A 115,343-nucleotide genomic window follows, 5' to 3' on the forward strand; every position below is an offset into this window, starting at 1 on the left:
TGGACCTTGGCGCGTTTACAAGTTCAGCCCCGAAAACACGGAAAACCAGACCTACAGGGGTGAAGCGGTTTCATTCGAGCTCACCGTCTGCTTTGCGCAGTCTGGCAATATGGTCTGGGAACTGATGGAGCCGGTCTCCGGCCCGACGATCTTCGCGGACTTCCTCAAGGCGCACGGCGAAGGCATTCATCACGTGGCCTATGACTGCAACAATATCCCCTTCGAGGAACGGATTGCGGAATTCGAGCGCCGCGGTTTCAAGAAGATACAATCGGGGTCGTGGATGGGGCGTAACCACTTCGCATTCTTCGCCACCGAGGAGGATACAACCACCTGCTTCGAGACATATGCGTTCCCGGATGACTGGGACTATCCGGAACCCGACTCCTGGTATCCACCGCTGCGGGATTGAGCCCGACTTAAAAATCCTGCCCGCCCTTTGAGGGGGTGGACAGGACCGACGGCTTCAAGGATGCCGAAATGGCTTGGTTTTATCTCGCGCTGGCGGGGTTTTTCGAGTGTGGGTCGGGGATCGAACCGAAATATACGCACGGCTTCACACAGACTCGGTAAACGTCCGGTGGCTCCGTTTCATGACCATACGCCCGCGTCAGGAAAACCTAGGCCGCTAATCCACGCGACCGTCATTGAAAGCCTTGCGCAGGATCTCCACGAAATCCAGTGCTACACGCGATAGCTGGTCGTGAATGGGGTAAAGAATGGCGATCTGGTATGTGATCGTCGGCTCGAAAGGGCGCAGTTCGACCTTGTCGGTAAAGGCCGCGCTGATCACAGGGTCGATAAGCCCGACGCCGTGACCGGAAGCGACGAATTCGCAAGCGCTCGTGAGGAATTCCGTCTCAACAACGACATTCCAGGCGGCATTCATCTTTGAAAAAGCAGCGGCGGTACTGAGGTAGAGGGGATCGCCCTTGAAAAGAGTCACGAAGGGAATTCCGTCGAGCTCTCGTGGCGTGAGCGTGTCGAAGCGACACAGCGGATGTCCCTTCGGAAGCATGCATACGCAATCGAACGAGAACACCTCCATATGCGAGATAGGATAATTCGTCGGAAGTTCGGAGATCGCGATGTCGAATGTATTCGTAGAGATTAGTTCCTTGACCGCCTGGGATGGCCGCGTGATGATCTTGAGTTGCAGGTCGGGCCTGTCCGCCGCGAACGATGACATGAGCCGTGGCAGCAAGCTTATCGAAACATTGGGATAGGCAACGATGCTGAGGGAACCGCGCCGGCCGGACCTGATCTCCCGCGCGGCCTGCGCAGTTCCTTCGATCGCGTCGAGGGCCTTGCTTGCTTCAACGTAAAATAGCTGGGCTTCGGGGTCGGATGCAGCCGCGAACCACGTCTGACGAAAAGCGTCAGGCCAATCGAATGTTCAAGTGCGGCAATCGTGGTGCTGACGGCAGGCTGCGACATTCTAAGCATTTCCGCGGCGCGGGTCATGGTGCCGTGGAGCATGAGCGCGCGAAAGCATTCGAGTTGTCGTAATCTCATGCCTTCTGGTAATTTCTTCTTCGGCCAACCACAATCGTTTTTCTGCTGTCGCGGATTGATACCTTCAATCGGCATCGGCAGACCTGGTCGTCGGCGCTCCAGGTGCGGCTCGATGCATCATCGCGATCTTGCACGGCTATCTGTTCGGGAAAATATTTCGTGAAATCGAGCATGGAGGCTCAGGCGAATGAGCAGTATCAAGGTTCGGCCGCCTCTTCTGGCGATTTTTGTCATTGGCGTCGTGGGTGTCGGATTCGCGATCGGTCTAACCATCAGGCCGGGCGCGTGGTACGAGTCGCTCGAGAAGCCGTTCTTCACCCCTCCAAACTGGGTGTTCGGTCCAGTGTGGACAGTCGTATATTTGCTGATCGCGATAGCGGGCTGGCGCGTAGCGTTGAGCGAAGGTTTCAGCTCGTCGGCGTTCCGTCTTTGGGGATTGCAGATGGTGTTGAATTGGGCGTGGACCCCGATCTTCTTTGGTGCCCACTCTATCTCGCTGGGGCTGATAACGATCCTGAGCTTGTCGGCGGTTGCTATGTTTTTTATGGCCAAGGCTCGTGACGGGTGGGCGTTCTGGTGTTTCGCACCGTATATTGTCTGGCTGTGTTATGCTTCCGCATTGAACGCGGCAATCCTGGCGCTCAACTGAGATGGATTATTTCCGAGGTGCTCCTCAGGCAAACCGCAAACTATCCTTCGCGATCGCCTGGAGGACGAAGTGCTTCCCCATTTTGCCGAACGGAAGGCGATCGCAAGGCGGATGGATATATTGCGGCCACCGCCGTAGCGAACGGCCTTGCCGTCGCAACTCGCGACACAAGCCCTTTGAGGTCGCTGGGTTGAAAGTGATTAGCCCCTGGCTCCCATAAACATCCTGTGATTTTAGGTGCCGTGGGTTCGACTCCCATCAAGCCCGGCTATGCTCAGCGACTGATTGCATAGTTATTCATTCGGTATCTTCGAATTCCGGAGGACGGGATCTGCATTGCTTCAAAGATGGTTGGTCTGGGCGGCAAGGCAGATAGCTTCACGAGATTCCTGATGGTTTCAGATAATTCTCACAGAAACCGGCGACCGGTGGACAACCTGTGTCCGGGATCAAGACGCTGTCACCAGGCATGATGACGGTGAGGAAAACCGACACCATAAGGCTTTGCCAGAAGACATTACCGCATCAAACGGCCCAACGAGCTTGCGCATCACATTCCATTCAAACGAGGAAGGCGTGAATTTTCAGGTGGTTCACCAAGTTCCGAACCAATTAGTCGCTTCGGGCGCGACCACTGCTCACGTGATACTTCGCTAAGAACAAGACCATGACCTGGCCGATCGGGAGCATAGGCGAATCCATCGCGAATTAGGATCGGCTGCTCCACAAGGTGATCAAAATTCTGGAACGAGTATTCGAGCCACTCGACTTCCGGGAGTGCGACGGCCATGTGGACGCCTACTTCCAGGAACGTATTTCCCAAGCAAACCGGAATGCCAAGCTCGGCAGCCAGCCATCCGATGCGCATGACGTCCGTGACCTGGCCATGAACATTGAGCAGATCGGTTGCGAAGTTCTCCATGAGAAGACGCTTTCCACTGGCATCCAGATACTCTCCGCTGTTGATCTGCGTCCAGTTCACGGCGTGACGGAGCGTACGCAAGCCCTCGAAGTCATGGCGAAGAATTGGATCCTCTACCCACAGCAGGTCATGGCCCGCATCGCGGATCGCCGTCAATTTGACGAGCGCCTCCTTGGAATTCCAGGCTTCATTCGGGTCGATCATAATCTGCGACCCGGCGGGGACGACCTCTTTGAGCAGGTCGAGCCGGCGCATGTCCCGCCGGAAGTCGGGATGACCGACCTTGATCTTGAATGCCTGGTAGCCGAGGGCGGCGGCGTGCGAGAACAGCGCGCGGAATGCCTCGTCGCTGAGATGAAAGTCTAGACCGCTGGCATAGGCGCGGACCCGGTCACGGCGGCTTCCGAGCAGCTTATGCAAAGGCAATCCCACTTCCTTGGCCGCCAGGTCCCACAATGCGACCTGAAGAGCTTCGTGAAACGGCAGCGAGAAAGCCCGCTGATTGCCGCCTCGCGGGCGGTTGACGCGATGGACCAGCCCGATCGCTTCTTGCCCCGCGATCGCGGGCCATGCTTCATGCTTGAACACGGCTTCGATCTCTGCTTGATCCGGCAGGGGATGAAAGAGCGTTTGAATAAAGCCGAGCCCAACCTTTCCGGTTTCGCCGATAAGTTCGAGAGCGGCCACGTTGACGTCATCTGCACGGACCTGACTGTCGCCGATTACCCTGTCGCGGGCGAATTGAAATCGGGTTATACGAAATCCGGATAGGGGCATGGAGCGTGCTCTCTGATCGCTTTATATTGATAACTGATCTATCAGAGGTATTATCGGACGGATGAAGAAATCGCAAGCGCGCAAAGCGAAGGCAACTGTACCGGAGGTCGCTGCCCCCCGGCTCAGCGATCTCGCCTATGATCGCATCCTCGAAAGCCTGTTTGAACGAAGGGTCCCTGTTGGCGCATTTATCTCCCAAAGCGAACTGTCCGAGATTGTCAGCGTGCCAGTTGCGCCGCTTCGCGATGCGTTGCGCATGCTGGAAGCCGAAGGCATTCTGACAATCCATCCTCGTTCCGGCATCCAGTTCGTGAGGCCCGGCCTTGAGCTGACGCGCTCGACGTACCAATTCCGCGCGATCATTGAACGCTCAGCGATTCGCGTGTTCGCCGAGGAAGCCGGAGAGGACTTGATGAACAGCCTGGAAGTCCGGCATTCCAGGCTTTTGCGAAAGCTCGAGAAGGATGGTCTAACGCCTGACCATATTGCGGAAATGGACCTCATCGAGCTCGATCTTCACGGTCAAATCATCGCCGCCTTGCGCAATCCACTCATCGATACCGCATACCGGCGCATGCACAACTATCTGCGTTTGCTGCGATTGGAGCGCAAGGTGACGCCCCCCATGCTTATTCGAACGCTGAAGGAGCATCTGGAAATCCTTGAAGCATGCTCTTCGAGAAACGCCGACACGGCCGAGAAGGCGCTTCAAGCCCATTTCCAGGCGGCGATAAATCGCAATCTCGGCTTGGCTTGATCCCAGGCTATCTAGGTCAACTCCGGTGTTGCCGTACCTTCAAAAGGCTGCTATCTCCATCTGATCGATCAGATCGCCATTCTGATATCTGGGAGGATGAAGAGATGCAGATCACCAAACGCGAATTCCTTGTTGCGACAGCAGCGCTAGCGCTTGCCAGTGGTGTCCGCTCCGCAAGTGCTGCCACAGCGATCAATTATTGGCATCACTTCGCCAGCCAGTCGGAAATGGCCGGCCTGGTGAAAATCATCGAGCTGTTTGGGAAATCCCATCCAGGCATCACGGTCACACAAGAGAGCATTCCGAATTCGGAATATATGGCCAAGGTTTCATCGGCTGTCGTGGCCGGCGGGCGGCCCGACACCGGAATGGTCATTGCGGAACGCTTTGCCGATCTGACGGCGATGGGCGCGCTGACCGATATCACCGAGCGGGTAAAAGGATGGAAGGGAAAAGCCAATCTGCCGGACAACCGGTGGGCTGGCATGTCTCAGGACGGCGCGATATACGCGGTTCCGGCCTATGCTTTCGTCGACTGGATGTACTACCGGAAAGACTATTTCGAAGAAGCGGGCCTTTCGGCCCCACCAAGGACTTTTGATGAGTTTGTCACCGCTTGCCGGAAGCTCACCGATCCGGCAAAGGGACGCTACGCTTTCGGAATGCGCGGGGGCGCGGGGGCGTTCAAATACGTCATCGACGTCATGGAGGCCTTTGGCTCGCCAATTGTAAAGGACGGTCAGGCGGCCATCGATAAGGCTGCCGCGGTGGAGGCGATCACCTTCTACTCAAGTCTGTTCTTGAAAGAGAAAGTCGTTCCTCCAAGTGTGCCGAACGACAGCTATCGGCAGATCATGGAAGGTTTCCGAACTGGCCAGACAGCCATGGTCTGGCACCATACCGGATCGCTGATCGAAATCTCGGCCGCCTTGAAGCCGGGAGAGCAGTTCGCCACCGCTCCAATGCCCGCGGGACCGAAGGCACATATCGCGCGTGTTGCCTACGCCGGCAACGGCATCATGAAGGACGACAATATCGACGCTGCCTGGGACTGGATCAGCTTCTGGGGAGAAAAAGACGCGGCGATAGCCTTGTTGGAAGCGACGGGTTATTTCCCGGCATCAACGGCAGCGCTTGAGGATGAGCGCATCAAGACCAATCCAATCTACCAAGCCGCTTCGCAGACGCTCGACTTCGGTCGTCTGCCGAACAGTTTCGTCGGCGCTGCGGGCTGGTCCGAAAATGTCGTCAATCCCACGTTCCAATCCGTTCTGACGGGTCAACTCACCCCTGAGCAGGCCGTCGACCGAATGATCGAGGGTCTGGAGACCGCGCTCCGGTAGTGAAGCCGACGCGACGAGAAGTCGTCGCGTCCCAGAGGACGGCAAGTCGCCGTGAAAAAATGAAGCCAGCCTTGCACCGTGGTCCACTTACGCTTCTCGGCGACCTGTCCGAAACACGCTACTGGGTCTACTTTCTGCTGTTTCCGAGCCTGATCCTGCTTTTGCTGGTGGTCGCCTATCCGACCCTTTATGGCTTCGTCATCAGTGTACGTGAAATGCGTCTCACCCGACCAGCTCTCAACGGCTGGGTCGGGGCAAAGCACTACGTCGCGATGATGTCGGATCGGGTGTTTTGGATATCATTGAAGAACACGGCGATCTGGGTGGCCGCAGCCATCGCAATCGAGGTGACACTTGGCTTCATCGCCGCAGTCGCGCTGAACCGCAATGTTCCAGGCACGAAGCTATTTGGTGTGTTGATCCTGCTTCCCTACTTTTTGCCGAACGTTGTCGCAGGGCATATGTGGGCGCTTTTGCTCGACCCTCGTCTGGGTGTCATCAACGATCTGCTGGTGCGCAGCGGCGTGTTGAGCACCTACAAGGCATGGTTCGCCGATCCGGCCACAGCCCTGGCCGCGACTATCCTTGTTGAGGCATGGCATGGGTTTCCATTCTTCGCACTGCTGTTTCTGGCCGGTCTCAAAGGCATTCCCGAAGATCTTTACAAAGCCGCTGCTGTCGACGGCGCAGGGCCGGTTCGGCAGTTCAAACTGATCACCGTGCCGATGCTGAGAACGGTGATCACCGCGGCCGTTATCCTGCGCGTGATCAGCCTGGTGAACTCACCCGATTTGCTGCTTGTTCTGACAGGTGGGGGGCCAGGAAACGCCACGCAGGTGCTGTCGCTCTATGCCTTCCAAACCGCCTATCGCGAATTCAATTTCGGATATGCCGGGGCACTCTCGGTCGTCATGTTCGTCATCCTCATGGTGTTCGCAACCCTCTACATCAAGTTCACGCGGGTCTCCAAGGAATGACGATTTTCAAAACCCGTCGCGGTCGCCGCCTCATGGCCGATATCCTGACCTATGCCGTGCTCTTGATGATGACGACTTTCTGCCTCGGACCCATCGTCTGGATGTTTTTGACGTCCCTGAAGAACGAAGCCGACATCGTGACCTCCCAGATGCAGTACATTCCCCGCACGATTACGTTGCAGAACTACCGCGCAATCTGGACGCAATCGAATTTTCCGGTGCTGATCACAAACAGCCTGGTGGTGACGACGATCACGGTGGCGATCTGCGTCCTGACTGGAACGCTTGCAGCCTACGCATTCTCGCGGCTATCGTTCAGGGGCCGCGACAGACTAATGCTCAGCTACCTCCTGGTGCGGATGTTCCCGGCCGTCATGGTGATCATTCCGCTCTTTGTGATGATGCGGACCGTTGGCCTCGTCGACAGCCGCTTCGGCTTGGCGCTTGCCTATACCAGCTTTCTGCTGCCGCTGTTCGTCTGGATGCTTAAAGGTTTCTTTGACGCGGCCCCGAAAGAGCTTGAAAGCGCCGCCCGTATCGATGGGTCCACCAGATTGGGCGCCATGGTGCGCATCGTCTTGCCGCTCGCGCGCAACGGTCTTGTCGCCAGCTCGGTGTTTATCGCGATCGCCGCCTGGAACGAGTTCATTTTCGCGCTGATGCTGACGACCGGACAGGGATCGAGGACCTGGCCGGTCGGTCTGCAACTGATGGTCGGCGAGTTTCAACTGCCCTGGGGCGTTCTTGCTGCGGGTGGCATGCTCAGTATTCTGCCAGTCGTCATTCTGTTTGCGTTCGTCCAGCGCGCGATGGTCCAGGGCCTCACCGCAGGCGCGGTCAAGGGTTAGGAGACGATCATGTCGAGCTTGTCCATCAGGGATGTTCAAAAGTCTTATGGCGCATTCAAGGTGCTGCACGGAGTAGACGTCGACCTCGAGGATGGTGGCTTTCTCGTGCTCCTTGGACCGTCAGGATGCGGCAAGTCGACCTTGCTCAATATCATTGCGGGATTGGATGAGCCGTCGTCTGGTGATATCGCGATCGGCGATCGATCCGTGACGGCCCTCCCACCGAAGGATCGAAACATCGCCATGGTATTCCAGTCCTACGCGCTCTATCCGACCATGTCGGTTGAGCGGAACATTGGCTTTGGCCTCGAGATGCGTGGTGTTCCGGAGCAGCAGCGCAGGGCGGAGGTGCAAAAGGCGGCCGAACTGCTGCAGATCGGCCACCTTCTCGATCGGCTTCCAGCCAACCTCTCCGGCGGGCAGAGGCAGCGCGTTGCCATGGGGCGGGCGATTGTTCGCAGTCCGGATCTGTTTCTCTTCGACGAGCCGCTCTCAAACCTTGACGCGAAGCTGCGCGTCGAGATGAGGACCGAGATAAAAAGGCTGCACGAACGCCTCGGCACGACTATCGTCTACGTGACCCACGATCAGATCGAGGCGATGACGCTGGCGACCAAAGTCGCGGTGATGAAGGGCGGCTATGTCCAGCAGCTTGCCGATCCCAGGACCATCTACGAACGACCTGCAAACATGTTCGTCGCCGGCTTTATCGGATCTCCCGCGATGAACTTCATCAGGGGCGAATTGATCTCGGTCGACGGCGGCTCCCGGTTTGAGAGCGGTGGCGTGATCGTGCCTGTCAGTATACCAGATAGCGCAGCCAGACGCCGGGATTGTGTCCTTGGGGTAAGACCGGAAGAGCTTAAGGTCGTCGAGAGGGATAATGCCGCGATCCACGGAGTGATAGACGTCGTGGAACCAACGGGTCCAGACACAATGGTCACCGCTGTGGTTGGCGACCACGCGATCGTGGCCAGAGCTGAAGCGCGCTTCCAGGGACGCAGAAGCGATCAGGTTCGTTTTAGCGTCGATGCGCAGAGCATCAACCTGTTCGATGCTGAAACTCAGGATCGAATAGAAACGGGGGTTAACCCACAGCACTTGTGAATTATCGGACCGCGAGTCCGGTCTCTGTCGAGAGCAAGATGACATTGGATAAAGCCACCTCGACATTGCCCACCATCCCTCTTGCGAATGTCTTTCGCCGCGCCCAATCCCTCGCGGATTGACGAAGGTACAGCGCGAAAACGCCGCAGACAGGCCAGGAAAGCGGACGTCGTCGATGTCGTTTCGCGACCATCTCCACGCCTTGCCATCGTTTCCGACGATGCAATCAGGCTTGATGGAGAAATCAGGCTGCTCCGGGATCAACTGGCGGGGAAGCTTCGGCTGCAAAACGCACAACTGAAGAGCATGCTGGATCGGTTCGAACGCTGAACGCCGCATTATCCACTCTCCGGGTTTCGGCCTGAAGAACATATAGTCTTTAAGGCGTCGCCGAAAACGCGGCTTAGGGCTGACTAGCGACCGAAACAGTAACCTGCGCTCGCGCTCGGATGTCCGCTGATCAAAAGAACTGGCGCCGGTTCGTATCTCGCGATGACGTTTGAATCCACGCAGGCGCCGGCATTATAATCGGGCTCAAAATCGACGAGCATAATGTGTCCATCAATTTGCGTTGCTTCATCGATGGCGAGGAACAATGCGGCCTTTGCGACTTGCGGCTCACCAAGCGATGACGCTTAGTCGTGGATGTTTGTGTTTCGTTGCCTGCCTAAGACCTGCGCTGGTGCGGACCGGCAAAAGCAGGGCAACCGGGATGTTTGGAGTTCGCCCCATGACGGATCAGACCTATACGCTTAAGCAATTGGCACAGGGGCATCGACCGATCCGGATCGGCTTTTTCCTGGTGCCGGACTTCCCTCTGATGACCTTTGCAGCGGCGCTCGACTCGTTGCGGCAGGGCAATCGTCTGGCCAAGCGAAAGGCCTTTGAGTGGCTCATCCTGTCGGCGGATGGCGGCCATGTGAAGTCCAGCAGCGGACTAGGCTTCGATGCAGATGCGGCAATCGGCAGGGCGCCGCGCTGCGATATCGTCATCCTCTGCGCAGGCATCAATTATGCCGATGCCTATGATGCCAATGTCTTTGCATGGTTGAGGCGCATCCATTCGGAGGGGTGCGTGCTTGGAGCAGTCAGCACTGCGGTCTTCTTCCTGGCAAAGGCGCGATTATTGGAAGGGCGACGATGTGCCGTTCATTGGGAGTCGCTTGCAAGCTTTCGCAGCGAGTTTCCGAACTGTCTCGCCACCGACGACATTTTCGCGATCGACGGACGTTTTCTGACCTCGTCGGGCGGAACGGTTACATTGGACATGATGCTTTACCTCATCTCTGCAGTGGAGGGTCGGGAGTTGGCAGCACTCATCTCGGACCAGTTCAACCACGCGCGGATACGGCGCCAGGATGACGTTCAGAGGATGTCGCCCGAAGATCGTTTCGGCATCCGGAACGCCAAGCTCGCCTTCGTTGTTCGTCGGATGGAAGCCAGCCTCGGCGATCCGGTCGAAATTTCCGATCTCGCCAGTAGCGTGGCGCTTTCGCTTCGACAGCTCGAGCGGCTGTTTCACGCCAACCTCGGCAAGAGTCCTACCAATTTCTACATAGAGCTTCGCATGACACGCGCGAAAGAACTGCTGGTCTACACGGAATTGGCGATCGGTGAGATCGCCGAAATCTGCGGTTATCAGTCGGCTTCGCATTTCGGCCGTTCATACCGCACGCGGTTTCGCGAGAGCCCTGCCGCGACTCGAAAGGCGGAGAAACGGCGAGAGGAGCCAATGTCATGAACAATGTCGATTCGCGCAGAGAAGATGTCGGATCACCGCATGTCACAGAGGTCCATCCCGTCTTAACGTAAATCAAGACGGATGGGTGACGGACAAAAAGTCCGCTGCGACCGAGCCTGGGGCGAGTGTCTTGCCGGCCGGTCCGACCAACAAAAATTCGGAACAGTTAAAGCGCTAACCAGGAGATGACAACCGTGGACAAGTCTGAGCATTCCTATATCCCGACTCTGGTCGAACAGATGTCGAGCGGCTCGATCGGCCGCCGAGAATTTCTGCGAAAAGCGACGCTTCTTGGTATTTCGGCCGCAGCCGCATATTCTCTGGCCGGCGTTCCGGTGCCAGGCGGCGCCCGGGCCGACGATATGCCGAAGGGCGGAAACCTGCGCATCGGCATGCGTTGCATGGAAATCAAGGATCCGCATCTGGCCGATTTCGCCGAAAAATCGAACGTCATCCGCCAAGTCTGCGAGTATCTGACCCTCACCGATCGCCACAACATTACCCATCCTTATCTGCTGGAAAAGTGGGAAGTCAGCGACGACCTGAAGACGTGGACGCTCCATCTCCGCACGGACGTCAAGTGGCGCAAGGGCAGGCCATTGACCGCAGACGACGTGATCTGGAACCTGAAGCGCGTCTGCGATCCAGCAATCGGTTCGTCGATGCTCGGGCTCTTCACCGGTTATCTCGTGCAGGAATACGAAACCGGCGAAAAGGACGAGAAAGGCAATCCCAAGAAGTCGAGCAAGCTCTGGGCCGACAACGCCATCGAGAAAGTCAACGACCACACCGTCCGTCTCAACTGCTCCTCGCCGCAGATTGCCGTGCCCGAGCACCTCTATCACTACCCGATGTTCATCATCGATCCCGAAGAAAATGGCGCTTTCGGTCCTGACGCGAACGGCACGGGTCCCTTCGTTATCACCGAATACGTCGTCGGCAAGGGCGCCAAGTACAAAGCCCGCACCGACTATTGGGGCACCGGGCCTTATCTCGATACGTTCGAATATGTCGACCTCGGCGACAATCCGGGGGCCGGTATCGCGGCCATAGCTTCCAAGCAGGTCGATGGCCTGTCGGAAGCCGACGCGGTCCAGATCAATGCGATGAAGAATTTCCCGCATGTGGCGGTCCACCAGGTCGAGACGACCCAGACGGTCGTTGCCCGCATGCACCCCGATATCGAGCAGTTCAAGGACAAGCGCGTGCGCCAGGCGATGCGCTATTCGATCGACCGCGACAAGGTCGTTCAGACGGCACTCCTCGGCGCCGGCATTCCCGCCGAAGACCATCACGTCGCGCCCTCGCATCCCGAATACGCGGCACTGCCGAAATATCCGCGCGACATCGAAAAAGCGAAGAAGCTTCTGGCAGATGCCGGCTATCCGGATGGTTTCGAATTCGACATGGTCACACGTCCCGATCCGATCTGGGAACTGAACACGGCGCAGGTCCTTGCCGAGCAGTTCAAGGACATCGGCGTAAAGATCAACATCAAGTCCCTGCCCAGCGCCCAATACTGGGAAGTCTGGACAACGGCGCCATTCAGCCTGACTGCCTGGGGTCACCGGCCGCTGGCGATCATGACATTGTCGCTTGCCTATCGTTCGAATGCCGCCTGGAACGAGTCCAATTATTCCAACGCGGATTTCGACAAGCTGCTGACCGAAGCCGAGGGCATCCTCGATCCGAAGCAACGCAGCAAGGTCATGGCGAAGATCGAGGCGATCATGCAGGATGACGGGCCCATCGTTCAGCCCTTCTGGCGCGTCTTCTCGACCGTCATGGACAAGAAGGTCAAGGGCTTCGAGCTCCATCCTTCTCAATACATCTTCGCGCATCAATACGCGATCTCGGCGTAACCTCCCGGCTGGCGCCTGGCCGCGTTCGCGCGGTCGGGTGCTGGGCTCGGACATTCGGATTCCTCCGGCTATGGCGAATTTCTTCCTCAAGCGCTTGGCGATGATGGTCGTGACGATGCTCTGTGCTTCGTTTCTCGTCTTCGCCGTTTGCGAGTTCACTCCCGGCAGCGTGGCGCGCAAATCGCTCGGTCCTTTCGCTACCCAGCAGCAGGTGGACCTGCTGTCGCAGAAACTGAAGGCCAATGATCCGCTGCTGGTACGCTACGGCCGCTGGCTCGGTGTGCTCGTCGGCGCAATTCCCGATCCGCTTCAGGATCCGACCACCGGGTTAAACTTTCAAGGATCCGCGCGGCGCCCAGTACTTCGGCAACTTCGGCTACTCCACCCTGAATAAGCTGCCCGTCAACGATGTCATCTGGGATCGTCTCGGCAATACCTCGATCCTCGCCGGGCTGGCGTTCTTGCTGATCGTCCCGCTGTCGATCATTTTCGGCATCCTGTCGGGGTTGAAAGAAGGTGGGGTGCTGGACCGGACGCTATCGGTCATCTGTATCACCTTCACGTCTATTCCGGAGTTCGCGTCAGGCGTCTTCCTGGTGACGCTTTTCGTGATCCTCTGGCCGATCCTGCCAGGCACCAGTCCGCTCAACAGCGATGGCGGCTGGGCTGTGCCGTATCAGTTCGTCCTGCCCGTCGCGGTGCTCGTCATCTATGACTTCGGCTATGTGGCCCGCATGATCCGGGTCTCGATGATCGGCGTCATGGAGCGGCCCTATATCCGCACCGCAATCCTCAAGGGCATGAGCACGCGCCGCATGGTTCTCGGCCACGCGTTGCGGAATGCGATGATCGCGCCGTTCACCGTGTTGCTGCTGCAAATTAACTTTCTGATCAGCGGCGTCGTCGTCACCGAGCTCGTCTTTGCCTATCCGGGCTTCGGCCGCCTGATCCTCGATGCAAGTCTGTTCGGCGATATCGCAACGCTCGAGGCCGCTACATTGATCACCGTCGCCATCGCCGTTGTCACGCAGCTGCTTGGCGACCTTGGCTACATGCTGCTCGATCCACGCATCCGGGTGAGGTAAATCATGGCTGTTCGAGGCAATATCAGTGGAGTGATCGCCGCACCGCCAAAGCGTGCTGCAAGGCCCAACTGGATGCGCATCCTTCATTCGCGCACGGCCGTCGTCGGGTTGTGCCTTGTTCTCTTCTGGGTGCTTGCAGCCCTTCTTGCGCCCGTCCTGCCGCTACCGTCGCCGACTGATTCCGATGTCATGGCGATGAGCAACCCCTATCCTTCCGCTGCCCACTGGCTGGGAACCGATATTCTCGGTCGTGATATGCTGTCACGGTTGATCTTCGGCGCCCGCACAGTGCTCTCCGTTGCGCCGCTGTCGGTGGCGGTTGCCATGATCGTCGGCATCACGATGGGGATGATTGCAGGCTATTATGGGGGCTGGGTCGACGTGTTGATCAGCCGCTTCTCGGACATCATACTGGCATTTCCGGTTCTCGTTATCTACGTCATCCTGATCGCCAATATCGGACCGTCGGTCCTGAACATCGTCATTGCGACGATGATCGCCTCGGCGCCGGGTATCGGTCGCATAACGCGCGGCCTAGTGCTGGGTCTGAAGCAGCAGGAATATGTCGCGGCAGCAAAGCTGCGTGCGGAAAGCACGCTCTACATCATGATCGTCGAACTGCTGCCGAACTGCCGCAGCCTCCTGATCGTCGATGCCTGTCTGCGCATCGGCTACACGATCATCACCATCGGCATCCTCGGTTTCCTCGGCCTCGGTTTGCCGCCACCGAACCCGGACTGGGGTGGCATGGTCAAGGAAAGTGTCACTGTACTGAACGTCTGGCCACACATGTCGCTTATCCCGTCTGCCGCGCTCGTCAGTCTGGTCCTCGGCTTCAACCTGCTCGCCGACGGCATGCGGGAGGCATGGAAACCATGAACATCATCGCGTCCAGTCTTCAAGGAGCGGCCATGTCCATCACGCCAATGATCGATCGCGAACCCCTTCTCGACATTCGAAACCTGCGCATCGAGTTTCGCGGCAAGAGCGAAACGGTGGTTGCGATCCCCGATCTCTCGTTCAAGGTTATGCCCGGCGAAAGCTACGGTCTCGTGGGTGAATCGGGCTGCGGCAAGAGCACGACGGCCATGGCGATCATGGGTTATCTCGGCGCGACCGGCGTTGTTGCCGGCGGCAGCATCCGCTTCAACGGCAAGCAACTGGTCGATGCCGCCCCCAAGGAACTGCGTTCCATCCGCGGGCGGCAGATTGCGATGGTCTACCAGGATCCGATGAGTGCGCTCAATCCGGTGAAGACGATCGGTGCGCAGCTTGCCGAAGTCCCCCTGCTTCACATGGGCGCCAGCAAGAAAGACGCGATGGCCATGGCGGAAGCGATGCTTGCCGACGTCCGCTTGCCGGACCCTGGTGACATGATGAAGCGATATCCGCATCAGCTCTCCGGTGGCCAGCAACAGCGCGTGGTCATCGCCATGGCATTGCTTGCTAAGCCATCCCTTCTGCTGCTCGACGAACCAACGACCGGCCTCGATGTGACTGTCGAGGCTGCGGTCATCGATCTGATCGAAGAATTGCGCCAACGCTATTCGACCAGCCTGCTGTTCATCTCGCACAATCTCGGTTTGATCGCGGAAAGCTGCGATCGTCTCGGCATCATGTATTCCGGCGAGATGGTAGAAGAGGGAACGACATCAGAAGTATTCCGCCGGCCGAAACATCCGTATACGCGCGGCCTTATCGATTGCATTCCCGACATTACCGGCGATAAGCGCAGCCGCACGCTCGCTGCCATCCCGGGTTCGATCCCGCTGCCGCAGGAACGGCCGCAGGGCTGTCTGTTCGGGCCGCGCTGTTCGAGTTTTGTCTCCGGCCTCTGCGACCGTCCGGACCTTGCTCTGGAGCCGGCGGCGGAAGAGCATCTGGTGCGCTGCGTCCGCTGGCCCGAAATTTCGGCAGGAGAAGCGACGGTTGCTCCGGTCGAGACACAGATGATTGCAAGATCGACGGCGATAACATTGTCTGATGTGAACCGTCTCTACCCCGTCGGCCGCCGGAAGACCGTCAAGGCAAACGAAGCGGTCAGTTTCGAAGCGGCAACAGCCGAGATCGTGGCGCTGGTCGGCGAGTCCGGCTGCGGAAAATCCACGCTGGCGCGCATCGTGACGGGTCTCGACAAGGCGACGTCGGGCGAAATCCGCATGGCTGGCGAGAATATCGCCGAACTGCAGGCCAGCGAACGTCCACGCGCGCTGTTGCAACAGATCCAGATGATCTTTCAAAATCCGGATAGTACGCTCAATCCCTCGCATTCGGCCGCTTTTTCCATTCGTCGTTCGATCAAGAAATTCGGTATCCGCAAGGGAAAGGCGGAGATCGAACAGCGCGTCCGCGAGCTCCTGGAAATGGTGCGTCTATCTCCAGCCGTCGCGGACAGAAAGCCGAACCAGCTATCCGGCGGTCAGAAGCAGCGTATCGCCATCGCACGCGCGTTTGCGGCGGAACCTTCGCTCATCGTCGCTGACGAACCTGTCTCGGCACTCGACGTTTCGGTGCAGGCCGCGGTCGTGACGCTTCTTCTCGATATTCAACGGGAAAAGCATGCCACGATGCTGTTCATCAGCCACGACCTGGCGCTGGTTCGTCACGTAGCAGACAAGGTTGTGGTCATGTATCTCGGCAAGATCATGGAGCAGGGGACCGTCGAGGAAGTCTTCAGTGAGGGTGCGCATCCCTATACCGAAGCACTTCTCTCAGCGATCCGCAGCCCGCACCCGGATGAAGCGCCGCGCGAGCGTATTCGCCTGTCCGGCGAAACACCGAGCGCGGTCAACGTACCCGCCGGCTGCCGTTTTGCGACGCGGTGCCATCGCAAGCTCGGCAGCATCTGCGACACCGCTCCGCCCCCACTGCGCAAGATGTCCGATACGCACGAGATTCTCTGCCACATCGATCAGGCAGATCTGGCCGCCCGGCCTTCCGTCCTTGCTTTCGCCGAAAAGGCATAATGATGCGCGATCCCGATCGGATTGGTGAATTCTGGCGGAAAGCCGCAGGGCTTCGTGCAATCCTGCATGTCATGGCGAGCATCTGCATCGTCGCGACTGGCAATTCTCTTCTGACGACCACGGTTTCTCTGCACCTCAGTGACCCCGCAATCGATCCCCACATCGTCCAGTTGTTGCTGACGGCGTTTCCCGTAGGCTTCCTTGCCGGCTGCCTCTCAGCTCGTGTCATGGTCGTCCGCTTGGGACACGAGCGGGCTTTCCTGGCCGTCGCATTGCTCGCTGCTTTCGGCGCCTGCGGCTACATGCTGACGCAAGCCGCTCCGGTCTGGTTCTGCCTGCGTCTGATAAACGGTTTTTCCATCGCAACGCTGTTCGTCGTGTCCGAAAGCTGGATCAATCTCTACGCTGACCAGAAGAACCGCGGAGCTTATTTCTCGCTCTATATGCTGATGACGTCGCTGGCGACCCTGTTTGCGCAATTGCTTGTCGAAGCGGCCGGAGCGGACTCTCCCCATCTCTTTCAGATCGTGCTCGGCGTCATCCTTCTTGGACTGATCTACGCCCGCTTTATCGGTGGACCCTGGCCCACCTTGCGCCTGCCGCTGGCAGTAGCGGTCGAGGCCGGCAACGCCCACTCCGGGCATCGCTATGGCATCTGGCGGCTCGTCGCTCTCGCACCGGTGGCTGTCGTCTGCGTCTTTCAAGCGGGCATGACGAATATGAATGTCTATACGATGACGCCGATCTATGCGGAGCGGGTGCACCTCGACGCGGCGGTGGCGGTGACACTGGTAACCGCTTTCAGCCTGGGCGGCATGCTCGCTCAGGCCCCGGTCGGATGGTTGTCGGATCGTATGGACCGGCGCGTTCTACTTCTCGTTCAGGGATTGGCGGGAGCAGGACTGTGCGCAGCAATCGCCTGGCCCGGAAGCTATCCGCAGATGCTTCTCTACGGTCTGTTTTTCGCCTATGGCGCAATTGCGCTGACGATCTATCCGGTCGGTATCGCTTACGCTAACTCACAGCTCGATAGCCGCCATATGGTCTCGGCATCGGGTAGCCTGCTGCTCCTTTATTCGATCGGCAACATCATGACACCTGGGCTCGCCGCCCAGCTGATGGAGCTGTTTGCACCGCAGGCACTCTTCCTTCTGCTCGGGAGCGGCGCGTTCCTGGTTGCTGTCGCTGCCTGCTTCAATCTCTTTCGCCGTCCGATCGGCGCCACCAAACCTTGCCTTGTTTCGGGAGGAAGCGAATGACGCCCGCCAAGCCTTATGACCTCGTGATCCGTCGTGGCCGTGTGGTACTGCCGGATGCGACCAGACAGATCGATATCGGCGTTCGCGACGGCGCGATTGCGGCGCTCGGGCCGGATCTGCCCGAGGGGAAACATGAAGTCGTGGCTGAGGGGCGCATCGTGCTGCCCGGCGGCGTCGATAGCCATTGCCACATGGATCAGCAGCCCTGGGAAGGGAAGGCGACAGCGGACGATTTCAACACCGGCACGCTGTCGGCGATGTGCGGCGGCACGACAACTGTCGTGCCTTTCGCCATGCAGATGCGTGGCCAGTCGCTACGCGACATCGTCGAGGATTATCACGAGCGCGCCCGTTCGAAAGCGCGTATCGACTATGGTTTTCACCTGATCGTCGGCGATCCATCAGCCGAAGTGTTGCGCGACGAGATCCCTCAGCTGATTGCCGAGGGCTGCACTTCGATCAAGATCTACCTGACCTATGACGCGCTGAAGCTCGACGATTATGAGGTGTTGAATGTGCTCGACCTTGCGCGTGCTCAAGGCGCGATGGTCATGGTTCACGCGGAAAACGATGCCTGCATTCGCTGGTTGACCGAAAAGTTCATCGCCTCGCGCAAGACTGAGCTGCGCTATCACGAAAAGGCGCATTCGGCGATCGGCGACCGTGAAGCGACCTTCCGGGCGATCAGCCTGTCGGAGCTGATCGAGACGCCGATTCTCGTCAGCCATGTCGCTGCGGGCGGCGCCGTCGAAGAAATCCGCCGCGCCAAGGCGCGGGGGCTTCCGATCTACGCCGAAACCTGCCCCCAATATCTTTTCCTTTCGGCCGAGGATATCGACACCCATGATCTCTCAGGCTCCAAATGCGTCTGCACGCCGCCGCCACGCGACAAGTCGAACCAGCCTGCAATCTGGGCCGGTATCCTGGACGGCACGCTGGAGGTTTTTTCTTCGGACCATTCGCCGTGGCACTATGCGGATAAGATAGCGGGCGGGCCGGGGACACCGTTCCACCGTATTCCTAACGGTATTCCCGGTATCGAGACACGGCTCGCCTTGCTCTTTTCTGCTGGCGTGAACGGCGGCCTGATCTCGCTGCAGAAATTCGCTGACCTGACCGCCGGCGCCCCGGCGCGGCTGTTCGGTCTTCATCCGCGCAAGGGCAGGATTGCCGTAGGCGCAGACGCCGATATCGCGATTTGGGATCCGGATCGCAGCATGACGATCACCAATTCGCTCCTGCATCACGCGACTGACTACACGCCTTATGAAGGACAGGTCGTCAAGGGCTGGCCCATCATGACGATCTCGCGGGGCGATATCGTCTGGGACGACGGAAGAATCATGGCCGAGCCCGGGCGCGGCCAGTTCATTGCCCGACAGCGACCTTTCCCACCGCAGCAAGGTCTTTCGAAGGTCCTCGCATCATGACCGCATCGATGTCACGTCTTGACGGCAAGGTGGTCTTTCTGACGGGCGCTGCGAGCGGTATCGGCGCGGCAATTGCGCGCCGCTGCATCGATGAAAGCGCTTCGGTGATCTGTGCGGATCAATCGCCGGAGGGCGTCTTGGCGCTCGCGCAATCCCTTGGCCCCCGTGCTTTCGGCATCCAGTGCGATGTGACCGACAATATTTCGGTCGGTCGCGCGGTAGGGACCGGTACCAGACATTTCGGTCAACTCGACGGTCTTGTGCACAATGCCGCGGCACCTTCGATGGACGGCACGGTCATCGATCTTGCTGAAAAGCAATGGCGACTGGAAATTGATGTCATCCTGACGGGTGCCTTTCTAGTCGGCAAGCACGCGCTTCCGGCGATGATCGAAGGCGGCGGCGGATCCGTCGTCTTCATCGCATCGCAGTTCGCGCATGTGGCGACCGGCAAGGCCGTCGCCTATTGCGCGGCAAAGGCCGGGCTCGTGCATCTCGCCAGGGCCATGGCGGTCGATCACGCCGGCGATGGTATCCGCGTCAACAGCCTGTCGCCTGGTGCCGTGGCGACGCCGAGATTGCTGCAGCGGTGGCCGGACCTCGAGGCGGCCAATGCCGGGCTCGGGCCTGCGCATTTGCTCGGCCGTATCGCAAAGCCTGATGAAATCGCTGCCGCCGCCGCCTTCCTCTTGTCGTCGGATGCATCGTTCGTCACCGGAACTGACCTCCTGGCCGACGGCGGCTACGTTACCCGCTGATACCTGCGTTGAAGATCTTTTGGATGGATTTGAAATGACCCTTCTTGTCACCGGGGGAACCGGCTTCGTCATGAGCGTCCTTGCGCGGGAATGGCTCGAACGCGATGCCAAGGCGCGTGTCGTCATTCTCGATCGCGCCGGCCTTGATGCGATGGCGGAGCGCTATTTTGCGCCGGTCCGCGATCGACTGACCGTGATCACGGCCGACATTTGCGAGCCCGCCCGATGGGAAGCGACACTCGACGACCACGATATCCGCTACGTGGTCCACGGCGCCACCGTCACCCCCATCTCGCGCGGCAGTGCCGCCGAGGCAAAGCGCCAACCCGAAGCCGAAGATCCCGCCAGGATCGTCGATATCAATTTCATGGGCACCGTGCACATTCTCGAATGGCTGAGAAAGCGTCCGGGCTTTCAACGCCTCGTCTTCGTCAGTTCGGGCTCGGTCTACCGTCATCACGGGCCGGACTGGACGGGCGAACCGCTTCCCGAAGACGGCTATGTTGCACCGCTGACACTCTATGGCATCTCCAAATTTGCAGCGGAGATGGTGGTCAACCGCTACGCTGATCTTTTCGGCCTGTCGGCGGCCTCCGTCCGGCTTGCATCGGTTTATGGGCCGATGGATCGGGTCACCGGCAGCCGTAATTTCCGGCATGTTCCGAACCGCGTCGCCCATATGGCGCTTGCAGGGGAGACCGTGCGGCCGAATAGCCTGGAACCTGTTGGCGACTATGTCACTTCGACGGATGTGGCCGGCGCAATCATCGCGCTGCTTCTCGCAGAGCGCCTGCGTTATCGGCACTACAATATCGGAAGTGGCGGGACTTCGACCATCGGCGACATCATCGGCTGGGCAAAGGAGCGCGCGCCTTCCCTGCAGGTCGAAGTGAGCCCTGCGGAAACCGCCAACGTCATCCAGGACCTTTCACTGAAGGACGGCATGTGGGGAGCCTACGACATCGCCCGGATCGCGCGAGACACGGGCTGGCAGCCACGCAGCGCCAGGCAGTCGTTCCACGACTACATGGATTGGATCGTCGAGAACGAAAATCAGAGCGAGGGAAAGTGATGAGCGCTGGTGCAAAAGATCAATTGCGCGATTTTGTCGGCTATGGCCCGAACCCCCCGGTCATCTCCTGGCCAGGCGGGGTCAAGCTGGCGATCAACCTCGTGCTGAACTACGAGGAGGGCGCGGAGTATTCCTGGCTCGAGGACGGACGAAACGATAATTGGGGCGAGTACAATATTCCCAACAGCCCGCCGCTGCGCGACCTCGGCACCGAGACCCATTTCGAATACGGCAGTCGCGCAGGCGTCTGGCGCCTTGCTCGCATGTTCGACCGTTACGATATTCCGGTAACGATCTCGGCCTGCGCCGTTGCGCTGGAGAAGAACCCGGCTGTCGTCGATTGGATGAGTGCCCGCGGCCACGATCTGCTCGGCCACGGGCTGCGCTGGAGCGAATATTCCGGCATGCCGCGCGATGAGGAGGAGCGGCAGCTTCACGAAGCACTGGCCCTTTATGAGAAATTGACCGGCACAAGGCCGATGGGTTGGAATTGCCGATCCTTTCCAAGCGTCAACACCCGTGACCTGATCGTCAGGGAAGGCGGCTTCCTCTATTACTCGGACCCCTGCAACGACGATCTTCCGTATTTCCTCGATCACGAGGGTACGAAGCTTCTCGTCGTGCCCTATTCGAAGACGCTGAACGACAGCCGCTATCTGATCGCGCCCGGCTACAGCAATCCGCGCGATTTTGCCGAGGATTGCCGATCGGCGATCGACTACATGATCGGCGAAGCCGACGAGACAGGCGGGCGTATGCTGACGATCGGCGTGCATGCCCGCTGGATGGGCCAGCCTAATCGCGCCTCGGGTCTGCGTGACGTGATCGAGCACGTCAAGAAAACGCCAGGTGCGGCCTTCATGCGGCGCCAAGATATTGCCCGTTACTGGATCGATCATCATGGCTGACGGCACGCATGCACTGCCGAATGACCATTTGCCCGCCGAGGCGAAAACGATGAGCGGCGCCGAATATGTTGCAGGGGTCCTGAAGGAGGAAGGCGTCAAGCAGATCATTGGCTTTCCAGCAAGCGAGCTTTTCGATGCCTCAGCGGCGCTTGACATTCCGCCGCTCATTGCGCGGACGCAGCGTGTCGCCGTCAATATCGCAGAGGGCTATGCCCGGGCGACGGCCGGCAGGGAGCTTGCCGTTGTCACTGTGCAATATGGCCCGGGAGCCGAAAGTGCATTTGCCGGCATTGCCCAGGCTTTCAACGACCGCGTACCGATGCTGTTCTTGCCGACCGGCTACCCGCGCGGATCAGAAGCCATCGCCCCGAATTTCGAATCCCGCCGCAACTTTCGGCACATTACCAAATGGTGCGAGGCGGCAACGCAGGTCGATGATCTGCCCAAGCTCATGCATGCGGCGATATGGCGTGTCAGGAATGGGTCGCCGGCGCCGGTCCTGCTCGAATTGCCTGTCGATCTGCTGGCCGAAAGGCTTGATGCTCTGCCGGCGGATCATCGCCGACCGCGCCGCAGCGTACCGCAGGCCGGTGATCGTGAGGTGGTCGATCTGGCCAAAAGCCTGCTGGCCGCCAAAAATCCCGTTATTCTCGCGGGGCAGGGAGTGCTGTCAGCCTCGGCGACGCCGGAACTGATCGAGCTTGCCGAACTCTTGAACATTCCCGTCATGACGACGCCGAACGGCAAGAGCGCTTTTCCCGAAGACCATCCGCTTGCTCTCGGAACAGCCGGGCGTGCCCGACCCGCGACCGTCGACCATTTTCTAGCAAAGGCCGACGTGGTGTTCGCGCTCGGCAGCAGCCTGACGCGCTCCTACTACATCCTGCCGATCCCCGAAGATAAAACCATCCTTCATGTCACGCTCGACGATGCGGATCTCGGCAAGGACTATGCGATCGCCCAGGGTGTGGTCGCAGATGCCGCCTCGGTCCTGAAACAGATGATCGCACTGATCCGTCGCGATCACCTGCCTCTCGGCGAACGTCAGCAGCCGGCGGCGGAAATCGCTGCCGTTCGCGCGGCTTTCATGGAAAAATGGATGCCGCTCCTGACGTCGGACAGCACGCCGATCTCACCTTACCGTGTCGTCTGGGAGATCATGCAGGCGATCGATCCGAAGACCTCGATCGTCACACACGACGCCGGCAATCCGCGCGACCAGTTCTGCCCATTTTATGTGGCAAGCACACCCGGCGGCTACATCGGTTGGGGAAAGACCACCCAACTCGGAAGCGGCCTAGGCTTTGCGATGGGGGCCAGGCTTGCTCGCCCCGATGCGACCGTCGTCAATCTGATGGGAGAGTCCGCGTTCGGAATGGTCGGCATCGACTTCGAAACTGCGGTCCGCTGCAATCTGCCTGTCTTGACCATCGTGCTGCGCAACAACGTGCTCGGCGGCTACGCGAAAAGCATGCCGATCGCCACCACGAAATACGGCGCGAATCGGGTAACAGGCAGTTACGCACCGATCGCGGAAGCTCTCGGTGGTTACGCGGAATGCGTCGTGGATCCGGAAATGCTGCGCCCCGCGTTGCTGCGTGCCCTCGACAAGGTCAAGGCCGGGCAGGCGGCGCTTATCGAGGTCGTCACGCACGAAGAGCCGCGGCTCGCGGGTCTATGGTAGGGGAGGCGAGGGCGACTATGTTCGACACGCTGATCACCGGCGGCATGGTCGTCAACGCAAGCGGTCAACTTCCTGCGGATATCGGCATTCTCGACGGAAGCGTCGCGGCCGTCCTAGCGCCTGGCGAGCCCGCCATGGCGCGCGGCTTCGTCAATGCGAGCGGCAAAAAGGTGCTGCCCGGCCTGGTCGATGCGCATGTTCATCTGCGCGAACCGGGAATGACGCAGAAGGAGGATTTCGAAAGCGGCACACACGCAGCGGCGCTCGGCGGCGTGACGACCATTCTCGACATGCCGACGGACGATCCCTGGACGGCGACTGCGCAGCAATTGTCGGATAAGATGGCGAGCGCGGCGGGCAGAATTCATGTCGACGTCGGCTTTCAGGCCGTGGTTTCAAAGAGTTATGACAGCCTGGAGGCCCTGCTTGCTTTGTCGCCGGTCTCTCTTGAACTGTTCACGGCTGACGTACCCGTCGACTATCGGTTCGATAGTCTGGATGCTGTCACTGAGACGCTGCGCCGGCTGGCGGGTACCGGCGCGGTGATAGGCGTTTCCCCCGGCGACCAGTCGATCCTCGAGGGAGCCGGCGTGCGGGAGCGCAGTGTTGGCGTTCCGGCATTTTTGGCCAGCAGACCGCCGCTCGCCGAAGCCGGCGGTATTGCACGCGCGGTACTGGCGGCGGCTGAGACCGGCGCGCGCGTGCATGTGCGTCAAATCAATTCGAGGCTCGGCGCCGAGACCTGGAGCCGTCTTCGGAGCATGGCTGATGTCACCGTGGAAACGACACCGCAGAACCTGTTCTTCACATCCGACGACTACGAGACGGAAGGTGCCCGGCTGAAAGGATCGCCTCCGTTTCGCGGTCGCGACGATGTCGCGGCCTTGCGCCGAGCGGTCTCTGAGGGCCTGATCACAATCATGGCGACGGATCATGCGCCGCACAGCCCGGCCGAAAAGTCGGCAGTCTATGGATCTTTCGCAGATATTCCCGGCGGGATGCCGGGTCTTCAGACATTGCTCTCGGTGATGCTGGACCTTGTGGCGGAGAAGGTAATAGGGCTTTCGGATCTCGTGCGGATCTGCGCCTACAATCCCGCTCATCGCTTCGGACTTGGACGTTCGAAAGGCTCGATTGCCGTCGGCAGCGATGCCGACATTCTAATTGTCGATACGGACCGACCGACTGTCATCACCAATACCGAGCAGGCCTCCCGTGCCGCCTATTCACCATTTCACGGCAGGCGCACGGCCGGCCGGTTGACCGACGTCTTCCTGCGCGGCGCACGCATCGTCAAAGACGGAACGCTTATTAATCCCCGTCGCGGCCAAGTCGTCCGCAGGACTGCATAAAGGAATGCCGATGCCTTTGCTCGACAGGAAAATTGCCATTGTCACCGGCGCGAGCTCCGGCCTCGGCCGGGCGATCGCACTTCGCTACGCCGAAGAGGGCGCGGTCGTCGTGATCGCCGACGTCTGCGAGGCTCCGATCGAGGGGGGTGAAACGACCCTTTCCTGCATCGTTGCGGCAGGCGGAGAGGGCATGTTCGTAAGGACCGACATCTCCAACTGGGCTGACGTCGATGGGCTGGTCTCACAAACGGTGAAAGAGTTCGGTCGGCTCGACATCATGGTCAACAATGCCGCGATCTATACCTCGACCAATCTCCTTGAAACCTCGCCCCAACAATGGGATAGGGTGATCGCCGTCAATGTCACCGGGTTCTTTTATTGCTGCAAGCGAGCCGCGCAGCAATTTCTGGCGCAGGAGCCGACCGGTGAAACGCGTGGCCGCATCATCAACATTTCATCGCAGCACGGCATGGTCGCTTGCCCTGGTGATTTCCCATACGGCGTCAGCAAGGGTGCAGTCGTACAAATGACCCGGCAAATTGCCGTCGACCATGCTGCGACAGGTATCGTTTGCAATGCGATTGCCCCCGGCAAGATCGTCACCGGCAAACCGGGTGTCGCCAACGATCCCGACGCTCTCGATTATTCGCGCCGTCGCACCCCTTGGCCGCGGCTCGGCGAGCCACACGATGTCGCGAGTGCCGCGCTTTTCCTCGCCAGCGACATGGCGAGCTACATGACCGGCGTTAACCTGATGGTCGATGGCGGCTGGATGGCGGGCTGATGATCACAGCGTATGAAGATCGCCAATAACGGAAAGGAAACGGACCATGGATCTCGGATTGAAAGGCAAGACTGCCCTGGTATTGGGCGCCGGCGGCGGGCTTGGCGGGGCAATTGCTAAAACGCTCGCCGTCGAAGGCGCGCGGATCGCGGTTGCAGATATCGACAGGGAGGCAGCGGATAAAACGGTTGCCGATATCCGCACGGCTGGCGGCTTAGCGATGGCGCTTCAATGGGACCTTGCCGAACTCGGCGTGATCGAGCCCAATCTCGCCGCCATCGACGAGCAGCTCGGCTCGGTAGACATTCTTGTCAATATCACCGGCGGCCCGCCGCCGACGCTCGTTTCCGGTCAGAGTGCCGAGAGCTGGCGTAAATACTTCGACAGCATGGTTCTGTCGGTCATAGCAATCTCCGATGCCGTACTTCCCAGGATGCGTGAAAAGAAGTGGGGACGCATCATCACCTCGACATCATCTGGCGTCGTCGCGCCCATTCCCAATCTTGGCCTGTCGAATGCCCTGCGCATGTCGCTTCTCGGATGGTCTAAAACACTGGCGGGCGAGGTCGGTCGTGATGGCGTGACCGTCAATGTCGTCTTGCCAGGTCGTGTCGCCACACAGCGTATCGCCTTCCTCGACGAACAGAAGGCGAAGCGCGAAGGGAAGGCCGTCGAGGAGGTTTCAGCGGCAAGCACTGCATCGATCCCAGTCGGGCGCTATGGTGATCCGCAAGAATATGCCGATGTCGTCACGTTCATGGCAAGCAGGCGCGCCTCCTATCTGACCGGATCGGTGATCCGGGTGGACGGGGGGCTAATCTCAAGCGTGTGATTGCGCCCTGCCTTCGCTTTCTGTTGACAAGCAGGGCCTTTGACTGAAATTTCGACTGCCTTGACTGCGAGAAGAAGCCATCGGTTGACCAGCGATGTTTGCTATGGCTTTAACTCTCAGTCATGGGCGGAGCCATTGAATTTCCAATGGACAGGCGCGGCTAACATATTTGATTGGCCGCATGCTCGCCGGGCGAGAGGCCGCTCCTCCGATGGCCTGTTGTCGCGAACGATGCGCCGCGCAGGCGCTGATTTGCATCACTTTTCAAGCAAGAGTGTTCTGACGCCAAACGATGGGTCTCGGCCATCTTTTTCAAAAGCTGCGTGACGCGATCAAATACAGCGTCGCCTGCAGCCTTCGGTCCTTGCGCTCGAGTGCCAGCACCATCTTTTCGAGTTCGACAATCTCGGCGACGTCCGGCGTGTAGCCGCCAACCAGTCTCCGACGGATCGGACAACCCGTTTGCCGTACGAGCTCGGCCCCAGCACGTCGTCCGCGCGGATTTAGCGGAACTCGCTTCCGCCCTCGAAAAAGCTTTCGCCAGCGGCGAGATCGACTTTGCGTCGCGTTTGGCCGAAGCGAAGGATCGAGCTGACATTGCGCGAGGCCGTGAGCCTAATCGTCAGCGGTTCGCCATCCTCCCAATCAAGGTCGAGCAGCATGCCGCCGCGGAGGCGCAAGCCACGGATACTGCCGCCCGGCCATGCCGTCGGCAACGCAGGGAGTAAATGGATTTCCCCCGGACGCGACTGCACGAGCATTTCCACGATGCCTGCCGCACCGCCGAAATTTCCGTCGATCTGAAAGGGCGGATGAGCGTCGAACAGGTTTTTGTAGCTTCGTTCCGGTGTGAGAAGCAGTTTCAGTACGTTGTGAGCATGGTTGCCATCGCGCAGCCGCGCCCAAAGGTTGATGCGCCAGCCGATGCCCCACCCCGTCGCGTCGTCCCCGCGGATCTCCAGTGAACGGCGAGCGGCGGCGGCGAGGTCGGGCGTTCTGTCCATGTCGATCTGCCAGCTCGGGTAAAGGCCGTAGAGATGCGAGACATGGCGGTGATGCATCTCCGGCGCCTGCATGTCCCAGTCTTCGAGCCATTCCTGCAACTGGCCATTCGCGCCGATCCTGTCGGGCGCAAGGCGCGGCAGCACACGATCGATGTCGGCGACAAGCTCGGGCTCTCCACCGATTGAGACCGCGAGAGGGCGCAGGAGACCCAAAAAATCGCGGACGAGTTGGCTGTCCATCGCCGGACCGGCGCAAATCGACGCTCCGTACGGGTGGGCGTTTTCGGGTGAAAGCGATGGGTTCGTCACCAGATAATCCGTGCCGGGGAACGGAACAAGCACGTCGAAGAGGAAGTGCGCCGCCTCCAGGGCGATCGGAAATAGTCGACGTCGCATCGCTTCGGCGTCATCAAGGTAGTCGCATGCTTCCAGCAGCTGCGCCATCAACCAGATACCGCCCATTGGCCAGAGTCCCCACTTGGCGCCGTCGATCGGTCCCGTTGCGCGCCAGAGATCGGTATTGTGATGCATGACCCAGCCGCGGGCGCGATAGTGTACGTGTGCCATCACCTTGCCGGTCTCGGCAAGCTCTTCGGCCATTTCGACGAGCGGCTCGAGACACTCGCGCAGATTGGCCGGCGCCGGCAGCCAATAGTTCATCTGGAGATTGATGTTGGCTGTGTATTTGCTGCCCCAGGGTGGATCCGTTTGCGCATTCCAAATGCCCTGCAGATTGGCCGGTTGCGTCCCGGGACGCGACGAGGCAATCATCAGATAGCGGCCGAACTGGACATAAAGCGCTGCCAGCGCCGGATCATCGCCGCCAGCGAATCCAGCGATACGTTGGTCGGTTGGAAGCGACGCCGCAGGCGTCGATCCGAGATCAATGGCGAATGCGCTAAACAGTCGCCGATGCTCCGCGATATGATCGTCGCGCAACGATACGAAATCGCGCGAAGCGGCTCTTTCAAGTCTATCGATGATATCGCGCTCGGGATGTCCCAACACGTCGTCGTAGCGCCTGAAGCTCGTCGCCGCGTCGAGAAAGACCAGAACCTCGTCAGCGCCTTCTACCGACAAGCCTCCCCCAGAAGCGTTCACCGTTCCACCGCTGTTGATAAGCCGGACGCCAAAGGCGAACCGGAGAGCGGCGGCAATGCCGGATTCCGCTTTGCCCTTCCCCGAAAAGCTCAACTGCGATCCCTCTCCTATGCTCATCTCTCCCTGCTGCGGACTGTCGATGGAGATCCGGCAGCTGATCGCGCGTTTCCGGTCAGCCGAGAGGCGTAGGACGAGCACACCGTCGACCGGCGACACGAAGGCTTCGCGCAGGTAGGCGATGCCGTTGGCGGTGTAAGACGAGGTAGCGATGGCGGTATCGAGATCGAGCGCACGCCGATACCCGGAGACAATCTCGGCGAACTTGAATTCGAGGCGGAGATCGCCGATCGGCTGGTAGGACATCTGCTTGATCGGCCGTGCCATCAGACGTTTTTCGGCCAGCGCCTCGGCGTCCGCATAATGGCCGTCGAAAATCAGCTGCCGCACGGTTCCCAGATGACCAAAAGCGTCTGGATTAACGGGCTGATAGGGACCGCCGGCCCAGAAGGTGGATTCGTTGATCTGCAGGTGTTCGCGCAGGGGATCGCCGAAGACCATGGCCCCGAGCCGGCCGTTGCCGAGCGGCAGCGCGTCCGTCCATAGCTGTGCGGGCGCATCGTACCAGAGAAGATGAGACGTCATGACTACCCCGCCGGAAGGGTGTTTGCCGGGCGCGCCCCGCGGATGCGCTCACCGTCCCCACCGAAGAGCAGGGCCCTTCGTGCGGGGAAGCCGGCGGTGACGCTTTCCCCGGGGCGGCGGATGGTCTCGGAGCGGTCCTCGATGATGACGGCCTGCCCGGAACTCAGCGTGCCATAGATGAAACGGGTGCCGCCGAGATTTTCCACCACGTCGACCTTGAGGTCAATTGCGCCGCCGGCATCGTCGTGTCCGGTGAAGTGCTCGGGCCGAATGCCGGCCTTGATCAAGATGTCGCCTTCGCCGTGCAAAAGGCCCGTCTTGAAGACGGCGCCGCAATCGAGCCTGACAACGCCATTGGGGTCCAGCGTGCCATCCAGGAAATTCATCCGCGGGGAGCCGATGAAACCGGCGACGAAGAGGTTGTCGGGGTCGGCATAGAGCGTATCCGGTGTCCCTGTCTGCTCGATCTTGCCTGCTCGCATGACGACGATCTTGTCGGCCAGCGTCATCGCTTCCGTCTGGTCATGGGTGACATAGATCATCGTTGCGCCGATGCGCCGGTGCAGTTTCGCGATCTCGACACGCATGGACACCCTGAGTTCAGCGTCGAGGTTCGACAGCGGCTCGTCGAACAGGAAGACGGCGGGATTGCGCACGATCGCCCGGCCGATGGCGACACGCTGACGCTGACCACCGGAGAGTTGCGCCGGCTTGCGCTTCATCAGCGGTTCTATCTGCAGTGTTGCCGCCGCAACGGCAACGCTGCGCTGGATCTCGGCCTTTCCAAGGCCCGCCATGCGTAGCGAGAAGCCGATATTCTGCTCGACGGTCATATGCGGGTAGAGCGCGTAGTTCTGGAAAACCATGGCCACGCCGCGCTCGATCGGATCGGCTTCGTTCATCCGCCGCCCGTCGATCTTGAGGTCGCCTGCCGTGATCTTTTCGAGGCCGGCGATCATCCGTAGCAGCGTCGATTTTCCACAGCCGGAAGGGCCGACGAACACCGTGAACGAGCCATCGTCGACGCTCAGATTGAGATTGCCGATCGCCTCAAAGCTCCCATAGGTTTTGTCGATATTCTGCAATTCTACGCTGGCCAAAATTTCCTCCCTTTGACCGCTTGGCAAGCAGAGCGCGTCAGGTGATCCGTCGCGTCGAGCCTCGCAGGATGATGTCGCATTCGAGAACGATGCTGTGCGTCGCGCCGCTCGAGGATTCCGTCAGGCGTTCCACGAGAATGTCCGTGATCTTTTCCGCGATGCCGGCGACCGGCTGGGCGACCGCGGTAATGCCAGCTTCGTAGAGCCGGAAGACCGCTACGTCGTCGAAGCTCGCCAGCGAGATATCGTCGGGCACGTGACGGCCGTTCTCCTTCAGCCAGCTGAGTGCCCCGACCGCCATGCCGTAATTGGCGGAGAAGATAGCTGTGGGTGGGCGCTCCAGCGACATCAGTCGCTTGGTCGCCTCGTAGCCGCCATCCATGCGCCAGTTGCCGCGCACTGCCAGGGAAGCATCCACGACGATGCCCCGCTCACGCAGCGCCTGCTCGTATCCGGCCAGGCGTTCGATGCCCGACGAATTGCGCGGGTCACCCGTCAGCATGCCGATGCGCGTATGGCCGAGATCGATCAAATGACTGATTAGGCGGTAGCTCGCGCGGTGGTTTTCGACCATCACCCGGTCAGCCGCGAGCCCACGCACGTCGTTATTGTAGAAGATGATCGGCACGTCATGTTCGATCAGGTCGTCCACCCGGTCATAGACTTCGGCCGTACCATCCATGATCAGCGCATCGACGCGCTGCGCGGCGAAAAAGTCCAGCGCTTCAGCAACAACGCGCGGATCGCCGCCATGGCAATAGGTCAGGAGCGCGCGACCAGTCGAGCGGACCGAAGTGGCCAGGTGCTCCAGCATGCGGGCATGAAACTCATCGAAGGTCGGGACCAGAAAGCCGATCATATGGGTTAGATCGGTACGGATAGACGCAGCCGCCGCATTTCGCCGGTAGCCGAGCTCCTGGATCGCCCGCTCGATCTGCTCGCGGTTCGAGCGACGGACCGTCTCGCCGTTGAGATAGCGCGACACGGTGCCGACAGCGACGTCCGCCACCCTGGCAACGTCGATGATCGTGGCTCCCCGCCGCCTTCCGGCCGTCCGATCCGTTTCATGCATTTCAAGCGGGCTCCTGCAGTTATTCATCGGATTGTGACGCGTTTTCGCGTCCATCTCCCTCGTATAGCCCGGCGCCTGGCCGCTCACCAGCATTGAGAGCGGCGGTGCGAAGTCTGACGCATGGAAGGCGTCGATCCTCATCACGCGCCTTCGAAGACCACGGCACTATGGATGCGCAGTCGTGGTACCGTGATGCTGATGGCGCCGTCTGGGCCGGCTTCCCAGGCCAGATCCTCTCCGGTCATGGCATCGAAAACCCGCTTCGGCTTTGCCGGCAACCGCACGCTGGCGTTAACCGGGCCGATCGCCGGGATGTCCTCGATCATTTCCATCACCCGTGTCGAGCCGTCATCGCCACGAACATCCTTGCCGCGGATCTGCGGCGGTCCGTAGAGAAGATGCAGGATGTGGCGATTGTGCCCAATCTGTCGGGTCAGCGTTGCCCGGCCGGATGAGGGAAGATCGGTAACCATCGCCGGATCGGGAACGAGACGATCGAGAAGCCCGCGAACAACATATTTATAGAGCGGCTGACCGATGGCCCGGTAAAGCCGAAAGATCGGGTAGGCGATATAAGCGGTGCCCCCATGCTCGGTCACGGCAGCGCCAAGCATCTCAGCGGCTGTATCGTCCGGAGCATGCTGGTGCGAGCAGAAATGTTTGTAAGACCGGTTGAAGTAGGAGGGGTAGATAGCGGCCAGCACCGTTGCGTCGACCGGGCGGACGGTTTCGGCTTCATCGTAGAAAACGAAAGCCGTTTCCGGCATGGACGGATCAAGGTCCTTGCCTGCCTTCACATAGCTCGGTTTGAACGCGACTGGCGTTGGCTGCCGCTCGATGCCGAAATCGACGGCAAATGCACCATCATCCCCGATGCCCGAATGCCAGGAGGCGATGATCTTGCCGCCACTGGCGAGATAGGCTTTCAGCCGAGACGCAAGCGCGGCATCGACCGGGATTTCGTCCGGCAGGATCAGCAGCCGGTATTCCTCGAAACGAGCGGAACTGTCGAGCACGTCGAAGGGCCGCTTCAGTTCCTGCAGCATCTGTGCCGCGCCATCGTCGCTCGGATGGTTGCGCGCGCCCTTGGGGTTCATATGCTCGGCCGACAATATGGCGATCTCGGAGACCTGCTTGGCTCCATGCAGAAACGGCTCCAGCTTTTCGACGCGTCGATAGGCCGGCGCGATCGAGGCATAGGTATCAGGATTGATGGCGCCGTTCGGATGCAGCTGGTCGCCCACCAGGCACTTCGATCCGAGCGCGATCATCTGCGCACATTCATATTCCAGTGCGTCAGGGTGCTTGAAACCGCCGAACTCGCCCCACGAAGTGTGGAACTTGCCTGTATGAGCCAGGAAATCCATGCCGAGCGTTGCCGCGTAGCGCGCGCTGGACGGAAAGTGATCGTAACCCCAACCGCCGGTCGGCAGGCTTTCGAGCTCGAGATGAGAATAGGTGGAAAAGCGCTTCGGGCCCTGCTTGTGGATATGTCCGCAATTGTAGAAGACGCGAAGATTGGGGAACTCCTTAAACAGCGCCTCGCTCGTTTCGCGGCGGAACTGTTCGTTGACGGCCTCGTCGTTCTTCAGCCGGTCCGCCGAATTTTCCGGATCGAGACCCTCGCACTGCATGCGCTCGATGCAAGCCGGGCAGACACAATCCGGCGTGAGGATGATATCGAAGAACAGACCCTGCGTGGGATAGCTTTGCGCGACTTCGCGCGCCTGGTCGAGAATGTATTTCCGTAGGCCGGCATGGTTGAGGCAGAGCGTATGCCACGCCGGGCTGAGCTGCTTACCCGCCGAAGGGTCGTCCGGACGGTCGTGGTGGTATTGGTTCGACGCGGTCATGGCGCGCCATTCGGGATGTTCGCGCGCCGTCAGCTCGTCCCATTGTACCGATATATAGATCGGGCTTTCGATATCGGCTGCCGACAGCGCCTTCACCATGTCGCCGAGGAGGTCCGGGCGGGCCAGCCGCGGATGCGGCTTGCCGACCTTGGTCGGATAGTAGGACCAGCCGTGATGGCACTTGGCGAAGATCGTAATCGAGTCGACATGCGCCGCCTTCAGCGTTGAAACGAAGATATCCGGATCGAAGTCGGCGCCGATGCCGGGAATATGTTCCGACGTATGGAAGTCGAGATGGATCTGGCGGTAGCGCAACGGCTTGTTTGTGGTGTTCGGCATGGTCCTATTCCTTTGCGCCGGTGCGGGTTTGAGAGCCGGCGGCGAACTGACGTTGGAAGACAAGAAAGACGAGGAGGGGAACGATTGTCGTGATGATCGCCGCCACCGAGCGCAAGTCCCAATTGATCTCGTAGCTGCCGGAGATGCGGGCAAGCAGCACGGGCAGGGGTATGTCGTTGCGCAGGAAAAGCATCGGCAGCAGCAGGGCGTTCCAGGTCCAGAGGAACTGCAGGATTCCGACGGCGAAGATCGGCGACAGGCTGTTCGGCAGTACCACATGACGGAAAGTCGCAATCGGTCCGCAGCCGTCAATCTTGGCGGCTTCCACTAGTTCGCGCGGGAAATCCTCGAAGAAATTTTTGACGAGGAAGATCGACCAAGCAAAGGACATCCCGACATAGGGAATGAGAACGGAGAGAATGTTGTCGATCAGCCCGAGATCGCGCCACAGCGTGAAGAGCGGAATGATGACAACCTGCTGCGGCAACACGAATGCGTTGATGATGATGATCAGCAAGATGCGGCGGAACGGGAAATTGAGGAAATGAAAGGCGTAGGCCGCCGCCGGCGTCAAAAGCATCGTCAGCGCCGTCGCGATCCCCGCTGTTTTCATCGTCACCCACATGGATTGGGACAGCGGATATTTGTCCCAGACGCGGTGCCACGCGTCGAAGGTCAGATCGAAGCGCTCGAAGTGCCACCAGCCAAGCGAGACGCCCTCGGGAGGACGCAGGGAGGTAACAACGATACCGACGATTGGGATGACCCAGATGCAAGCGATGATGCCGACGAAGATGACAATCCAGCGGGGAGCCTTGCCGATCATTTCGCACCTGCCGTTCGCTGGATGATGGCGGGGATCGAGACGATGAGCACGGCCAGCAGCAGGATGACGGTCGCGGCGGCGCCATAGCCCAGTTTGAACTGGGTCATGGATTCCCGGTACATGAAATAGCCGACCGTCTCGGTTGAGCGCACCGGTCCGCCGCCCGTCAGGATGTAGATGATGTCGAAGGCGCGCAGCGAACCCAGAAGATTGATGAAAACCGCGACACGCACGCCGGGCATCGACAGCGGCATCATGATATGGCGCATGGTCGAGAGCGGCTTGGCGCCGTCCATATAGGCTGCCTCGAGCACGGATTTCGGGATTGCCTGGATGGCGGCGAAGATCAGCATTAAGGGCAAGCCCACGCCGCTCCACGATGCGGCTATGATGAGCGCCCACAGTGCGGTATTGGCGTCACCGAGCCAAGCATGCGAGAAGCCGGAAAACCCGAAAAGCTGAATCAGCGAATTGAGCAGGCCGCCGGCATCGGCCCTGTAGATGCCGATCCACATGTAGCCCGAAACTGCCTCCGAAATACCGAAGGCGGCAAAGATCATCACGCGGAACGGCAGCGTCTGTCGTGGCGCGAACGCGCACGTCATTGCCAGAGCCCAGCCAATCGAGACGGAAATCACCGTCGTCCCGATCGTGAAGATCAGGGTCGTTAGCAGCGTGCTGCGAAAGGCGGCGTCCGAAAACAGCCGCACATAATTGCCGAAGCCGATGAAGGAAGGCTTCCGCAGGCCCTGTATGTCCCAGAAGCTCAAGCGGATAGTCTCCACCAGCGGATAGACGACGGCGACGGCAAAGAGCACGATGACGGGTGCGATCAGGATCAATGCGGCGGGCGTGTCCCTGAGCAGACGCCGACTGCCTTGAATGCTGACCGCCAGCGGGGAAACCTGCGTCACGCCCGCCGCCTCCCGCGCCGGGGAAGCGGAGGTGCCGGCCATCAGTAGGATCCCTGGGCCTTGGTTTCGATTGCCGCAAGGACGGTATCGATATTGGCAGCCGAGGGATCCTGGAGAAATTTCTGCAGTTGCACCCGATATTCATCGACGAGATCGCCGGGCAAGAGATCTCCGAGCACGAATTGCAGCTTCGAGCTTGCGACCGCTGATGTCGCCACCTTCTGCGTCTCGCCATAGAGCGACGTGTCGGTATTGCTGCTTGGTGACGCATAGCCGTTCTTGGCAAGAATGTTGGCGGCCTCGGCGCTTGTCCAGAAATCGAGGAAGGCGTCTGCTGCCTTCGGATTGGGGCCGTTTGCCGTGACGAGCAGTTCCTTGGTATCGACGCTCGACGTGTCGTCATGACCCATCCCGAGGGCGGGGAACTGGAAGAGACCGTAATCCTTACCTTCGGTGAGTTTGTAGTCGTTCTTGGCGCGGTTATTCATCCACATGCCGATCAGCAGGTAATTTTTGGCATTCGCCTGGAAGATTTGGTCGGCTTCCCCGTCCCAGTCGTTGGCGAGCATGCTGTTCGGCGCTCCGCAGCAGCCCGCGGTCAACATTTCGGCATATTTTGTAAGCGCATTCTTCACGGCCGGATCGGTCCACGAAATTTCGTGCGCGCCTAGCTTCGAAGCCGTCTCGACGCCTGCCGTTCTCAGCAGCAGCGTTTCAAACCATTCGGCATGCGCCCAGTATTTGCCGGGAATAGCGACCGGAGCCGCGAACCCAGCTTTCGTAAGCTTCGCAAAGCTGGCGACGAACTCGTCCCAGCTCCTCGGCGGCTCGGTGATGCCCGCCTTGGCAAGGTGCTCCTTCTTGTACCAGATGCCGGAGCGGTCGCCGAAGGTGTAGGTCAGGCCATAGGTCTTGCCGGCTATAGCGCCGAGATCCTTCCAGGATTGGCTGATGAGCCTGTCCCAGCCGAAGGACTTCCATTGGTCGTCGATCGGCCGCAGCATGCCGGCATCGAGCAATTCCTTCCGGAAGGCCGGCCAGGTGTTGTAGAGAACATCGACCACTTCGCCGCCCATGAGTGCCGTGCGGATGCCACCGCGCATGTCTCCTTGGCCGGTAATGGCAACTTCCCTGATCGTCACTTTCGGATATTTCGCGGTAAATGCAGTCTGGATCTTATGCATCATGTCGAGCTCGGAACCGCCGAGCCAATTCAGCACCACAAGTTCGCCACTGACGATATCCTGCGCTTTGGCGCTGCCCGCCAACGCCATCAATGCGGCACCTCCCGCACCCGCAAGCAGGGTGCGGCGACGTATCTCATGCGTGAATCCACTGCTGTTGGTCATGTCACATCCTCCCAAACGTTGACTTTGCCATTCGCACTCAATTTAGTTGAAACGTTATCATCTATCTTGAAACTAGCAAGGGTTTATCTGATAGTGCTGCAAAACATAGGAGCATAAAATGACCCGGCTTAAGCACAGTGTAGCGGTCGTCACCGGTGGCGGTAGAGGAATCGGTCGGGAGATCGCCCTTTGGCAGGCGCGAGAAGGCGCCAAGGTCGCAGTGCTTGCGCGAACCGCCACTGAGATCGAGGAAACAGTCTCGCTGATCGAAGATGAGGGCGGGCAAGCGATCGCTGTGACGACCGACGTCACCCAATACAGCGCCGTCGAAAACGCTTTTGTCCGGATCGCATCTGAGTTCGGTCCGGTTGATACGTTAGTCAACAATCACGGTTCCTTCCAGGCTTTCGGACCAATATGGGAGTGTGATCCTGTTGCCTGGTGGCGGGATGTGGAGATCAACTTGCAAGGGACGTTTCACACCTCCCGCACGGCTTGTTCGACCATGTTGGCGCGCGGCAGAGGCCGGATCATCAATCTCGTTGGCGGAGGGACGGGCAACAGTTTCCCGCACGGTTCTGGATACGCATCGAGTAAAGCAGCGATCATGCGGCTGACCGAGTGTCTCAATGATACGACGATCGCTCATGGCGTACGCGCCTTTGCCGTCGACCCGGGGCTCGTACGCACCGACATGACGGAAAAGCAGTTGTTTTCGGAGGCAGGCAAAACTTATCTGCCCGCCATCCAGCAGCTCTTCGACGATGGCATCGATATCCACCCTTCTCGAGCTGCACTTCTTATCGCGGACATCGCCGCCGGCCGTTTCGATGTGCTTGCTGGTCGCCTGTTGCGCGGCGTCGACGATCGAGATGTGCTCGAAAAGGAAATGGACGCTTTGGCTGAAGCCGATGGAAGGGCATTGCGCTTCAGCGCGATAGAGCAACAGAAACTCTGATGGCGATGAAACGGCGCCGAGCAGCAGCAGCGCTACCTCCGCCGGCAGCCCGGAGCGCCGGCGATCTGTGCGTTGGGCGGCCGCCGAGACAGCGAGAGGATAGACCGCGTGCAGCCGGCGCCCATCAAGGCAAAGCCCGCCAGCGCGACATAGGGATGCGGCGCCGCCGACACGGCGCAGATGCCGATGGCCGAAAGAACAAGCAACATCGTGGCGACGGGGCGCGCGCCAAACCGATCGACCAGCGGATCGACGAACAGGCGCGCCAGCGCCATGCAGAAGATAAAGAGCGTCAATCCCAGTCCGCCAATGAAGGGCTCGACCGAAAACACATCGCGCATATAGATCGCCGACCAGTCGATCCCGGCGCCTTCGACGAGAAAGGCCGCGATGCCGATCACGCAGAGCGGCATGAGGCCCCAGGTGGGAAGCGCAACCAGCGGTGCCTTGCCTTCATGCAACGCGATCCGCGCCAGCGTATGCCGAGGACAACAACCCCGACAAAGGTCACGGCGAGATGGAGTTCCATCGAAATGCCCGCGGACGACCGATGAGAAAAGCGCCGTGACGAGGCGAACCGGACGGCGGCTCGGCCACCGTCCCAGTCCACGAACTACCGCCCACCCTCGATCTTGCGATGGCGCTGGTTGATGCCGCCCTTGCCGTAGGGATAGTCGAGTGGCTGAGGCGCGCTCACCTCGTTCAGTCTTGCCATCTCGTCGTCGGAGAGTTTGAGCTTCATGGCGCCGAGATTGTCGGCGAGCTGTTCCGGTGTGCGGGCGCCTAGGATCACGGAGGTGATCGCCGGCTGCGCCGCCGTCCAGGCGAGCGCCACCTGCGCCATGCTGACACCATGCACCTTGGCGATCTCTTCGACGACAGCGATGATCGCCCAGGTTCTCTCCAGCGCATTGCGCGGCGCATAGGATTCGCCGCCGCGATTGGGGTTTTCACCGAGGCGGGTGGCGCCGGTCGGCATCTCGTCGCGCTTGTACTTGCCGGTCAGCCAGCCGCCGCCGAGCGGTGACCACGGCAACAGACCCATGCCGGCATCCTGGCAGGCCGCGACGATCTCGAGTTCGATGTCGCGCACCAGCAGGTTATATTGCGGCTGCAGCGTCACCGGACGGGTATAGCCGCGCGCCTTGGCGATCTCCGAGGCCTTGGCAATGTGCCAGCCGACATAATTGGAGAAGCCGTAATAGCCGATCTTGCCGGAGGATACCGCATCATCGAGGAAACGCAGCGTCTCTTCGATCGGAGTCAGCGCGTCCCAGGCATGCATCTGGTAGAGGTCGATCTGCTCGAGGTCGAGGCGGCGGAGCGAATCGTCGAGCGCCTGGCTAAGATGCCGACGCGACAGGCCGATATCATTGGGTCCGTTGCCCATCGGAAAGCGTCCCTTGGTGGCGACGATCGCTTGGCGGGCCTCGGTCGGGCGGGCCTTCAGCCAGCGTCCGATGATCTCTTCCGACTTGCCGGCGCTGTAGACATCGGCGGTATCGATGAAATTGCCGCCCCAGGCGAAATAATCGTCGAGCAGCTTGTGCGAGGCGGCCTCGTCGGCCTCCGCGCCGAAGGTCATGGTGCCGAGGCAATAGGCGGTGACGACGGTCCCGCTGGGACCGAGCTTGCGATAATCCATTTTTTCCTCCTCTTTGAACACAACCGCGGCATCAATGGCGGCTGTCATTTCGATGTCGACGGCGGTGAATGAACGAGCAGCGAACTGCCTTCACACGTCCCAAACGGGCACCAACCGCCGTAATGCAGCAAAATGCTACAATGTCGTTTGCGTCTCTGAAAAGCCGCGCGGCGTTGTCGTCAGAACCCGGCGACGTGCAGCGATTTGTAAGGGGCTTCGAGCGCCTTGACGTCATCACCGGTGAGTTCGAAGCCGACCGCAGCGATCGCATCCTCGAGATGGCTCATCTTGCTGACGCCGACGATCGGCGAGGTAACGACCGGCTTCTGCAGCACCCAGGCCATCGCGACCTGCGCCATGGACGTCTTGCGCGCCTTGGCGACGGCTTCGACGGCCTCGACGACGTCCCGATCGCCGGTCTTCTCATACATGCTCTTGTTGTAGCGGTCGGTGGTGGCGCGCTTGGTCTCGGTGCCCCAGGGACGGGTCAGCTTGCCGCCGGCAAGGGGGCTCCAAGGAAGGACGGCGATACCCTGATCGCTGCAGAGCGGCAGCATTTCGCGTTCTTCCTCGCGATAGGTGAGGCTGACCTGGTTCTGCATCGAAACGAACTTCGTCCAGCCGTTGACCTCGGCTGCATGCTGGAGCTTGGAAAACTGCCAGGCCCACATCGAGGATGCGCCGATATAGCGGGCCTTGCCGGCGCGCACGACGTCGTTCAGCGCCTGCATGGTTTCTTCGACCGGGGTGAACGGGTCGAAGCGGTGGATCTGGTAGAGATCGACATAGTCGGTGCCGAGGCGGCGCAGGCTGTTGTCGATCTCGCTAAGGATCGCGGCGCGGGAAAGACCCTGGCCGTTCGGCCCGGGACGCATGCGGCCGAAGACCTTGGTCGCCAGCACGATCTCCTGGCGGGGCGCCAGTTCCTTGAGCAGGACGCCGGTGATCTCTTCGCTGGTGCCCTGCGCATAGACATTGGCCGTATCGAAGAAATTGATGCCGGCGTCCCATGCGCGCTTATAAAGTGGCCGCGCCTCTTCGAGCCCCAGAACCCACGGGCGTTCGTCGGTCTGCTTGCCAAAGGACATGCAGCCGAAGCAGATGCGGCTGACTTCAAGCCCTGTCTTGCCAAGTCTTGTGGTCTTCATGGTCTTTCCTCAAAGTTGTTGATCGGCGGTGCCGGAAATGCGCCTCGCGGCATCATGCGCCGGTAACGTATTTTCGCCAGTTGTGTTCTTCCTTGAAACCGAGAACCTCCCGGATCTTCCGGTTCGAGAGCGGCGCTTCGAATTCGCCGAGCTCCCGGAGGATCGGCGTGTTCGGCGCCCATTTGCCGAGGAAATCCCGCGTTGGCTCGCTTGCCGTGATCGTGTCGTTGACGGCATTGAAGACCTGGAAACCGAGGCCGTCAGCCCGCAGGCAAAGATCGACGATCTGCCCGAGATCGCGGGCATCGATGTAGCTCCAGGCGTTGCGCTTGCGCGATGGCGGATCGGCAAGAAAGCCCGGAAAACGCTCATATTCATGCGGTTCGATGACGTTGGCGATCCGCAGGGCGTAGATGTCGATGCCGCTGCGCATCGCAAAGGCGCGGGCCGTCTTCTCGTTGACGACCTTGGAGAGCCCATAGCTGTCCATCGGGTCGATGTCATAGTCTTCTTCGAGCGGAAACGAATGGAAATCCTTGTCGCCCTCGGCAAAACAGACGCCGTACGTGGTTTCGCTCGACGCGATGATCACCTTGGGAATACCGAGCTTCACCGCCGCTTCGATGACGTTGTAGGTCGAGGCCGCATTGACCAAAAAAGTCTGGTTGTCGGGCTTGAGCAGCAGGCTCGGTATAGCGGCGAAATGCACGAGGGCATCGACCTTGGCCGGTCCGCCCGGCGCCTGCAGATCCTCGCCGCTGAAATGCATCGACAAGGCGTTGAAGGTCTGGCCGCTATCGCTGAGATCGGTGATCAACGTCTGCACGCCGGGGCAGTTCAAGGGAACGAGGTCGAGGTTGCGGACCTTGTGTCCTTTCCCCACCAGATATGGAACCGCATGGCGGCCGGCCTTGCCGCTACCGCCGGTAAAGATGATCCGCTTGCTCATGTGATGTGTCCGCTTCCTGATGAAGGTTCGATGGAAGCGGTACAACGCGGGAGAGCGATGAATCAATAGAGTGGAAATCACTGTACCGATGAATCAGGCTCATCGATTTGAAACAGTCGCTAAAATCCGTTCAAGCCGCGAACGATCTTGATCAGCGCGTCGACGCCGAAGGGAAGCTGCCGCCGGCTGGAATAATACATCGAAAACGGCGGGCCCATCGACGCCCATTTGGGAAGGACGACTTCCAGGCGGCCTGCGGAAACGTAGGGGCTTGCCAACCGTTCCAGGCAATAGCACAACCCGGCGCCTTCCAGAGCCGCATTGATGGCAAGATCGGTTTCGCCTGATATCAGCGCTCCGGGAACGTCGATCTCGCGCCGGTCATCGCCGCGTTCGAATTCCCACTTGTAGATCTGGCCGCGGCCCGTCCGTATCCGGATGCAGTGGTGGGAATTGAGGTCCTCCGGCATGACAGGGCGACCATGACTTCTGAGATAATCAGGAGCAGCAACCGCGACCCACTTTAAAGGAGGAGTGAGAGGAACTGCGATCATGTCTTCCGGGATGGTGCCGCTGTACCGGATACCGGCATCGAACCCGTCCGCGGTGACATCGATGAACTGGTCATCCACGGCGACCTCAAGCTCGACATTCGGGAAGCGTTGCTGGAACACCGGAATGGCTGGCCGCAAAAGCAGAACGGCGGCATCTTTCAGAACATTGATGCGAATGCTGCCGGCGCCACCTTGATAATGTCCGTTCAAGTCCTCCAATCCGGAGTTGATAAGCTCGAGCCCGGCAGAGATCTTCTCGGCGAGGGCTGTTCCGGCGGCGGTTGGTGCAACGCTGCGGCTGGTTCGATTAAGGAGGCGCACGCCCAGCCTTTGCTCAAGCGCCTTCATGCTGTGGCTCAGGGCGGAAGCTGTTACTTCTAGGTGATCCGCCGCTTTGCGAAAACTACGGTATTGGACTATCGCGAGAAAGATCGACAGCTCGTGAATTTCATTGCGCTTGAACTGCATTATTGATCTCAGGAGGCTAATTTGGCGATACTTCGCAACCGGTCTTAAAGGCTCTAGCTCGTTCGGTGCAACTCAGCACCCGGATCCTGCTTTACCGGCTCGGATTCTCCACTGCTGATCACAGAATTACCCTGTATCATAGAGCCTTTCAATCTCCGGCCATGGTATCGAAAGCGTGAGGGCGCTCTACGACCTGATGTCGGAGCGCCCTGAGCTGCGTTGGCCAATGTTGCGATGGTTCCGTGGGTTCTTTCCGAGGCGCGGTCATTGTCGAGCACGTCCCGACCACGTGCCCTGCAGCTCGGGATCCTATTTGCAATTTGGATGCCACGAGGTGGCGCGACAACGCGACGGCAATGGCCGCGCTATTGCCTAATGGCGGCGAATGGCGCCAAGTCGAACTAACAGGTATCCCGCACCGCTGATCTCAATCAAAAGATCTGCTCTCATTTCCCTGTCGGTTACGACCTTGATTTTGGTCCATTTGTCGACGTCAGCATCAAGAGGAAAGGGCAAACCCTCTCGCAGCATGAGGGTAAGCTCAGGCGCTCTGTCCGACTTATAGATGCAGATCCTCATCGCACGGCGCCCAATTGCACGAGTTCATGACGGTTATATTGCACTGCGTCATGATCTATTGCAACGCCGCAAAATCCTTTTCCGCAATGCCCTCGTCGACGGCAGTTCCCTTGTCGCTAACCCCGCTGACTTCCCCCACTGACCTGGGTCACAAAAGGTTAACCACGCAGAATGCCGCCGACCGTTTCAAGGCCGAACGGGTGTTCGCCGATGCTTCGATGGTCGTCGACCCGCTGATTTTGATCGACATCTCGGAGATGATCCGCGATGCCGGCTACTACGGAGCCGAGGCGACTTCCGGCGACGAGGCGTTCGCGTTCCTCGAAACGCCCGGCTCCCTGGAGCTCCAAACTCGCAGCCGTCGAGACGACGGCGAGGATCCACCAATGTCCCCGTCGTCATTGCCATGATGATTTGCCGAGAACGCCTGGATCGCAACCTGCCGACCGCTATGGAAGCTTGCCTTCCCGTTCAACGCAATCTATATTCTGTTCAACGCAGGAGCATCTCATGGGCACCCAACCACAAAGTGCGGCGGAACGCGAAGCGAAGGTCGCGTTAGCCCGCAACAAGCTCGTGCTCGAGCAAGCGAAGGCCGTCGGTCTCCTTGGCACGGCGAAGAATACCCGCTTGTCGGGGCGAGTGCCTTCGGAGCTGATCGAGGCAGCTAAGAAGCGGGCCCATGTTACCTCCGACACCGAGCTGCTGGAATTGGCGCTTTCACGGCTGGCTCTCGAAGACGACTTCGGCTCGCGCCTGGTGGGCCGCAAGGGCCGCATCCCGACGGATATCGATCTTGGGATTTGATCTCTCTGAAGCCCTCCGATCACTAAAACCCCAGAAGCACGTCGGGTCGCTCGAGCGCAGGCCCGACGAAGATCTTCCCTGGGTTGCTGACGAACCGGCAATTGGAGGGCCTCTGTTCCTGGACACCAGCGTCTATCTGGATGTGCTTCAAGGGCGCTCGCCGGTGGAGGTCGATAGGCTGATTACGTATCGACTATGCCACCATTCGGCGGTCTGCCTGTCTGAGTTGACCCATGCCTTCGGCCGACTGGACCCCGGGCACGCCTCAACAAAGGCGGTCCTCGACACAATCGCGGCGACGGTCGATGACATTCCGGAACACCGACTTCACGCCCCAGATGCAGCCATCTGGGGACATGCCGGCGTGTTGGCGGGTCTGCTCTTTCGTCTGAGCAGCCTGCCAAAGGGGGAGCGACATGAGCGCCGCTTCGTCAATGACGCCATGGTCTTCTTGCAGGCACGGCAGCTGGGTGCGAGCGTGCTGACTGGCAATGTCCGCGACTTCGATTTCCTCTCACAGATCATACCGACCGGTCGGGTCATCCTCTATCGAGCCCGAGTGGAGGCGCGATCATTATGAACGCCCAATTCTCACTCTCGGTCGCTATTCTGCACGAACTGGAACAGCTGGGGCTGGCACCGGCAACAGATGTCAACTGCCCGCGGCATACGCAGGTATTCTGCGTTTTGTGGCGGCCGGCTTGATCCGGTAGGTGATGCGCGCCGCCGCAAAGAACCTTGACGCCCGCCGTTGTCAGAGCAAGGGACGACCGCCTCGGTCGATCAGATCACGCCCCACCCCGCGTTAAGCAGCATTGATTGGCATCTCGAATGCGATGCGCGACGTCCGGTCGAACGTCACCCGTCGACGCTAGGAAGCTAGCGCCGTTGCTCGATGTAGCCCTAAAGCTGGAAGAGTGTTGGCCACACTCAGACCCCCAGTCGCCTTGTTTTGCGCGGTTGCCGAACCACCGTGCCATTCTGCCGCCCGACGTGTGATCGCCAAGCCAAGGCAGATCGCACGGATCCGTGCCGCAAGCTCGCCCGGTGAACAAGGACGTAATCATCCGCCCCGAGATTGAGACCGGAAATGCGGTCGACATCATCTCCACGAGCCGTCAGCATCAACACGGGCACGTCGCTTACCTGTCGAATTTTCCGCAAGACCTCAATGCCGCTCATGCGGGGCATCATGATATCCAGAACGACGATATCGGTTGAAGGCGACATCGCTTCGGCAACACCGATCCTACCATCCGCGGTTGTCTCGACAACGAAACCCTCCTCGGTCAGGTATTCGCCGAGCAAATTCGTAAGCTCGATATCATCATCGATCAAAAGCACGTTGGTCATGTAATTGCACCCGTCAATTCGATGGGTGCAGCTTAAGGCTAGCAGGCGGGGAATACAGCAGTTTTACCTAACTTAACACGTTCTTGACCGACATTAACATCGCGATCCCTATAGTGCGGCCGACAGCTTCAGGGCAGCCGGGATTTCATGCGCATAGTTTTCTCCTCAGTTTCCATCCTCCCCATTTTGGCGGTACTCAGCGGTTGTACCAGTCTTGGCGCACTCAAACCTTCGAGGTCTGTCGTGGCGCCCTATTGGCACGCGACACTGCCGCACGGAGGTCGCTCCCCCGAGCTCGTCGCGTGGTGGGCAAGCTTTAAAGATCCTTCGCTGACGGAGTTACTGACGCTGGCTGAACGGGAAAATCCCACGGTTCAGGAAGCTGTCGCCAACATTGACAAGGCGCGTGCGACGCTCGATAGCGCAAGGGCTGGCCTCTTCCCGTCGCTGGACGGGTCCGCCTCGGCAACGCGCGAGGCTAACACCGGGGACGACCTCAACAAAATCGTGGCTGGAACGAACAGGAGTGGCGGTCTCGACGCCGCCTGGGAACTCGATTTGTTCGGCAAGACCAAGAAAGAGACACAGGCCGCGGCCTTACGAGCCCAGGGCAAGGTCTGGTCGTGGCATGACGCGCGGATTTCGGTCGCTGCCGAGGTCGGTGATTACTATGTCCAATATCGCGCCTGTCGTCAGTTGGAACAGCTTTACCGTGATGAGCTTGCGTCGCAGAGAGAAACGATACTCGCGACTGAAAAATCGGCGCAGTCCGGCTTTACATCAACAGCCGATCTGGCGCTCTCCCGAGCGAGCGCTGCGACATCCTCTTCCAATCTGACGGCCCAGCGCGGGGACTGCGAAATCATCGTCAAGTCATTGGTCCAACTGACGGCCACCGATGAGTTGGTGATCAAAACATTGCTGGATCACGGTAAAAGTCGCATTCCACAGCCGTCATCGTTGCGGATCGTCTCTGTACCGGCGGATGTTTTGCGACAAAGGCCCGACATCAACGCGCTGGAAGCGGAAGTCGCGGCAACGATTTCAGATGTCGGCGCTGCGAAGGCCGACCTCTATCCCAGTCTCAGCTTGAGTGGATCCATCTCAATCAGCCAGTCCACCGTAACCGGCAGATCGGTTCCGTGGTCATTTGGGCCCGCATTGTCGATACCGCTGTTTGATGGCGGGACGAAAAGGGCTGCCGTCAGAAGCGCAGTTGCGGATTGCGATGTTGCTGTCGCAAGTTACAAGTCCGGCGTCTTGACGGCCGTCGCCGACGTGGAGACAGCTCTTATTCGTGTCAACACGGCTCTGAAGCGTATCGGCGATGCAAAGACCGCCGCTGACAATTATCAAAGCTACTTCCGCTCGGTCGATGAGAACTGGAAATCCGGTGGCGCCAGTATCCTCGACCGGGAGGAGGCCCGTCGTTCGGCACAGTCCGCCGCCATCACCCTCATCGAAATCAGGCGCGACGCGGTCCAGTATTGGATCGCCCTCTACAAGTCTCTCGGCGGCGGCTGGGCTGCCCCGGCTGGCGCGCCAATTGCCTCTGCCAATGGAACCCACTGATGCGTAGATTTGCTTTCATCCTGGTCGCGACGACGGTCGCGTTAACGCCCTATCTTGCGCGTAGCGAGGACACCGAACAGAGTACCGCTCAAGCAGCTGCCTTGACCGTTGCCGTCGCCGCTCCGCGGACCCTGGAGTGGCCCGTGACGATACCCGCGAGTGGTCGCCTTGCCGCCTGGCACGAGGCGGTCATCGCGGCCGAGGTCAGCGGCCTAAAGATCTCCGATGTTAGAGCGGATGTGGGCACCGCGGTAAAAAAAGGCGATCTGCTCGTCCAGTTCGACGCCGAGACCTCTCAAGCGGAACTGGAACAACAGCAGGCCACCGTTGAAAAGCAGGAAGCGGCTCTCGACCAGGCAGTCGCGGACGCTGAACGCGCTCGTGGATTGACCGGCTCAGGTGCGTTGTCCAAGCAGCAGACGACGGAATATCTGATTTCCGAGCGGAAAGCGAAAGCCGACGTCTTATCTGCCAAGGCAGCACTTGCCTCTGCCCAACTGACCTTGGAGCGCACGAAGGTTTACGCGGTAGACGACGGGGTTATTTCCGAACGCTCCGCATCTCTTGGAAACGTTGTGAATGCCGGTGATCAGCTGTTCAAGCTGATCCGGCAAAACAGAGTCGAATGGAAGGCCGAGTTGCCGGTCAAACGGCTGGCCGATGTCAAGGAAGGGACCAAAGCCGTCATAAAGACGCCGGTCGGTGACATCGTCGGCGAGGTGAGGTTGGTTTCGCCGACGACCTCGACAGACAATGGTCGCGTGACTGTTTACGTGACCTTGCAGCCGGACCAGGGAATGCCAGCACCCAAGACGGGCATTCTGGCGAGTGGCTATTTTGAGTTCGACCAGAAAGACGCTCTGACCGTGCCTGAGACCGCGGTGACCCTCAAGGACGGATTTTCTTACGTTTTCATCCTGAAGGAGACTGAAAAGCTCACCGTGGCGCGCAAGCGCGTCGAAACGGGCCGGCGCCAAGACGATCGTGTCGAAATCGTCTCGGGGATAGACAAGGTCGACAAGGTCGTGACATCCGGCGGCGCCTTCCTGGCTGACGGTTCGGTTGTAAGAGTGTCGGAAGACGCTCAGTCAGCGAAGAACGAGGAGGCGAAATGAATTTTTCCTCCTGGTCCATTCGCAATCCCGTTCCGCCAATTCTGCTTTTCATTTTGTTGACGGCCTGCGGGCTATGGGCCTTCAACCGTCTCGATATCCAAAATTTCCCCGACATGGACCTTCCAACGATCGAGATCAGCGCGTCGCTCGATGGAGCAGCCGCATCTCAGCTTGAAACGGAGGTCGCGCGCAAGATCGAGGATGAGCTGACGGGCCTCACCAAGCTGGATTCCGTTACCACGACGATAACGGACGGTTCGGTCAGCATCTCGGTGGCATTCGAAGTCGGAAAGGACACCCAAGAAGCCCTCGATGAGGTTAAAAGTGCTGTCGACCAGGCGCAGGATGAGCTGCCGGAAGAGATGAATGCGCCGACCGTTACGAAACAGTCGCTAAACTCTTCGCCCTTGATCACCTACGTCGTGCGTTCGGATAAGCTGGATTCGGCTGAACTTTCTTGGTTCATCGATAACGACATGTCACGTGCGCTGATGGCGGTGGACGGGGTTGGCGAAGTCGGCCGCCTGGGAGGGGTCGACCGGGAAATCAGGGTGGAGCTGAACGCAAACCTGCTCGACGGCTTGGGATTGACCGTAAACGACGTCAACAGCCAGGTTGAAGCGGTACAATCCGACCTGTCGGGTGGCAAAGGTAGAATTGGCGGCGAAAGCCAGTCCGTGCGCACATTGGCTGCCGTAAAGAGCGCCGAGCAACTTGGTGCGATGGCGATCCCCTTGCCGGAAGGCAGCTGGGTTGGCTTGGATGAACTCGGAACGGTGACCGATTCACACAGCGATCTAACCTCGCTCGCTTATCTGAATGGCAAGCCGGTCATTGCCGCTCAGATCAAACGGTCGAAAGGTTATTCGGATACGGCGGTCACTGACAAAGTCCGTGACGCCATGAAGGTATTCGCCGCGGCCCATCCCGAAGTGACGATTGAAGAGGCTTACAACACCATCGTGCCGACCGAGCAGAACTATGAATCGTCGATGCATATGGTCTACGAGGGGGCGTTGATCGCTGTCTTCGTTGTCTGGTTGTTTCTTCGCGATTGGCGGGCGACGCTTCTGGCTGCGGTGGCATTGCCCCTATCGATCATTCCCACGTTTCTCGTGATGTATATGCTCGGCTATTCGCTGAACACCATCACGCTGTTGGCAATCTCGTTGGTGGTCGGCATTCTCGTAGATGACGCGATCGTCGAGATCGAAAATATCGAGCGACACCTCAACATGGGCAAAAACCCATTCGACGCGGCGATGGAAGCGGCAGACGAAATCGGTATGGCGGTCATCGCCACCACGTTTACACTGGTTGCCGTGTTCCTACCCACGGCATTCATGGGTGGAATTCCCGGCATCATCTTCAAACAGTTCGGCATCACGGCTTCCGTTGCCGTTCTGACTTCTCTCTTGGTCGCACGGTTGGTAACGCCGATGATGGCGGCTTATATGATGAAAGCCAGCGGCAAGGCGCACGAAGAAGACGGTCGCATCATGAGATGCTATCTTTGGCTCGTGAAAGGCGCACTCCGCCGCCGCTGGATACCAATACTCGGAACAGTCGGGTTTCTCGCATTCACGGCACTGCTTCTATCTCATCTGTCCACGGGCTTTTTCCCGGCATCCGACGATGGGCAGACCCAAGTTAGCCTAACAACGCCATATGGATCGACGATCGAAGCGACCGATGAGGCCGCGCGCAAGGCATCGGCGATCATTGCTGGCGTTGACCATGTCACGTCGGTCTTTCAGGCGACGGGCACGGCCTCCACGGGAGGGATGAACGGCACGTCAAATGCGAGCACCAACAGCGCGACGCTCGTCGTCAATCTCACGCCGATCGATGACAGAGATGTCAAGCAGTCACAAATCGAAGCCGATTTGCGCAAGGCATTGGAACAGCTGCCCGGCGTTCGCCTGGAAATCGGTTCCGGCGGCAATGGCACGCAACTCACCCTGACGCTGGCAGGCGACAATTCCGAGCTTCTTGAAAAGGCCGCGGCAAACCTCGAGGCCGATCTGCGTACTCTTTCGGGCATCGGTAACGTTACGTCATCGGCTGCCATGCAAACGCCTGAAGTCACGATCAAACCTGACTTGGCGGAAGCAGCATCCCTGGGTGTCACGTCCAAGGCCATCGCCGAGGCTATTCGCGTTGCAACGGCCGGTGCCTACGACACCGCTTTGTCCAAGCTCAACCTGCCGGAGCGCCAGGTCGCCATTCGGGTCATGCTCGATACGGCAAATCGACAGTCGCTCGACGCCATATCGCTCATTCCTGTCGAGGGAAAAGAGGGTAATGTCGCGCTGGGTGCCATCGCCGATATCTCTCTTGGATCCAGCCCAAGCCAGATAGATCGGCTGGACCGGTCACGAAACGTCTCTTTGACAGTCGAATTGAACGGCAGAAACCTTTCCGACGTGACGGCAGAGGCCGCGCGATTGCCCAGCTATCAGAACCTGCCACAGGGTGTGAAATTCGTTGAACAGGGCGAGCTCAAGCGTCAGAGCGAGCTGTTCACCAGCTTTGGTACGTCGATGGCGATCGGCATCTTCTGCATTTACGCCGTTCTGGTCCTTCTCTTCCATGATTTCCTTCAGCCGGTGACAATCTTGATGGCACTGCCGCTGGCACTTGGCGGCGCCCTCTTGCCACTCGTTTTGACTGGCACCAGCTTCTCCATGCCAGCGGTTATCGGCCTTCTTCTCCTGATGGGTATCGTATCGAAAAACTCCATTCTCCTTGTCGAGTACGCAATCGAGGCGCGCCGTGCCGGAATGTCTCGTTACGACGCGCTCGTGGACGCCTGCCACAAGCGAGCGCGACCCATCATCATGACAACCATTGCCATGGCCGGCGGCATGCTTCCGGCAGCACTCAGTCTTGTTTCCGGTGACCCAAGCTTCCGCCAACCCATGGGTATCGTCGTGATCGGAGGACTGGTCACCTCGACATTCCTAAGCCTTCTTGTCATCCCCGTCGTCTTTACATTTCTGGATGATGTTCTGAACTGGCTGAAAACAAGGCTCCAAGAAGATAACAGGCACGCCGCCGAATAGCCCTTGGAGCGTCCGATGCGTTTTCTGGCGAGGATCCCTCATCTAACCGCGGTTCCACTGACGCGCATGACCCTTGCTGGGCTTGTTTGCCTTTTGATCGGTTGCACCACGGCGCGACCAGTCTTTCAGGAGGTCGATGCACGTCAGGCGGAAATCGCGGGGTTTGAAAACATCCGCGCCCCGTTGGATGGCGAGATCGATTCAGCGATCAGGAAACGCTTTCAGAGGACTGAATCCCGGGTCCCTCGACAATACTTGGCGATCTCAGGCGGCGGAGCCGGTGGAGCTTTCTCCGTCGGTGTTCTAAAAGCATGGTCTGAGCGCGGCGATCGGCCAACCTTCGACCTCGTGAGCGGCGTTAGTACCGGGGCCCTCATCGCCCCCTTCGCTTTCCTGGGAACGAAGTATGACCTCGTCCTCGAACATCTCTATACAAGCGGCGTCGCGACGGAACTGCTCGACCGAAAATTCATCGTCAGCGGTCTGCTCGGCGAAAGCCTGTATTCTCAGAAGCCCCTGAGGGAGATGGTGGAGAGATATGTGGACAAGCTCCTTCTCACCGAAATTGCTGACGAATACCGAAAAGGCCGAAATCTTTTTGTCCTGACGACAAATCTCGACACTCAACGTGCCGTTCTTTGGGATATGGGCGCCATAGCGAATAGCCCGCGGCCAGACGCTCTCGGCCTCTTCCAAAATGTCCTGATCGCATCGGCCAGCATTCCGGGCGTTTTCCCCGCCGTGCGGATCAATGCGGTGGTTGACGGGCGGCCGATCGTTGAGTTGCACTCCGATGGTGGGCCGTCAGCTCAGATCATGACCGTTCCGGAGGCCGTATTATCGAACGTCGATCTGCCGGTTCCCGCTGGGGCTCGGGGATCCGACATGTACTTACTGGTGAATAACGCGTTGATGCCCGAGTTTGCCGTGACGGCAAATTCGACGTTGTCGGTTAGCACAAGGGCGTACTCAATCCTTGTGAAGTCGCAGACGCGTCAATCGCTTTACGCGGTCTATGAATATTGCCGCCGGGTTGGTGCCCAGTTCCATATGGCTACCATCGACGTCATGGTGCCCTATAAGATAAGCGACCCATTTAATACTGAATACATGAGAGCCGTTTTCAAGATCGGCTATGACCGGACGTTAAATGGTCGGCTATGGCGTGATCGACCGACGTTCTCCACAACACAGTAATATTACGAAGGCGACTGGCTCTTCCATTCAACTCTATCCGCGCCCGCGGGCCGCCGCCGACAGGTTGCGATGATCGAGGAATTGCGAAGAAATTGCATTATGTATTCGATAAAATATGACAAGCTGATCGATGAGACGCCATCCTGGCTTGACGACCACGAGAAAATCACCCGCGCATACATTGAAAAACGGACTGACGATGCCGCGGGTTTACTCAAGGACCACATCGAGGGGGCAAGGAAGTGTTTGCTCGGGGTGCAAACCGGATGATCCTCAGGAGCGTTGAGATTGCCCTGCTCATGGAGCACCGTTCGTCGGTCTTCCGATTTTCCTGGTGCGCCAGTTCTGCTTCTCGTGCGTCCCTACCGCAATCGATCTTATCGCTGCCCCTCGCAGCCGAATATTCCATCGACCACAAGGGCCTCTACGCTACGGGTCAGTCGGGTGGCGGCATGATGACGATGGCAATGGATATCAAATACCCCGAGCTATTTTCGGCCTCCCTCCCGCTCGCCGGACAATGGGACCCGGCGCTGGTGAAGCCCCTGGCCCATAAATTCTCTGGATCCTCGTGTCCCAGGACGATGACAAGGCTTGGCCCGACGAAAGTGCCATGATTGACGTGCTTTCCAAGGAAGGCGCCACTGCCGCGCGGTTTTGGGACGGCACCTGGAATGCAGAGCAGTTTCACGAACCGTTGCGGAGATCGACGCAGAACGGAGCCCGATCAACTTCTTGGCCTTCCGACAGGTAACGGTAATGTATCCAGTCTCGACGACATCTTAGAGTCGTCGTCGGCGATGATCTCTCCATATTGAGGCGCGAACACGAAGGCGGGTCGCGCGATCTGATCGGCAGGGCTCGCCCATGCCACCGCACCGAGACCCTGGAACAGCGTGGCCTCCGTCTCGGTGCTTGTGGCACCGGCGCCGTGCATGAACAGCACCAGCGGATAGGAGCGCGCGGGATCGTAATCCCGAGGTACGAAAAGATTGTACGGCAGTGTTCGCCTGGTTCGTGGGTCCATGAATTCGCGTTGGCGGAACTCATCGACGACCAGGTTGCGGACCGTGGTTGTTCGCAATGCCAACGGCCTGGCGATATGACTGTTCCATCGCTCGTCCGAATGGGTTCGATCTGGGTAATGACAGCCACCTCGCGGCTCTAACCAGCTTTGACACTATGACATCACGGTCTGCGGTTCGCAGCTCTTCAAGACCAGTCTCTTGCTACAGGCTCCGCCGATAATCGCCATGGTGCAATGAGGCGCGGTTCAGCTGGTAGATCTCCTAGACAACTGCTCGCGCAGTAGAATTCGGCGGCCTACTCCCTAGCAAGTCGGCCCAGGGCGTCCAAAGGATCAAAATTCAGTATTCTTGCCAGCTCGAGGAACTCGATGACGTCGACGCGACGTTGGCCGCTCTCCAATCGGGCGACAAACGACTGGTATTCGCCAAGTTTGTCAGCAAGCTCCGTCTGCGTGAGACCTGATGCCTCTCGCTTCTCGACCAGCAGCGCTATCAGCGCTCTATGCCTTTCCGTGCCGAGCGTCTTCGCCACGTTCACCCACCTTGTCTAAGATGGGGTCTTCGATTATATCTGATTTCCAGTTATCTTAAATTCAGATAATTTGCTTAATCCTCGCATCGATCGTGGAACCCCTCATGGAACTACGCCAGCTCTCCTACTTCGTCGCGGTGGCCGAGGAACTGCACTTCGGCAGGGCAGCGGCCAAGGTCCGCATCGCCCAGCCAGCGCTCTCCAACCATGTGCAGGCGCTGGAGCGCGAACTCGGCTGTGCGCTGTTCATCCGCTCGACCCGGCGGGTGGAACTGACGCGGGCAGGGGAGATCTTCCACGAGCGCTGCGTCGGGATCCTCAGCGAGGTCGATCTGAGTGCCGAGATCACCAGGGCGGTGGCCGGCAAGACGATAAGGCAGATCAGGATCGGCACCGTCTATCCGGCGACCACCGGCGTGCTGCCGGCGTTCCTTGGAAAGATCGCCCGCAAGTACCCGGATATCCGCATCCATATATCCAGCGGCAATACCGGCGACATCATCCGCGGCCTGGAAAACGGCCAGATCAATCTCGGCTTCATCAGGCCGGTGGAAAACATCGGCTCGTTGCGCTTCTCTTCGATCGCCCATGAGCGGTACCTGCTGGCGGTGGCGAGGAGCAACCCACTGGCGGAACAGGCGGAGATTGGCATCGACGACCTGCGCTCAGAGAGGATCATCGCCTTCAATCGCAAGAACCTCTCCTACACCGAGCGGTACTTCAATGAGAAGTTCGAGGAATATGATCTGACCCGCAACATCGCCTATAGCTGCGACGACACCTATTCGCTGGTGTCGCTGGTCTCGGCCGGCCTTGGCATCGGCTTTGCGCCGGAATGGACCGAGGGCCTGCCGAACCGGGCCTTCGAGCTGAAGGCGGTCAGGGGCATCGATTTTCGGATCGGCCTCGGTGTCGCCTGGAATAAAGAGGATCCAACCGCCTCGCGCGACGACATCGTCGATATCGCCCGCTCATTGGCGCGGCCGGGCAGGTGAGGCGAGGGAGCCCACGGGTACCATGCAAACGGAACGGCTTACCGGGGGCAGTCGGTCCCGGGTTCCGCTCGTTCCCGAGCGGCGCTCCGCTAACCCTCCTGCGGCTGCCCTTTTAACCGGTCAAGCCGTGCGCGAACGGGCGCCGGCGCGGACGCGCCTTTGCCTGGTATGCTCATTGTTTGGAGGGGCGACTTTGCCACGCCGGGCACGGCGCCTAGGAGGTCAACCCAGCTGTCATCCAATAACATTTTAAAGCTCAGCCGCACTAAGCTCCGCTCCAGCAAGCGTTCCTGCTCATGTCATTGTTGCGGCTTTTTCGTAGCGCCACAATTATTTCGCGACGGGTGGGGGCAACACAATGCGCCTCGGATGCCCTGTGCCGGGCAGACGAGCTGGACTGACCTTAGCTACGGAAAAATTCCCCACCACGATAGGCGGGGCTTCGATCTTGCTGGTTGGCCGACGGTTCTTAGAACTTTACGCCAATGCCAAACTTGAGTTCGTGCTGATCGAGGTCGACGTCAACGCCGAGAACGTCCTTCTCGCCAAAGTCGTTGTACCGATATTCACCACGAGCGAAGATGTTGTTGGTGATCGCGAAGTCGAGGCCGGCTCCTACGGTGTAGCCGTTGAAGGTCTCCGTTTCCTTGTCAAGGCCAGGCAGATCTACGTAACCGCGCGTCGCGGTCCAACCGGCTGCGCCATAGATCAGCGCCTTGTCGAAAGCATAGCCGACACGACCACGAACAGCGCCGGTCCAATCGGTCCCAACGTCAGCTCCCAGCGCTTCCTCTTCATTCCAGTTGTGTTCGAGGTTGCCCTCGATGCCAACAACAATGTTATCGAACTGGAAGTTGTAACCCACAAAACCGCCGAAGATGCCGCCGTTAAAATCCTCGGAAGCGCTGGCACCACCGGCGCTGAAGTCACCGTTAAGCCATCCCGCGCCGCCATCGATACCCAAGTACGGACCGGACCAGGTAAATGCAGGAGCGGCCGCAACGGGAGCGTCCGAAATGACCGGGACCGCATCGGCCGCAAGCGCGGTGGTCGAGACAAGAGCGAGTAGCGTTGCGGCGGCTATCAACTTCATTTTCTGTACTCCGTGTCATACTAATACAACCAGAGGATATAACTCAATCCAACAAAAAGCTGTAGCAGCGGGGGCACACTCGCGAAAATGTACGGTACAGTACACGGTGCGCGCGGCGATCTTGAAAGGCCATCGGCCACGGCTGGCGCGCGTCGCGCCCCTCCCCAGTGCTCAGGCGCGCTGTCCGCTCCGCGCTGACAATGCAGCCGCTCCACGCAAAGTCGGATTGCTCACCGGCGCGCGGTCCCTGAGCGTCTCTCGCCACAAGTTCCCTGCCGGACAAAGACGCTCCCGTTGCGGTGCCCATGAACGCCGCGGGGTAGGTTGGGACGCTCACTGGCCACCAAGCGAGGGTAGTCCGCTCATTCGCATCTCCGACTGTGCTCCGCCTCGCAAATTGGTAGAACGAGCGCCTGCGGAAATTGATAAGCTTCCACCGCCGGACCCGGGCGGTAGCAGGTGAACAATCTAGCTTGGTCGACCTAGACTTCCGTTCCTGCGAGCTTCATCTCATGGACTCTATGGCAAGTGACGCCGCGCGGGCGAACTTAGCGCTTGAACGGATAGCCTTCGCCACAACCTCCGTCGCCGCGTAAAGGATTACAGTCATGCTCGCAAAGAGTTCCAATTCGGTTCGCCTGCGCCTCGCCTGGGGTGAAGTCAGAGCAATCGAGGTCGTTAGGTTGAGCCGTAGGCTCGAAATTGAAATCGAACAGCAGTCCCCATCGCGGTCCTGATCGTCTCCGGGATCAAGCAACCGGCTAGCGCCACGATACCTGGCGTCCCAGTGTCGTCGGTTTTTGCGAAATATCGTCCGCAAGGATGCCATTACGACTGCAGCGTCCATCCGACGGCCATTGATTCAGATTTTATTAAACATGTAAGCGGATCCTAAAACGAGGGTGCAACACACCCGTGTCGAGCCGCGTTAGGCGATCACATATAGTAGGGATCGAACTTATGGCCGTTATTCTCGTCGTCGAAGACGAGCCGTTAATCCGCTTTCTCTTGTCGGATGAACTCGTGGATGCTGGACATACCGTCATCGAAGCCGCCAGCGCTTTGGAAGCCATCGCGGTGCTGGGCAGATGCGATCATTTGGACGTAATGATTACCGATGTCGACATGCCGGGCGGATTGAGTGGAATTGACCTGATGAAGCTAGTGAGATCCACTCGACCCGAGACGAGCGTATGGGTCGCGTCGGGCCGCGATGTCCGCTCGCAGATCGACCCCGGCGTTTTCTTCTTGCCCAAGCCATACGACTACCGCGAACTGGTCTATATTGTTTCCGAACGCGCTCACGTAAGGCAAGTGCTCGCGACCGACCAGCAGCGATCCGGTTGAAAGATTTCGAGAGAGCTCTTCCCGCCGCGCTAGGTACCGCCTACATCTTTCGAAACTGTGCCAGAGCCATCGCCAGGCCGGCTTCGTCGTAGGGTTTACCGAGAAGTACAGCGTCAGAGATCAGCTGGTGGCCATCGATCTGCGGAATGCCGATCATCCCCGATGAGAACACAATCCCCAGCTCTGGTTGTCGGCGCCGACACGCTACAGCGAGATCGGCGCCGGACATACCGGGCAGTCCATGGTCCGTGATCAGCACATCGAGGTCTTCCTGCCGGATCGATCCTCAGCGCGTTTGTCGGCGGACAGCTCCACGGCCTCGTCCCGATGTCGTCATGCTACAAGTCTTGCGGCGATCCTGGTGATTTCCGCGATCAAGGTATGGCGGCACGCGTGAGCTGCCTATTGACCACGAGGGTCGTCTTCCGCAACTGCATGAGCTTCAGCCTGCGACGACCAAACCTCGCATCCTGTTCTTCCGACCGTTGCCTAGCAGCGTATCCCTCTATCGTAACGGTGGGCCAGGGAAGCGGCGGCTTGATTAATGCCACTTCACTTACCCGTGATTGCGCTGTTCGTCGCTCAACTGGTTGTACTTTTTCCAAACTTCTTCGACTTCACGCGAACACCAGGCTTGCCGATCGGCATCATTTTTTCCTTCTCGTCGGGAGCCGGCGCCATGCCCTGCTGTTGACTAGACTCCTTGATGGGGGGTTCGAGGCCTGGATGTTGGTCTGGAGTATCTGTTACCTTGGTCTTGTCTGCCATGTCGCTGCTCCTCGCAGGCTCGAAACGGGGTGCGCGGCGGGCTCCTGGCGAGCGGCTGCCGCATTTAAATCGGCGGCTTTCGGCGGGGGCAGTTCGGCCTGTAGTTGATCGATGCGCTTGAACATGATTGGGCTCCTCGTTGATGGTTGCATCCTGCAAACCTCGACCGTGACGTGTTGTTCCCAAAAATCGGAACGAGGCGTACGGTCTCAAGACTGGCTAATGAAACGGCCTTCCTAGATCGACCTTGGTTGCCCCTGCCGTCCTCGGCACCAAAAGGGGTGAGCAAATCTTTCTCAGTAAAGATAGTGCCAGCCGTCGCTATTAGCGATGTCTGGCGTCCGGATGCCCTGCCAGACCTCGTTCGCGATGGCGCCAACTGACAACTTCGAGGCCGAATAGAATTTTATCAGACTATTGTCGCCAAAATCGACGATGGCCGCCACCACAGATGGCCTGGCAACGCGGTGACGCCCCCGAGGCTCGCTTCGATGTGATAACCGTCCATTTCCGCCAAGCCGTCGCCCCTGCGACCTATGAACTGAAAGCAAACCTTTCTGCGCGTCAGGTATTCGACCGAGAAATGAAACGTGTCACCGTCGGCTGGGTTCGTAAGCAAATGCCAGTTCGGCAAGGATTTCGTGGAAGACAATCGGGCGTTTGCCATTTCGTGCAAACCAGCCGAGCCATCGATTGTTCCCGCACGATGCGGCTTTCCGGCTCGACATGAGGGCCAACCAACACGTGCGACGACAAGCGGAGCTCAGCCGGACCAAGGACTTGGTACCTCGGATCCGCCGCTCGACGTGCATGCATCCGCTGTCTGGATGCGTGGTCTCGAAATCTGTTCAAGCCCTGATGTCGAAGCAATTTATCGTGCTGTGTGGGAACACCTCCCGTGACGACCATTTTGTACCATTACAGACAAAGCTCTCGCGACCCTCGCCCGAATCTCCAATCGCTCCATTTCAGGCTAAACGAAGGGTTGGCAGATGATCGACAATCGAAACGAATGGATCGCTGCGCGTGCTTATGCGCTATGGGAGCAGGCTGGTCGCCCGTTAGGCCAGGACGAACTGCATTGGGAGCAGGCGGTTCTGGAACGCAACTTGCTTGAACGGACACGTGCCTCGAGCGACGGCGCAGAGGTTTACGCTCGCGTGCCAAGGCGCGCGGATCCGGATCCGGTCGAGGGGAGAAGCGTCCTGATCGTGGAGGACGAGCCACAGCTTCGCTACAACATCGTCGATTTCCTCGACAAGGCCGGATACCGCACCCTCGAGGCGGCCAACGCAGACGAGGCGTTGATCCACTTACGGCACAACGACGTCGATGCGCTGTATACCGATATTAATATGCCGGGAAGCATGGACGGCCTGGGGCTTGTCGCCACCGTCCGCAGTCGGTGGCCGCACATGCGGATCATCGTAACGTCAGGCTTCGTGAATCTCTCGCATCGTGACCTAGAGGCTGGAGTAACGTTTGTATCGAAGCCCACCAGCGGACTTGAATTGCTCAATCTCATGGCCAATTCCGCCTAGGCGTGACCGACAATTGTGCTTGGCCGGTCGAAGCCTGGTCGTCTGCTTGAGACCGGGCCTAGTAACGTCGCAATTTGAACAGGGCATTCACAGCAAACAAAAAGTGAAATTTTCGCCCTTGTTCGAAACTAGCCTGAGTCTGCTGGTCAACCATTCACTACGAGACCAGGCGCAATGCGGAACAAAAGTGTACGACCCATGTATCTGGGACGCAGTTGCCGTGCCTCTTAGCCATCAAGAGCGACCCCGATGAACTTGCTACTTACCGTCTGGCTGAGGCCGATCGCCAGCACCTGCTCGCGCGAGCTGAACGGGTACTGCTGCCAAAAGGGATGGTACTTTTGCAGCCAGACCGTCGGCGGAGTACGTTTATTTTGCATCGACGGGCATAGGCAGGGGCGGCGATGACCTTTATTCCAGCAGAGATGCCGAAGACATACTTCTCGTGGTTGGTAGCCCCCGTCGCTCAACACGCTAGTTCCTTCAAGCGGCCGACTGGCCGGCCATTCTTCAGATGCCATAGCGCCGATCGAGTTCATCGAGGGCGGACCGCACGTCATCGATCGAAACTGGCTCTGGTGTACCGGGCGGCCGACGGAGGGCGGGCTTCGACTCGACCGCGTAAAAATCCGACGCCCAGGCGGCCAGGATCGTGCGCTTATCATCGACCGATAGGGACGGCTCTCTCACCACGTCGACCGGGCGCTTGAGCTGCATGCGCGGAACCAGAACCGCGGGGCCCATCGCCATCGCGTTGCCGATGGCCTGCCGCAGCATGTCGTGCATCATCGGACTACCTCAACGAACGTGTGGATCGCTGTCGCCTGGCAGACGAGACGCGGCGATCATGTTGTTTTCCGGCGCGAGAAGATCGTGTTTCTTCGCGAAGGCGGCAAACAGGCCCCGCGCGGTCTCTGCTTCGATCTCACCGCGCAACGCGGCTCTGCATGCCTTTAGTGCGACCGCGTGCGCCGCGTCTCTCGGTGAACCCGGGCATTCGACGAGATGCCGGTAGGCGTCCATCACACTGCGAACCTCGGCCGGAAAGCCTAAGCCGACAAAAATTGAGACAGGCTGTTTGAACATATCTGGTTTCATCGCTCTCTCCTCCTAACCCGTGTTGACGGGCGCCGTGGTCACGGCGCCCTTGGTCTGCGAACGACGCGGTCAAGCGGCCTTTTGTGCTTCGATCTGCGCGGGAGCAGCGGAATTCGGTGCGGGAGCGTTCAGTATGGAGATTTTCCGCGGCTTCAGTGCCTCTGGAATCTCGCGAACGAGTTCGATCGAAAGAAGACCATTGCTGAGCTCCGCCCTATTCACCCTCACGTGGTCGGCAAGTTCGAACCGATGTTCGAACGGCCGGCCGGCTATGCCGCGATGCAGGTAGCCTTCATGTGCGGCCTCCTGCTTCTTGCCCGTCACGGACAGCAGATTGGATTGGAAGGTGATGTCGAGATCGTTTTGGGTGAAGCCCGCCACCGCGATCGAAATCCGATAGCTGTCATCCCCGCTCTTGATGATGTCATAGGGCGGCCAGTCGTTGATCGAGCGGGCGCGCTGGGCGTTTTCGAGAAGATGAAAGACCCGGTCGAACCCGACGCTCGAACGGTAGAGCGGTGCATAGTCGTAAGATGTTGCCATAGCCATATCCTCCTTGAAGCAACATGGTACCGAAGCGCCGAAAGACGGCGCCTCCAGCAAGGCCAGCCCTTCCTTAGCGGCTGGCAGCATCGATTTGGTTTTTTACAATTTCGGATTCAAGAGCCGCAACAGAAAATTTTTCGCGGGCCTCGTCACCCGGCCTCCGCCTTCCATTGACCTCGGACTTGCTTATGCCGAGAGAAGCCTGCAAATTTTGGACGGAGTACGGATCATCGCCCCGCGCCTCCAGTCGCAAGCGTTCAGGCCTCTGCTCTTGTTCCTGCTCCTGGAGGCTGATCAGTTTGGGTAGTATTACAATGTCCTGGCTTTCATCGCGCGTTCCACTTGCTGTCCTCCGTCCTAGGACCAAGGACAGCAAAGCATGCCATGCCCCTTGTCAAAGACCCGCCGCAAACACCGGGTGTTCTCCGTTCCGCAGTGGTCTAGCCGCGGAAGGCCAAAACTTCGTTATTTTCACCAAGACCAGACCGCCTGGATCTTCCACAAAAGAGATTGATAGCAAATTTCTCGCACTAGGAGTGGCTTTACATCGTCGATGTCATAGGGCACCGCCGGAATCGGGATCGAGGGTCTTGCCGTGGATTTAGAGAGCAGTGTGCGAACAGTAGATCTTATCTCGCTGGTATCATCCTGGGAAGACGGCGCCGGGAAAGAGCTTAAAAACAGCCGCGGAGGCCCGTACTTGCTACGGGGTTTCTGGTCGGGCTTGAGGTCACGTGGCTACCTCACCTGTTGCGTATGGTACGCGAGGAAGCATTACGCTGTCTACTCGGTCGTCCCCGGAACTGGCTCTAGCGTTGATGCGCGGAAAACTGGATGTTACCCATGGCGGCTTCAATGAAAAGGCCGCGAACTTGGCGTCTCCTCTAAAGGTTTTAGACCGAAACAAAGAGAGAACATTGCATTTTTCGCCCCGATATCAATAATCCGAGTTATCGGGTCCTAGATGCGGTGAAACTACTGGCGAGCCGAGGCGTTCTGATCCTGTGACAACAACAAGCAGGAGAAAGTAATGGCGGACGACAGCACCACCACGATCCGGGCGATTTTCGAGACACGCGAGGCAGCCGACCGTGCAGTTGAACACCTTGTTCAACAGCACGGCATCTCAAGGCCCGACATCTTCATTCAATCCACCACCGATCGAAATACCGTTGGCTCAGTGCCATCGGGCGGTGATGCTTCCCACGCAGACGGCGCCCGCGATGACGCAGCCCTCGAAGGCGACATCGAGGTTTCGGCGGATATTGCAGCCAGTCAGATCGCCGCCGTCCAACGCAGTCTCGGTGACGCCGGTGCGGTCCATGTATCGCGTCGATAGGTCAGTGATCGGAGCCGGAGTTCATGAGCGACAATCTTTCGAAATACCGCGCCAAGCGCGATTTCAAGAAGACCGGCGAGCCGAGCGGCGAGGCCCAGGTGAAGCCGTCGAACCGCCGGCGGTTTGTGATCCAGAAGCACGACGCTACCCGGTTGCATTATGACCTTCGGCTCGAACTCGACGGCGTCTTTAAATCCTGGGCTGTGACCAAGGGCCCGTCGCTCGACCCGCACGACAAGCGGCTGGCCGTCGAAGTCGAAGACCATCCCTTGGACTACGGGGATTTCGAAGGCACGATCCCGAAAGGCCAGTATGGCGGCGGCACCGTGATGTTGTGGGACCGCGGCTACTGGGAGCTCGAGGGCAACAGGACGCCGGAAGAAGCGCTCGCTAGGGGCGATTTCAAGTTCAAGCTGGAGGGTAAGCGCCTCCATGGCGGTTTCGTTCTGGTGCGCATGCGCAACGACCGCGATGGCGGCAAACGGACCAACTGGCTGCTGATCAAGCATCATGACGATTTCTCGGTCGAGGAGAACGGCGCGGCCATCTTGGAGGAAAACGATACGTCCGTGGCGTCCGCGAGAACGATGGAGGCGATCGCAGCGGGAAAAGGCAGGAAGCCAACGCCATTCATGATGCAGAATGGCGACGTCGAGGCGGATGCGGTGTGGAACAGCAATCACGTTTTCGCGGCCGAGGAGCGCAAAGCGGGCGTGAAGACTGCAAAAAAGCCGTCGGCCGGCAAGCGTGCGAACTCCACCATGCCGGTTTTCGTCCCACCGCAGCTGTGCGAAACCCTGGCGCGCCCGCCATCTGCCGATGGCTGGATTCATGAGATCAAATTCGACGGCTATCGCATCCAGATGCGAGTTGAGGATGGCGAGGCAACCCTCAAAACCCGCAAGGGTCTGGACTGGACGGCCAAATATCCGGCCATCGCCGCCTCAGCGTCCGCTCTTCCCGACGCCATCATTGATGGAGAGATCTGCGCGCTCGACGAAACCGGCGCCCCGGATTTTGCTGCGCTCCAGGCGGCGCTCTCGGAAGGAAAGACCGATAATTTGGTCTACTTTGCATTCGACCTCCTCTTCGTGGGAGGCGAAGATTTGCGCGAGCTGCCGCTCACAGAACGCAAGGAACGCTTGGCGACGTTCTTGTCGGATGCCGGCGAAGATCCGCGTCTACACTTCGTCGAGCATTTCGAAACCGGTGGCGACGCGGTTCTCAGATCCGCCTGTCGTTTGTCGCTGGAGGGGATCGTCTCGAAACAGGCTGACGCACCTTATCAATCGGGCCGCACCGAGACATGGGCCAAGTCGAAATGCCGGGCAGGGCATGAAGTCGTTATCGGCGCCTATGCGAAAACCAATGGCAAGTTCCGATCACTGCTCGTCGGCGTCCATCGCGGCAACCATTTTGTCTATGTCGGCCGGGTCGGCACGGGTTATGGAGCGAAGGTCGTCGACACGCTCTTGCCCAAGCTGCAGGCGATGGAGACATCGGAGTCGCCGTTCACCGGTATCGGTGCGCCGAAGAAGAGCCCTGATATCGTTTGGCTAAAACCAGAACTCGTCGCCGAGATCGAGTTTGCCGGCTGGACGGCCGATGGCCAGGTGCGCCAAGCGGCGTTCAAGGGCTTGCGGGAAGATAAGCCTGCGGCAGAAGTCGAGGCCGAGAAGCCGGCCTCACCAGCCAAAACCGAGGTGCCCGATCCCGAGACTTCGAAACCGGCGCCTGCGCGTTTCCGCAAGGGCGCGAAGGTGGAGGTGATGGGCGTGATGATCTCCAGCCCCGACAAGCCGCTATGGCCGGATGCCGGTGACGGAGAGCCGGTGACTAAGGTCGATCTGGCGCACTACCACGAAGCCGTCGGTTCCTGGTTGATCGACCATATCAAGGGGCGGCCATGCTCAATCATTCGCACACCGGACGGCATTGGCGGAGAGCAGTTCTTCCAGCGCCATGCGATGCCGGGGACATCGAACCTGCTGGAACTGGTCACGGTGTTTGGCGACAAGAAGCCCTACCTACAGATCGACCGCGTCGAGGGTCTTGCGGCAATCGCCCAGATCGGCGGCGTCGAGCTGCATCCGTGGAACTGTGAGCCTAATCAGCCGGAAGTGCCCGGCCGTCTGGTGTTTGACCTCGATCCTGGACCTGATGTCGATTTCTCCACCGTCGTCGCAGCGGCTCGTGAAATCCGCGACCGGCTGGAGGAGCTCGGGCTCGTCAGCTTCTGCAAGACGACGGGCGGCAAAGGACTGCACGTGGTGACGCCGCTTGCCGTGCCGAAGAGCAAGAAACTCAGCTGGGACATCGCGAAGGGTTTCGCCCATGATGTTTGCGAACAGATGGCGCGCGACAATCCGAATCTTTACCTGATCAAAATGGCCAAGAATCAGCGTGAGGGGCGCATCTTTCTCGACTACCTGCGCAACGATCGCATGGCGACGGCTGTCGCACCTTTGTCTCCACGAGCGCGGCCCGGCGCCGCCGTGTCGATGCCGTTGACGTGGACGCAGGTAAAGTCTGATCTCGACCCCAAGCGGTTCACGGTTCGCACAGTTCCTGCGCTGCTTGCGAAAAGCGCGGCGTGGCAGGATTATTGCGATGGTCAGCGACCGCTTGAGCAGGCGATCAAGCGCCTCGGAAAATCAAAGCAGGCAGCGTGAGCGTTCGGGGGCCGCATGGCGATCGGACGGGAATTCGAATTCGTGGTGAGGCGCCATGGAAAAGGAACTGAACGATACCGCTCCTGCTGAACCACGTGTTGGCGCGACCACTGACCTGCCCCACGATCGCATCGCCGTGCAGCGCTTTCGCTAGTCTTTCCCGCGCGCTAGTTGGAGCGATAACTTGAAGGCCTGGTTCGTGCCCGGTCGCACCGCAGAAAGGCGCATCGGAGTTGGATTGGCCGAGATGGAAGCGGAGGCCGACACGTTTGCCGACGAGAAGGAAAGGGACGCATTCGCCTTTGATCCTATCGGAAGCCGCTATCTCGAAGCCGCGCCATCGGCCTTTCAAATCCGGACGCCATACTCGCGCGCCGTCGTGAACGAAATTCGTGAAATCCCGTTTGCGCGCTGGGACGCAGATCGCCGGTTATGGACTGTGCCCTACCGATCTTACGACAAACTCCGCCGACGGTGGCAGGCAATCGAGGCGGCAGCCGAACGCAATGAACCCGAGGTTAGGAAAGCGCGCCGCGAGGCAATGAAGGGCACGGAGGAAGAGGAGGCATCGAAGGCGAGACTGAGCGAGCGTCGGCGAGCCTTGCTGAAACCAAGCCGCCGAAGGGCGACGACTGGGTTTATGAGATCAAATTGGATGGCTCGCCTGTCGGTTCATATCGAGCCGACGGGCATTCGCATCCTGACGCGCGGCGGCCATGACTGGACGCATCGTTTCCCGGCGAAACAGGCGGCCATGTGGCTTCCGGCTGGCACTGCAATCCTCGATGGCGAGGGGCTGTTCTCGACGAGGAGGGCCGGTCGTGTTTCAGCCTGCTGCAACAGTCGCTCAGCGGCGGGGGCGCAAGAAGAGCTCGAGCGACGCCATCTTCATGGCCTTCGAACTATTTCGATGCCCATGATCTCAGGAGGTCGGAGCTGGACGCGCCGGCATTAGTCGAGGTTCTCGTGCCGGCCAGCGAGCAGGCGATATCAGCCTTTCCGAGGAGATCGAGGCCGACGGCGATCAGCTGCTGGCAAGCGCCTGCGCGCATGGGCTGGAGGCATCATCGCCAAGCGTAGGAGTGAGCCCTATCGATCCGGCGGCTCGGCGATTGGGTGAAGATCAAATGCGTCCAGGATGAGAGCTTTGTGATCGTCGGCTACGGGCGATCAACCGCCGCGCGCGTGCCGAGATTGGTCGGCTTCTGCTGGCCGCGCGCAAGGCTGTCTAAATATAGCTGCTGCCTAGCAAACCTTTTGTCAATTTTGACGTTGTCGGACGAGAATAAGGTCGACGGAGCAACCTATGACAACATTCTTTTTTTCGATAAAAGATGGCGACGGCGAATTCCACGTCGACAATGGGCTCGAGTTCATCGATTTGGCCGCGGCGCTTGGTTATGCCCACCATGTACTTTCGGAAATGGCGGTGGACGGTATTCCAAACTCGCCCGAGGAAGAAAAGTCAGTCGCGATCGAGGGCCCGGACCGGCAGCCCATGGCGGTGATGTCCATTCGGGTTACACTGGACTTCATCCAGCCATCGGCGCCCGAGGAATGTCGTCTGGCCGCAGCCGACATTGATCGCGGAGAGCGAACACCCAGCTTTGACGGATGACGGAAAGCTGCCGTGTCCTCCTATAAGGAGCCGCGGGCGGCTGATGAGGTGGCGGTTTATAAAAATAGATTAGGTTTAGGACTAGCGGACGTTGCCAGAATGACGCGATGTAGTGCGGAGCATTATCGACATTCTCAACCTTGAGCGCGCCAACGGGCCACTGAACCACCACAGGGTTCAGCAGACTTGGGAAGAGGCACTCATCCAGGCATTTCCATAGGCCACGGCAAGACGGATGGAGCACGGCCAGTGCCGTTACGACAGGCGCGGCGACGATATCATCAACTGCCGCTACCTGGCGGACGACACGCCACGTAGACCACTAGTGCTATGGAAAGCGCCATCGCCGTCGCTCCAAAGACAAGGCGATAAATCGCCGCCGCATCCAGAGGAAGTCCCGCGATGATGCCAAAAACGGACGACGACGCCGAAACTCCGAGAAAAACAAGTGTGTTGAGCGCTCCGAGCCCGATGCCTCTCATTTGATACGGCAGCAATGCCTGCGCCTCGGTCATCGCCACGGGATGAACATTGCCCATCGCGTAAAGCAAGGCCAATCCCGCGGATGCGGCGTAAATGCTGATATCTGGCGAGACCGCGAGAAGAAGGCCACTCAAAAGGCCCACGACGTAGGTTGCGGTCACGATCGTAGGCCCGCGCCATCGCAGAAGCGCGAATGGCAGCGCAAATGAAGTCGCTATGCCGACGACACTGACGGCCGTCAGAACAGCGCCGGTATCGGTGCCGTGGCCGAAGATGTCGGTGAGGTATGGTCCCGCCCAAGCGTTACGAAACGTGCCGCCCAGCGAAAGTGTGAAACAGATCGGTATCAGATAGGCGAGACGAGGCAACCTCCACGGTGCGCCCCCGGTCGTGTGTTGGCTGCTTCTCGCCGGCGGGGCGTGGCGCAACGAAGTCGCGACAGCAAGGGCGCATGCCAACATCATCGCGGACGCGGTCGAGCACGCGACGCGCCAGCCCCATTCGGCCGTAAAGAAGTATAGCGGGGATGCTGAAACCAGCGCGCCGATGGAGCCTACCGAACTCACGGTGGCCGCAATTCGCCCAGCCCGGTCCGGCGAGTGGAGGCGACCGAGATAATAAAGGGCGCCCATGAAGATCGGCGCGCAACCTATGCCGATCGCGATCTGGCCGATGAACGCCGACCAGAAGCTGGATGATGAAGCGAGGAGCGCCGACCCCGCGGCGCCAACGACCATCATCAATGCCATGGGCCAGCGCACCCCCCAGCGGTCGAACGCGATACCCACGGGGATCTGTAGCAATGCGAATGACCCGAAAAACGCGGACGCGAGCCATCCGAATTCAGCGGGCGACAGCGCGAGGTCGTCCGCAACCAGCGGCCCCACCACGCCAAAATAGCTTCGGAAGTACATGCTCGCGAAGAAGGCGGCGCTTAGGGCTGATAGGGACATCCACATCCTTCTGCTGGTTCAACCGGAATAACTCTGCCGGTCGCGGCGGCCAACGCCGCTGCGCTTTACTTGCGACAAGCGAAGCAGGCCAATCTTCAGCGCTCCGCTAGGAGCCCTGGCGCCATCTGATTGCTGCTTCCGTCCGATTGCTGGCGCCAAGCTTGGACAGTATTTCGGTCATGTGATGCTTGATCGTTTTCTCCTGCAGGTTCAGCTGGCGCCCGATATGCTTGTTGGAAAGTCCTTCGGCGACCAATTCTATCACCTCGGTTTCGCGGGCAGTCAGTGAAGCCGGTCTGTCGAAGAGACTTTTTTCAACCTTGGCCCGCATGGTCGGCGAGATGTATCTGGAGCCTCCAGCGACTGTCCGAATGGCCTCTGCAAGTCCGCGTGATCCGATACCCTTGACGACGTATCCCGCCGCCCCTCGTCGTAGCGCTGCAACAAGCGGGTCGACTTCCTCCGAGGCGGTCAGCATCAGGACTTTTGTCTGTGAGCTTCGCACCACGATCTCGGAAATCGCTTCGATCCCTCCTCCGGGCATGGACACATCGAGCAGAACGACGTCAGGCCTTTGGGCCGCCACCAGCATGGTCGCGTCATCGGCACTTGCCCCTTCACCGACAACGACGAAATCCTCGATTTCGGACAGACTGCGGCTCACCCCTTCTCGAAAAAGAGGGTGGTCGTCCACAATCGCTATTGTGATGGCTGTCAAGCTGCACTCTCCATTTCCTCGGTGAAGAAAAACATCCGCCACCTGTCGATTGGCTATCCAACAGACATGGCAAGCAATCAGAAAACGTCCAGAGAGACACTGGAGTGGCGAACGAAGGCTTTTAGTTAGGCCTGTCTGATTTCGCCTCCGGCTACGAAGACCGGGTTTGTGATTTTGCCACCTGGCCGAGCCGGTCCGCCACGGGCTCAAGGGCTGAACTCAGCTCGGCATCCACCTCCGTCAGCTGCATCAGGTGACGTCGAGATTGCGCGGTCTCGTCCGGGCGTTCGACAGACGAAGGGACGATTTGCTGGTCGAATTTCGACCGGTTCACTCGCGGTGGATCTCGACCGTTCGCCGTTGCGGTCACGAGGCGAAGACAATGTTGTCTCAGGCGCAGGCACTTCTCGAGTGCAAGCCGAACCACGAAAGATGGTTCGCTTTTTAAGATCGACCAGATCGTCGCAAGTGAGAGATACGTGTTCCTGGCTTGGCGGAACTCCCAAAATGCGTATTTCTGGGTGGCGTTGATCGCGCTTCGGGTTGCGTATTGGGGGAGTTGAGGGTTTGCCGCCAGCGAACGCCTGATAACTTCCAGTGCGCCTCGGCCCATTGGCAGGTGATTGGACGACATGTTGCCGGGATACTGCCGGTATCCAACCAGCCGTTCGGGGATGACTTCGATTTGATAGCGCGCGGCCAGCTTGAGTTCGAAGTCGAGATCTTCGCAGCCGCCAATTCCTGCAGCTGCATATGAGCTGTCAAATCCGCCAATCTCGAGCGCGACATCCCGACGGACAAGAAGCGCGCTTCCGTTGCCGACATATTTGAAAGTCAGATGCCGGGCGAAGATATATCCTCTGGCGACATCGGGCCGGCAGGAGCGAAGGATCTCGTCGTCACTATTGATGATGTAATGCAGCACATAAACCGCAGCCCACTGTGGGGTTAAGCGATTGAGCGCATTCACCTGCTTTTCGATTTTCGTATGATGCCAGAGATCGTCCGCGTCAAGAAATGCCACAAACCGACCTGCTGCTTCCCGGATGCCGGTGTTCCTTGCTGCGGCAACGCCGCGGTTTGGCGTGGACAGCAGGCGGATCCGAGAATCTGCCAGCGCCACTTGCTCGACCACCCTTGCCGTATCATCGGTAGAGCCGTCATTGACGACGATGATCTCCAGGTTCCGGTAGGTTTGGCGCCCGGCGGATCGAAGTGTGCGTTCGATATAACGGGAAGCATTGAAGGCCGGGATGACCACCGAAACCAGCGGCCCGTTGAAATGACGAACGTCCCTCCGATCCGTGTCTGAAGAGAAAAGCATTTCAGATCCTCATTCGGCCGAACAATGATGCTATTCGTTTCAGACGGAGTTCGTTTGGATTTTCGCCTTGTTCCGACATATCCTCGGAGCGTCACGCAAATCTCACCCGCCATGGTATGGAAGCCCGCAGTTGCGTTGCACTCTAATTTCGTTGCTGGTGTCTCATAATGGACTTTAGTCCGATGTAGCCCATCAGCCATAATCATTGCGTGTACATCCTCCGACTTAGATATGATTGGAAGGCGACGCAATTCGAATGAGCTGGGAGTACGGAAATCGGGCACATCACCCTGGCGATGCATGAATCTTCCGTCGAACGCGCGTCGCTCCGGCGCGAATCCCGCGCGCCGTCAGACGTTGGCGGAGAGACGCATTTGGACGTTCCAATTGGAAAGCATTTGAAGTGCCTCGTCCGGCCTCCCGAAGAGATAGCCCTGTCCCGTCTCGCATCCGAGCCGATGTAGCGCCTCGGCCTCCAGCTCGGTTTCGACGCCCTCGGCGACAACTACCAAGTTCAAGCCGTGCGCCAAGGAGACGATCGCCCGCACTATTTCGAATATGCTTGGATTGCCGTTCATTCGCCGGACAAAGGACTGATCGATCTTGAGCTTGTCGAGAGGAAGATCGGCAAGATAGTTCATCGATGAATAGCCGGTCCCGAAGTCGTCCAGGGCAATGACGACCTCTCGATCGCGAAGTGCGCGCATCTTGGCGATTGAGGCGCCGCCTTTGTCGAGGAATGCGGATTCCGTCAATTCCAGGCACAAGCGGGAGGCGGGAAGCCCGCTGCAGGATAATGCGTCCCGCACGTCGGCCTCGACGTCGGACCCCTCGAACTGAAGTGCCGAAACGTTGACTGCGACGCTGAGCTCGGCAGGCCAAGCGGCGGCCTCGGTGCAGGCCTCAAACAGAGTCCAGCGGCCGATATCGCAGATCAAGCCAGAGGATTCAGCGATCGGGATGAACTCGGCCGGAGATATCAACCCGAACTCCGGATGGTTCCATCTGATCAAAGCCTCCGCGCCGACGAGGCGCCTGCTTCTGAATTCGATCTGCGGCTGGAACTGCAGGAAGAACTGCCGGTTCTGGAGAGCATCGCGCATGTCCCGCTCCAGCCGGCGCGACCGCGCTTGGCGAACGGCGGTAGAAGGATCGAAGGACGACCATCGTTGCCCAGGGCTGGCCTTGACGGCATCCAGCGCAGATTCAGCGGCGGCCAGACGAGCGCCGGGCGCCGCGTCGCCCGAGCGGGCTACTCCGAGGCGAACCGAGACCGGGACTACCGCGCCGCGGAGCAATATGGGCTCTTCGAACAGCCGCGAAAGACTATCTGCAAAATCCTCGATCCGACGTTCATCGTTTGTGAGGGTGGCGATGCCGAAATGGTCACCGTCCAGTCTTGCCAGCAAATCGTCGGCGAACGCGCTCGCCAGCCTGGCCGCCACAGCTTTCAAAAGCTCGTCCCCGGCGTCGCGGCCAAGAGTGGCGCAAAGCGACGAGAAACGTTTGATATCCAGCACCGAAACGAGGACCTCGCCTTCAATGGCGGCCAGTCGGGACGCGAATTCCCGACGATTGAGCAATCCGGTGAGGTCGTCCCGTTCGGATAGCTTCTTCAACCGGTGCTCATATTCGCGTCGCGCGGTGACGTCTCGCATGATCAGGCAACCGGCGAACCGCGAGCGCGCCGCCGTCGTCTGTTCGGTAGGCGAAATTGTGATGGACACCTCGTAGTGAGCGGCATGCGAACCACCGCTGCCGGTGAAATCGGCAAGAGCCGTGTGTATCCTGTTTGGTTCAGCATCGTGTTCTGAAACCAGCCTTTGCAGAATGTCGATCATGGCGGTGTCGGTGCCATCGAGAAGCAAGGTACCGACATCGACCCGCAGCAAGGCTTTTGCGGATTCGCTCGCCTCGACGATCCTCAGATCGCCGTCGAATGCAACGACGCCGTCCGAACTGTCGGCAATAATCCTTCTCATGAGGCGTCTGGTGTTTCGAGCTTCCCTGTTGGCCACGGCAACAAGCATTTGACCGAGGTCGACGCGTTCGTTCAGAGCCAGTATCCACGCGAGCAGGAGCATCGACCACGGCACCGCTGTCCCCACAAGAAGGCCGTACTGCCGTTGCAGCAGGAATGCGCCGATTTCGCCGACGATGACCGTGGTCAGTCCGGCCGCCGCCATCGTCATAATTCGGGTCGAGCGCCCGCAGATCACAAGGACAATAAGCAAGACCGCAAACAGGAGTTCCAGCGGCGCCTGATCGAATATTCTCAGGAAGCGGTTCTGGAGGAGCGTTTCCGCGGCAAGCACGTGGATGAGCGGGCCGGCGATCGCTCCATATACGGGAACAGGGAAAATGTCTTTCAGCTCGGTCGCAGATGCTCCCACGACAACCGAGCGGTCTCTCATCGCCTCGGCCGGTACGCTTCCATTCAGCACCTCGGACAAGGAGATTGTCGGGACGGTCTCGGGCCTTATCGAGTAGTCGATCAGCAGGGAACCGGAACTGCTGTCGATCCTGCCAATAGCCGATGCAGCGGACTGAGTGCGGTTCCCGTCAAGCTGGCTTCCCAAATCGAAACGGCGGACGACCCCATCCGCATCCATCGCGACATTGGCGAATACGGGCCAGGCATTCTCAAGAAATTGTGGGATCGGCCTCGTCACCGCCGTCTGAGACGATGACGCCGTCTCCTGCTGCCGGAACACCGGCAAAAGCACACCTCCTCCGGCTCTCTTTAGCGCCGCCGCCAGACGGTCGTCCTCGTGCTTGCTGGAGAACGCACTGAAATCGACGTCGAGGAAGATGTCCCTGGCGCCTGACCCAATCAGCTTATCGACTAGGGTCGCATAAATGCTCCGCGGCCACGGCCAGGTCCCAACGGCGTCGAGAGAATGTTTGTCAATTGCAACGAAGATGACGTTGCCGGAAGCTTGGCGAGGAGCCCATTCGAAGCGCTTCGCAAAAAGGCTGTTGTTGAAGGCTTGAAAGATGCCGACGTTGGCAGCGGTGAGCGGCAGCGCCAGCATCGCGGCGATCAGCAGAATACGAGCCGAGATGGTGCTGACGCTACCCGAGACATAGTCTCCGCCCGCTGTGGTGCTTCGACTCACTTGTCCTTGCCTTTGCCGTTTCCGCCGGAATTACCGTTACCATTGCCCCCGCTATTGTTGTTGCCCTTGCCGCTATTTCCGTTGCCATTGCCGCCGGAATTGCTGTTGCCGTTGCCCCCGCTGTTATTATCGCTCTTGCCACTGTTTCCGTTCCCGTTTCCACCGGAATTGCCGTTACCATTGCCGCCGCTGTTGCCATTGCTCCCGCTGTTGCCGTTTCCGTTACTGCTGCTGTCAGTGCCCTTGCCGTTCGCACTATTGCCATCGCTGCTGGCACTGGAATTCTTATCCTTGCCAGCAGTCGGAGACTTGTTCTTAGCCTCGGACGCCTCGACTGCACCCGCGATATTCGTGGTGCCGACGGCAGGGACCTTGGCGGCCGACGGTGCAACAGATATGATCTCGGGCTTGGATAGCTGGCCCCTTACCGTCATGCCAGCCTTGCTATCGACCGCTGCGCTCTGGCGCGGCCCTACATTGGATTGCTGGCCGCTTGCGAAGGACGTGACCTGGACTAGGCCGCGATCGACGGAGACGGATGCCTTCGTACGATCTACCGTCACGTGGAAGATCGTTCCTTTCACGACGGCCGCCAGATAGGGCGTCTGCACCGTCGTATGGGGCTGGCTTCGCTTTTCGATCTCAAGGTCCAGCGAACCGACCTGCTGGACGATCTCGGTCTTCCTGGAAAGAAATCCGTTGGTGGTGATGGAGGCCAGCGTATTTGGTTGGAAAGTGATGCTCTCCACGCCTCTGGCAAGCTGCATCCGTCCGCGCGGACCTGTCGAAACCCATGCCCGGTTAGGGACCACGTCTCCTGGGCTCAGGTCCAGCCAGTTCGTTCGGTCGACGGAATATTTCGCTTGATTCGTGGCTTTGACGACCCGCCAGTCGTCGGCGGCCGCGAACGCGGCTGTCGTCAACAATATCAGTGCGGCTATCAGAATTCGATTTATTGCAGGCATGAATGCTTCCCCGACGTTTCGGGTAGTGAAGCACTACCTAATTAAGAATGATTTTAAGACCGAATGCGGATTTTCGTATGAAGCGATTGGTACGAAAGCGTACGAGCCAGGGGATTTGAAAATTGGCTACGACAACGGACGCGCTCATGCTGCCGGCACTTGGACGCACCACGTCGCGCGCTCCAATTGCTCGGGCATCTCACTCGCGGGATCCGCACTCTCGCGCCCCATTCGATCTGCTCCCCGAGCGGAGTTGCCACGCGGTCCACTCGATGTCATGCGCGGCCGATGACGCGACCCCTTCCATGCACGCTCACTAGCCCCGGACTACCTGGGGGCTTTTTTGACAGCCCAGCAAGTTCCGCTCGAGCGTAAGCGGTTCTCTCCACCTGCAACCTAACTTGCGATTTACCGGGCCACGCCGATGGGTGATTGTGGAGTCACTCAACCAACCGTGCGGGTGCCACGGGGGCAACCTCACGCCGCTCGCTGCCGACGATGGGCGAGCCTGCGATGCTCATCCTGGGCGCTGCCAAAATAAACTCCTGTTCTTATTGGCGTCACCCCTCCGCCATACGCCCAGTCCTTGGCATCATCAGACCAAGCGAGTGGTCATCGCACCCGAGCACCTTCCGGCGAAATCGTAGACACCGTCCGATATCAAACTCGATCGGGGGGGCCGGTCTAGGCAAAACATTTTCCATCGATGTGCGAGCTGCACACCACTAAGCGTTCTCCATATGCTGCGATCGGAAACCCTACAACGTTCGACAACTTTGAGACGTCATCAGGGAGGTTCTGACTGGACTTGGCAACATTGCTAGAACCTCCCTGACGTCCTTTCAGCAAGGATCAGGAGAATTTAATGCGGATCGTGCCGAGGGAAAGCCGGACTTAAGTCCGGCTGGCGACGTCAGGACACGCTGCTCATATGTCATGTGAGGCAACGCGAAGGTCCGTGGAGGGGCCGAACAGAAGGGGAAAATGAAGCTCGGCCCCTTCCGCGTCCACGATCGCCACGATCGAAGCAGCGCTTGCAGCAGGGACCGGATGCTGAGCCGTTCTCCCACTCAGTAGGCGGATCCTGAGCTAGGACCAAGGTCGGACCGGCGGTGAGAAATGGTGCCCGAGATGCAGTATGCGGTAAAACTCCCACTGCTCGTCCCTGGAAAGGCGATCACAGTTTGGGGCGGCGCCTTCGAATAACACCGGTTACCGCGCAAAATGCCCAGTTGAACCCATCAGACCAAGGTCCTAGCTCTGGAACGCCGTTCGCGCCGGGGCATTTACCTGTCAGAGTCATGAGCAGGAGGTATCGATGCCGACGGAAATCTGGCAAACGCCTATCGAGATCGCGGTCGGGGGCGGGGATCACTTCAAGAGCGTCAAAAACAGCCGCGAGGCCCTCGCGACCCTCATGACCTGTTGGCCCGAAAAGGGTGGCAAATCTTTCGCCATTGCGAAACGTGCCTGCATGAAGTCGCTCAGCGGAGAAGCGGAGCATGCCGCGGCAGCACGTGCCTTTCTGGAAGCGGCGATCGAAGTGGGTATTCTTCGCTCTTAGAGACCGCACAACACTTGCGCTCGTGGGCCACCCGCTCGATTTGAATTTGGATCGCCTCGCGAGAGCGCTGAACTGGAGAAGCTTCGTCTTTCGATGCGCGTCACCGCGAGGCGCACCAAATGGTCGAAGCGCGCACACTCTTCGAGCGCATCCGTTCAATTCGACCCCGGTTTGGAAGGCGCGAGACCTGCTCCGAGATCGAGCAGTGCGTCATCCAAGAGAGGAGGCTAGGCTTCCGAGACCCGCTCGCTGAAGTCGGATGAGCCTAATACCCTAGCGGATAGAATCTTTGGCCATCCCATTGGAAAGCCTCTCGACGGAGCTGTCGGGCCTCCGAGCCTTCGGCGACGACTTGCAGGTTCAAGCCGCGCGCCAGGACATAATCGCCCGCACAATCGCGGTCACTGCGAAGCTTCGCCGATCACCGTTCCCTATTCGTCGTCGACGACTTCCGTATCCGGACGGTCGCCGCCATCGGCATGTTCCGTCTGCCACCGACCATCGGCGAGTTGATAGGAGATTTCGGCATCGCGGCCTTCAATATGCTGACGCTGGGCCGCAGATTTGGCGGCGGCGAGCGCGCTATCGTGATCCGGATAGGTCTCCGACCAGACGTCCCCCAAACGGTAGCCGTAGCCGCCGTCATGCTCGCCGACGTGGTAAGTGATAGTGGCCATGCAGTTGTCCTCCTTGGCGTCGATATCAAGTTAGAGCGGAGCGCCAATATTCCAATCGCGGGGTCTCGCGCAATGGGCGGCAACCACCAGTCCGCAGGCTTATGAAGAGAAGTTTGACGACGGCAGGGCGCGGGGTCTTGTCAATCATCACCTGTCTGACGTCGGTACCACTGCGCATAAGCGTCGCGCTCGCCAGGCGCTTCCGCTCCGCTTAAGGCAGGTTCGGATCCGCCTTCCTCCAAAGGCGGCCCCTCACGACGATGTAGCGCGTCCGGCGTCTCCAAGAACGGCTTCTCCTTCGTCAGATACCATCCTCCAGCCTCGACGGGTCAACTATCCCGAGCCTAGACAAGTACGGCCGCTCGTGGGTCCACGCGCCTGGGGTATTCGGCGACCGGCTGACGGTCGTAGACAACAGATGCTCCGCCGTCGATCATATACAGGTTCAGCATCGACGTCGTACCGCGGGAGCGGCGGGCCTGGAGATGCGAAAACAGGTTCCGAGCGTGCGCTAAAGCCGGGCGAACCCATCGCGGGCATGATCGGGAGGCGGCCGGCTCGACGGGAACGACACGACGGACTGTCTTCTGGAAGAGCAGGTCGTCCGTCCTCGCCGATGGTTAGCCGAGCGTGGACTTCAGCCGTCGTCGAATTCTCGCAAGTTCCAACGGTTATGGCAGCAAGATTCTCCATCGACTGGACTCCGAACGGGTTGGTCGTCGTGTTCGATATACGAAAGCCCAATTGTCGGTATGAATATGCAAAAAGGGTGATAGCCGTCGGCCTTTGTAAAGCCAGATGAACGGTTCACTCGGCGGCTTGACGGATAGGGTACTCTCCTGGGAACTCCGCGGGAGCGATGATCTCGAATTCCGTCGGCATGGCGTGCTGATCTGTTCCCAGCAGCGCCAACGTCCAGTAGTCCGGATCCTTGCCGAAGACCGTAGAGACCTGAACGACCGTCGTTCGTCCATCGAAGTACTTCGAGGATTTCGCCCAGTAAAACGCACCCGGTACCAAACTTGCTGCAACCATCACGCCTACTCCACTGACTCGTGGACAATAACAGAAATCCGGGAAATGAGAATGCCTCGGAACGTTCACGTCGTCATCTGGTGGATAAGGATCACCCGTCAACCCGGCCGGCTTCCAATTTCGCATCTTCGCCTGTCGACCCTCCGGCTCAGAGACGGTACGGCTACGAAGGCGTGACCGCTGTGGATCGGGAGCTTGCAGCCATCCTTCCCACCGATGTCGCCGGCTTCAGCCGCCTCAGGGCGCTGGACGAGGAGGGCACGGTCCGTGCACTCAATTTGTGCCACGGTCGGATTGCCGAGTTGGTGCGCGAGCACGGTGGCCGTATCTTCGGGCAGCACGAGTGACGGCCTTGTCGCGGAGTTCCGAGCGCTGTCCAGGCGGTCCGGTGCGCGATTGGAGTCCAGCGCGGCGTTGTCAGCCTCTCGCAAGACCTCCCGATCGATCGGCGCTTGAAATCTCGCATCGGCGTTAATCTTGGTGACGTGGTTGTGGCGACCATTCGCTAGGCGATGGCGTCAACATCGCGGTGCGCCTGGCCGCCTCGTCAGGTATCTGCATATACGGATCGGCACGCGAACATCTCGACGACTTACGCGTGGTCGAAGGGACGGTTCGCCGGGGAAGGGATCGGCTGCGTATCTGCGTGCGACTGGTCGATGCCGAGATACGGACCCAGCTTTGGCCCGAGCGCTATGATGGCGCGACTGAGGACATCTTCGACTTCCAGGACAGGATCGCGGCGCATCTCGCGGGCGCAATCCATTTCGACTCCGCCTACGACAGCCATCCGGCCATTGCGTGGCGGGCTAGGTCGTGAAGAGCCAGATCATGAAGTCGGTGAGGGGGATTTTCGTCGCAGACATGCCACGTTCCTTCCTTCGAGATTAGAGGCCGCTTGCCACCAAATGGCATGGCGTCGGCACACATGCGCCGACGAGTTGTGACTGCAGCGGATTCGTGCCCTCGCTGATCCACTGTTAATTCGCTTGACCGCCCTGCGGACCTGGCTTCAGTGCATCGACCTTGGTTACGACACGCTCCTCAACGGCATCGTGGGCATCTGAGGCGATCGAAGCGGCCTCTTCGTAGACCTCCGTCGCCACCTCTTTGCCTTGGTCGACAACGTCGAGGGCTTGAGCGCTGAGCTTGTCTGTGGTCGCGTCGGAAGCCTCGCCGAACACCTCGTCTTCAGTGTCGGTGTGCGGCAACGCTGCGCCGATAGCGGCTCCGACGGCGAAAGCCAGAGCGCCCCCAACCAGCGGCTGATCGCGGAACTGCGTGAGGATTATCTCGTTGAGCTTGCTGGTTTGCTCTTGGAGACTTGTCGCCGCTGAAGACGATTGGGTAGACAGCGAGCTCGCGGCCGCGGACGCACGCGCACTCATCCCGCTTGCGGCGCTTTTTGCCTGCTCCCATCTCTCCGCCGCCCAGCCAGTCGCCGCGTCGAACATCGCACCCGTCTCGTCGGTGATCTGATCGACGTGTCTGCCGGTGGCATCCGCGAACCCGCGATAAGTCTTACCTGCTTCATCGACGAAGTGACCCGCACGGTGTCCGCTTTCATCGGTCAGTGCCTTAAGCCTCTTGCCAGAGCTGTCTGCGAAGTGACTGTAGCGGGATCCGTTCTGGGTCTCGGGTGGGCCAAGACGACGGACCGTGCCGCTCGCCGGATATAGCGGATACTCAGGTTCGGGCTGATGGCTGGCAGCCGGGCTTGCGGGGGTCCCCTTGGCCATGAGCCACGCAAGGCTCACACCCATCAATGCGACGGGCAGTGGATTTGCCTTCAGCGCTTGGCCGAGGTTGCTAACATACTCTCCCCCGCCGCTGCCCTTTGCGTAGGCAAGGACCTCATCGACTAACTGGCCTGGCGACATCCGTTCTTGAATGGCGTCGATGCGATCTCCAATGCGCTGGCGATCCCGATCGATCTCTCGCTGAAGATCGGCGGATGTTTTTTCGGTTGAAGTTTCCATCAGATCTTTTCCTTCACAACGTCGACGTCGCGGCGAAGCGAGGTCGCGGTTCGATCCAGTTTCATGTTGCTTCGACGAAGTGCGGTGAGGCCTCGAGAGACCATCGCCCACGCGATGAGGGCGATGAACACGCCGACGATAAGGGAGGCGAGCGCACCGGCGCTTGTTTCGGTCAAACCCTGAGTGACCAGGAAGGCCGCAACCCCGGCAACCAGGGCGCTCAGCAGGACGCCCACGGCCCCCACCGCCAGGACAAGGCCGAACATGACCACTTCTACGCCGTTGAGCGCTTGCGAGAACTTTTCGGACACCTCGGTCTTCGCGAGATCGATTTCCTTGCGCAACAGTCCCGTGACATCGGCGACGAGACCGCCAATCAGTTCTGAAAGGGGAGCAGTCTCGGGAGATTTAGCCATTGGTGTAGCCTCCCGTCGTAGATGATCCCGTGGGCGTCGCCGGGGATGTCCGCCTCTTTGCTTGTGATGGCGCTCGCTTGGCGGAAGCCGTCAAAAATCTGCTTGCGCTCAATCCCGCAAGTGCTGCAATGCCAAGGAACGCTAGCGGCTGCTTGCGGCCGAATTCCTCAGCCATGGCCGCGATTTCGCCGATGTCTTTGCCCTGCATCTGGGTCGCGAAGCCTTGGAAGCTTCGTCCGATCTGCTTGGCATAGCGTCCGACCTCCGGTTGATCGGATGCTTCAAGTTCAGCGCCAACTTTCTCAAGCGCCTTTGCCACGCCGCCAACCTGGCGGGCGGCGAAGGTCGTTTGATCGGAAACCACCTCTTTGACCTTCTCGACCGCGGTATCGGCGCCTTCTTTTATGGTGTTCTTGGCGGCGGTCACGTCATCAGCCAACTTTTCCTTCAATCCCGCGAGTGACGCGGAAGGTTGCGGTGACGACATTGCATCTTTAGATTGTAGTGATGTCTCGGATGACGGCCGTGGCCTGCCATCCATTTCTGTGAATTCGTTTGACACTGAAGCCTCCCATGACTGAACCAGCGGCGATTGCCGCACCCACGAACCTTGAGTGGACGGCTTTGTTCCCGACTCCGCCCGGAGCAATTTTTCCAGCCTCACCGTAGTCGCCCACGGCATTGCTGATTTTGTTTGGTGAACGCGCGGAGTTGGCATTTGGGGACGTTGTCGGTATCTTCGCGGGGCCGTTTCCGATCGGGTTCACTTTCGAGAACGGTTGCGTCGGTCGCCGGCACTCCTGACATGGCAAGATAGGCGCCACTCAGCATCACGACGATGCCAATCACATCCATTGCGGTGATCTGCTCGGCGAAGACTGCGGCGCCAAGGGCGACGGCGATCACCGGTGACACGAAGGCGTAGCTGCCTGCGCGAGATGCGCCGATATCCCGCAAAAGGCGCATGAAGGTCGTGTAGCCGATCAGCGAGCCGAAGATCACAAGGAAGAACCAGCCGAGCCAGGCCACCGTGCCCCAGTCGCCGGAGAGGGCGGAAACTGCCCCCGGTTCGAAAGCCAGCGCTGCAATCAGCAGCATGACGCCTCCGACCAAGGTCGTCACACCTGAAACGAACAAGGCCGGATAGGTTCGCAGAAGTGGACGGGCCAGCACCGAGCCGTAGCCATAGGTGAAGGCCGCTGATGCAACCGCCAATCCTCCCCATAGGCTCGCGCCTGGGAAGGCTTCGGCAGCCGGTGGACTTACATGGGCGGAGGCCGGCCAGAACAGGACGACCAGTCCACAGACCCCCAGAACGATCGCCAGGATGCGACGGCCATCCAACTTCTCTTCGTTGAGGACGAGAGCAAACACCAGGAGCGCGATGGGGGTAAGCGCCATTTCCAGAACGGCGGCAGTCCCGGAATCGATATATTGCATGCCCCAGAACAGAGGGCCGTAGCAGAGCGTGATCATCAGGATGCTGACGACGGCGAAGCGAAAGCCGTCTTGCACCTTGAAGCTAGCAGCCTCGCCTTTGGCCAGCGTATAGAGAAGAAGCAAAATGCCGGCCGCGGTGAAACGGGTGCCGGCGAACAGGAGCGGCGGAACGGCCTCGATGCCCGCCTTCGTTCCGATCCAGGTGCTCCCCCAGATTATGCACAGCATGAGAAAACGCAGGTGATTTTTGTTGACGTCGGCGAGCATGAGGGGCTCCGATCATTGTAACGAGTAAAATTAATTTATCTCGTTACAACCCGCTCTTGTTCAAATCGTTCCGCGGAACGATATTCACGTCATGGACACGCAAAAGACGATCGATGACATCAGCCTTCTTGGCGGTCATCCGGCACTCGACTTCGTCAACACGGTCGATAGTCGCGGTGGACGTTGGGGGCCGGATTTCCTGAATAGCTACGACGACCTCGTGGCGTGGGCCCATCGTCTCGATGTGATCGACGACAAGGAACGCGACGCCTTGCTGGTCACGGCTAACAGATCCGGGTCGGACGCCGAAAAAGAACTCGGCCAAGCAAAGGCCCTGCGTGAGGCCCTATGCCGACTGTTCCTGTCCGAGTTTGATGAAAGCCAAATTAGTTCGAATGATCTCAAGCTTGTCGCCGACATGGCCAGACGTGGCCTGTCGCAACAAACATTGGGCCAGGTTGGAGGCACCATAGAATGGCGTCGCTCGGACGCCAAGGACTTGGATGCGATCAGCAATCGTATCGCCCTGTTGGCTGCCGGGTTGCTGACGTCGCGAGACGAACGCCGTCCTGTGCGCGCGTGCCAAGGTCGAAATTGCGGCTGGCTTTTCCTGGACCAGTCTCGCGGCGGTCACAGGCGATGGTGCTCGGATAAAACCTGCGGATCAAATGCAAGAGTGCGAAAGTTCCGGCTGAGGTCTACTTAACGAGGATAGCACAACGCACGCCGCGCACATGGGCGTGTCCAAAGGAAGCCCGCGTCGTTGCTAACCACGCGCTATGTCGCAGCGTTCCCGGCCCCTCCAAAGCGGGCCGGGCGTGGCTTCAGCCTTCGCAATGGTCGCGGCAGTGGCGTTGTTCTGACAATGGCAGGACGGGACTGAACAACCGGCGGCCAGATCGCTCCCGCCGTCATTTCGAGGTGAGGCCGCGGATCCGCGTCAAATGCATTCGAAGGTCCGGCAGGATCTTTGCAGCCGTCCGCTTGAGTTGCCCGTCCGGCCCCTGCTTTGAATAGCTGTCGAAGAGGCTCACGGCTTCTTCGTGGGCGGTCACTTGAGTGGAAAGATAGGCCTGATCGAGATTGGCGGCGTCGCTTTGCCGGAGGGCATCCAGTTTCGCAGTGTACTCTGCGTTGAGATCGGCGGGCAGTTCGATGCCGTCGTGTTTCGCGGCATCATTCAGAACAGGCCCGGCCTTGCCGTGATCCCTGATCATGTCATGCGCGAACTGTTTGGCGTCATCAGCCTTTCCGCTCGCGATCTCGATCTTCGCGGCCTCGATCTCGAACATGTTGGACATGGCGGCCTTCGCCGCGAAGTCGGTTGCGTGCTGCTTGGCAGCGTCGTCTGCTGCCGTGGCGGAAAATCCAGTCAAGTAGACCAGAAGAGAGGCGAGAACGATTCTCATCGATGACTCCATTACAGGAATTGCCGTCTCAACCTCAGCGCACGGCAAATGTTCCGGAGATGTTTGCCGAGCCGCGATCAGCGCTGCCCTTCGGCGAAAAGTTTTGGAACTTCCGCATCGGGCCGCGGTTTGGTGCGGTTCACCCTAGGGAGTTTTATGATGACGAATTCGAACCACCAGTCGCAGCGCCAGCCCGAGCAGGTGACCGAGAGCGCGACAGACGCGAGACAGGGGCGATACGGCAAGCCTGTGCTTACGGTACTCGTCAGTGGTCTCGTGCTGGCGATGGCTGCCTGGGGGGCGGCCGAGATCTGGGGAGAAAGCATCGACACCGACACGAAATCCACGGCATCGACGGCCCCCGATCCAATCAACGCCCAGCCTCACGGCGCCGGAACGTTCGACAACAACCCGGCTGGCGGCGGTAGCCGGCCGCCCGAAGCTACCGATCGCGATCCTACGCCTCAAGGCAACGGCGGTGGTCCGACCATGGTGACGACACCCAGTGGCACTGAGAAGATTCGCTAGTGCAAAGGCCCTTTGACGCATGCCGGCGGAGTAGAGCTATCCTCCGGTGACCCGACCCGACTAGGAAGAAATGCGATGGCACGAATGATGACGAACCGCGAGCGCACGACTGAGCGCAGCTTTGTAGCCACATCCTGTCTGGCGCGAGGACGAGCGGGTGGGTCGACCTGGTAGGCGCTCCGATCGAGACCGACACGAAGGATACCGGCACGAAGGCTAAAGACGCGCCGATGATAGACAGCCCGCGCATGCTCAAAAGGTGGGGCCGGTGTCGATATGAGGTGCGGCTCGATGGGCCATACAATAGCCGTCGGCGAAATCCTGAAGACCTCTTTCGCGAACTTCGCTGCGAGAATTTCGAAGTGGCGGCTTACAAGTCGCTGTTGACTGTCGCCGAAGCCGGCGGCCACGGCGCAGCAACTGGCGCCCTTGAGGCGAACCTTGCTGAAGAGAAGGCGACGGCACGGTGGCTTGATGAAAATATTGTCTCCGTGACAACCAAGTTCCTTTCGTCGCGAAGCTGGCGAGAAAGCCAAGGTCTGTGGGAACAACGATCTTCCCGCGTGGTTAACTATCAGCGGATCGGCCCGGCGTCTCTTGGAGTCGGACTGTCTAGCAGTATCGCTGATCGGCCTCTCTTCCTTGGCCGGAAAGAGACGGCGCTCCGGCAACGGAGCGCCGATGCATCTCGGAGAGGAACGATCATAACCACGCGGCGTTTACCCCCGCGCAAGCCCATGCCACAGGAGGTTTAAACATGGCGACCAACACCACCAAAACCCTTGATGACCTTTTCCTTGATACACTCAAGGACATCTATTTCGCGGAAAAGCAGATCCTGAAGGCGCTGCCGAAAATGGCCCGCGCCGCCCAGTCCGAGGAAGGCAAGGCAGGTTTCCTGCAGCACCGCGACGAAACTCAGGCGCAGATCGAACGCCTGGATCAGGTATTCGAGCTTCTCGGCAAGCCGGCACGTGGCAAGACCTGTGAAGCAATCCAGGGCATCATCGCCGAGGGTGAAGAGATCATGGAAGAGTTCAAGGGGTCGCCGGCTCTTGATGCCGGTCTCATCTCTTCGGCTCAGGCCGTCGAACACTACGAGATCGCCCGTTATGGCACCCTCATCGCTTGGGCAAACCAGCTCGGCCTCAAGGATGCCGTTCCGCTGCTTCAGGCAAACCTTGCCGAGGAAGTAGCGACCGACAAGAAGTTGACCCAGCTCGCACAGGCCTCTGCAAACGCCAAGGGCAAGAGGGCGGCCTAGGCAGCTCGACGATGATGCAAAAAGGCCGTCATCGCTGGCGGCCTTTTCCTATCTCTGCCGCCGTGATCAGATCATGATTTCCCCGCCGGTCACCGGGATGACGGCTCCGGTCATGTAGCTGCCGAGATCCGAAGCGAGAAGTACGTAGGCGCCGGCAAGTTCCGCGGGCTGTCCAGCCCGCCCGATAAGGGTATTTTCTCCAAATTTCGCAGCTTTTTTGGCCGGCATCGTCGACGGAATGAGCGGCGTCCAGATGGGGCCGGGCGCGACCGCGTTGACGCGAATGCCTCGTTCACCGAGCATCTCGGCAAGTCCCGCCGTGAAGTTGGAAATAGCCCCTTTCGTTGAGGCGTAAGCTAGCAGCTGGGGTGACGGCTGGCGCGACTGGATGGACGTGGTGTTGATGATGGCACTGCCGCGCGCCATGTGTGGGATTGCCGCCTTCGCGAGAAAGAACGGTGCATAGATGTTTGTGCGAAAGGTCTCGTCCCACTCTTCGGCATCGATATCGGCGATGTCGGCATAGGTGCGCTGAAAGGCGGCATTGTTCACCAAGATGTCGATACCGCCCAACTCATCGACGGTCCGCTGCACGAGCATCTTGCAGTGATCCTCGGACTTGATGTCGCCGGGGATTACAACAGCTTTGCGGCCTGCGTGCTTCACCCATTTCGCGGTATCATTGGCGTCCTCGTCCTCGCTTAAATACGAGATGACCACATCGGCGCCCTCCCGAGCAAAGGCGATCGCCACGGCTTTGCCAATGCCCGAATCCGCACCCGTAATAAGAGCAGTTTTGCCTTCGAGCTTTCCGTTTCCCCTGTAGGATTTCTCACCATGGTCTGGCACAGGCCGCATGGCCGCTGTCTGGCCCGGTGGCTCCTGTTGTTGCGCAGGATAGGGCGGCGTCGGGCGGCGCGTGTCGTCGGTCATCGTCATGATCTCCTTGATGGTTGCGAGAGGCAAACATCCCGAAGCGGTAAGGGTTCCCGGCAACTTTTCTTTGAGCCGCGATCGAGGAGTGTCGTGTTCACAGAAATGATGGCGGCCTGGCGCGCTTCGATCTTGCATGCCGGCCGCTAGACGCGTTCAGGTGTCACTAGCTTTCGCGCCGCCAATAGGATGCTGCGCAAAGCTTGCGAACTCATTTGCTCGTTTGCGTATCGCAGCAACCAAGGGAGCAAATGGCGCCCGTCCTCCCGGGGCGACATCGGCGGAGAGGAGGCCGTTCGCGCAAGGCCGATTGTCATCCCAGCCAGGATGATTGACGATCGGGTAAAGGCACAAACCTTCCAACGGCACGCCCGAGCGGATCGCGTCCAGAGCTTGGTCGGCAACATAGTCAAACCAGGATGCGCGACGGTCATCCTCGATGCCGGTTTCGGCAATAAGCATCGGCTTGCCGTAGCGCGCGAACGTTTCGACCAGAATTCGGCTGAGGGGCTTATAAAGCGGATGACCAACGTCGATCGGTCGACCGCCGTGAATCCACTGGTTATTGGAATAATAATTCACACCGAGGATATCAAGATAGCGTTCGCCGCCTCCGATCTGTGGCCACATCCTTCCGCCAATCAAGTCCCAGGCCTGGAACTGCGATTGGCGATGTCCTTCGGCGGTATGCGCATCGTGGGGACGCGACGGGTCCGCGACGACATTGATCACCGGCTCGCAGTGGACGAAGCGGGCCCGGGCATCCACGGAGATGATGGCATCCATCGCCGCGATGGCGGCGCGTGCCATCTGCACCTTGAGTTCGAATCCACGCCCATTGGCAAATGGGTTCAAATAGCCGACGTCACCACCGCCCCATGAGAAAAACGAGATCTCGTTGACAGGGCAATAAAACGGAATGCCGTCGCTCTCCTCGCGGACCAACTCGGCGCAAGCACGTGCGAACCGCGCGAAGCGATCGACGAAGCGCGGCGACCAGATGTCGAGATCGTCGGGCCAGCCATAATGCAGGAGATCCCAGACAACTTGGGTCTTCGTTAGCTTGGCCGCCTGGAGCATCGGACGGATGCTCGACCAGTCGTATCGGCCATTTTTTTCAATCAGGTGCCATCGGAAGCCATCGCGAACAGTGGTGAGTCCGAAGCCTTGAAGTTGGCGATAGTCCGTCTCGGCATGGCGATCATGACCAGTCGCGGCAATCAAGTCGAGTCGATTGCCCTGCGTCTGACCGTTTCTTGGCCGGAGCCGATGGCTCGAACATTCGAAACCGCCTTGCAGGAATGATTGGAACAGACCTGTAGGACGCGCTGCCTTTCGCTCTCGATGGACATCCGCCAGAAGTCGCTCCCACCGCGGCAGCACTGCCTCGACGGAGTAGTCCATCTCGACCTTCCGTCGCAGGGCGGTGCCGAGTGCGTGACGGCGCGCGGGAGACTCGATAAGCGCGATGATATTGTTCGCGACTATGCCTGGACTGCGATGGGGCACGAAGACACCGGACAGCCCGTCATCGATCTGCTGCATGGCACCGTTGTCAGGCGTCGCAATCACCGGGAGGGAGGCTGCCCCGGCCTCGGCGATAACATGCGGCATGCCTTCGCCGGATGACAGCCAAACGAATATATCGAATGCGGCAAGCAGGGGCGGGATATCACTCCGGTCGCCTAGAAACTGAAGCGTACCATCGAGCCCGTGCCGGGTGGTCAGGGCTTTGAGCTGCACGGCATATTCCGGCTGGAAGGCATCCGGCCCTCCGACAATAACGAACCGTGCACTTTTCGTGGTGGCATGAACCAGCGCGGCGGCCTCGATAAAATCCTCGACGTTCTTTTTGGGATCAAGCCGGCCGACCCAACCGATGAGGACCTCATCTGTCGCGATCCCGAGACCCGCTCGTGCCCGCTCGCGATGTGCCGGATCGAAGGCCGAGAGATCGATCATCGAGGGGATTTCCAGGGCATGACGGTCGCGCCCGGGCATTCGTGACGCGGCCGCATCACGGATCGTGCGGCACACGCCCACATAACGCGCCGTCAGATGTTTGGGGCCGGCCAAGGCCTCTGAGACCAGCCCGCCATGTTCAATGAGGGGCGGGCGAAGATGCAGTCGCTCCAATGCCGGATAGATGTCCGCTACGTTCTGACAGGAAACGACAATGTCGTAACCCGAGATTTTACCGGCGAGATATTTTACCGTATCCTCGAAGGACAATTCGTAGGGCGTCGTATCGACATCGATCCCCAGCCCTCGAAGCTGCCGGTGTGTTTGCTCTGGCATGCCGGGTTTCCGGAAGCAGGCCACGACGTCGAGGCGATAGCGACGGCGGTCGAGATTCTTGGCAAGCAGCCGGACTTCCGTCTCCTCGCCCCCGACGACCAGCCAGGCGAAAACGAAAAGGATCCGCAGAGGCGATGGTTCAACCGTCATTCGCCGACCTTGAATATAACCTGGAGGAATTCCGGCCGGTTCTCGATCAGATCGACGAGGAAAGCAGGCGCTTCGTCGATGGGCACGATGTGAGTGATCATGTGCTCGCGGATCGCCGCACCTTCCGTCTTCAAGAGGTCGAGCGTTACGCCTGCAAGCCTTCGACGGTCCCACCGTGGGGCGAGCCCGCGGGGGACGCGGTTGATTTGCGCGCAGCGGATGTTCAGGCCGTTGTGATGGAATTCTTCCCCCAGCCGCAATGAGCTGGCCCCGTTCTGGTAAAAGGCAAGATCGATCACGGTGCCCTGTGGGCGCAAGGCCTTGAGCGCCGTGTGCAGGCTACCCGCATGAGCGCGCGTCTGGAACGCTACATCCGCGCCGCGTCCCATGGTGCCGTCGTGCCAGCGCGCCTTGGCATGCTGCCACGCTTGATCCTCGGCCATCGCCATCAATCCCATCGCCTCCGCCTTGCCGCGGCGAAATTCGGAGGGATCTGTGATCACGATGTCCGATGCGCCGAGCGAACGGGCAAAAAGCGCCGTCATCAAACCCACGGTACCCGCGCCGAGGACGATTACCGTTCGCCCGCAAACGCCCGCGCCGAGTGCGGGCACGGTTGCGCCAAATGCTTCCGCGTCGGCATGGAGGATGCCGTTGGCAGCGATCGGTCCCATCTGCGCGACAAAGACGCCGAGCAGCGGATCGAGGTCCGGCGGCAGCATGACAAGAAGATCGTGTGAGGGGTCGGCAGTGTGCCCAGTCTTGTGCGCGTAGCTTGCCGCGAGCAACTCGCCATCGGCAAAGCCGCGCGCGCGCGTTTGCGAAACGCGTGCGACCTCCATGTACCCGAGGAAAGGCACTGGATAGTTAAGGTCCGGCTCGTTTTCGATGAAGACGCCGCGTTCGCCATCAAAGCGCGCGCGGAAATAGGGGTTGGTGTTCTTCAAGAACGTCAGCTCCGTCCCGGCGGAAAGACCGGTATAGAGTGTGTCGAGCCGCACATGTCCATCGGCGGGCGGGCCTTCCTCGTATTCCAAGAAATAGGCTCGGCCCGGCGCCTCGATGCCGAGCGAGCGGATTTTGCGGTGCCCAGGCCGCGGTTCTTGAGACATCTCGGCACGTGGTTGCGCCAGCAAGGGCGATAGCTCGCTCCGCTTTAGAGCCGGGGCGTCGAGGTGTATCGGCTCCCCGCTGCGTGCCGAAGATACGACGGCCACCGCAAGCCGGTGGGTGGCTAGAGCATCACCATACGGGCAGCGAATGCGGTTTTCACCACCCCGGACGGCGTCGATGAAATCGCGGTCTTCGCGCCATACCGGATCGCCATCGGCGCTTCGCACTGGGCGTCCTCTTCCAACATCCACCATGATGTCGCGATCGGTCAATTCGATCGCCAGTCGGTCGGCGAAGATGTGCAAGCCGACGCGGTGGCTCCAGCCGAGAAGGCAGCTCGCGGCGATATTGGCGACCACGCCCGTTTCGAAGGTCAGGCTAGCTGTCGTGACCGTCGGCACATCGAGGCCGGGAAACTCCACCCTTTCCTTGTATCCCGCCCGGCCGTATACGTCGGTGACCTCGCCCACGAGGAAGCGCGCGAGATCAAGGAGATGCGTCGCCTGCTCAACCATCTGGCCGCCGGATTGATCCTTCTTCCACCACCACTGCGGGGGAGGCGTGGAATCCAGCCAGTATCCCGACAGCAGTTGCGCTGGGTTATCCGCCAGCAGGCTTCGGGCTTCATCGACGATATCGAGATAACGCCAGTGATAGCCAACGCCAGTAATCAAGCTGGCCTTCGACACGCCGGCTGCGATCTCTTCCGCCAGCGCCAGATCGAGCGTGACTGGCTTTTCGACAAAGAATGGAATGTTGCGGTCAATGAGGTCCTGTTCCGGCTCGCCATGGGCGAAAGGCGGAATGCAGATGTAGACCGCGTCGAGCCGTTGCGTGTCGAGCATTTCACGGTGATGGCTGAAAGAGCGGGCGCCGAAGCGCATTGCCGCCGCATCCGCACGGGGAAGGTCCAGGTCGGCAAAGGCGACGAGTTCGACATCGTCGAAGCCGGTTAGGATATCCAGGTGCCGATGGGCGATGCCGCCCACGCCGATGAAGCCCAGCCGCGTTTTTCGCATCTCGGTATCCTTTTGTTTTTGATCCGCATGTGGGGTGAGGAACCGCTCGTAGACGGCGCCGGTCTCATCAGCCATTCGGCGGGCGGAAAAGTTGCGCTCGAAACGCGCGTGGCCGACTCTGCCGGTGGCCTTTAGATGGGGATCGCTCAATGCCTGATTGACGACAGCGGTGATCGACGCTGGGTTGCCGGGCTCCGCGAAATAGGGATGATCACCGCCCAGTGCCTCGACGGTTCCGCCGATCCTCGTCGCGACCACGGGGACGGCAAGCGACATCGCCTCGAGAACCGCGAGTGGAAGGCCTTCGAAGCGCGAGGGAAGCACGAAGAGATCGGCGATCGCCATGATCTCCGCAACATCCGCCCGGTGCCCCAGAAAGCGAACGTGACCAAAGGCTTTTAAATCTTCCGCCAGGGTTTGGACACGATCTTCTTCTGGACCCGATCCGACAAAAAGCAACACCGCTTTGGGGTGAGTTCCAAGTATGTTCGGCAAGGCGCGGACAAGCGACGCGTGATCCTTCTGCTCGGTGAAGCGGGCGACCGTCAGCAGCACGGTTTTATCCACCAGGTCGAGCACCCGCCTTAGTTCAGCCGCTGCTCGCGCAGGCGAAAGTGGAAAGATGCCGTTGCGCACGACTGTCAAACGCGACGGCGCGACGTTTGCCTCGCAAAAGCTTTCACGCGAGGCTTCGGAAACGACGATGTGATGCGACAGCCTCCCGGTCTCGCGCCGGTAGAGCTCGATCTGATCAGGATCGGTGAGCAGATATGGCAAATGGTCGGTGCGGATGATCGGGATTGCCAGTGCCTCCGCGGCGGCGGCTAGGCCGTGTCCCTCCCATCCGATTCCCGCATGAACGTGCAGAAGATCAATACTGGATCGCGCCAACCACTCCTGGAATACGCCCGCATCTTCGCTCAGCTTGATGCCAATTCCGTGGCGCGCAGCCCGCGGCAACAAACCGGTCCTGTCCTCGGTCAACAGGGCTATTGTGATATCCCACCGTTCGCTTAAAGCCCGCCCGAGAGCAAGCATGTGTTCGCCCATCCCGGACGGTTCTGCACTGTCGGTCGCCAGTAGGATGTGCGGCCTCCTACTCATGCCGCGCGCCGGCAAACGCCTTGCCGGCCTCATCCCGGAGCTTCAGGCGTCGGTAGGTCGCCAGTGCTTGGCCGACGACTTGATCCATATTGTAATATTTGTAGGCTCCCAGCCGCCCGACGAATGTCACTTTGGTCAGCGCGCGGGCGAGAAGCTCGTATCGTCTATAAAGTGCCTGGTTCTCAGGGCAGGGGATCGGATAATAGGGATCGCCGTCGGCACGGGCATATTCATAGCTGATGCTCGTCTTTGGGTGAACCTGGCCGGTCAGATGCTTGTATTCAGTCACGCGCGTGTAATGCACCTCCTCGGATGGATAGTTGATAACGGCTACCGGCAGTAGCCGTCTTACGTCGTGCGTTTCATGGTGGAATTCCAGACTGCGATATGGCAGCCGACCCAAACAATGGCCGAAATACTCGTCGATGGGCCCAGTAAAGATCGTGTGGCTGGCCGGCCCATCCTGCTTCAGATCGGCGAAATCCGTGCCGACCATGACCGTTATGTTTTCATGGTCGAGCATGCGTTCGAACATGCGCGTGTATCCATCACGCGGCATGGCCTGGAAGCGGTCGAGGAAATAGCGATCGTCGGTATCGGTGCGGGTCGGCACTCGTGCGGTGACGGACTTGTCGAGCTTCGAGGCATCAAGGCCCCATTGCTTGCGCGTGTAGCCTTCGAAGAAAGTGCGATAAAGCCCAGAGCCGATTTGAGATGTGACGACGTCTCGTGATGTTATCACGGGGTCGCAGGGTTCCGCCCGGTCGGCCAGGAAGCGTGCGGCCGCGAATTCGTCCGTCAGGTCGAGGCCATAGAGCGCGTTCAGCGTTGTGCGGTTGATGGGGATGGGAAGCCGCAGGGCGCCGACCTGTGCAAGCACGCGATGCTCGTAGGGACGCCATGCCGTGAAGCGCGAGAGATAGGCAACCACATCCTCGCTATTGGTGTGGAAAATGTGCGGGCCATATTTATGGACGAGGATCCCGGCTTCATCGTAGTGATCGTAGGCGTTTCCGCCGATATGAGGCCGCTTGTCGCAAACAAGCACCTTCCTCCCACCATCTGAAGCAAGGCGTTCCGCCAGCACCGAGCCGGCAAATCCTGCACCGACGATCAGATAGTCATAGCTTCCCGGCGCGGGCCGTTGGGTGCGAACGGAAAATCTTTGGGGCAGGCCAGGGGACAGAACTTTCTGCGCTGCGGCCTCTTCGACAAGCGCCGACATCCTACGGAAGGTTGTCTCCCAGGATGATCGGGCTAAAATTTCATCGACGGCTTGCAGCCATGTCTGATCATTGCGGGAAATGTGAAGAGCAGCATCGCAGGCCTCCGCAAAGGCTTGTGGGTCATTGGCCAGGAAGACGCCTGGCACATCGCCATACCCGCGGACCACGTCGACAATCTTGGTTCCGACGATCGGCCGGCCCGCGGCGAGGTATTCAGGAGTTTTCGTCGGACTGATAAATCGGGTGGCATCGTTCAGCGCAAATGGCATAAGCGTCGCCTCCCAACCCGAAAGGTAGGCCGGCAGATCGCCATAGGCTTTCTGACCGAGATAGTGGATGTTGGCTGCTCGCGGTAAATCATCCGGTGAAATCTTCACGATCGGCCCGAGGAAGATGAAGGAATAGCCGGGCCGCGCCGCAGCCGCGCTTTCGATCAGATCCAGATCGAGCCGCTCGTCGATGACGCCGTAGTAGCCAAGGCGTGGATGAGGAATATCGACTTGGTCCCAGGGTTCCGGCAAGGCGTTCCGCGCCGTGCGGAAGTGATGGCTATCGACGCCGGATGGAAATGGGTGGATGTTGTCGTGCTGGTCACGTTTCGCTTCATACAGGCTTATGCCGCCAGTGAAGACGACGTCGGCGGCGGCAATCAACGTCTGTTCGGAGGCCTTGAGGTTGGCGGGCGCGAACCTGAAGTTCGCCAATTCGTCCATGCAGTCGTAGACCACCGCTACCGCATCGACATGCCGGGCGAAGGCAAACATCAACGGGGTGTAGAACCAAAGGATCGGGCGCTTTCCGCCATACAGCGTGATGAGTTCGTCAAGCAGTTTGCCAAGAGCGCCTTCACGCTCGGCCTCGCTCCACCCATTTGGAATGCGCGGACGGACCGCCTTGACGCTTGTTCCCTCGAACGGATGGATCTCCAGATAGGCAAGAGGATGGTCGGTCGGGATGAATTCCTCAAAGAAGAACACTGGGCGCTCCCGCGAGAATCGCTGCATCAGATGCTGGGGCCTCTGGAGCACAAAATCCCATCGAAGATGCGAGAAGCAAATGAGCGGAGCGTCTTGCGGCAAACCGCAGCCGGACAACGGCACAGAACTCAGCAGGTTCATCAAACACCTCGCAACCACGATGGCCCCGAACCTGCGATTGCGGCGAATGTTCCAATCAATTTGGCTAAGTTATCTCGATAAGGCTCTTGAGCGTCCGGAGGCTATGCGGCCATGTCCAGTTATCCAAGACGACCTGACGCGGGTCGAAGCTTTGCAGCCCTCCAAGCATGTCGCGGATACCCGCGTGAAATTCATCGGCCGAGGCAGCGCGCCCCGTCTTCGGCGTGATGTATTGCAGTCCGCACCTCAGCTCACTGTTTGCAAGAACGGGTATTCCAGCCAGCATATACTCCGTCAAAATGGCCGGCGCGCCATCATCGACGCCGCAAACGACGCCGATCCGGGCCTGGTTCATAAGCCTGTTCACTTCGGCAAATGGTACACCGGGCGGATCGATGAAATCGACGTCGATGTTGAGTTCTCCTGCGTGCCGGCGTAGCGCTTCCATCATCTCGCCATAGCCGCAGACGCACAATGCACGCAGCGAACGGGGCAGTTGGCTCAGCGCGTTGAACAGAATGTCATGCCGCTTGTAAGCCTGAGCAGCAGCGACGTAGATCACGTCATAGATCTTTTCCAGACCCAGAGGCCTGAACGTTACCTCAGAAGCAAACTCCGGTCCAATCGGCATAACGGCGATGCGCTTATCGGGATATAAAACGCGCACTGCTTCCGACTGCCAGGCGGCGCCGGTGAGAATAAGGTCGAAATGGCGGCTCACCTCAGATGGCACGCGCAACGCCGGTGCGTCGATCGAATTGTAAATTTTGAAACTGTCGGGGCAGGCCAGCAATATGTCTTCGCTAACGCCAAGGCCCCATACGCACAAGATTGACGGTGGTCCGAAAGCCTCAATATGGCCCAGCATATCATTTGATGCGAATGGCGCTTCAGGCCCATTCATCTGGAACGACCGGCGCGTCAAGAACGGACTGCCATCGGGCCGATGCATCTTTGGCGATGCACCTCGGCTGTGGGTCCAAATTTCGGCGCGGTCGGCAAGGCCTCCTTTGAGAGCTGCAAGAGGGAGCCGCTCGATGTAGCCCCCCACGACCTCGACGTTCTGTCTCGGGGTGACGGTCATCTCTGGGAGAGGCCCGCGATTTCCCGACAACCATTGCTGCCGAAACCAGGCTATCGTCTTGAATTGGGCGTCGCGCCAATCGCCGTTCTGGAAGTCGCTGATGACAACTATTCGGCGTGGTATGTTTGGTGCTTGCAGCGCAACCATTTTCGTTGAAGTCCCGCGTTTGAAGCCGACCTAAGTTTGCATCTCATTTGCCGTGAACCCCTCACTTAAATGCGACTTCGCCCCATGTTGAACATGCGGCGGCTAACGATCGCCGATAGAAAAGCGCGCGGAAGCGGCCACTGCGCGATGGTGACCTCAGGAAATTTCTTGATGTCGGCCAGTCACCACGAAAACATGACGAGAGGTGATTTAAACCCGACAAAATCTCTTCATAGACCACCTGCAGGGTCGATCTGCATTTGCGCAGGCTGGGATTTATCCGGTTGTCCGGGAAGGGGTTTCTGGTCGGTCGGGCGTTCATCTGCCGGGGCTGCCGGCATCTGCGATTGAGGGGTCGAACCCGTCCTTTCGGTTCCGATGCCAGGATTCATATCGGCGGTCCCGCCCGCCGTCGCATCAGTCGTGACTTGCCGATTTACCGAAACCTGGTCCGTGCCGATGGGCTGCGGCGTAATCTTGCCGTCGGACGCAGCAACGCGCCAGACGGTGTTGCCGGCGTCATCTGCGACCAGCAGAGCTCCCGTCCCGTCGATCCCGACTCCGACCGGCCGTCCCTTCGCCTGGTCGTCCTTGATAAAGCCCGTGACGACGTCCTGCGCCTTGCCGGATGGCTTGCCGGCCTCGAATGGTACGTACACCACCTTGTAGCCGTTGAAGCTGTCCCGGTTCCAGCTGCCGTGCTCTCCGATGAAGGCGCCATTGGCGTAGGCGGCCGGCAGCGCTGAATTCATCGAGAAGGCCAATCCGAGGGCCGCGACATGGCTCGACAGGGCATAATCCGGTGGCGTCGCTCTTTCGACCATGTCCGGACGCGGCGGATGCACGCGCGCATCGACATGGTTGCCGTAATAGCTCCAGGGCCAGCCGTAGAAGCCGCCTTCCTTAACCGAGGTCATGTAATCGGGAACGAGGTTCGGACCGAGTTCGTCGCGCTCATTGACGACCGTCCAGAGCGAACCTGTCTCAGGGTTGAAGGTCAGGCCGTTCGGATTGCGCAGACCTGAGGCGAAGACACGCGCCGCGCCGGTGTGCCGGTCGACCTGCCAGATCGCTGCACGTCCCTTTTCTGCTTCAAGCCCATTCTCGACGATATTGGAATTCGAGCCGACCGAGACGTAGAGCATCTGCCCATCGGGGCTGAGCGCCAAATCCTTGGTCCAATGATGATTGATCGGACCACCGGGCAGGGGCGTGATGGTTTTCGGTTGGGCGGTGATTTCATTCTGCCCAAGTTCATAGTGGTAGGCGAATGGCGGACGTCGAGGCGACATAGAGCGTGTTGTCGACCCAGGCGACACCGAACGGCGAATCGAGTTTCTTCAGCAGATCGTGCCTCTCATCCACCTTGCCGTCGCGGTTGGCGTCGCGCAGCAGTGTGATGATGTTGCTTTCCTTCTGCTCGCCGCCGTCGCCATGAGCGATGGACATGATCCAGCCTCTGATCAAATCCTTCGGCCGGGAGGCCGGTTCGCCTGACGGGCCACGCGCCTGAACTACCAGTACGTCGCCGTTCGGCAAGGTGTGGACTGTCCTTGGATTGGCGAGGTCCTTGGCATAAGCAGTGACCGTCAAACCGTTCGGTGCGGCCGGCGTCTCACCATCCTTCCAGCCAACGACCTCCGCTACCTTCAGATCAGGCAGCAGGGAAGGGGCTGGATCTGGGAGCACGGGGTTCGGTCCGATCTGCTGAGAGATGTCAAAATCTCCGCTCTGGGCGTAAGCCGCAAGACCGACGCCGACAGATATCGACAGAACCGAAGCGCCGAGAATCTGGGACTTCTTCATCATATCCTCCAGGCCAGTCTGGCATATTTGCGGGCGGAAATTGCTGCGGCCACCAGGCACAAGACAAAGGTGACGGCCGAAAGCATCAGTCCGTATGGGACGACGGCCGTCCATCCATCGCCGGCATGGATAAGGTTGTTGGCAAAGGCGAGGCTCAGTATGATTAGATAGAGGAGGGCGGACAGGAACGGCGGCCGTAAAGGGCGCGTGCGGCGACGCATCAGATCCATCAATCCGGCCAGAATCGCAAGCGAGCCCAACATAAGCCCAGCGAACAGCAACCATGCAGAGAAATTCTGCCACATCAGATTGCCGGTCTGCCAGAAAGCGATATCGGTCGCAAGCGCGAGCGTGAAGCAGACGAAGGGAAACGGGACAAAGAGCGACTGAAGCGGATAGGCGGCCGAGTCTCGATTGCTTGTAGAAGATATAGCCATGGATGCTCCGTGAAACTGAGAGCTGGGAGATGCCTATCCAACCCGCGGCGAGAGCATATGGTTCCGTTACGGTGCGTGCTGCACGAACTGCCCGCCTGAAAGAGCATGGTCGGCCCCAGCAGAGAGCGAAGAAGAAAGTGCTCCTTAGCCAGCCAGGTTGCAGCTCAGCCGACTTGTTCGATGGAGAGCGGGCCGGGCGGCAGGGCTCGATCAGCGACTTGGCCGAGAAGGCCGGATCGAGCCAATCGGCCCAGGCGTCCCGTTCGAGAATAACAGTTTGCCGGTCGTGATATGGCGCAATGTCTGGCCTGAACTCCATCGTCCACAAGCGGCGTTCGGCGCCTCCGAAAATATTCCTTCCTCATCATCCGATTGAATCCGCTGTCGATTTTTCTGCGTCGCACTCGTGCTCAACTTCAGCGCGTCATATGCGCGTTGACTCATTTACGTCTTGAGAACAGATACAGAACATATTGCTGTTACTCAAGCTGAAAACGGGTTGCCGCTAAAGGAGATCATGAACTCAGCCGTCGCCCCAATCGCTATCCTCGACGGTCTGCGCGAGCAGATAGCGCACCTGGAAAGCGCCAGTCAGCGCAGGCGAGGCGTTTTGCCTTTCGGCGTGGCCCAGATCGACGGGCGGCTTCCGGGCGGCGGATTGGCCCATGGAGCGCTGCACGAATGCGCTGGCGGCGGGGCCGGCACCGTCGATGGCGCGGCCGCCGCCCTGTTCGTGGCCGGCATTGCCGCGCGTACGAAAGGCAAGATCGTCTGGTGCCTGACACGTCCCGATCTGTTCTTCCCGGCCCTGGCGCAGGCGGGGCTGCATCCGAACCGGGTGGTCTTCGTCGAGTCCGACAAGGAAGAGGACGTCCTTGCCAACATGGAGGCGGGCCTCTCGTACGGCGGGCTCGGCGCGGTGATTGGCGAGATCGTCCGCCTGCCGATGGCGGCGTCGCGCCGGCTGCAACTTGCCGCCGAGAAGACCGGCACGATGGCGCTCGCGGTGCGGCGGTGGCGACGGCAGACCGAGGCCAGCGACTTCGGGCAGCCGACGGCCGCGACCACGCGCTGGAGGGTGAGCGTCATTCCGAGTGAGGAGCTGCCGGTTCCAGGCGTCGGGCGGGCGAGGTGGTTTTTGGAACTGATGAGGGTGAAAGCGGGTGAGTGTGCCGAGTTCGAAGTAGGAGCCTGCGATGCCAAGGGTCGTATCGATATTTTTTCCCGATCTGTCGACCGACAGGATCAGGCGGGCCGATCCCGCCATTCCCGTTGAGCAGCCGATCGCCGTCATTTCGAAGAGCGGATCCAAGCGCTGGGTCTCGGCCGCCGACGCCGCGGCCAGGAAGGCCGGACTCCACGTCGGCATGCCGGCCGCCAGGGCGCAGGCGATCCTCCAGGGCCTGCGGATGATCGACGCCGATCCGGCCGCCGATGCCGTGGCGCTCGAGCGCGTCACCATGTGGGCGCTGACGCAGTATTCGCCGATCGTCGCCGTCGACGCGCCGGACGGCATGGTCATCGATACGGAGGGCGCCGACCATCTGCAGGGCGGCGAGGAGCGCATGTTGACGAGCATCGCCAATCGGTTTCGCGCCAAGGGCCTGACGGCACGGGTCGCCATTGCGGACACATGGGGCGCGGCTCACGCATGTGCCCGCGCCATCAACCGCGAAACTGTCATCGTCCCGAGTGGCAAGACCATCCTGGCGGTCGAGCGACTTCCGATCTCTCTGCTGCGGCTACCCGAGAAGATCGTGGGCGATCTGCGCATGCTCGGCTTCCGGACGATCGGCGAGCTCTCGGCGACGCCGCGCGCTCCCTTGGCGCTTCGCTTCGGCCCGGAGATTGGACGGCGTCTCGACCAGATGTTCGGTCGCGTCCGCGAACCAATAGATCCGATCCGTAGCCCAGAACTCGTCGAGGTCGTTCGATCGTTCGCCGAACCGATCGGTGCAGCGGAAACGATCGACAAGTATGTCGGCCGGCTGATTGTTCAGCTCGTCGCTGAACTCCAACGGAAGGGTCTTGGCGTCCGCCGGACCGATCTTATCGTCGACAAGGTCGATGGGACCAGGCAGGCGATCAGAGCGGGAACCGCCAAGCCGGTGCGAGACATCGCCTGGTTGACGAAACTGTTCCGCGACCGGACGCAGACGATCGAGCCGGGTTTCGGGATCGAAAGGCTGACCCTCGTCGCCGTGATGTCGGAACCGCTTGAAGAGAAGCAGAAGGCGTCCTCGCTTGTCGACGACGAGGATGCCGACATCACACCGCTGATCGACGTCCTCGGCAACCGAGGCCAGCGCGTCTACCGGGTCGCGCCGGTCGCCTCCGACGTCCCGGAGCGCAGCGTCCAGCGTATCGCCGCGGTCGGCGAGGACGCGACGGAAGATTGGGTCCACCATTGGCGACGGCCGGTGCGGCTGTTTGCGCGTCCGGATCGGATCGAGGCGATAGCCCTGCTGCCGGATCATCCGCCGGCCAGCATCACCTGGCGCGGTAAGCGTCATCGCGTCAAGCGTGCGGACGGTCCGGAACGCGTCTTCGGCGAATGGTGGAAGCGCGACAGCGAATTCGAGGCTGTGCGCGACTACTTCGTCATCGAAAACGAGAGCGGGGAACGATACTGGATCTTTCGCTCCGGCGACGGCATCGATCCCGAAACAGGTTCCCACAAGTGGTTCATACACGGGATATTCGGATGAGATACGCCGAGCTCCAGGTCACGACGCATTTCAGCTTCCTTCGTGGCGCGTCCTCCGCCGACGAGCTCTTTTCTACCGCCAGGGAACTGGCCATCGAGGCTCTCGGCGTTGTCGATCGCAACAGCCTGGCAGGGGTCGTCCGGGCGCTCGAGGCGTCGCGCGCGACAGGCGTCCGTCTCGTTGTTGGGTGTCGGCTGGATCTGCAGGAGGGCATGTCGATTCTCGTTTATCCCACGGACCGCGGCGCCTATTCGCGGCTCACCCGGCTCCTCACGCTTGGCAAGGGCAGGGGCGGCAAGGCGAACTGCATCTTGAACCTCGACGATGTCGCTCTCTACTCCGAGGGGCTGCTTGCAATCCTTGTGCCCGACCTAGCTGACGAGACCTGCGCCGTCCAACTTCGCAAGATGGCCGAGATATTCGAGGACCGAGCATATGTCTCGCTTTGCCTCCGGCGGCGTCCGAACGACCAGTTGAGGCTGCACGAATTGTCGAACATGGCGATGAGGCACCGCGTGCGAACAGTCGTCACCAACGACGTCCTCTTCCACGATCCTTCCAGGCGGCAGCTTCAGGACGTCGTCACCTGCATTCGAAACAATACCACCATCGACGACGTCGGCTTCAAGCGCGAGCGCCACGCGGACAGATATCTAAAGCCGCCGGAGGAGATGGAGCGCCTGTTCCCGCGCTACCCCGAGGCGCTGGCCCGGACGATGGAGATCGTCGACCGCTGCAGGTTCTCGCTGGAGGAACTGACCTACCAGTATCCCGAGGAGGCGATCCTCCCGGACAAGACCCCGCAGGAATCCCTCGAGCACTATGTCTGGGAGTGCGTGCCCAACCGCTATCCGGAAGGGCTGCCGCCGGAGGTTCTCAAGATCGTCCGTCACGAACTCGATCTCATCCGGACGATGAAATACGCCCCATACTTCCTGACCGTCTTCTCGATCGTCCGCTTCGCCCGGTCGCAAGGCATCCTTTGCCAGGGGCGGGGCTCGGCGGCGAACTCGGCCGTCTGTTACATCCTTGGTATCACCAGCATCGACCCCTCGACCAACGATCTCCTGTTCGAGCGCTTCGTCTCCCAGGAGCGCGACGAGCCGCCGGACATCGACGTCGACTTCGAACACGAAAGAAGGGAGGAGGTCATCCAATGGATCTACAAGACCTACGGGAAGGATAAGGCCGCTCTCTGTTCGACGGTGACCCGTTACAGGGCGAAGGGTGCCATCCGCGACGTCGGCAAGGCGCTCGGCTTGCCTGAGGACCTCATCAAGGCCCTGTCAACGGGCATGTGGGCGTGGTCGGAAGAGCTGGTCAGTGATCGCAGTCTTCGTGATCAGGGCTTGAACCCGCAAGACCGCCGCCTCGCCCTGACGCTTAGGCTTGCGCAGCAGCTCATGGGCGCTCCTCGGCATCTGGGACAGCATCCAGGCGGCTTCGTCCTGACCCACGACCGCCTCGACGATCTCGTTCCGATCGAACCCGCGGCAATGGTTGACCGGCAAGTGATCGAGTGGGACAAGGACGACGTCGAGGCACTCAAATTCATGAAGGTCGACATCCTGGCGCTCGGTATGCTGACCTGCATGGCGAAGGCCTTCGCGCTCATCGAAGAACACAAGGACGAGCACCTTGATCTCGCCACCATCCCTCAGGAGGACCAGGCGACATACGCGATGATCAGGAAAGCCGACACCCTCGGCACGTTCCAGATCGAGTCGAGGGCGCAAATGGCGATGTTGCCGCGCCTGAAGCCGCGGACCTTCTATGACCTCGTGATCCAGGTCGCGATCGTCCGGCCTGGTCCGATTCAGGGCGATATGGTGCACCCCTATCTCCGCCGCCGGGAGGGCAAGGAGCGGGTCGTCTACCCGACGCCGGAACTCGAAGCCGTTCTCGGCAAGACACTCGGCGTCCCGCTCTTCCAGGAGTCGGCCATGAAGGTGGCGATGGTTTGCGCCGGATTTACCGGCGGCGAGGCAGACCAGCTTCGCAAGTCGATGGCCACCTTCAAGTTCACCGGCGGCGTCTCGCGCTTCAAGGACAAGCTCGTCTCCGGCATGATCAGGAACGGCTACACGGCCGAGTTTGCCGAGAAGACCTTCAGCCAGCTCGAGGGATTCGGCAGTTATGGCTTCCCGGAATCCCATGCGGCGTCGTTCGCCTTGATCGCCTATGCCTCCAACTATGTGAAATGCCACTGTCCGGACGTCTTTTGCGCGGCGCTGCTGAACTCGCAGCCGATGGGATTTTACGCGGCGGCCCAGATCGTCGGTTGCGCTCGGAACCATGGCGTCGAGATTCGACCGATCTGCATCAACAATTCCCGGTGGGACTGTACGCTTGAGCGTATCGGAGATACCGACCATCACGCGGTCCGCCTGGGAATGCGCATGGTGCGCGGCCTTGCCGCCGCCGATGCCGCGCGTGTCGCGGCTGCTCGCATGGACCAACCGTTCGAAAGCGTTGACGATATGTGGCGACGGTCTGGGGTCCCGGCGGCTTCTCTGGTCGAACTCGCCGAGGCCGACGCCTTCCTGCCATCTCTGGGACTTCAGCGGCGCGACGCATTGTGGGCGATTAAGGCTCTGCGTGACGAACCTCTTCCGCTCTTTGCAGCCGCCTCGGAACGCGAGGCGAGGGCGATCGCCGAGCAGCAGGAACCCGAAGTCGCTCTGCGCCAGATGACGGATGGACACAACGTTGTCCAGGATTACAGTCACATCGGGTTGACACTCCGCCAACATCCCGTCGCATTCCTTCGAAAAGCTTTGGCAGAGCGCCAGATCGTCACCTGCGCGCAAGCCATGAACGCGCGGGATGGTCGCTGGTTGATGACAGCTGGCCTGGTCCTCGTCCGGCAGAGACCCGGCAGCGCCAAGGGCGTCATCTTCATGACGATCGAGGACGAGACCGGTCCGGCCAACGTCGTCGTCTGGCCCAAGCTCTTCGAGCAGCGCCGCCGTATCATCCTCGGGGCATCGATGATCGCGATCAATGGGAGAATTCAGCGTGAAGGCGACGTCGTTCATCTCGTGGCCCAGCAAGCCTTCGATCTGTCGGGCGATCTCTCCGGGCTGGCTGAGCGCGACGCAGGGTTCCGGCTCCCGACGGGCAGGGGAGACGAGTTCGCCCATGGATCGCCCGGAAGTCCGGATTCGCGCGACAGGGTGGCGGGCGCGAGGCCGAGGGACATTTTCATTCCGTTATGCCGAACTCGGCATAAGGGAACTTATCCCGAGCCGGAGACTATGCCGAGCCCGTTTCCCAAAGCCCGAGATTTCCGGTGAAGCCGCGTGGCAAGCTCGGCATATTTTCAAAGCACTGGAAGGCGATTTTCGCCCTTACGGACATCTACCTTGAACGATTATTGCCTACGAGCTAGGGATCAGCGGAAGCCAATCAAGAAAAGATTCCAATGTTTCCCTTCTCCGAAGCCGATCCCGTTCAGCATTCCGATCCCTAATGCCTCCGAGGTGGTGATCATCGGAGGCGGAATTGTCGGAGTGTGCACCGCCATCTTCCTTGCTAATCGAGATGTGCAAGTGACATTGCTTGAGAAAGGACGCATTGCCGCCGAAGAGTCCTCGCGCAACTGGGGCTGGATACGAAAGCAAGGGCGAGACGCTGACGAGCTGCCAATAGTGATCGAAGCCTGCCGCCTCTGGCAACAGTTGGCGGACGAATGTCTTGAAGACATCGGCCTCCGACAAACTGGCGTTACCTATGTGGCCCGGACGGCCAAGGACATGGCTGCGTTCGAAGACTTCATGAAGATCGCCGCTGCCCACGATCTCGACACGCGCCTTGTAGACGGCAACGATGTGTCATCCGTGGCCTCAGGTATGAGTCGGAGGTTCAGCGGGGCAATGACTACCCCGGGGGTCATGCTCGTCTCCGCTAAATTGTAACAGCGGAGCCTGAATATTATGCCGAGCTTGCCACGCGGCTTTACCGGAAATCTCGAGCTTTAGGAAACGGGCTCGGCATAGTCTCCGCCTCGGGATAAATTCCGGATCTGCACATCGACACCCTGAAGGTGAGAGCGCGGAATTTCCAGGCGGCTGCTTGTCCTCCCGCGGAATCCGCAAGCTGTGTAAAATCCTCGCTGCAAGACACGCTTCTGGGAGAGTGAGGGCCATTTGAATACATGTGCAGGTTTCGGTCAGCGCGCGGGCCCGAAGTGGGTCACCCTCTGACGCTTGCCTCCCATCGCCATTCCGACCAGCGTCCTTGTCTCATTCGAGCAAGACGACCGCGGATGCCACAGGTCAACTCGGTCGTCCCGCTGTGGGTCGCGTATCTGTCTTGGTGCGTGCAATCGATACTTACGCTTCAGATAATTGGGAACAGAAGAGTGATCTTGATGTTCGAGGGCCGCAACGTAAACCACGAAGGAAACGAAAAAGATGAATATCAAGCTCATCTGCGCCTCAATGCTCGCGGCCGGTATGGCCACGAGCGCTTTTGCTCAGTCCAGCACCGGAGCTGGAACCACGACGGAACCCAATGCCATTGGTACCGATGGTCGTGCCAATGTTCAGACAATGCAGCCGATGACATCCGATCCAACCTCCACGGGCAGCACGACGAATGGATCAATGGGCGCGACCATGCCAGGCGGTTGCAGCGGCGGCAGTGATCCTGCGAGCTCCACCGCTTCGGGCTCCGTCCAGACCCAAGGTGGTCTGAGCGACGCGACCCCCCAGGGTCAGGCTTGCGCTCAGTAAGCAGCCAAACTTTTCGAACAGGAGAAGAGGTGGCGCTATGTTGATGCCTGTGGGTATCACCCGCCACTTCAGGAGATTGCTTGATCGCCTCCTGGCGGATGACGTGGCCTAGCGGATATGCGGCAAGACTTCCTGCGCCATGAACCGCATGAAGCCATGTTGATCCAAGGAAACATTGTGCAAATAGACTTCCTCGAATCCGCATGATGCCAATTCACTGATGATTTCTAGCAGCTCGGATCCTTCTGTAATTAGTGGGACGAACTCTTCTATGTCCTCGGGCCTGAGGGTGTTGGTCACCTCGTCGAAGTCCTTGGGGCGCTTCAGGTCAGCTAAGACAGTCGGTGGCACGGCCGCATTGCGCCACCGCTCCCAGGCCGCCAGACGCGCTTCCTCCCTCGACATTGCCCACGAAACCTGAAGCTGCAAGACGAGCGGCTTGCCGTGGCCGCCATTATCTTCGAAGCGGCCGACAAGCTCTTGCATGCTCTCTTTGGATTTCCGCACTGTTATCAAGCCGTCGACCCAGTCGCCCATCCACCCTGCCGTCTTGGCGCTCAAGGCGGCGCCAAATATCGCTGGCGGCCGCTCAGGCAGGGACCAGAGCTTGGCTTCCTCCACCGCGAACCAGGGATAACGAACGGTGACCGTTTCTCCGCGAAGGAGATCCCGGACAATCCCGGCACCGGCACGAAGCCGCGCGTCGCGTTCTGCTTTTTCGGACCAGCCGCTGCCCACGACGCTTTCGTTCAGGGCTTCACCGCTACCGACTGCAATCCATCGAAAACGGTTCGGGTACATCTCGGCGAGGGTGCCGGCCAAATGCGCAAGTAGGGCTGGGTGGTAGCGCCAGCCACCGGGGATCGCGAGACTACCGAACGGCAGCGATGTCGTTGCAAGTGCTGCACCGAGCCAGGCCCAGTTGTTACCCGAATTTCCCTGCTCCTCGCTCCATGGCGCGATATGGTCGGACGTCATGACGGCACCGAAACCAGCGCGCTCTGCAGCCTGAACAAAGCATAAGAGTTCGCTGGGCGAGAACTGCTCATGCGACGCATGATAACCTATCAGCATTTGGGCTCCCCGTGATCAAGGCAATGCTTTGGCAATCCAGAAATACCTTGCAGCCTATGACATGCAGTCATGAACCGCCGAAAAAACCCTTTGTTCCGCTGCCGTTAGCGGGATCGAGTTATGCAGCTGTCCCTGAATAGTTCGTGACCGCCTGTTGCGCCGTATCGTTCCACAAACCTACGACAAGAGATTGCGATCATGGGTTTGAAGCTAATCATTGATGGAGGCCGCGCCGAGGCAGATGCGGCTCATCTCCGCCAGGTGGAAACAAACTCTGCTATTCTTCCAACGGGATTGCGCTGGCCGGGACCGCTCATTGGATGTTGGCCCCGTTGACCTGTCGAATGATCTCGAAATCCTCATGGCGCGGCACGCAAAATGAAGAAGCTTTTCCAGCGTTGACAGCGGCGAGTACACCCCGATCGTCAAGGTCAGGTAGCTGAAGATCCTCGATCAACTGACCACGTCCGCCTTCGGGAGCACGTCCCTCACACGGTCACGCGTGAACTCTAGGATTCCATGGACGGGCTCAGCGGTATCGGAGAATTCCGGATCACAGAAATGGACCCGAGCGGCGCGACCTGGCAATGCGCTTTTCGTGCCGCTGCCCGTTAATGCGATGAACGCCGGTCCGCTTTCGCCCTGCGCGCTGTGCACCAAAAAGAAGCCCCGCCGAAGCGGGGGAGGTTGGGAACGAACGGATCGCACAGGAAGGAAGGGTTGGCGTAGGGCCCCGCTACAAGAGGGGGACCTGTGCGATCCTTGTGGCCCAACGACAGATAGTCAGAAAAGTTCCTGTGCGTTTCTGCACCAATCGGTAGATGGACCGCCAGTGACACCAGTCGTTTCGCCGCTTCGGTCCAAGGCCGCGAAAAGCTCTCGCGCCTGAAGAATCGCCGTGTCGGCACCTTGTTTCATTCGAAAAAAGAGCACATCTCGATGGGGTAAGCGCCGTCAGGAAAGCAAATGGCCTACGAGCGGGATATGGCTATCGTCTTCGATAGCGTGACAAAGGCGGTGATCGTCAGTTTCCGCGGAATCACGGTCTATCTGCCAGGTCCCTATGCCGACCGAAAGGAGGCCGTCCTGATCGCCGAAGCGCATTGCCGCCGGCTTGGCTGGCGAGATTGATTGCGACTTCTTTTCAACGATCGACGAGGGGCAGATATTTATATTGTGAATCGCTCGTCCTTTCGCAATGAGCGCGCATGCCGAGGCAAGATGTGCTAAGCTCTCTTGGTCGGCACCGAACGTCGGTGCCGGTCTATCGTCGCTGATCATCAACAATGTCAGTGGCTTATGTGCGGTTTTGTCATAAACGCACACTTTCGCGGGACCTATAGCCAAATCTTTGGGCGTCCCGTAGCTTTCACCACACCCACAGGCGTTTGGCTTGACATCCAAGCTCCCCACGCGGAGCTGCTATGCCCCACTTCGACCAATCGACCGTCGAGAACACTCTACTGAAATTGTTGAGCGTAGACGGTTTCGCACGCCTGTCGGAAGGGATGGAGCGCATCGACCTTCCATTGCGGCACGTTCTTGTTGCCAGCGACGTCCCAACCACGCATGTCTGCTTCTTGGAAAGAGGCTTGGGATCCATGGTTGTCAGCAGCACCGACGAAGAAGTGGTGGAAATTGGCCATATCGGGCGCGAGGGTGCATCCGGCATGCACGTCGTCCTGGCGGTAGAGACCACCCCCACGCGCACGTTCATGCAAGTCGCAGGGTCGGGGATTATGGTGCCGATGGAGACGTTTCAGCGCGCGCTGGCCGATGATCCCGAGATGAAGGATTTCTTCCTTCGCTATGTTCACACAACCGTGCTGCAGCTCGCCCATTCGGCGCTCGCCAACGCCCGCTACAATATGCATGAACGGTTGGCTCGGTGGATCCTGATGTGTCACGACCGCCTCGAAGGCAACAATCTGGCCATTACCCATGAATTTCTGGCATTGATGCTCGGTGTCCGGCGTTCGGGCGTCACCAATGAGCTACACGTGCTTGAGGGCGTCCACGCCATCCGATCGACCCGCGGAAACGTGCGAATAGTGGACAGGGAAAAATTGATCGAAATCGCCGGTGGCTGTTATGGAGTGCCGGAGCGCGAATATGAGAGGTTGCTGGGTCTTCCGCTCGGCGCCAGGTAGATCAGCCCATTGGCTTCACCGCTTCCGCAAAGGGCAACACGAGCAGGATATCGCCTGTTTCGTTTCTGATCTCGACGCTTCTTGACGAAATGTCATATCCAAGCAGCACGGCACTGCTCATCAATGCCCGCGCATCACGCACCGCTTCAACGCGAGCGGCATCCAAATCGGCAAGCTCGGTTCCTTCCCAGTCGTCGAGCGATCCTGCTTCAGACAGAATGTTGAAGTAGAAGCGTGGCATTCGAAATCCCAAAGCCCGGAAGGACAAGTCGCCTATCTTGCCGTTCCGCGGCGTTCAGATCAACAGCATTGGGCATGCTTTCGTCATCGCCGATCTGAACGCGGCAGCCTTGCGGAAACGCACCGGTGGTTGGCGTTGAGAACTTGGTGGGTTACGTGTTCATTTTTGCGGGGCAGTGGAAGTCGATCCCGGCACGCCCAGGGGGGATATGTTCTTCAACGGCCCAGGCTTTCTGCTGGTTCTAGAGCGGAGCTGCTGACAGACTTTCCGTCCAGCTCGATCTGCTTACGACGGAAGAGTTCCTCAGTTCGCTCTGCACGCGGCTGCGGACCGGAAGCCTGCTGCCGCGCTCTGCCACCGGAGAAATGTATGAGGAGTGCCCTGAGCGTTGGCCCATATTGCGACGAGCACGGCGGTACACCGAGACGACGTGATTCCGACAGATTGCAACCACCACCATCGCATCGCGGCGACTTTTCCAAGTGGTGATCATCGTTGGGCAACGCCCCTCGACCATTTATCCCAGGCGGACAGGACGCTTTTCCTAATTTGGCATTTACCAGCTTTCAAACGGGGGGCTGACCCATCTTGGAAATGGCGGCTGTTTTTCGTACGATCGAACAACCAACAAGGATTGCGCTGGGTGCTGTTCATTGCGATTGGCTTTGTCGTTGCTCACATTGCCCTGGCCACGGCGATCTTCGCGCTTCGTGGCGGCGACCAACTATGGGTCCTGGGGTTGGTTTTCGGCTGGTATTGTTTCGCCATGTTCGGTCTCATCGTCTATTTATGGGTTCGCCATAGAAAATCGACCCGGCGAGGATAGTTCACTCGAGGCGATTGCTGTCACGCTCGGCGACGGAACATCTAGGCAGATTCGCTGATCTTCGGCGCTGTCGCGTCTGATCTACGACGACCTCGCGACCCTAGTCCTAGCTAGGCCTAGGCAGCCTGGAAATATACGGCAGTCGATCAAAGGAGCGAGACGTTCTCACATGGACGAACCCCGGCGCGATTCCATTTGCTCGCCCCTATCGAAGCAATGCCGAAGTAGGAATATGACAAATCTCTTAGAAAATCCGGTGGATTGGATGGAACGAGGCTTGCCAGGCATTTGGTCCGCTGGAACGCGCCTTCGGGGCCCCGACAGGTACAGGGTGCCGATTGGGATGCGCGCACACTCGCACTCCCTTCTCAATCTCCGATCGACGCGACAATGGAGGCTGCGATGTAGCGCTCCTCCCCCTCACCGTCGTTGAAGTAGTAGACGGCCAGTATGGAAGCTTGATCGCGCTTGACGACGCGAGGATAACCGAGATCGGCCGTGCCGCCATCGCTTCGGATGATCTTCTCGGCGCCCCATGTCTGGCCGTCGTCGCAGCTCACGCGCATCCTGATGCCAAATGGCGGATCACGGTAACCGTAGACGAGCAGAAGCATGCCGTCGATCCGCCCGAGCGCGGGCGGATTGCCGTTGCTGCCTGTATTGTCGACGACGCGGCCTTTCCGTGTCCAAGTCTTCCCTTGGTCATCGGAAGTGAAAGCTTCTATCCAACCCTTGTCGCCGCCTGTCCCCATGCAGCGCGTCAGCGTCAGAATGGCGCCACCGGAAAGTGGCGTCGATGCCGGCATGATCGAATAGCCCTCGGGTTCTGGCCCCACAAAGCCTTGAAGGACGAAGCTGCGCCCGCCGTCCGCCGTGCGGGCGCAGAACACTCTGCCTTCCGCGCCATCCTCTTTGGAGGTGCTTAGCATGAAGAGCGCATCGTTCCTCCCAATAGGAACGATATCGGTTCGCGCGGAAATCGGAATGTCCAGACCGGTGAAAGGATATGGACCCCGCCATGTCCGTGCCCGATCCCGGCTGACATAGAACCAACTCACAGCATCGCCCTGCACATCGGTTCTGGCGCACATGACGATCGTCTCTGGATCGAGAAAGTCTATGGGTTGTTCCAGGCAGCGGAGTTCATCATCAGCCGACAGACGGAAACCAACCTTGAGATCGGCGTTCAAGTGCTCATCGGCCGAAAGTGACATCCCACCTGGCACGCGACCGGAGAACCGCTCGCTCATCCAGGTCAGACCGCCGTCCAGGCTCCGTGCCTGCCAAGGCACGAATGGGTAATCACGGTCCAGTTCGTGAAGCTCCCCCTTCGCTCCGAGTTTGCCGCGCGCGAAAACGACGACCACCTCGTCACCCCACGACCAAAGACCATAATTCGCCGGCCAGCCTGCGAACTCGTCGCCTTTGCGGTGGACCTCGAGCTTGCGGAATTGCGTCTCCATCGGGGCACCAAGTTGTCAGAGCGCCTCGACAGGAATCGCCCGCACCAGCAATTCATCCTGTGTGAGCAGTTGTTCGAGGTTGCGACGATATCGACGCCACCAGGCCCTATCGAGAGTGTCCACCATGACTTCAACTACGATGACGTCTTCTTCTTCCGCCCCCTCGCCGTTGGACCAAAGCCCCTTTGCTGGCGAGTTGAGGTATGCCGTCGCTCCGCCATGGCGCTCCGTCATCTCGCGTTGAACTTTCGCGATGACGTCTTCTATCTTGATCGTCGATTGCGGCGCTGCCGGTATAAATAGCTGTATCAAGTGCATGTCTAGTTCTCCTTGTCGCCAGACATCGACATAAGACGGCGTTGGATTGGGGTCGGCTTGCGGAGCCGCTGGTGCTCTTTACGACCGCAAGCAGGTCGACGTGAGTGCCAGCGCTGAAAGGGCCCCTCCACCGCGGATCCATGACGACCGCGCGAGCAAGTTTCGTCACTTAAAGATGACGAGGGAGCCACGCCTATAATTGGCCCCGGTCGCTCCTGCTTGCGCCTCTTTACGTCCCCCCAATCACGGTCGAAATTTGCACAACTTCCCAGGCACTTTCCACTTCCCGGCGTCTGGCCCAGTAGAAAAGCTCTGGTTCAAGGCTGGATGACTCAAGCATCGCGAACTCCCAAATCGCCTAACGCGCATGCGACGATGAACCGCTCCTCGGAGCGGAGTCCAAATCAGACAGCCAATCCGACCATCGCACATCGCGGGAATCCCCCAAGCGATCGCGGAGCCGTCCATGTCGATATATCGCCACGAAAAGCGTTCGCAGGAACGCCTTTTTGTCTTAGGACATGGTGAACTGGCGCCAACCTTGAAAGCATCGGTCGCTAGGATGAGTCACACCTAGCTGTCCACCGTCGATCGATTGCGTTTCACTAGGCTAAGCGCCTATCGACGCATGCATCTGACCGCAGACCGCAAGGCTCTCACGCATTGCCTTCACCCGCATTTCGGCATCTTCGAATGAATACGCCCAGATCTTGGCGGACCAAGTCGATGGCCCCATCTCATATTCCAGTGCGAAGAGATACATTGTCTGCCCGTGTTCGTCTTTTCGGACGAATTGAGCGTCAGGCCGTTCGCGGGTATCGCGCAGTTTATCGAAACTAATTACGCTCATATCCAACTCATCTAGCATTGAGGCGCTTGCCCGATCGCCGAGCCGGGGCACAAGAGCCAAACGATGAACGGCCGCCATGCGGCGGCCGTGAAGGCGCGTCGCCGTATTAGGCCGCGCGCTTTCCCTTTACGTTTGCCGAGGTCTCGGCGATTTGCGTAAGTTTCTTGTCGGTCGCTTCTTCTTCCGCAAGCGTTGCCTGCAGTAGCGGGACGGCCTCCTTGAAGCCAAGCTGCTTGGCCCATGCGATCAACGTGCCATAACGGGCTATCTCGTAGTGCTCCACGGCCTGCGCCGAAGAGATCAGTCCGGCATCCAGGGCGACCGTGCCCTTGAACTCGTCCATGATCTCATCAGCTTCGGCGATGATGCCCTGAATGGCTTCGCAAGTCTTGCCACGTGCCGGCTTGCCGATCATTTCAAAAACCTGTTCCAGACGTTCGACGTGTGCCTGGGTCTCGTCCCGATGCTGCAGGAAACCGGCCTTGCCTTCCTCCGACTGGGCGGCACGGGCCATTTTCGGCAGCGCCTTCAGGATCTGTTTTTCGGCGTAGTAAATATCCTTGAGCGTGTCGAGGAACAGATCGTTCAGCGTCTTCTCGGTTGCCATTTGCGTCCTCCTATGGCGTGTTGATGGGTTCTCGCTCGGTCGAACATTAGCGCGGAGATGACGCCCCCGTAATGGCGGCGCCATCTCTGTCCGGCCAAGGACGAGACCGACTCGGGTTGCGGTCGGCGATTGATCAAACCATTGCCGACGTTTGTTGTTCCTGCGGCGCCTATCTTTTCACGGAATTTGGCAGTTATGCACGGAGCTCGCCGGATACGTGAATGTTATTCAAAGCTGTGCGGCATCGCGTGGGAACGATTTTCGCCGGATCGTCGTTTCAAGTCCGGATCGTGGCGCCTTCCAGCGATGCCTTTGGGTGATCCGCAACAGCATTCCGGCGTCTTCATGCGTTCAGTTGACTTGGAGGCGGTCCGCCGATGAGCGAAAACGAGATTTTCGTCCGATATCGTACAGCAACGATTCAGATGCTTGGAACTTTCCTTTCATCCCAGGAGAGAAAAATGACGGCTCTATCTTCACAACGTCCCGCGTCGCAAGAAACATCCTCGGTCGAGCTGGAGATTGTCGAACTGACACCGGCGTTGCACGCATTTGCCCGAAGATTCCTGCGTAGTGAGGACGACATCGATGATCTCGTGCAAGAAACGCTGCTGAAGGCGTTGAATTCGATCCAGCTGTACCATCCAGGCACTTCTCTCAAGTCCTGGCTCTTCACCATCCTTCGAAATACGTTCTGCAGTAATTATCGTCGGCGGAAGCGCGAGCCGGTCGGAATGGATGTGACCATGGAACAGGTCTCTGTCGCCCCGAGCCAGGAGTGGGCGCTTCGCGAGCGTGAGCTGCGACAAGCAATGACGCGCCTCTCCGACGACCGACGCCGCGCGTTGACGCTGGTGGCCGCCGGAACAAGCTATGAAGATGCCGCCAGGATCTGCGGCTGCCGCATCGGCACCTTGAAGAGCCGCGTCAGCCGGGCCCGCGAAACCTTGCATTCGCTACTTGGGAACCAGCTGATCGACTGAGCGCTCCTGCTTCCGATACTCGTCACGTCGGGATGGGAAGAATGGCGACGGCGGGTTCGCATAGCCGTCTCTCTATCGCGGTTGAACATGGCGCGCGCCATGTACAGGATCTGTTGCGGCCTCTGCGTCTCGCACCCTCGCCGGAACATATCTTCGCTTTTCAGGTTCGGTGGCTTCACCTTTTTCCGAAGTCTAGGAGAAGAAACATGGATAAGCATGAACTTGGCAAGGGTCTCGCGGTGGTCACCGGCGCCTCGACCGGCATTGGCTATGAGCTGGCCAAATGCGCGGCGCGGGAAGGCTATGATCTGATCGTCGCCGCCGACGAGGCACGCATTCAGCAGGCAGCGTCGAGCCTGAAGGAGTTTGGCACGTCGGTCCAGGCAATCGAAACCGACCTTTCAACCGAGGATGGCGTCGACCGGCTGATGGAAGCCATCGAAGCTTCCGGACGTTCGGTCGATCTGCTAATGGCCAATGCCGGGCGCGGCCTCGGCAAGGGTTTCCTCGATCAGGATTTCGCGGAGGCCCGGAAAGTCGTCGATACGAATATCGTCGGCACCATCTTTCTCGTCCAGCAGGTGGGCAACCTGATGCGCAGCCGCGGCGAGGGTCGCATTCTGCTCACCGGCTCCATCGCCGGCTTCATGCCCGGTTCCTATCAAGCCGTCTACAATGGCACGAAGGCGTTCATCAACAGCTTCTCCTTCGCGTTGCGAGAGGAATTGAAGGAAACGGGCGTGACCGTCAGTTGCCTGATGCCCGGCGCGACCGACACGGAATTTTTCAGACGCGCCGACCTCATGGATACCTCGGTCGGACAGGCAAAGAAAGACGATCCGGCCGAAGTCGCCAAGATCGGCTTCGACGCCATGATGGACGGCGAAGGAGATGTCGTCAGCGGCTGGAAGAACAAGCTCCAGGCGGCCGTCGCCAACGTGACACCCGCGAGCATCCTTGCGCATCAGCACGCCAAGATGGCTGAGCCAGGTTCGGGCAAGGAATAACCACGTTGCGGGCATGCCTGACCGGACCTCTCAATCGATCGACAGGAACGGCGCCGCGAGCGCACGATTGCCGTTCTCCCTGAATGGGCTGTCCCCGCATCCAATTCTGCGACCATTTCCCGGGCGGCCATCAACCTTTCCTGCTCGGCAGCCTCAACGTTGCAATTCGATTCCTTCGAGATCCCGTTCCACTTGGTCGCCGTCCCGAATATGAAAATAGAACCCTGTCATCGTCGTTTCGCCAATCCAGTCGCTCACTTCTCACGCGGTTGCTTCAACCGTCTTCCCGCCGCGACCATCTTGCCATTGCGTCGTGAGGTAATTCCCTCCAACAGGGTTCTGGCGGCATTGCGCACCTCTTGCTGAAAAGCGGTGTCCTTTTCGAAGGCGTCGTGGCTGGTGGCGTAGGGCTCCCAATAACCGATGTAACGGTCGACCTCGGCCAAGGCTCCGGCCGGGACGAGGTCCATCGACGTCAGCCAATCCGAGACGCTGCGGCGGACATTTTCGACGCCTTCGGTATCGCCATGGACGACGACAGAAAATAAGCGGCCGGAAAGATGGCGGGGATAGTCCCATCCTTGCATCTCAAGCTCCTTGGCCTCCTTGGCGTGTTTGCCATGCGTGCTCGTCGGATCTGGATTGCCGCCGTCGGCGCAGACAAGCCGGTCGATCATCAGTTTCAGCGGCGAGGGTGTCTGGTACCAGTTCACCGAACTGACGATCATGATGCCGTGCGCCTCGACCCACATTGGATAGATTTCGTTCATCCAATCGTGGATCTGTCCGAGGGAGTAGTTCGGGTAGCAGGAGCACGGCCAGTGACAGAGCACGGCCGATGTCGAGAAGCACGCCTTGCACGGATGGATCTGTCGGCCATATTCGGAAGCGATGCGGCTGAGGTCGAGGACGTTCACGGTTAGGCCGGCTTCGGCAAACACATCCTTGGCGATCTCGACCATTCGGAAGCTTTTCGAAATCTCGCCCGG

98 protein-coding genes and 13 pseudogenes (2 of these 111 running past the window's edge) are annotated in these 115,343 nt (G+C 59.5%); 60 read left to right on the forward strand and 51 right to left on the reverse strand.

All coding sequences use genetic code 11. From position 1 onward, the window contains the following. A protein-coding gene (locus tag AC245Y_RS33935; protein WP_003555081.1) for a VOC family protein crosses the window boundary here: on the forward strand, positions 1-412 show its 3' portion. Its footprint begins 146 nt before the window's first position; only the last 412 of its 558 coding nucleotides appear in the window; its start codon lies beyond the left edge, outside the window; it ends in the stop codon at positions 410-412. A gap of 216 nt (positions 413-628) precedes the next feature. On the opposite strand, the gene AC245Y_RS33940 is transcribed toward AC245Y_RS33935, so the two are convergent. After that, the gene (locus AC245Y_RS33940) at positions 629-1,204 is read right to left on the reverse strand and encodes a LysR substrate-binding domain-containing protein (protein ID WP_245274072.1); all 576 of its coding nucleotides are present in this window, start codon (positions 1,202-1,204) and stop codon (positions 629-631) included. Between the two features lie 2 nt (positions 1,205-1,206). After that, positions 1,207-1,590, reverse strand: a complete 384-nt coding sequence (locus AC245Y_RS33945; protein ID WP_487762883.1) for a LysR family transcriptional regulator — start codon at positions 1,588-1,590, stop codon at positions 1,207-1,209. Between the two features lie 112 nt (positions 1,591-1,702). Here AC245Y_RS33945 and AC245Y_RS33950 point away from each other — a divergent pair, with 112 nt between their 5' ends. Next, entirely contained in the window at positions 1,703-2,164 is a 462-nt protein-coding gene (locus AC245Y_RS33950; protein ID WP_012760403.1) for a TspO/MBR family protein, read from the forward strand. Positions 2,165-2,188: 24 nt separating this feature from the next. Beyond that, positions 2,189-2,384, forward strand: a pseudogene (locus AC245Y_RS33955) (PIN domain-containing protein); the annotation flags it as partial. 330 nt (positions 2,385-2,714) lie between these two features. On the opposite strand, the gene AC245Y_RS33960 reads toward AC245Y_RS33955, so the two are convergent. Beyond that, the gene (locus AC245Y_RS33960) at positions 2,715-3,863 is read right to left on the reverse strand and encodes a mandelate racemase/muconate lactonizing enzyme family protein (RefSeq protein ID WP_012760402.1); all 1,149 of its coding nucleotides are present in this window, start codon (positions 3,861-3,863) and stop codon (positions 2,715-2,717) included. A 61-nt stretch (positions 3,864-3,924) separates the two neighbouring features. On the opposite strand from AC245Y_RS33960, the gene AC245Y_RS33965 reads away from it, so the two are divergent. The 21 genes and pseudogenes from AC245Y_RS33965 to AC245Y_RS34065 all read left to right on the forward strand — a co-directional run bounded on the left by AC245Y_RS33965 (position 3,925) and on the right by AC245Y_RS34065 (position 26,628). After that, the gene (locus AC245Y_RS33965) at positions 3,925-4,620 is read left to right on the forward strand and encodes a GntR family transcriptional regulator (RefSeq protein ID WP_017997329.1); all 696 of its coding nucleotides are present in this window, start codon (positions 3,925-3,927) and stop codon (positions 4,618-4,620) included. Positions 4,621-4,724: 104 nt separating this feature from the next. Continuing rightward, on the forward strand, positions 4,725-5,963 hold the full coding sequence (locus AC245Y_RS33970; RefSeq protein WP_017997328.1) for an ABC transporter substrate-binding protein: 1,239 nt from the start codon (positions 4,725-4,727) through the stop codon (positions 5,961-5,963). A 59-nt stretch (positions 5,964-6,022) separates the two neighbouring features. Continuing rightward, the gene (locus AC245Y_RS33975) at positions 6,023-6,940 is read left to right on the forward strand and encodes a carbohydrate ABC transporter permease (RefSeq protein WP_017997327.1); all 918 of its coding nucleotides are present in this window, start codon (positions 6,023-6,025) and stop codon (positions 6,938-6,940) included. Next, on the forward strand, positions 6,937-7,788 hold the full coding sequence (locus AC245Y_RS33980; RefSeq protein ID WP_017997326.1) for a carbohydrate ABC transporter permease: 852 nt from the start codon (positions 6,937-6,939) through the stop codon (positions 7,786-7,788). The genes AC245Y_RS33975 and AC245Y_RS33980 overlap by 4 nt, the downstream gene beginning before the upstream one ends. Positions 7,789-7,797: 9 nt before the next feature. Further along, entirely contained in the window at positions 7,798-8,895 is a 1,098-nt protein-coding gene (locus AC245Y_RS33985) for an ABC transporter ATP-binding protein (protein ID WP_017997325.1), read from the forward strand. A 96-nt stretch (positions 8,896-8,991) separates the two neighbouring features. Continuing rightward, positions 8,992-9,225: pseudogene (locus AC245Y_RS33990) on the forward strand (hypothetical protein); the annotation flags it as partial. 400 nt (positions 9,226-9,625) lie between these two features. Further along, the gene (locus AC245Y_RS33995) at positions 9,626-10,636 is read left to right on the forward strand and encodes a GlxA family transcriptional regulator (RefSeq protein ID WP_012760395.1); all 1,011 of its coding nucleotides are present in this window, start codon (positions 9,626-9,628) and stop codon (positions 10,634-10,636) included. A 185-nt stretch (positions 10,637-10,821) separates the two neighbouring features. Beyond that, the gene (locus AC245Y_RS34000) at positions 10,822-12,498 is read left to right on the forward strand and encodes an ABC transporter substrate-binding protein (RefSeq protein WP_017997322.1); all 1,677 of its coding nucleotides are present in this window, start codon (positions 10,822-10,824) and stop codon (positions 12,496-12,498) included. 70 nt (positions 12,499-12,568) lie between these two features. Beyond that, positions 12,569-12,892, forward strand: coding sequence for an ABC transporter permease family protein (locus tag AC245Y_RS34005; RefSeq protein ID WP_017997321.1), 324 nt, complete (start codon positions 12,569-12,571; stop codon positions 12,890-12,892). Positions 12,893-12,959: 67 nt separating this feature from the next. Next, a complete protein-coding gene (locus tag AC245Y_RS34010) occupies positions 12,960-13,583 on the forward strand; it encodes an ABC transporter permease (RefSeq protein WP_017997320.1) in 624 nt (207 codons plus the stop codon). A 3-nt stretch (positions 13,584-13,586) separates the two neighbouring features. Continuing rightward, positions 13,587-14,462 carry an ABC transporter permease gene (locus AC245Y_RS34015; RefSeq protein WP_012760392.1) on the forward strand — a complete coding sequence of 292 codons (876 nt, stop codon included), beginning with the start codon at positions 13,587-13,589 and terminating at the stop codon, positions 14,460-14,462. Continuing rightward, positions 14,459-16,549: a dipeptide ABC transporter ATP-binding protein gene (locus AC245Y_RS34020; RefSeq protein WP_017997319.1), complete on the forward strand. Its 2,091-nt coding sequence runs from the start codon at positions 14,459-14,461 to the stop codon at positions 16,547-16,549. The genes AC245Y_RS34015 and AC245Y_RS34020 overlap by 4 nt, the downstream gene beginning before the upstream one ends. Next, positions 16,549-17,808, forward strand: a complete 1,260-nt coding sequence (locus AC245Y_RS34025; RefSeq protein ID WP_017997318.1) for an MFS transporter — start codon at positions 16,549-16,551, stop codon at positions 17,806-17,808. Before AC245Y_RS34020 ends, AC245Y_RS34025 begins: the two co-directional genes overlap by 1 nt. Then, positions 17,805-19,238, forward strand: coding sequence for a dihydropyrimidinase (gene hydA, locus AC245Y_RS34030; protein WP_017997317.1), 1,434 nt, complete (start codon positions 17,805-17,807; stop codon positions 19,236-19,238). The genes AC245Y_RS34025 and hydA overlap by 4 nt, the downstream gene beginning before the upstream one ends. Next, positions 19,235-19,996: an SDR family NAD(P)-dependent oxidoreductase gene (locus tag AC245Y_RS34035; protein ID WP_487762884.1), complete on the forward strand. Its 762-nt coding sequence runs from the start codon at positions 19,235-19,237 to the stop codon at positions 19,994-19,996. Before hydA ends, AC245Y_RS34035 begins: the two co-directional genes overlap by 4 nt. A gap of 34 nt (positions 19,997-20,030) precedes the next feature. Beyond that, positions 20,031-21,068 carry an NAD-dependent epimerase/dehydratase family protein gene (locus tag AC245Y_RS34040; RefSeq protein ID WP_026157712.1) on the forward strand — a complete coding sequence of 346 codons (1,038 nt, stop codon included), beginning with the start codon at positions 20,031-20,033 and terminating at the stop codon, positions 21,066-21,068. Continuing rightward, positions 21,068-21,976, forward strand: a complete 909-nt coding sequence (locus tag AC245Y_RS34045) for an allantoinase PuuE (RefSeq protein WP_012760386.1) — start codon at positions 21,068-21,070, stop codon at positions 21,974-21,976. Before AC245Y_RS34040 ends, AC245Y_RS34045 begins: the two co-directional genes overlap by 1 nt. Then, positions 21,969-23,660 carry a thiamine pyrophosphate-requiring protein gene (locus AC245Y_RS34050; RefSeq protein ID WP_017997315.1) on the forward strand — a complete coding sequence of 564 codons (1,692 nt, stop codon included), beginning with the start codon at positions 21,969-21,971 and terminating at the stop codon, positions 23,658-23,660. Before AC245Y_RS34045 ends, AC245Y_RS34050 begins: the two co-directional genes overlap by 8 nt. A gap of 17 nt (positions 23,661-23,677) precedes the next feature. Further along, positions 23,678-25,012: a dihydroorotase gene (locus AC245Y_RS34055; RefSeq protein WP_017997314.1), complete on the forward strand. Its 1,335-nt coding sequence runs from the start codon at positions 23,678-23,680 to the stop codon at positions 25,010-25,012. 10 nt (positions 25,013-25,022) lie between these two features. Beyond that, the gene (locus AC245Y_RS34060) at positions 25,023-25,796 is read left to right on the forward strand and encodes an SDR family NAD(P)-dependent oxidoreductase (RefSeq protein ID WP_012760383.1); all 774 of its coding nucleotides are present in this window, start codon (positions 25,023-25,025) and stop codon (positions 25,794-25,796) included. 46 nt (positions 25,797-25,842) lie between these two features. Continuing rightward, positions 25,843-26,628, forward strand: coding sequence for an SDR family oxidoreductase (locus tag AC245Y_RS34065; RefSeq protein ID WP_017997312.1), 786 nt, complete (start codon positions 25,843-25,845; stop codon positions 26,626-26,628). Between the two features lie 503 nt (positions 26,629-27,131). Here the strand turns inward: AC245Y_RS34065 and AC245Y_RS34070 are convergent. The 7 genes from AC245Y_RS34070 to AC245Y_RS34100 all read right to left on the reverse strand — a co-directional run bounded on the left by AC245Y_RS34070 (position 27,132) and on the right by AC245Y_RS34100 (position 36,828). Continuing rightward, the gene (locus tag AC245Y_RS34070) at positions 27,132-29,375 is read right to left on the reverse strand and encodes a glycoside hydrolase family 95 protein (RefSeq protein ID WP_017997310.1); all 2,244 of its coding nucleotides are present in this window, start codon (positions 29,373-29,375) and stop codon (positions 27,132-27,134) included. A gap of 2 nt (positions 29,376-29,377) precedes the next feature. Next, complete coding sequence (locus AC245Y_RS34075; protein WP_012760380.1) at positions 29,378-30,475, reverse strand: ABC transporter ATP-binding protein; 1,098 nt, start codon at positions 30,473-30,475, stop codon at positions 29,378-29,380. Between the two features lie 37 nt (positions 30,476-30,512). Next, on the reverse strand, positions 30,513-31,547 hold the full coding sequence (locus AC245Y_RS34080; protein ID WP_003554807.1) for a LacI family DNA-binding transcriptional regulator: 1,035 nt from the start codon (positions 31,545-31,547) through the stop codon (positions 30,513-30,515). Positions 31,548-31,687: 140 nt separating this feature from the next. Continuing rightward, positions 31,688-33,739, reverse strand: coding sequence for a beta-galactosidase trimerization domain-containing protein (locus AC245Y_RS34085; protein ID WP_012760378.1), 2,052 nt, complete (start codon positions 33,737-33,739; stop codon positions 31,688-31,690). A gap of 4 nt (positions 33,740-33,743) precedes the next feature. Then, entirely contained in the window at positions 33,744-34,565 is an 822-nt protein-coding gene (locus AC245Y_RS34090; RefSeq protein WP_003554805.1) for a carbohydrate ABC transporter permease, read from the reverse strand. Next, entirely contained in the window at positions 34,562-35,521 is a 960-nt protein-coding gene (locus tag AC245Y_RS34095; RefSeq protein ID WP_017997307.1) for a carbohydrate ABC transporter permease, read from the reverse strand. Before AC245Y_RS34095 ends, AC245Y_RS34090 begins: the two co-directional genes overlap by 4 nt. Next, a complete protein-coding gene (locus AC245Y_RS34100; protein ID WP_017997306.1) occupies positions 35,521-36,828 on the reverse strand; it encodes an extracellular solute-binding protein in 1,308 nt (435 codons plus the stop codon). Before AC245Y_RS34100 ends, AC245Y_RS34095 begins: the two co-directional genes overlap by 1 nt. A gap of 118 nt (positions 36,829-36,946) precedes the next feature. On the opposite strand from AC245Y_RS34100, the gene AC245Y_RS34105 reads away from it, so the two are divergent. Then, positions 36,947-37,786, forward strand: a complete 840-nt coding sequence (locus AC245Y_RS34105) for an SDR family NAD(P)-dependent oxidoreductase (protein WP_012760375.1) — start codon at positions 36,947-36,949, stop codon at positions 37,784-37,786. A gap of 60 nt (positions 37,787-37,846) precedes the next feature. Here the strand turns inward: AC245Y_RS34105 and AC245Y_RS34110 are convergent. The 5 genes and pseudogenes from AC245Y_RS34110 to AC245Y_RS34130 all read right to left on the reverse strand — a co-directional run. After that, a pseudogene (locus AC245Y_RS34110) lies at positions 37,847-38,355 on the reverse strand (MFS transporter); the annotation flags it as partial. Between the two features lie 44 nt (positions 38,356-38,399). Then, positions 38,400-39,431 (reverse strand): aldo/keto reductase, encoded by a 1,032-nt coding sequence (locus AC245Y_RS34115; RefSeq protein WP_017997305.1) that lies wholly within the window; start codon positions 39,429-39,431, stop codon positions 38,400-38,402. 179 nt (positions 39,432-39,610) lie between these two features. Beyond that, complete coding sequence (locus tag AC245Y_RS34120) at positions 39,611-40,579, reverse strand: aldo/keto reductase (RefSeq protein ID WP_003554800.1); 969 nt, start codon at positions 40,577-40,579, stop codon at positions 39,611-39,613. 52 nt (positions 40,580-40,631) lie between these two features. Beyond that, positions 40,632-41,528 (reverse strand): NAD-dependent epimerase/dehydratase family protein, encoded by an 897-nt coding sequence (locus tag AC245Y_RS34125; protein ID WP_017997304.1) that lies wholly within the window; start codon positions 41,526-41,528, stop codon positions 40,632-40,634. 119 nt (positions 41,529-41,647) lie between these two features. After that, complete coding sequence (locus tag AC245Y_RS34130) at positions 41,648-42,550, reverse strand: LysR family transcriptional regulator (protein ID WP_012760372.1); 903 nt, start codon at positions 42,548-42,550, stop codon at positions 41,648-41,650. Between the two features lie 605 nt (positions 42,551-43,155). Between AC245Y_RS34130 and AC245Y_RS34135 the strand changes: the two genes are divergently transcribed. The 3 genes from AC245Y_RS34135 to AC245Y_RS34145 all read left to right on the forward strand — a co-directional run bounded on the left by AC245Y_RS34135 (position 43,156) and on the right by AC245Y_RS34145 (position 44,516). After that, complete coding sequence (locus tag AC245Y_RS34135; RefSeq protein ID WP_017997302.1) at positions 43,156-43,539, forward strand: hypothetical protein; 384 nt, start codon at positions 43,156-43,158, stop codon at positions 43,537-43,539. Positions 43,540-43,639: 100 nt separating this feature from the next. Next, positions 43,640-43,936, forward strand: a complete 297-nt coding sequence (locus tag AC245Y_RS34140; protein WP_003554796.1) for a hypothetical protein — start codon at positions 43,640-43,642, stop codon at positions 43,934-43,936. Continuing rightward, positions 43,926-44,516, forward strand: a complete 591-nt coding sequence (locus AC245Y_RS34145) for a type II toxin-antitoxin system VapC family toxin (RefSeq protein WP_017997300.1) — start codon at positions 43,926-43,928, stop codon at positions 44,514-44,516. The genes AC245Y_RS34140 and AC245Y_RS34145 overlap by 11 nt, the downstream gene beginning before the upstream one ends. Before the next feature lie 378 nt (positions 44,517-44,894). Here AC245Y_RS34145 and AC245Y_RS34150 read toward each other — a convergent pair. Next, positions 44,895-45,289, reverse strand: a pseudogene (locus AC245Y_RS34150) (response regulator); the annotation flags it as partial. A gap of 243 nt (positions 45,290-45,532) precedes the next feature. Here AC245Y_RS34150 and AC245Y_RS34155 point away from each other — a divergent pair. From AC245Y_RS34155 to AC245Y_RS34180, 6 genes and pseudogenes are all read left to right on the forward strand, one after another. After that, entirely contained in the window at positions 45,533-46,861 is a 1,329-nt protein-coding gene (locus AC245Y_RS34155; RefSeq protein WP_017997299.1) for an efflux transporter outer membrane subunit, read from the forward strand. Continuing rightward, on the forward strand, positions 46,861-47,976 hold the full coding sequence (locus AC245Y_RS34160; protein ID WP_017997298.1) for an efflux RND transporter periplasmic adaptor subunit: 1,116 nt from the start codon (positions 46,861-46,863) through the stop codon (positions 47,974-47,976). The genes AC245Y_RS34155 and AC245Y_RS34160 overlap by 1 nt, the downstream gene beginning before the upstream one ends. After that, on the forward strand, positions 47,973-51,041 hold the full coding sequence (locus AC245Y_RS34165; RefSeq protein ID WP_017997297.1) for an efflux RND transporter permease subunit: 3,069 nt from the start codon (positions 47,973-47,975) through the stop codon (positions 51,039-51,041). Before AC245Y_RS34160 ends, AC245Y_RS34165 begins: the two co-directional genes overlap by 4 nt. A gap of 15 nt (positions 51,042-51,056) precedes the next feature. Next, the gene (locus AC245Y_RS34170; protein ID WP_017997296.1) at positions 51,057-52,238 is read left to right on the forward strand and encodes a patatin-like phospholipase family protein; all 1,182 of its coding nucleotides are present in this window, start codon (positions 51,057-51,059) and stop codon (positions 52,236-52,238) included. A gap of 12 nt (positions 52,239-52,250) precedes the next feature. After that, positions 52,251-52,508, forward strand: a pseudogene (locus AC245Y_RS34175) (FCD domain-containing protein); the annotation flags it as partial. Positions 52,509-52,627: 119 nt separating this feature from the next. Next, a pseudogene (locus AC245Y_RS34180) lies at positions 52,628-53,000 on the forward strand (hypothetical protein); the annotation flags it as partial. Here the strand turns inward: AC245Y_RS34180 and AC245Y_RS34185 are convergent. Together AC245Y_RS34185 and AC245Y_RS34190 are read right to left on the reverse strand one after the other, a co-directional pair. Further along, positions 52,999-53,325: pseudogene (locus AC245Y_RS34185) on the reverse strand (hypothetical protein); the annotation flags it as partial. The pseudogenes AC245Y_RS34180 and AC245Y_RS34185 sit on opposite strands and share 2 nt — an antisense overlap. A 236-nt stretch (positions 53,326-53,561) precedes the next feature. Continuing rightward, positions 53,562-53,804, reverse strand: coding sequence for a helix-turn-helix domain-containing protein (locus AC245Y_RS34190; protein WP_017997293.1), 243 nt, complete (start codon positions 53,802-53,804; stop codon positions 53,562-53,564). A 98-nt stretch (positions 53,805-53,902) separates the two neighbouring features. On the opposite strand from AC245Y_RS34190, the gene AC245Y_RS34195 reads away from it, so the two are divergent. After that, the gene (locus tag AC245Y_RS34195) at positions 53,903-54,793 is read left to right on the forward strand and encodes a LysR family transcriptional regulator (protein ID WP_017997292.1); all 891 of its coding nucleotides are present in this window, start codon (positions 53,903-53,905) and stop codon (positions 54,791-54,793) included. A 469-nt stretch (positions 54,794-55,262) separates the two neighbouring features. Here AC245Y_RS34195 and AC245Y_RS34200 read toward each other — a convergent pair whose 3' ends face one another. Then, a complete protein-coding gene (locus tag AC245Y_RS34200) occupies positions 55,263-55,886 on the reverse strand; it encodes an outer membrane protein (protein WP_003554784.1) in 624 nt (207 codons plus the stop codon). Positions 55,887-56,846: 960 nt separating this feature from the next. Between AC245Y_RS34200 and AC245Y_RS34205 the strand changes: the two genes are divergently transcribed. Beyond that, on the forward strand, positions 56,847-57,233 hold the full coding sequence (locus tag AC245Y_RS34205; protein ID WP_003554782.1) for a response regulator: 387 nt from the start codon (positions 56,847-56,849) through the stop codon (positions 57,231-57,233). A gap of 40 nt (positions 57,234-57,273) precedes the next feature. Here the strand turns inward: AC245Y_RS34205 and AC245Y_RS34210 are convergent, their stop codons facing one another. Beyond that, positions 57,274-57,492 (reverse strand): response regulator, encoded by a 219-nt coding sequence (locus AC245Y_RS34210; RefSeq protein ID WP_003554781.1) that lies wholly within the window; start codon positions 57,490-57,492, stop codon positions 57,274-57,276. A 323-nt stretch (positions 57,493-57,815) separates the two neighbouring features. Beyond that, complete coding sequence (locus AC245Y_RS34215; RefSeq protein WP_003554779.1) at positions 57,816-58,001, reverse strand: hypothetical protein; 186 nt, start codon at positions 57,999-58,001, stop codon at positions 57,816-57,818. 992 nt (positions 58,002-58,993) lie between these two features. Between AC245Y_RS34215 and AC245Y_RS34220 the strand changes: the two genes are divergently transcribed. After that, positions 58,994-59,542 carry a response regulator gene (locus AC245Y_RS34220; protein WP_003554775.1) on the forward strand — a complete coding sequence of 183 codons (549 nt, stop codon included), beginning with the start codon at positions 58,994-58,996 and terminating at the stop codon, positions 59,540-59,542. A gap of 510 nt (positions 59,543-60,052) precedes the next feature. Here the strand turns inward: AC245Y_RS34220 and AC245Y_RS34225 are convergent. From AC245Y_RS34225 to AC245Y_RS34235, 3 genes are all read right to left on the reverse strand, one after another. After that, a complete protein-coding gene (locus AC245Y_RS34225) occupies positions 60,053-60,331 on the reverse strand; it encodes a hypothetical protein (protein WP_003554773.1) in 279 nt (92 codons plus the stop codon). A gap of 9 nt (positions 60,332-60,340) precedes the next feature. Then, positions 60,341-60,640 carry a DUF982 domain-containing protein gene (locus AC245Y_RS34230; RefSeq protein WP_017997555.1) on the reverse strand — a complete coding sequence of 100 codons (300 nt, stop codon included), beginning with the start codon at positions 60,638-60,640 and terminating at the stop codon, positions 60,341-60,343. Between the two features lie 69 nt (positions 60,641-60,709). Then, the gene (locus tag AC245Y_RS34235) at positions 60,710-61,183 is read right to left on the reverse strand and encodes an Hsp20 family protein (protein WP_017997554.1); all 474 of its coding nucleotides are present in this window, start codon (positions 61,181-61,183) and stop codon (positions 60,710-60,712) included. Positions 61,184-61,867: 684 nt separating this feature from the next. Here AC245Y_RS34235 and AC245Y_RS34240 point away from each other — a divergent pair. The 6 genes and pseudogenes from AC245Y_RS34240 to AC245Y_RS34265 form a co-directional block, all read left to right on the forward strand. Then, a pseudogene (locus AC245Y_RS34240) lies at positions 61,868-62,025 on the forward strand (LysR family transcriptional regulator); the annotation flags it as partial. Between the two features lie 191 nt (positions 62,026-62,216). Then, complete coding sequence (locus AC245Y_RS34245) at positions 62,217-62,525, forward strand: hypothetical protein (protein ID WP_003554767.1); 309 nt, start codon at positions 62,217-62,219, stop codon at positions 62,523-62,525. A gap of 23 nt (positions 62,526-62,548) precedes the next feature. Continuing rightward, the gene (gene ligD / locus AC245Y_RS34250; protein WP_017997552.1) at positions 62,549-65,197 is read left to right on the forward strand and encodes a DNA ligase D; all 2,649 of its coding nucleotides are present in this window, start codon (positions 62,549-62,551) and stop codon (positions 65,195-65,197) included. Between the two features lie 184 nt (positions 65,198-65,381). Beyond that, positions 65,382-65,795, forward strand: a pseudogene (locus AC245Y_RS34255) (hypothetical protein); the annotation flags it as partial. Continuing rightward, positions 65,795-66,420, forward strand: a pseudogene (locus AC245Y_RS34260) (ATP-dependent DNA ligase); the annotation flags it as partial. The pseudogenes AC245Y_RS34255 and AC245Y_RS34260, both read left to right, overlap by 1 nt. Positions 66,421-66,503: 83 nt before the next feature. After that, positions 66,504-66,815: a DUF6894 family protein gene (locus AC245Y_RS34265; RefSeq protein WP_003554763.1), complete on the forward strand. Its 312-nt coding sequence runs from the start codon at positions 66,504-66,506 to the stop codon at positions 66,813-66,815. A 281-nt stretch (positions 66,816-67,096) separates the two neighbouring features. Here the strand turns inward: AC245Y_RS34265 and AC245Y_RS34270 are convergent, their stop codons facing one another. The 5 genes from AC245Y_RS34270 to AC245Y_RS34290 form a co-directional block, all read right to left on the reverse strand. Further along, a complete protein-coding gene (locus AC245Y_RS34270) occupies positions 67,097-68,251 on the reverse strand; it encodes an MFS transporter (protein ID WP_128440371.1) in 1,155 nt (384 codons plus the stop codon). 106 nt (positions 68,252-68,357) lie between these two features. Continuing rightward, complete coding sequence (locus AC245Y_RS34275) at positions 68,358-68,969, reverse strand: response regulator (protein WP_017997550.1); 612 nt, start codon at positions 68,967-68,969, stop codon at positions 68,358-68,360. A gap of 151 nt (positions 68,970-69,120) precedes the next feature. Further along, positions 69,121-70,293, reverse strand: coding sequence for a glycosyltransferase family 2 protein (locus AC245Y_RS34280; RefSeq protein ID WP_017997549.1), 1,173 nt, complete (start codon positions 70,291-70,293; stop codon positions 69,121-69,123). Between the two features lie 350 nt (positions 70,294-70,643). After that, positions 70,644-73,328: an EAL domain-containing protein gene (locus tag AC245Y_RS34285; RefSeq protein ID WP_245274083.1), complete on the reverse strand. Its 2,685-nt coding sequence runs from the start codon at positions 73,326-73,328 to the stop codon at positions 70,644-70,646. An 80-nt stretch (positions 73,329-73,408) separates the two neighbouring features. Further along, complete coding sequence (locus AC245Y_RS34290; RefSeq protein ID WP_017997547.1) at positions 73,409-74,377, reverse strand: FecR family protein; 969 nt, start codon at positions 74,375-74,377, stop codon at positions 73,409-73,411. Positions 74,378-75,695: 1,318 nt separating this feature from the next. Here AC245Y_RS34290 and AC245Y_RS34295 point away from each other — a divergent pair. Then, positions 75,696-75,941, forward strand: coding sequence for a DUF982 domain-containing protein (locus AC245Y_RS34295; protein ID WP_003554756.1), 246 nt, complete (start codon positions 75,696-75,698; stop codon positions 75,939-75,941). Positions 75,942-76,372: 431 nt separating this feature from the next. Here AC245Y_RS34295 and AC245Y_RS34300 read toward each other — a convergent pair whose 3' ends face one another. Then, positions 76,373-76,618, reverse strand: a complete 246-nt coding sequence (locus AC245Y_RS34300; RefSeq protein ID WP_003554754.1) for a DUF2188 domain-containing protein — start codon at positions 76,616-76,618, stop codon at positions 76,373-76,375. Between the two features lie 807 nt (positions 76,619-77,425). Continuing rightward, complete coding sequence (locus AC245Y_RS34305; protein ID WP_003554751.1) at positions 77,426-77,653, reverse strand: hypothetical protein; 228 nt, start codon at positions 77,651-77,653, stop codon at positions 77,426-77,428. Positions 77,654-77,826: 173 nt separating this feature from the next. On the opposite strand from AC245Y_RS34305, the gene AC245Y_RS34310 reads away from it, so the two are divergent. Continuing rightward, positions 77,827-78,000 carry a hypothetical protein gene (locus tag AC245Y_RS34310; protein ID WP_245274082.1) on the forward strand — a complete coding sequence of 58 codons (174 nt, stop codon included), beginning with the start codon at positions 77,827-77,829 and terminating at the stop codon, positions 77,998-78,000. A gap of 245 nt (positions 78,001-78,245) precedes the next feature. On the opposite strand, the gene AC245Y_RS34315 is transcribed toward AC245Y_RS34310, so the two are convergent. The 5 genes from AC245Y_RS34315 to AC245Y_RS34335 form a co-directional block, all read right to left on the reverse strand. Then, a complete protein-coding gene (locus AC245Y_RS34315; protein WP_017997545.1) occupies positions 78,246-78,419 on the reverse strand; it encodes a hypothetical protein in 174 nt (57 codons plus the stop codon). 214 nt (positions 78,420-78,633) lie between these two features. Then, positions 78,634-79,632: a DUF3618 domain-containing protein gene (locus AC245Y_RS34320; RefSeq protein ID WP_017997544.1), complete on the reverse strand. Its 999-nt coding sequence runs from the start codon at positions 79,630-79,632 to the stop codon at positions 78,634-78,636. Then, complete coding sequence (locus AC245Y_RS34325; RefSeq protein WP_003554747.1) at positions 79,632-80,048, reverse strand: phage holin family protein; 417 nt, start codon at positions 80,046-80,048, stop codon at positions 79,632-79,634. The genes AC245Y_RS34320 and AC245Y_RS34325 overlap by 1 nt, the downstream gene beginning before the upstream one ends. Continuing rightward, entirely contained in the window at positions 80,041-80,610 is a 570-nt protein-coding gene (locus AC245Y_RS34330) for a hypothetical protein (protein ID WP_003554744.1), read from the reverse strand. The genes AC245Y_RS34325 and AC245Y_RS34330 overlap by 8 nt, the downstream gene beginning before the upstream one ends. A gap of 98 nt (positions 80,611-80,708) precedes the next feature. Then, positions 80,709-81,755: a DMT family transporter gene (locus AC245Y_RS34335; RefSeq protein ID WP_017997542.1), complete on the reverse strand. Its 1,047-nt coding sequence runs from the start codon at positions 81,753-81,755 to the stop codon at positions 80,709-80,711. 91 nt (positions 81,756-81,846) lie between these two features. Between AC245Y_RS34335 and AC245Y_RS34340 the strand changes: the two genes are divergently transcribed. Beyond that, entirely contained in the window at positions 81,847-82,461 is a 615-nt protein-coding gene (locus AC245Y_RS34340) for a CGNR zinc finger domain-containing protein (protein ID WP_017997541.1), read from the forward strand. A 205-nt stretch (positions 82,462-82,666) separates the two neighbouring features. Here AC245Y_RS34340 and AC245Y_RS34345 read toward each other — a convergent pair whose 3' ends face one another. After that, positions 82,667-83,164 carry a DUF4142 domain-containing protein gene (locus tag AC245Y_RS34345; protein WP_003554738.1) on the reverse strand — a complete coding sequence of 166 codons (498 nt, stop codon included), beginning with the start codon at positions 83,162-83,164 and terminating at the stop codon, positions 82,667-82,669. A 159-nt stretch (positions 83,165-83,323) separates the two neighbouring features. Between AC245Y_RS34345 and AC245Y_RS34350 the strand changes: the two genes are divergently transcribed. The 3 genes and pseudogenes from AC245Y_RS34350 (at position 83,324) to AC245Y_RS34360 (ending at position 84,956) form a co-directional block, all read left to right on the forward strand. Next, a complete protein-coding gene (locus tag AC245Y_RS34350; RefSeq protein ID WP_003554736.1) occupies positions 83,324-83,692 on the forward strand; it encodes a hypothetical protein in 369 nt (122 codons plus the stop codon). Between the two features lie 288 nt (positions 83,693-83,980). Beyond that, positions 83,981-84,232 (forward strand): annotated as a pseudogene (locus AC245Y_RS34355) (DUF892 family protein); the annotation flags it as partial. Between the two features lie 217 nt (positions 84,233-84,449). Next, positions 84,450-84,956, forward strand: coding sequence for a YciE/YciF ferroxidase family protein (locus AC245Y_RS34360; RefSeq protein WP_003554734.1), 507 nt, complete (start codon positions 84,450-84,452; stop codon positions 84,954-84,956). Between the two features lie 66 nt (positions 84,957-85,022). On the opposite strand, the gene AC245Y_RS34365 is transcribed toward AC245Y_RS34360, so the two are convergent. From AC245Y_RS34365 to AC245Y_RS34395, 7 genes and pseudogenes are all read right to left on the reverse strand, one after another. After that, positions 85,023-85,889 (reverse strand): SDR family oxidoreductase, encoded by an 867-nt coding sequence (locus tag AC245Y_RS34365; RefSeq protein WP_026157748.1) that lies wholly within the window; start codon positions 85,887-85,889, stop codon positions 85,023-85,025. 156 nt (positions 85,890-86,045) lie between these two features. Next, a complete protein-coding gene (locus tag AC245Y_RS34370; protein WP_017997538.1) occupies positions 86,046-88,337 on the reverse strand; it encodes a glycosyltransferase family 4 protein in 2,292 nt (763 codons plus the stop codon). Then, positions 88,334-91,573 carry a glycosyltransferase gene (locus tag AC245Y_RS34375; RefSeq protein ID WP_026157747.1) on the reverse strand — a complete coding sequence of 1,080 codons (3,240 nt, stop codon included), beginning with the start codon at positions 91,571-91,573 and terminating at the stop codon, positions 88,334-88,336. The genes AC245Y_RS34370 and AC245Y_RS34375 overlap by 4 nt, the downstream gene beginning before the upstream one ends. After that, positions 91,566-93,917 carry a UDP-galactopyranose mutase gene (gene glf, locus AC245Y_RS34380; RefSeq protein WP_017997536.1) on the reverse strand — a complete coding sequence of 784 codons (2,352 nt, stop codon included), beginning with the start codon at positions 93,915-93,917 and terminating at the stop codon, positions 91,566-91,568. The genes AC245Y_RS34375 and glf overlap by 8 nt, the downstream gene beginning before the upstream one ends. Before the next feature lie 64 nt (positions 93,918-93,981). Beyond that, a complete protein-coding gene (locus AC245Y_RS34385; RefSeq protein WP_020487183.1) occupies positions 93,982-95,148 on the reverse strand; it encodes a glycosyltransferase in 1,167 nt (388 codons plus the stop codon). Positions 95,149-95,378: 230 nt separating this feature from the next. Further along, positions 95,379-96,954 (reverse strand): annotated as a pseudogene (locus AC245Y_RS34390) (PQQ-dependent sugar dehydrogenase). Further along, positions 96,954-97,391: a DUF2231 domain-containing protein gene (locus AC245Y_RS34395; protein ID WP_003554719.1), complete on the reverse strand. Its 438-nt coding sequence runs from the start codon at positions 97,389-97,391 to the stop codon at positions 96,954-96,956. The pseudogene AC245Y_RS34390 and the gene AC245Y_RS34395 overlap by 1 nt, the downstream one beginning before the upstream one ends. Before the next feature lie 517 nt (positions 97,392-97,908). Between AC245Y_RS34395 and AC245Y_RS34400 the strand changes: the two genes are divergently transcribed. The 5 genes from AC245Y_RS34400 to AC245Y_RS34420 all read left to right on the forward strand — a co-directional run bounded on the left by AC245Y_RS34400 (position 97,909) and on the right by AC245Y_RS34420 (position 104,835). Further along, positions 97,909-98,667, forward strand: a complete 759-nt coding sequence (locus AC245Y_RS34400) for an ImuA family protein (RefSeq protein WP_026157746.1) — start codon at positions 97,909-97,911, stop codon at positions 98,665-98,667. After that, positions 98,588-100,099 carry a Y-family DNA polymerase gene (locus AC245Y_RS34405; RefSeq protein WP_017997532.1) on the forward strand — a complete coding sequence of 504 codons (1,512 nt, stop codon included), beginning with the start codon at positions 98,588-98,590 and terminating at the stop codon, positions 100,097-100,099. The genes AC245Y_RS34400 and AC245Y_RS34405 overlap by 80 nt, the downstream gene beginning before the upstream one ends. Continuing rightward, on the forward strand, positions 100,096-103,395 hold the full coding sequence (locus AC245Y_RS34410; RefSeq protein ID WP_017997531.1) for an error-prone DNA polymerase: 3,300 nt from the start codon (positions 100,096-100,098) through the stop codon (positions 103,393-103,395). The genes AC245Y_RS34405 and AC245Y_RS34410 overlap by 4 nt, the downstream gene beginning before the upstream one ends. A 69-nt stretch (positions 103,396-103,464) precedes the next feature. Next, positions 103,465-104,016 carry an NAD(P)/FAD-dependent oxidoreductase gene (locus AC245Y_RS34415; protein WP_244432312.1) on the forward strand — a complete coding sequence of 184 codons (552 nt, stop codon included), beginning with the start codon at positions 103,465-103,467 and terminating at the stop codon, positions 104,014-104,016. A gap of 498 nt (positions 104,017-104,514) precedes the next feature. Further along, positions 104,515-104,835 (forward strand): hypothetical protein, encoded by a 321-nt coding sequence (locus AC245Y_RS34420; protein WP_003554711.1) that lies wholly within the window; start codon positions 104,515-104,517, stop codon positions 104,833-104,835. Between the two features lie 108 nt (positions 104,836-104,943). Here the strand turns inward: AC245Y_RS34420 and AC245Y_RS34425 are convergent, their stop codons facing one another. Beyond that, positions 104,944-105,909: a TIGR03885 family FMN-dependent LLM class oxidoreductase gene (locus AC245Y_RS34425; RefSeq protein ID WP_017997529.1), complete on the reverse strand. Its 966-nt coding sequence runs from the start codon at positions 105,907-105,909 to the stop codon at positions 104,944-104,946. 136 nt (positions 105,910-106,045) lie between these two features. Between AC245Y_RS34425 and AC245Y_RS34430 the strand changes: the two are divergent. The 3 genes and pseudogenes from AC245Y_RS34430 to AC245Y_RS34440 form a co-directional block, all read left to right on the forward strand. Then, positions 106,046-106,285: pseudogene (locus AC245Y_RS34430) on the forward strand (HNH endonuclease); the annotation flags it as partial. A 590-nt stretch (positions 106,286-106,875) separates the two neighbouring features. Further along, complete coding sequence (locus AC245Y_RS34435) at positions 106,876-107,040, forward strand: hypothetical protein (RefSeq protein WP_017997527.1); 165 nt, start codon at positions 106,876-106,878, stop codon at positions 107,038-107,040. Positions 107,041-107,333: 293 nt separating this feature from the next. After that, positions 107,334-108,059: a Crp/Fnr family transcriptional regulator gene (locus AC245Y_RS34440; protein ID WP_017997526.1), complete on the forward strand. Its 726-nt coding sequence runs from the start codon at positions 107,334-107,336 to the stop codon at positions 108,057-108,059. A gap of 1 nt (position 108,060) precedes the next feature. Here AC245Y_RS34440 and AC245Y_RS34445 read toward each other — a convergent pair whose 3' ends face one another. Further along, complete coding sequence (locus tag AC245Y_RS34445) at positions 108,061-108,300, reverse strand: DUF6894 family protein (protein ID WP_003554701.1); 240 nt, start codon at positions 108,298-108,300, stop codon at positions 108,061-108,063. Between the two features lie 388 nt (positions 108,301-108,688). On the opposite strand from AC245Y_RS34445, the gene AC245Y_RS34450 reads away from it, so the two are divergent. Next, entirely contained in the window at positions 108,689-109,126 is a 438-nt protein-coding gene (locus tag AC245Y_RS34450; RefSeq protein ID WP_017997524.1) for a hypothetical protein, read from the forward strand. A 368-nt stretch (positions 109,127-109,494) separates the two neighbouring features. Here AC245Y_RS34450 and AC245Y_RS34455 read toward each other — a convergent pair whose 3' ends face one another. The 4 genes from AC245Y_RS34455 to AC245Y_RS34470 all read right to left on the reverse strand — a co-directional run bounded on the left by AC245Y_RS34455 (position 109,495) and on the right by AC245Y_RS34470 (position 112,364). Continuing rightward, on the reverse strand, positions 109,495-110,589 hold the full coding sequence (locus AC245Y_RS34455; protein ID WP_017997523.1) for a sialidase family protein: 1,095 nt from the start codon (positions 110,587-110,589) through the stop codon (positions 109,495-109,497). A 15-nt stretch (positions 110,590-110,604) separates the two neighbouring features. After that, positions 110,605-110,907 carry a hypothetical protein gene (locus tag AC245Y_RS34460; protein ID WP_017997522.1) on the reverse strand — a complete coding sequence of 101 codons (303 nt, stop codon included), beginning with the start codon at positions 110,905-110,907 and terminating at the stop codon, positions 110,605-110,607. Between the two features lie 610 nt (positions 110,908-111,517). Next, on the reverse strand, positions 111,518-111,835 hold the full coding sequence (locus AC245Y_RS34465) for a hypothetical protein (protein ID WP_245274081.1): 318 nt from the start codon (positions 111,833-111,835) through the stop codon (positions 111,518-111,520). A 28-nt stretch (positions 111,836-111,863) separates the two neighbouring features. Further along, positions 111,864-112,364, reverse strand: a complete 501-nt coding sequence (locus tag AC245Y_RS34470) for a YciE/YciF ferroxidase family protein (RefSeq protein WP_003554693.1) — start codon at positions 112,362-112,364, stop codon at positions 111,864-111,866. 461 nt (positions 112,365-112,825) lie between these two features. On the opposite strand from AC245Y_RS34470, the gene AC245Y_RS34475 reads away from it, so the two are divergent. Both AC245Y_RS34475 and AC245Y_RS34480 read left to right on the forward strand, forming a co-directional pair. Next, a complete protein-coding gene (locus tag AC245Y_RS34475; RefSeq protein WP_003554691.1) occupies positions 112,826-113,347 on the forward strand; it encodes a sigma-70 family RNA polymerase sigma factor in 522 nt (173 codons plus the stop codon). Positions 113,348-113,553: 206 nt separating this feature from the next. Further along, positions 113,554-114,354 (forward strand): SDR family NAD(P)-dependent oxidoreductase, encoded by an 801-nt coding sequence (locus tag AC245Y_RS34480; RefSeq protein WP_017997520.1) that lies wholly within the window; start codon positions 113,554-113,556, stop codon positions 114,352-114,354. 254 nt (positions 114,355-114,608) lie between these two features. On the opposite strand, the gene AC245Y_RS34485 is transcribed toward AC245Y_RS34480, so the two are convergent. Further along, positions 114,609-115,343: the 3' portion of a flavodoxin family protein gene (locus tag AC245Y_RS34485; protein WP_017997517.1), read on the reverse strand. Its footprint extends 366 nt past the window's final position; only the last 735 of its 1,101 coding nucleotides appear in the window; its start codon lies beyond the right edge, outside the window; the stop codon is at positions 114,609-114,611.

The organism is Rhizobium sp. SRDI943 (assembly GCF_057653695.1).

Excerpts from the sequence above, each read along its gene's own strand:
- AC245Y_RS34000 (WP_017997322.1), top strand. The coding sequence starts at position 10,822 with ATGACAACCGTGGACAAGTCTGAGCATTCCTATATCCCGACTCTGGTC.
- AC245Y_RS34085 (WP_012760378.1), bottom strand. The coding sequence starts at position 33,739 with ATGCCGAACACCACAAACAAGCCGTTGCGCTACCGCCAGATCCATCTC.
- AC245Y_RS33980 (WP_017997326.1), top strand. The coding sequence starts at position 6,937 with ATGACGATTTTCAAAACCCGTCGCGGTCGCCGCCTCATGGCCGATATC.
- AC245Y_RS34065 (WP_017997312.1), top strand. The coding sequence starts at position 25,843 with ATGGATCTCGGATTGAAAGGCAAGACTGCCCTGGTATTGGGCGCCGGC.
- AC245Y_RS34225 (WP_003554773.1), bottom strand. The coding sequence starts at position 60,331 with ATGATGCACGACATGCTGCGGCAGGCCATCGGCAACGCGATGGCGATG.
- AC245Y_RS34270 (WP_128440371.1), bottom strand. The coding sequence starts at position 68,251 with ATGTCCCTATCAGCCCTAAGCGCCGCCTTCTTCGCGAGCATGTACTTC.
- AC245Y_RS34195 (WP_017997292.1), top strand. The coding sequence starts at position 53,903 with ATGGAACTACGCCAGCTCTCCTACTTCGTCGCGGTGGCCGAGGAACTG.
- AC245Y_RS34445 (WP_003554701.1), bottom strand. The coding sequence starts at position 108,300 with ATGCCACGCTTCTACTTCAACATTCTGTCTGAAGCAGGATCGCTCGAC.
- AC245Y_RS34285 (WP_245274083.1), bottom strand. The coding sequence starts at position 73,328 with ATGCTGGCGCTGCCGCTCACCGCTGCCAACGTCGGCATCTTTCAAGCC.
- AC245Y_RS34335 (WP_017997542.1), bottom strand. The coding sequence starts at position 81,755 with ATGCTCGCCGACGTCAACAAAAATCACCTGCGTTTTCTCATGCTGTGC.
- AC245Y_RS34370 (WP_017997538.1), bottom strand. The coding sequence starts at position 88,337 with ATGACGGTTGAACCATCGCCTCTGCGGATCCTTTTCGTTTTCGCCTGG.
- AC245Y_RS34100 (WP_017997306.1), bottom strand. The coding sequence starts at position 36,828 with ATGACCAACAGCAGTGGATTCACGCATGAGATACGTCGCCGCACCCTG.
- AC245Y_RS34315 (WP_017997545.1), bottom strand. The coding sequence starts at position 78,419 with ATGGATTGCGCCCGCGAGATGCGCCGCGATCCTGTCCTGGAAGTCGAA.
- AC245Y_RS34245 (WP_003554767.1), top strand. The coding sequence starts at position 62,217 with ATGGCGGACGACAGCACCACCACGATCCGGGCGATTTTCGAGACACGC.
- AC245Y_RS34080 (WP_003554807.1), bottom strand. The coding sequence starts at position 31,547 with ATGCATGAAACGGATCGGACGGCCGGAAGGCGGCGGGGAGCCACGATC.
- AC245Y_RS34465 (WP_245274081.1), bottom strand. The coding sequence starts at position 111,835 with ATGGCGGCCGTTCATCGTTTGGCTCTTGTGCCCCGGCTCGGCGATCGG.
- AC245Y_RS33965 (WP_017997329.1), top strand. The coding sequence starts at position 3,925 with ATGAAGAAATCGCAAGCGCGCAAAGCGAAGGCAACTGTACCGGAGGTC.
- AC245Y_RS34025 (WP_017997318.1), top strand. The coding sequence starts at position 16,549 with ATGATGCGCGATCCCGATCGGATTGGTGAATTCTGGCGGAAAGCCGCA.
- AC245Y_RS33950 (WP_012760403.1), top strand. The coding sequence starts at position 1,703 with ATGAGCAGTATCAAGGTTCGGCCGCCTCTTCTGGCGATTTTTGTCATT.
- AC245Y_RS34060 (WP_012760383.1), top strand. The coding sequence starts at position 25,023 with ATGCCTTTGCTCGACAGGAAAATTGCCATTGTCACCGGCGCGAGCTCC.
- AC245Y_RS34090 (WP_003554805.1), bottom strand. The coding sequence starts at position 34,565 with ATGATCGGCAAGGCTCCCCGCTGGATTGTCATCTTCGTCGGCATCATC.
- AC245Y_RS34440 (WP_017997526.1), top strand. The coding sequence starts at position 107,334 with ATGCCCCACTTCGACCAATCGACCGTCGAGAACACTCTACTGAAATTG.
- AC245Y_RS34120 (WP_003554800.1), bottom strand. The coding sequence starts at position 40,579 with ATGAAGACCACAAGACTTGGCAAGACAGGGCTTGAAGTCAGCCGCATC.
- AC245Y_RS34300 (WP_003554754.1), bottom strand. The coding sequence starts at position 76,618 with ATGGCCACTATCACTTACCACGTCGGCGAGCATGACGGCGGCTACGGC.
- AC245Y_RS34365 (WP_026157748.1), bottom strand. The coding sequence starts at position 85,889 with ATGACCGACGACACGCGCCGCCCGACGCCGCCCTATCCTGCGCAACAA.
- AC245Y_RS33995 (WP_012760395.1), top strand. The coding sequence starts at position 9,626 with ATGACGGATCAGACCTATACGCTTAAGCAATTGGCACAGGGGCATCGA.
- AC245Y_RS34135 (WP_017997302.1), top strand. The coding sequence starts at position 43,156 with ATGACGGTTATATTGCACTGCGTCATGATCTATTGCAACGCCGCAAAA.
- AC245Y_RS34420 (WP_003554711.1), top strand. The coding sequence starts at position 104,515 with ATGAATATCAAGCTCATCTGCGCCTCAATGCTCGCGGCCGGTATGGCC.
- ligD (WP_017997552.1), top strand. The coding sequence starts at position 62,549 with ATGAGCGACAATCTTTCGAAATACCGCGCCAAGCGCGATTTCAAGAAG.
- AC245Y_RS34055 (WP_017997314.1), top strand. The coding sequence starts at position 23,678 with ATGTTCGACACGCTGATCACCGGCGGCATGGTCGTCAACGCAAGCGGT.
- AC245Y_RS34230 (WP_017997555.1), bottom strand. The coding sequence starts at position 60,640 with ATGAAACCAGATATGTTCAAACAGCCTGTCTCAATTTTTGTCGGCTTA.
- AC245Y_RS34020 (WP_017997319.1), top strand. The coding sequence starts at position 14,459 with ATGAACATCATCGCGTCCAGTCTTCAAGGAGCGGCCATGTCCATCACG.
- AC245Y_RS33945 (WP_487762883.1), bottom strand. The coding sequence starts at position 1,590 with ATGCCGATTGAAGGTATCAATCCGCGACAGCAGAAAAACGATTGTGGT.
- AC245Y_RS34095 (WP_017997307.1), bottom strand. The coding sequence starts at position 35,521 with ATGGCCGGCACCTCCGCTTCCCCGGCGCGGGAGGCGGCGGGCGTGACG.
- AC245Y_RS34455 (WP_017997523.1), bottom strand. The coding sequence starts at position 110,589 with ATGGAGACGCAATTCCGCAAGCTCGAGGTCCACCGCAAAGGCGACGAG.
- AC245Y_RS34205 (WP_003554782.1), top strand. The coding sequence starts at position 56,847 with ATGGCCGTTATTCTCGTCGTCGAAGACGAGCCGTTAATCCGCTTTCTC.
- AC245Y_RS34475 (WP_003554691.1), top strand. The coding sequence starts at position 112,826 with ATGACGGCTCTATCTTCACAACGTCCCGCGTCGCAAGAAACATCCTCG.
- AC245Y_RS34480 (WP_017997520.1), top strand. The coding sequence starts at position 113,554 with ATGGATAAGCATGAACTTGGCAAGGGTCTCGCGGTGGTCACCGGCGCC.
- AC245Y_RS34375 (WP_026157747.1), bottom strand. The coding sequence starts at position 91,573 with ATGAGTAGGAGGCCGCACATCCTACTGGCGACCGACAGTGCAGAACCG.
- AC245Y_RS34470 (WP_003554693.1), bottom strand. The coding sequence starts at position 112,364 with ATGGCAACCGAGAAGACGCTGAACGATCTGTTCCTCGACACGCTCAAG.
- AC245Y_RS34410 (WP_017997531.1), top strand. The coding sequence starts at position 100,096 with ATGAGATACGCCGAGCTCCAGGTCACGACGCATTTCAGCTTCCTTCGT.
- AC245Y_RS34015 (WP_012760392.1), top strand. The coding sequence starts at position 13,587 with ATGGCTGTTCGAGGCAATATCAGTGGAGTGATCGCCGCACCGCCAAAG.
- AC245Y_RS34305 (WP_003554751.1), bottom strand. The coding sequence starts at position 77,653 with ATGGTTGCAGCAAGTTTGGTACCGGGTGCGTTTTACTGGGCGAAATCC.
- AC245Y_RS34265 (WP_003554763.1), top strand. The coding sequence starts at position 66,504 with ATGACAACATTCTTTTTTTCGATAAAAGATGGCGACGGCGAATTCCAC.
- AC245Y_RS34435 (WP_017997527.1), top strand. The coding sequence starts at position 106,876 with ATGGCCTACGAGCGGGATATGGCTATCGTCTTCGATAGCGTGACAAAG.
- AC245Y_RS34165 (WP_017997297.1), top strand. The coding sequence starts at position 47,973 with ATGAATTTTTCCTCCTGGTCCATTCGCAATCCCGTTCCGCCAATTCTG.
- AC245Y_RS33985 (WP_017997325.1), top strand. The coding sequence starts at position 7,798 with ATGTCGAGCTTGTCCATCAGGGATGTTCAAAAGTCTTATGGCGCATTC.
- hydA (WP_017997317.1), top strand. The coding sequence starts at position 17,805 with ATGACGCCCGCCAAGCCTTATGACCTCGTGATCCGTCGTGGCCGTGTG.
- AC245Y_RS34170 (WP_017997296.1), top strand. The coding sequence starts at position 51,057 with ATGCGTTTTCTGGCGAGGATCCCTCATCTAACCGCGGTTCCACTGACG.
- AC245Y_RS34385 (WP_020487183.1), bottom strand. The coding sequence starts at position 95,148 with ATGGTTGCGCTGCAAGCACCAAACATACCACGCCGAATAGTTGTCATC.
- AC245Y_RS34200 (WP_003554784.1), bottom strand. The coding sequence starts at position 55,886 with ATGAAGTTGATAGCCGCCGCAACGCTACTCGCTCTTGTCTCGACCACC.
- AC245Y_RS34005 (WP_017997321.1), top strand. The coding sequence starts at position 12,569 with ATGGCGAATTTCTTCCTCAAGCGCTTGGCGATGATGGTCGTGACGATG.
- AC245Y_RS34215 (WP_003554779.1), bottom strand. The coding sequence starts at position 58,001 with ATGGCAGACAAGACCAAGGTAACAGATACTCCAGACCAACATCCAGGC.
- AC245Y_RS34050 (WP_017997315.1), top strand. The coding sequence starts at position 21,969 with ATGGCTGACGGCACGCATGCACTGCCGAATGACCATTTGCCCGCCGAG.
- AC245Y_RS33960 (WP_012760402.1), bottom strand. The coding sequence starts at position 3,863 with ATGCCCCTATCCGGATTTCGTATAACCCGATTTCAATTCGCCCGCGAC.
- AC245Y_RS34160 (WP_017997298.1), top strand. The coding sequence starts at position 46,861 with ATGCGTAGATTTGCTTTCATCCTGGTCGCGACGACGGTCGCGTTAACG.
- AC245Y_RS34350 (WP_003554736.1), top strand. The coding sequence starts at position 83,324 with ATGACGAATTCGAACCACCAGTCGCAGCGCCAGCCCGAGCAGGTGACC.
- AC245Y_RS34130 (WP_012760372.1), bottom strand. The coding sequence starts at position 42,550 with ATGCAGTTCAAGCGCAATGAAATTCACGAGCTGTCGATCTTTCTCGCG.
- AC245Y_RS34405 (WP_017997532.1), top strand. The coding sequence starts at position 98,588 with ATGCCAAGGGTCGTATCGATATTTTTTCCCGATCTGTCGACCGACAGG.
- AC245Y_RS34320 (WP_017997544.1), bottom strand. The coding sequence starts at position 79,632 with ATGGAAACTTCAACCGAAAAAACATCCGCCGATCTTCAGCGAGAGATC.
- AC245Y_RS34040 (WP_026157712.1), top strand. The coding sequence starts at position 20,031 with ATGACCCTTCTTGTCACCGGGGGAACCGGCTTCGTCATGAGCGTCCTT.
- AC245Y_RS34360 (WP_003554734.1), top strand. The coding sequence starts at position 84,450 with ATGGCGACCAACACCACCAAAACCCTTGATGACCTTTTCCTTGATACA.
- AC245Y_RS34325 (WP_003554747.1), bottom strand. The coding sequence starts at position 80,048 with ATGGCTAAATCTCCCGAGACTGCTCCCCTTTCAGAACTGATTGGCGGT.
- AC245Y_RS34035 (WP_487762884.1), top strand. The coding sequence starts at position 19,235 with ATGACCGCATCGATGTCACGTCTTGACGGCAAGGTGGTCTTTCTGACG.
- AC245Y_RS34280 (WP_017997549.1), bottom strand. The coding sequence starts at position 70,293 with ATGCTTTTCTCTTCAGACACGGATCGGAGGGACGTTCGTCATTTCAAC.
- AC245Y_RS34235 (WP_017997554.1), bottom strand. The coding sequence starts at position 61,183 with ATGGCAACATCTTACGACTATGCACCGCTCTACCGTTCGAGCGTCGGG.
- AC245Y_RS33975 (WP_017997327.1), top strand. The coding sequence starts at position 6,023 with ATGAAGCCAGCCTTGCACCGTGGTCCACTTACGCTTCTCGGCGACCTG.
- AC245Y_RS34070 (WP_017997310.1), bottom strand. The coding sequence starts at position 29,375 with ATGACGTCTCATCTTCTCTGGTACGATGCGCCCGCACAGCTATGGACG.
- AC245Y_RS34125 (WP_017997304.1), bottom strand. The coding sequence starts at position 41,528 with ATGAGCAAGCGGATCATCTTTACCGGCGGTAGCGGCAAGGCCGGCCGC.
- AC245Y_RS34295 (WP_003554756.1), top strand. The coding sequence starts at position 75,696 with ATGCCGACGGAAATCTGGCAAACGCCTATCGAGATCGCGGTCGGGGGC.
- AC245Y_RS34105 (WP_012760375.1), top strand. The coding sequence starts at position 36,947 with ATGACCCGGCTTAAGCACAGTGTAGCGGTCGTCACCGGTGGCGGTAGA.
- AC245Y_RS34400 (WP_026157746.1), top strand. The coding sequence starts at position 97,909 with ATGAACTCAGCCGTCGCCCCAATCGCTATCCTCGACGGTCTGCGCGAG.
- AC245Y_RS34045 (WP_012760386.1), top strand. The coding sequence starts at position 21,068 with ATGAGCGCTGGTGCAAAAGATCAATTGCGCGATTTTGTCGGCTATGGC.
- AC245Y_RS34340 (WP_017997541.1), top strand. The coding sequence starts at position 81,847 with ATGGACACGCAAAAGACGATCGATGACATCAGCCTTCTTGGCGGTCAT.
- AC245Y_RS34460 (WP_017997522.1), bottom strand. The coding sequence starts at position 110,907 with ATGCACTTGATACAGCTATTTATACCGGCAGCGCCGCAATCGACGATC.
- AC245Y_RS34115 (WP_017997305.1), bottom strand. The coding sequence starts at position 39,431 with ATGGATTATCGCAAGCTCGGTCCCAGCGGGACCGTCGTCACCGCCTAT.
- AC245Y_RS34290 (WP_017997547.1), bottom strand. The coding sequence starts at position 74,377 with ATGCCTGCAATAAATCGAATTCTGATAGCCGCACTGATATTGTTGACG.
- AC245Y_RS34220 (WP_003554775.1), top strand. The coding sequence starts at position 58,994 with ATGATCGACAATCGAAACGAATGGATCGCTGCGCGTGCTTATGCGCTA.
- AC245Y_RS34425 (WP_017997529.1), bottom strand. The coding sequence starts at position 105,909 with ATGCTGATAGGTTATCATGCGTCGCATGAGCAGTTCTCGCCCAGCGAA.
- AC245Y_RS34140 (WP_003554796.1), top strand. The coding sequence starts at position 43,640 with ATGGGCACCCAACCACAAAGTGCGGCGGAACGCGAAGCGAAGGTCGCG.
- AC245Y_RS34395 (WP_003554719.1), bottom strand. The coding sequence starts at position 97,391 with ATGGCTATATCTTCTACAAGCAATCGAGACTCGGCCGCCTATCCGCTT.
- glf (WP_017997536.1), bottom strand. The coding sequence starts at position 93,917 with ATGAACCTGCTGAGTTCTGTGCCGTTGTCCGGCTGCGGTTTGCCGCAA.
- AC245Y_RS34345 (WP_003554738.1), bottom strand. The coding sequence starts at position 83,164 with ATGAGAATCGTTCTCGCCTCTCTTCTGGTCTACTTGACTGGATTTTCC.
- AC245Y_RS33970 (WP_017997328.1), top strand. The coding sequence starts at position 4,725 with ATGCAGATCACCAAACGCGAATTCCTTGTTGCGACAGCAGCGCTAGCG.